The organism is Streptomyces sp. NPDC090032 (assembly GCF_044748025.1).
In the GTDB taxonomy this organism is placed as follows: domain Bacteria; phylum Actinomycetota; class Actinomycetes; order Streptomycetales; family Streptomycetaceae; genus Streptomyces.
The window spans coordinates 225,171-338,634 of sequence record NZ_JBIVFF010000004.1 but is presented as its reverse complement, the minus strand read 5'-3'; the positions used below and the strand labels follow the sequence as shown (position 1 = coordinate 338,634).

Below are 113,464 nucleotides of genomic sequence, written 5' to 3'. Positions count from 1 at the left end.
TGTTCGTCATCGCGCTCGGCACGTTCGCCGGCTGGCTGCTCGCCACCGGCGAGGTGACCGCCGCGTTCACGTCGGCCGTCGCCGTCCTGATCATCGCCTGCCCCTGCTCGCTCGGCCTCGCGACGCCCACCGCCCTCATGGTCGGCACCGGCCGCGGCGCCCAGCTCGGCATCCTCATCAAGGGACCCGAGGTCCTGGAGAACACGCGGCGCGTCGACACCGTCGTACTCGACAAGACCGGCACGGTGACGACCGGCCGGATGACGCTCCAGGACGCGTACGCCGCCGAGGGCGTCGAGGAGAAGACGCTGCTGCGGCTGGCCGGGGCCGTGGAGCACGCCTCCGAGCACCCCGTCGCGCGGGCCGTCGCGCAGGGCGCCGCCGACCGGGCCGGAACGCTGCCCGCCGTCACCCGCTTCACCGCCCTCGCCGGGCTCGGCGTCCGCGGCGTGGTGGACCGGCACGACGTCTTGGTCGGCCGTGAGCGGCTGCTCGCCGAGCACGGAGTCGCCCTGTCGCCCGCGCTCGCCGCCGCCAAGACCGCCGCCGAGGCCGCTGGCCGTACCGCTGTCGCCGTCGCGTGGGACGGGGAGGCACGGGGTGTCATCACGGTCGCCGACGCGGTCCGTCCGACGAGCGCGCAGGCCGTCGCCGAGCTGCGCGCGCTGGGCCTCACGCCGGTGCTCCTGACCGGTGACAACCGGATCGTCGCCGAGTCCGTGGCGCGCGCCGTCGGGATCGCCGAGGACGCCGTGTACGCGGAGGTCCTGCCGCAGGAGAAGGTCGACGTGGTCCGGCGCCTGAAGGCCGAGGGGCGCACCGTCGCCATGGTCGGTGACGGCGTCAACGACGCGGCGGCGCTCGCCACCGCCGATCTGGGCCTCGCGATGGGCACCGGCACGGACGCCGCGATCGAGGCGGGCGACCTGACGCTGGTACGCGCGGACCTGCGCGTGGCCGCCGACGCGATCCGGCTCTCGCGCCGCACCCTCGCCACCATCAAGGGCAACCTCTTCTGGGCGTTCGGCTACAACGTGGCCGCACTGCCGCTGGCCGCCGCCGGGTTCCTGAACCCGATGATCGCGGGCGCCGCGATGGCGTTCTCGTCCGTCTTCGTGGTGACGAACAGCCTCCGGCTGCGCAGGTTTTCCTGAAGGTGGGCGGCCCTTTTCCTGGAAGGGCTTCACATCGCCCCCTGGTCTGGCCCATCATCAAGGGGTCTTCACATTCGCCTCACATCACAACCGCAGCATTCTCACGTCCGGGCCTCGATCTACATATGGGGTCTCTTGCGCACGATCAGGACATATGCAAGAGACGCAGATCACAGTGATCTGAACGTAACCATTTGAGGTTCTCGTGAGTCTAAGGAGGCGATGCAGGAACGTCTTGGGGGGCGTTTCTGTGTTGACCGGGGCCGTCTTGGGGGACGGACCCGACCGCGTTTGGCCGGGACACGTGCCACGGAGAGCTTGAGCGGCCCTCCCGTGTACGCGTCCCGGCAGACCGCACCACAGACGCCCGGACGGATCCCGTGGGGGGAATCCGCACCGGGACAAGGAAAGCGCCCCGACTGCCGACCCGTGGGGGGATTGGCAGCGGGGCGCTTTCCGCTTTCTCTTCACTTCTGCTCCCGCTCGACGCGGGGTGCGCTGCGTGGTGTGCGGTCACGCAGCGCGGGGTGTGCTGACCCGGGGGCAACCCCCGGACCCCCGGCCGACGCTCAGCGAGCCTCGACGGGGACGAAGTCACGCAGGACCTCGCCGGTGTAGATCTGGCGCGGGCGGCCGATGCGGGAGCCCGGCTCCTTGATCATCTCGTGCCACTGGGCGATCCAGCCCGGCAGCCGGCCGAGGGCGAACAGGACCGTGAACATCTCGGTCGGGAAGCCCATGGCCCGATAGATGAGGCCCGTGTAGAAGTCGACGTTCGGGTAGAGGTTGCGCGAGACGAAGTACTCGTCGGAGAGCGCGTGCTCCTCCAGCTTGAGCGCGATGTCGAGCAGCTCGTCGGACTTGCCGAGGGCCGAGAGGACATCGTGCGCCGCGGCCTTGATGATCTTGGCGCGCGGGTCGAAGGACTTGTACACCCGGTGGCCGAAGCCCATCAGGCGGACGCCGTCCTCCTTGTTCTTCACCTTGCGGATGAAGGAGTCGACATCGCCGCCGTTGGCCTGGATGCCCTCGAGCATCTCCAGGACCGACTGGTTGGCGCCACCGTGCAGCGGGCCCCACAGCGCGGAGATACCGGCGGAGATCGAGGCGAACATGTTCGCCTGCGAGGAGCCGACCAGACGCACGGTGGACGTCGAACAGTTCTGCTCGTGGTCCGCGTGCAGGATGAGCAGCTTCTCGAGCGCGGCGACGACGACCGGGTCGAGGTCGTACTCCTGCGCCGGCACGGAGAACGTCATGCGCAGGAAGTTCTCGACGTAGCCGAGGTCGTTGCGCGGGTAGACGAACGGGTGGCCGATCGACTTCTTGTACGCGTAGGCCGCGATGGTCGGCAGCTTGGCGAGCAGCCGGATCGTCGACAGGTGGCGCTGCTGCTCGTCGAACGGGTTGTGGCTGTCCTGGTAGAACGTCGACAGCGCGCTGACCACGGAGGAGAGCATCGCCATCGGGTGCGCGTCACGCGGGAAGCCGTCGAAGAACCGCTTGACGTCCTCGTGGAGCAGCGTGTGCCCGGTGATCTCGTTCTTGAAAGCGGAGAGCTCGTCGACGGTCGGAAGCTCGCCGTTGATCAGCAGGTAGGCCACCTCGGTGAAGGTGGAACGCTCGGCCAGCTGCTCGATCGGGTAGCCGCGGTACCGGAGGATGCCCTGCTCACCGTCGAGATAGGTGATCGCGGATTTATAGGCGGCGGTGTTGCCGTATCCGCTGTCGAGGGTCACCAGACCGGTCTGGGCCCGGAGCTTCCCGATGTCGAAGCCCTTGTCACCGACGGTGCTGTCGATCACCGGGTAGGTGTACTCGCCATCGCCGTACCGCAGTACTACAGAGTTGTCGCTCACGTCATCCCTCACCGACGTAGTGCCTCTTCTTCGAGGTGCCCTGACTGTTCTCTACCATCCCCCACTTGGCCCAGCAGAGTGCACTCGGGGTCGACCATTGGGCCTATTCGCGGCACTCAGTGCCGCGAACTTGCTCATCCTGCCCCCTTCGCCCCGCTTCCGGAAAGCCCGTGTGACGTTTCCGACGCATTTGATCGATCGAAAGTTACCAAACCGAAGGATGTCCCCCCGGAGAGCCGGAAACGGAGCGCTGTGCAACGCCTTCCCGCCGAGACCGTGCGCACCGCCTGGCCGAGCGCCTTGCGCGAACCCACGAGTACCACCAGCTTCTTGGCCCGCGTGACCGCTGTGTAGAGGAGGTTCCTCTGCAGCATCATCCAGGCACCGGTCGTGACGGGGATCACGACGCACGGATACTCGCTTCCCTGGGAGCGGTGGATCGTCACCGCATACGCGTGAGCCAGCTCGTCCAGCTCGTCGAATTCGTATACGACTTCTTCGTCCTCGTCGGTGAGTACGGTCAGCCGCTGCTCGTCCGCGTCGAGGGAGGTGACGACGCCGACAGTGCCGTTGAAGACGCCGTTCGCCCCCTTCTCGTAGTTGTTCCTGATCTGGGTTACTTTGTCGCCCACGCGGAAGACCCGGCCGCCGAAGCGCTTCTCGGGGAGGTCGGGGCGGGCGGGCGTCACGGCTTGCTGGAGCAGACCGTTGAGGGTGCCGGCGCCGGCCGGGCCGCGGTGCATGGGGGCGAGGACCTGGATGTCACGGCGGGGGTCGAGGCCGAACTTGGCGGGGATGCGGCGGGCGGCGACGTCGACGGTGAGCCGGCCCGCCTCCTCCGTGTCCTCCTCCGCGAACAGGAAGAAGTCCTTGAGGCCCTGGGTGAGCGGGTGCCGGCCCGCGTTGATCCGGTGCGCGTTCGTGACGACGCCGGACTCCTGGGCCTGGCGGAAGATGCGGGTGAGGCGGACCGCGGGGACCGGGCTGCCCTCACCCAGCAGGTCCCGCAGCACCTCGCCCGCGCCGACACTCGGCAGCTGGTCGACATCGCCCACGAAGAGCAGATGGGCGCCCGGCGGGACCGCCTTCGCCAGCTTGTTGGCGAGCAGGAGGTCCAGCATCGACGCCTCGTCGACCACGACCAGGTCGGCGTCGAGCGGCCGGTCCCTGTCGTAGGCGGCGTCACCGCCGGGCTTGAGTTCGAGCAGGCGGTGGACCGTGGAGGCCTCCGCACCCGTCAGCTCGGCCAGGCGCTTGGCGGCGCGGCCGGTGGGGGCGGCGAGGACGACCTTCGCCCGCTTGGCGCGGGCCAGTTCGACGATCGAGCGGACCGTGAAGGACTTGCCGCAGCCCGGTCCGCCGGTGAGGACGGCGACCTTCCTGGTCAGGGCGAGCTTCACCGCCTCCTCCTGCTCGGGCGCGAGCTCGGCCCCCGTACGCCCCGCGAGCCAGGTCAGGGCCTTGTCCCACGCGACGTCCCGGAACGCCGGCATCCGGTCCTCGTCCGTGCGCAGCAGGCGCAACAGCTGGGCGGACAGGGAGAGTTCGGCGCGGTGGAAGGGGACGAGATAGACCGCGGTCACCAGCTCCTCCCCGCCTTCCGGGCCCGGCACCCGCTCCCGTACGACGCCCTCCTCCTCGCCCGCCAGCTCGCCCAGGCAGTCGATGACCAGGCCCATGTCGACCTGGAGGAGCTTGACCGCGTCGGAGATCAGCTGCTCCTCCGGCAGGAAGCAGTGGCCCTGGTCGGTGGACTGCGAAAGTGCGTACTGCAGGCCCGCCTTGACGCGCTCGGGACTGTCGTGCGGGATGCCGACGGACTGCGCGATGCGGTCGGCGGTGAGGAAGCCGATGCCCCAGACGTCGGAGGCGAGCCGGTAGGGCTGGTTCTTGACGACGGAGATCGACGCGTCTCCGTACTTCTTGTAGATGCGCACCGCGATCGACGTGGACACCTCCACGCTCTGGAGGAAGACCATCACTTCCTTGATGGCCTTCTGCTCCTCCCAGGCGTCGGCGATCTTCTTCGTGCGCTTGGGGCCGAGGCCCGGGACCTCGATCAGGCGCTTGGGCTCCTGCTCGATGATGTCGAGGGTGTCCAGGCCGAAGTGACGGGTGATCCGGTCGGCGAAGACTGGTCCGATGCCCTTGACCAGGCCGGAGCCGAGGTAGCGGCGGATGCCCTGGATGGTGGCGGGCAGGACCGTCGTGTAGTTCTCCACGGTGAACTGCTTGCCGTACTGCGGGTGGGAGCCCCAGCGGCCCTCCATGCGCAGCGACTCACCGGCCTGCGCGCCGAGCAGCGCGCCGACGACGGTGAGCAGATCGCCGCCGCGGCCGGTGTCCACCCGGGCGACCGTGTACCCGCTCTCCTCGTTGGCGTACGTGATCCGCTCCAGGACCCCCTCGAGCACCGCCATCCCCGCGTTCGCCATGAGGCGACCGTACCGGTGGGGTCGGACACCCGGGGAGCGGTGTCCCGGTCACGGATTACAGGCCGCCCATGGGTTCGATGTCGACCTTGACGGGCGTGCCCCATACCCGGACCACCTCGTAGTCCGTGAACGCGTGGACCAGGCGGTACGCCGAGGCCGCGCGGGGCTCCCTGCGCTGGGCCGCGAGATAGTGCTCGGCCTCCCTGCGGTCGTGCCGCGGGGTGCCGCACAGCTGCCACACCTGGCCGTTCCACTTCTCGGGGAGCCAGCGCTGCTGGGGCTGCGGGCGGTCCTCCCGGATGCCGTACCGCGACATCGCCGGGGCGTCCGCGGCCTCGCCCTGCCGGGGTCTGGCGGGGTACGCGCCGTTGATCTCGGAGCGGCGGGCGACGCGGCGGCGGGTCTCGCAGAGCAGGCACAGGTCCTGCGCGTTCTCGTCGACCGGGCCCGTCGGGTGCTCCGGGCAGCGCGTGGTGGGCGGGTCGCCGGTGACGGAGTCCTCGATGAGCTCGAGCGCGCGCTTCACGTCCCCGCGCATCTCGTGCAGCTTGCTGTCAGGCGTGTCGGTGCTGAGGCCCTCGCCGTGCTCGCCGAGGACGCGCAGGGCCCGGCCGAGCGCGGTGAGCTGTGCGTGATTCACGGGCGTGTGCCCCTTCCGTGCGGGTTGCGTGGCCGGCTTCAGCCAGCGTCTCACGCGGCACTGACACGGCCGTCCGGCGCCGGTCCGCGACGGCGGCGCACATCACGATCCGGTCTCGACAAGCGGAACGGGGGTTGCCAACAAGCCGTGTAATCGATTCCAATTCTTCGTGTAATCGATTCCATGACGGTTTCGGACCGACTGGAACCAGGTTTTCGGACCATGCAGCCACAAGGAGGTGGTCCTGCGATGACGAGCATCAAGGACGTCGCCGCGGCGGCGGGTGTCTCCGTCGCCACGGTCTCGCGGGTGCTGAACAGCCACCCGTCCGTGAGCCCGGACGCCCGCGCCCGCGTGCTCGGCGCGGTCGAGTCGCTCGGCTACCGCCCCAACGCCGTGGCCCGCTCCCTGCGCACCGCCCAGACCCGCACGCTCGGCCTGGTCATCAGCGACGTGCTCAACCCGTACTTCACCGAGCTGGCCCGCTCCGTCGAGGAGGAGGCCCGCGCGCTGGGCTACAGCGTCATCATCGGGAACGCGGACGAGCAGCCCGACATCCAGGACCACCACGTGCGCACCCTCGTCGACCGGCGCATCGACGGCCTCCTCGTCTCCCCCACCGACGGCGGCTCGCCGCTGATGCTGGAGGCGGCGCGCGCCGGTACGCCGATGGTCTTCGTCGACCGCTGGATCCCCGGTGTGGACGTGCCCGTGGTCCGGTCCGACGGCCGCGCCGCCGTGTGTGACCTCGTGGCCCATCTGCACGCCCTCGGCCACCGCCGCCTCGCCATCATCGCGGGGCCCGCCGCCACCACGACCGGCAGCGAGCGCGTCGAGGCGTTCCGCGAGGCGCTCGCCGCGTTCGGGATCGCGCTGCCGGACGACTACATCGGGCAGGGCGACTTCCAGGCGGACAGCGGCCGGCGCGCGACGGAGCGCTTCCTCGCCCTGGCCGAGCCGCCCGAGGCCGTGTTCGCCGCCGACAACCTGATGGCGCTCGGCGCGCTCGACGCGATCAGGGCCGCCGGGCTGCGCGTCCCGTACGACATAGGGCTCGCGGCCTTCGACGACATCCCCTGGTTCGTGCACACCGACCCGCCGGTCACGGCGATCGCCCAGCCGACCAAGGAACTGGGGCGGGCCGCCGTACGGGCCCTGATCGACCGCATCGAAGGCAGGACCCCGCAGTCCGTGACGCTGCCAGCGCGCCTGGTCGTCCGCCGGTCCTGCGGCGAGGCGGGAACCTCCGAGGCCCGGCCCCCGGCCGCCACGGCTCCCGCAGACACCCCCACCGCCACGACCTCAACGAGGAGGAACCCGTGAGCAACCCGGAAGAGCGGGCCGGCCAGGAACCGGCCGGGCAGCCCGAGGAGCTGCTGCGCATCGAGGGGATACGCAAGACGTTCCCCGGCGTCGTCGCGCTCGACAGCGTCGACTTCGATCTGCGCCGCGGCGAGGTGCACGTACTCCTCGGCGAGAACGGCGCGGGCAAGAGCACGCTCATCAAGATGCTCTCCGGCGCCTACCGGCCCGACGCGGGCCGGATCTTCGTCGACGGCGAGGAGGCCCGTATCCACGGGGCGCAGGACGCCGAGCGCCTCGGGATCGCCACCATCTACCAGGAGTTCAACCTCGTCCCCGATCTGACGGTCGCCGAGAACATCTTCCTGGGCCGCCAGCCGCGCCGCCTCGGGCTGATCGACCGCAAGAAGATGGAGGCCGACGCCGAGGAGCTGCTCCGGCGCGTCGGCCTGACGGTGTCGCCCCGGACCCGGGTGCGCGAACTGGGCATCGCCCGGCTCCAGATGGTCGAGATCGCGAAGGCCCTGAGCCTGGACGCCCGCGTCCTGATCATGGACGAGCCGACGGCCGTGCTCACCTCGGAGGAGGTGGACAAGCTCTTCGGGATCGTGCGCGCGCTGCGTGAGGACGGCGTCGGCGTCGTCTTCATCACCCACCACCTGGAGGAGATCGCCGCGCTCGGCGACCGCGTCACGGTCATCCGCGACGGCAGAAGCGTCGGCCAGGTCCCCGCGTCCACCCCCGAGGCCGAGCTCGTACGGCTCATGGTGGGCCGCAGCATCGAGCAGCAGTACCCGCGCGAGCGGCCCGAACTCGACGCCGCGGAAGCTCCGTTGCTGCGGGTCGAGGGGCTGACCCGCGACGGGGTCTTCCACGACGTGCACTTCGAGGTGCGGGCCGGCGAGGTCGTCGGCATCGCGGGCCTCGTGGGCGCGGGCCGTACCGAGGTCGTCCGTGCCGTGTTCGGCGCCGACCCGTACGACAAGGGAACGGTCGAGGTCGCGGGCGCGCGGCTGCCGCGGCACGACGTGAACGCGGCGATGGCCGCCGGCGTCGGGCTCGTGCCCGAGGACCGCAAGGGGCAGGGCCTCCTCCTGGACGCCTCCGTCGAGGAGAACCTCGGCCTCGTCACCCTGCGTTCGGCGACCCGCGCGGGCCTCGTGGACCGCAGGTCGCAGCGAGTAGCGGCCGCCCGCATGGCCGAGCAGCTCGGCGTGCGCATGGCCGGGCTCGGCCAGCATGTGCGCACCCTGTCCGGCGGCAACCAGCAGAAGGTCGTCATCGGCAAGTGGCTGCTCGCCGACATCAAGGTCCTCATCCTCGACGAGCCGACGCGCGGCATCGACGTCGGCGCGAAGGTCGAGATCTACCAGCTCGTCAACGAACTCACCGCGGCCGGGCACGCCGTCCTGATGATCTCCAGCGATCTGCCGGAGGTCCTCGGGATGAGCGACCGGGTCCTCGTCATGGCGCAGGGCCGGATCGCGGGCGAACTCGCGGCCGGCGAGGCGACCCAGGACTCCGTGATGGCACTCGCCGTCAGCACCCAGACATCCGCGGCAACCACCCCCGGACACAATGAAGTGGAGGGCTCCCGTGGCCACTGACACGCTCAAGAGCAGCACGGCCGGCGCGGGTGGCCTGCGCCGCGTCCTGCTCGACAACGGCGCGCTGAGCGCCCTGGTCGTACTCGTCATAGCGATGTCGCTGCTGTCCGGCGACTTCCTGACCACACAGAACCTGCTCAACGTCGGCGTGCAGGCCGCCGTGACCGCGATCCTCGCGTTCGGCGTCACCTTCGTCATCGTCTCGGCGGGCATCGACCTGTCGGTCGGCTCCGTGGCGGCCCTGTCGGCGACGGTCCTCGCGTGGGCCGCGACCAGCTCGGGCGTCCCCGTGTGGATCGCCGTGATCCTCGCCGTCGTCACCGGTGTCGCCTGCGGATTCGTCAACGGCGCGCTGATCTCGTACGGCAAGCTCCCGCCGTTCATCGCGACGCTCGCGATGCTGTCGGTGGCGCGTGGTCTGTCGCTCGTCATCTCGCAGGGCAGCCCGATCCCGTTCCCTTCATCCGTCTCGCGGATCGGTGACACGCTCGGCGGCTGGCTGCCGGTGCCGGTACTCGTGATGATCGTGATGGGGCTGATCACGGCGCTGATCCTGAGCCGTACGTTCATCGGCCGGTCCATGTTCGCGATCGGCGGCAACGAGGAAGCGGCGCGCCTGTCGGGTCTGCGCGTCAAGCGGCAGAAGGTCGTCATCTACGCCCTGTCGGGCCTGTTCGCCGCGGTCGCGGGCATCGTCCTCGCCTCGCGTCTGACCTCCGCGCAGCCGCAGGCCGCGCAGGGCTACGAGCTGGACGCCATCGCCGCGGTCGTCATCGGCGGCGCCTCGCTGTCCGGCGGCGTCGGCAAGGCGTCGGGCACGTTCATCGGCGCGCTGATCCTCGCCGTGCTCAGGAACGGCCTCAACCTCCTTTCCGTGTCGGCGTTCTGGCAGCAGGTCGTCATCGGCGTCGTCATCGCTCTCGCCGTGCTGCTCGACACCGTGCGCCGCAAGGCGGGCGCGACCCCGACCGCCGCCGGCGCCTCGTCCGGGCCGGGCGGCTCCAAGGGCAAACAGGCCGCCCAGTACGTGATCGCGGCCGTCGTCGCCGCGGCGATCATCGGCGGCATCTCCCTGTGGAACAACGGCTCTTCGGGCAAGTCGGCCAAGCTCGGCCTGTCCGTGTCGACGCTGAACAACCCCTTCTTCGTACAGATGAAGGCGGGCGCGCAGGCCGAGGCGAAGAAGGAGGGCATCAAGCTCACGGTGACGGACGCCCAGAACGACGCGTCCCAGCAGGCCAACCAGCTCCAGAACTTCACCAGTGAGGGCATGAGCGCGGTCATCGTGAACCCCGTCGACTCCGACGCGGTCGGCCCCGCCGTGCGCGGCGCCAACAAGGCGGACATCCCCGTCGTCGCCGCCGACCGCGGCGTCAACAAGGCGAAGACGGCCACGCTCGTGGCGTCCGACAACGTCGCGGGTGGCCGCCAGGCGGCGAAGACCCTCGCCGACAAGCTCGGCGGCACCGGCAGGATCGTGATCCTCCAGGGCACGGCCGGCACCTCCGCCAGCCGGGAGCGCGGCCAGGGCTTCGCCGAGGGCATCAAGGCGTACCCCGGTATCAAGGTCGTCGCCAAGCAGCCCGCGGACTTCGACCGCACCAAGGGTCTCGACGTCATGACGAACATGCTCCAGGCCAACGCGGGCGTCGACGGCGTCTTCGCCGAGAACGACGAGATGGCGCTCGGCGCGGTCAAGGCGCTCGGCTCCAAGGCCGGCAAGTCCGTCGCCGTCGTCGGCTTCGACGGCACGCCGGACGGCCTCAAGGCCGTCGAGGCGGGCACGCTGTACGCGTCCGTCGCGCAGCAGCCGAAGGAACTCGGCCGGATCGCCGTGCAGAACGCGGTCAGGGCGGCGAAGGACAAGAAGGTCGAGGAGATGGTGAAGGTGCCGGTGAAGGTCGTCACTTCGAAGAACGTCGCGAGCTTCAAGTAGCCGTCGCGCATCCGACGCGACCGGGCGCCCGACCGGCCCGTCGAGAACAGCGGCCCATCGAGAACACGGAGAAAGTGACAGCGATGCACGAGTACGACCTGCTGGTGGTGGGTTCGGCCAACGCCGACCTGGTGACCGTCGTCGAGCGCCGCCCCGGCGCCGGGGAGACCGTCCTCGGCTCGGACCTGGCCGTCCACCCGGGCGGCAAGGGCGCGAACCAGGCCGTCGCCGCCGCCCGCCTCGGGGCCCGCACGGCGCTGCTCGCGCGGGTCGGCGACGACGGGCACGGGCGGCTGCTGCTCGACTCGATGAAGTCGGCGGGCGTCGACCCGGCCGGCGTCCTCGTCGGCGGGGCGCCCACCGGGGTCGCCCTGATCACGGTGGACCCGTCCGGGGACAACAGCATCGTGGTGTCACCGGGTGCCAACGCCCGGCTCACCCCGCAGGACGTCAGGGCCGCAAGCAGCCTCTTCCAGGCGTCGCAGGTGGTCTCGGCGCAGCTGGAGATCCCGCTCGACACGGTCGCGGAGGTCGTACGGGCCCTGGCACCGGGCAGCCGCTTCGTCCTCAACCCGTCGCCGCCCGCTCCCCTGCCCACCGAGGTCCTGGAAGCCTGCGACCCGCTCATCGTCAACGAGCACGAGGCGCGCGTCGTGCTCGGCACGGACATCACCGGGGAGCCCGAGGACTGGGCGCCGGCGCTGCTCGCCCTCGGGCCGCGCTCCGTCGTGATCACGCTGGGCGCCGAGGGCGCGCTCGTGGCCGACGCCACGGGGACGCGCCGCGTGCCGTCCGTCAAGGTGACGGCCGTGGACACGACCGGTGCGGGGGACGCCTTCACGGCGGCCCTGGCGTGGCGGCTCGGCGCGGGCGCGAGCCTCGCGGACGCGGCGGGCTTCGCGGCCCGCGTCGGCGCGGCGGCGGTCACGAAGGAGGGTGCGCAGGCGTCGTACCCGACGACCGCCGAGGTCGCGGCGCTGTCCGGTGCCGCCCCGGGGGACCACCCCCAAGCCCCCGGCCGGACAGACGGGTCGGACGGCGCGTCCCCGCAGGGCGAACCCAAGTGAAGCGGGCCGGAATACTCAACCGCCACCTGGCCGGCGCGCTCGCCGAGCTGGGCCACGGCGACGGCGTGCTGGTGTGCGACGCGGGCATGCCGATCCCGGTGGGACCGCGCGTCGTGGACCTGGCGTTCCGGGCCGGTGTCCCGTCGTTCGCCGAGGTCGTCGACGGGCTCCTGGACGAGCTGGTCGTGGAGGGCGGGACGGCCGCCGCGGAGATCCGGGACGCGAACCCCGAGGCCGCGGGGCTGCTCTCGCAGCGGCTGCCCGCGCTCTCCTTCGTCCCGCACGAGGAGCTGAAGCAGCTCTCGCGGGGCGTGCGGCTCGTCGTCCGTACGGGAGAGGCGCGGCCGTACGCGAATGTGCTGCTGCGCTGCGGGGTCTTCTTCTAGGACCTGCCGGTGCGCAGGTAGGACCTGCTGGTGCGCATGCAAAAGGGGGCCCGGTCGGCGGACCGGGCCCCCTGACGCTTCCCCTCCCCATCAGAACCCCCGCGATCCCCCCGGATCCCCCTCCAGAAGTCCTGATGCCACATACGACCCGCCTGACGCGGAAAGGGTTGCGCGGTCCGGCCGAAATCTTTTCGGGGTGCCGACACAGTGGGGCAGACGTAGCGTTTCGGCATGAGCGAAAACACCGGACCTGCCGAACCCTCCCTGCAGAAGGACGTACTCGACGAGCTGGGCGAGGACCGGCTCGGCGAGATCGCCGGGCTGCTCGGCACGGACGCGGCGGGGGCGCAGGACGTCGTGAGCACGACCGTCTCCGAGCTCTCCGGAGGGCTCAGGGAGAAGGCCTCGGCCGACCCCCAGCAGGCCGAGGAGCTCCGTCAGGCGCTCGCCGAGACACAGGAGCAGCAGCCCCTGCAGGGCGTGGCCACGTTCGGCGGGCTCGGCGGCCTGGCGGGCGGCGGCCTGATGGCCGGGATCCTGGCGAAGATGAGCCGGCCCGTCGCGACCGCCGTCGCGAAGAAGACGGGCCTGCCGCCCGCGACGGTGACACGGGTCATCGAACTCCTGGTCCCGGTGGTGCTCGCGGTCTTCACCAAGCGCGCCGCGGGCAGGAAGGGCGGCCGCGGCCCCCTGTAGGACGCCGACCCCGGTAGGAGCCCGCCCGCTGCAGGAGGCCGCCCGCCCGGAAGGCTCGGCTCAGCCGGCGTGCCGCACGAAGCGCTCCGCCGTCTCCGCGAGAACCTCGCGCCCGTCGCGCGCCCACAGCCCGTCGTTGAACAGCTCCACCTCGATGGGCCCCGCGTACCCGGCGGCCTCGACGAGACCGCGCCACGCGCGCATGTCGATCGCGCCGTCGCCGATCTGCCCCCGCCCGTTGAGGACGCCCTCGGGCAACGGCGTGGTCCAGTCTGCCAGTTGGAAGGCGTGCAGCCGCCCGCCCCGACCCGCGCGCGCGATCTGTGCGGGCGCCCGGTCGTCCCACCAGATGTGGTACGTGTCCACGCACACGCCGACCTGCTCGGCGGGGAAGCGCTCGGCCAGGTCGAGCGCCTGCGCCAGCGTCGACACGACGCAGCGGTCGGCGGCGTACATCGGGTGCAGCGGCTCGATGGCGAGCCGGACACCACGCTCGGCGGCGTACGGGCCGAGCTCCGCGAGCGCGTCGGCGATCCGCTCCCGCGCGCCGTGCAGGTCCTTGCTGCCTTCGGGCAGGCCGCCGGAGACCAGGACGAGGGTGTCCGTGCCGAGGGCCGCCGCCTCGTCCACGGCCGCGCGGTTGTCGTCGATGGCCCGCACACGCGCGTGCGGGTCGATCGCGGTGAGGAAGCCGCCCCGGCACAGCGTGGTGACGGCGAGCCCCGCGTCGCGCACGAGTTTCGCCGCGGCCTCGACCCCGTACGCCTGCACGGGCTCGCGCCACAGGCCGACACCCGGGACCCCCGACTCGGCGCAGGCCACGACGAGTTCTTCGAGGCCGAGCTGCTTGACGGTCATCTGGTTGAGGGAGAAGCGGTCGAGTGCGTGGCTCACTGGTCGACTCCGTACACGCTGAGCAGGGACTTCATCCGGGTCTCGGCGAGGGCCGGGTCCGGGAACAGGCCGAGACCGTCGGCGAGTTCGTAGGCACGGGCGAGGTGCGGCAGCGGGCGGGCCGACTGGAGGCCGCCGACCATCGAGAAGTGGGACTGGTGGCCCGCGAGCCAGGCGAGCAGGACGACGCCCGTCTTGTAGAAGCGGGTCGGCGTCTCGAACAGGTGCCGGGACAACTCGACGGTCGGGTCGAGCAGTTCACGGAACTTGACGGTGTCCCCCGTGTCGAGGACGCGCACCGCCTCGGCCGCGAGCGGGCCCAGCGGGTCGAAGATGCCGAGGAGCGCGTGGCTGAAGCCCTGCGCGTCGCCCGCGATCAGCTCGGGGTAGTTGAAGTCGTCCCCCGTGTAGCAGCGCACGCCCCGCGGGAGGCGGCGGCGCAGCTCGACCTCGCGCCGGGCGTCCAGGAGCGAGACCTTGATGCCGTCGACCTTGTCGGGGTGCGCGGCGATGACGTCGAGGAACGTCTCGGTGGCCGCGTCGAGGTCGGGGGAACCCCAGTAGCCCTCCAGCGCGGGGTCGAACATCGGGCCGAGCCAGTGCAGGATGACGGGCTCGGCGGCCTGGCGCAGCAGCTGCCCGTAGACGTCGAGGTAGTCCTCGGGTCCCGAGGCCGCGGCCGCCAGGGCCCGCGAGGCCATGAGGATCGCCTGCGCGCCCGTCCCCTCCACCAGCGCGAGCTGTTCCTCGTAGGCCGCGCGGACCTCGGCGAGCGTGGCGGGCCCGGTCAGCTGGTCGGTACCCACCCCGCACGCGACGGCGCCGCCCACCGACCTGGCCTCGGCGGTCGAGCGCCGGATCAGCTCGGCCGCCCCCGCCCAGTCGAGGCCCATGCCGCGCTGGGCGGTGTCCATGGCCTCGGCGACGCCCAGGCCGTGCGCCCACAGATGACGGCGGAAGGCGAGCGTCGCGTCCCAGTCGACGGCGGCCACGTCGGGGCCGGCGTCGGCGAACGGGTCGGCGACGACGTGCGCGGCGGAGAAGACGGTCCGCGAGACGAGCGGGGCGCCGGTGGTGAAGGAGGCGGGCTCGGCTCGCGGGGTGTACGCGCGCAGCGCGCCGCCGGGGCCGGGGAGTCGGATCGTCACAGCGCGATCTCCGGGACGTCCAGGCGGCGGCCCTCCGCCGACGACTTCAGGCCGAGCTCGGCGAGCTGCACCCCTCTGGCGCCGGCGAACAGGTCCCAGCGGTAGGGCGCCTCGGCGTACACGTGCTTGAGGAACAGCTCCCACTGCGCCTTGAAGCCGTTGTCGAACTCCTGGTTGTCGGGCACTTCCTGCCACTGGTCGCGGAAGGGGTAGGTGGCCGGCAGGTCCGGGTTCCATACGGGCTTGGGGGTCGAAGCGCGGTGCTGGATCCGGCAGTTGCGCAGCCCGGCGACCGCCGAGCCCTCCGTGCCGTCCACCTGGAACTCGACGAGCTCGTCCCGGTTGACCCGCACCGACCAGGAGGAGTTGATCTGTGCGACGGCGCCGCCGTCGAGCTCGAAGATGCCGTACGCCGAGTCGTCGGCGGTCGCGTCGTAGGGCTTGCCGCCCTCGTCCCAGCGCTGCGGGATGTGCGTCGAGGCCAGCGCCTGCACGCTGGTCACGCGGCCGAACAGCTCGTGGAGCACGTACTCCCAGTGCGGGAACATGTCGACGACGATGCCGCCGCCGTCCTCGGACCGGTAGTTCCAGCTCGGCCGCTGCGCCTCCTGCCAGTCACCCTCGAAGACCCAGTAGCCGAACTCGCCGCGCACGGACAGGATCCGGCCGAAGAAGCCGCCGTCGATGAGGCGCTTGAGCTTGAGCAGGCCCGGCAGGAACAGCTTGTCCTGGACGACGCCGTGCTTGATGCCCTTCGCCTTGGCCAGGCGGGCCAGTTCGAGCGCGCCGTCGAGGCTCGTCGCGGAGGGCTTCTCCGTGTAGAGGTGCTTTCCGGCGGCGATGGCCTTCTTGAGCGCCTCCTCGCGGGCGGAGGTGACCTGCGCGTCGAAGTAGATGTCGACGGTGTCGTCGGCGAGGACGGCGTCGAGGTCCGTCGAGACGTTCGCCGGGTCGAGGCCGTGCTGCTCGGCGAGCGCGCGCAGCGCGTGCTCGCGGCGCCCGACGAGGACCGGCTCGGGCCACAGCACCGTGCCGTCACCGAGATCGAGGCCGCCCTGTTCGCGCAGGGCGAGGAGGGAACGGACGAGGTGCTGGCGGTAGCCCATGCGCCCCGTCACCCCGTTCATGGCGATGCGCACCGTCTTGCGAGTCACGAGAGTCCCTTCGTGCAGATGCCGATCAGAAGCCGATGAAGAACACGCTCGTCGTAGCAAGCGCTTTCTATACGGGAAGAAGCTAGCCTCTGCACAGCCGGTCGGACAAGACCGGGGGCTGATGAAACGGGATTGCAAGGCCGGACGTCCGGACGGCCGCCCGGACTGCCGACCGGAGGATGATGCGATGACCGTGACCCTGGCGGACGTGGCGGCCCGCGCCCAGGTCTCCCCTGCCACCGTCTCCCGCGTGCTCAACGGCAACTACCCCGTGGCCGCGGCCACGCGCGAGCGGGTGCTGCGCGCCGTGGACGACCTCGACTACGTGCTGAACGGGCCGGCCAGCGCCCTGGCCGCCGCCACCTCCGACCTGGTCGGCATCCTCGTGAACGACATCGCCGACCCCTTCTTCGGGATCATGGCCGGGGCCGTGCAGTCCGAGATCGTGGGGCCCGGCGGGCGCGCGGGCGGCGAGCGGCTCGCGGTCGTGTGCAACACCGGCGGGTCGCCCGAGCGCGAACTCACCTATCTGACGCTCCTCCAGCGCCAGCGGGCCGCGGCCGTCGTCCTCACGGGCGGCGCCGTCGAGGACGCCGAACACGCCCAGGCGATCTCCGGGAAGCTGCGGCGCCTCGCGGACGCCGGGACGCGGGTCGTCCTGTGCGGCCGGCCGCCGGTGCCCGACGCGGACGCGGTCGCGCTCGCCTTCGACAACCGCGGCGGCGGCCGGGCCCTCACCGACCACCTGCTGGACCTCGGCCATCGCAGGATCGGCTACATCGCGGGCCCCGAGGAACGGACGACGACCCGCCACCGCCTGGAGGGACACCGCGCGGCACTGGCGGCGCGGGGCGTGCCGGACGACGCCGGGTGGACCGTGCACGGCCCGTACGACCGGCGGTCCGGTTACGAGGCGACGGTCGAACTCCTGCGCCGCGACCGGTCGTTGACGGCGGTGGTCGCCGCGAACGACACGGTGGCGCTCGGCGCGTGCGCCGCGCTGCGGGAGGCGGGCCTGAGCATTCCGGGAGACGTGTCCGTGGCCGGCTTCGACGACCTGCCGTTCAGCGTGGACGCGGTACCGGCACTGACGACGGTACGGCTGCCGCTGGCCGAGGCGGGAGCCCGTGCCGGCCGCATCGCGATGGGCCGCGAGGCGGCTCCCGCCGGGGGGATGGCAGTGGTGCAGGGGGAGTTGATGGTGCGGGGGTCTACGGGGGTGCCGTCCGAGGCGTCGGGCTCGGGCGGGTGAGCGGGGGCCTGCGTCCGCTCACCCACCCGGATCTCCCCTGACCGTCACACCTGCGGGCGACGGCCCCTCTCCTGGTGCGGGAAGTGCTGTTCCGCCCCCGGGAGCGTCGGCTTCGGGAGTGTGGCGACCTCCTGCTTCGCCTTCTCCAGCTGCTCCGCCGTGTCGTCGGGCAGGCGCGGGGCGTGCGGCCTGCGGTCGGAGAACCGGAACGCCGACGTCAGGTCACCGAACGTGTCGCGGCGCCAGTCGGTGATGTTGGGTTCCTCGACGCCGGTGAACCGCTCGAGGAACTGCAGGGCCGAGGTGTGGTCGAAGGTCTCGCTCGCGACCCAGCCGCCCACCGTCCAGGGCGACACGATGATGGCGGGCACCCGGAACCCGGCGCCGATCGGCAGCCCCTGGACGTACTCGCCCTTCGTCCCGGCGGGCGCCGTCGGCGGCGGCACGTGGTCGAAGAGTCCGTCGTTCTCGTCGTAGTTGAGGATGAAGGCGGTCTTCGCCCACACCTTCGGGTTCGACGCGATGGCCTCGATCTTCGAGGCCACGAAGTCCGCGCCGGCCGCCGGCAGGTAGTCCGGGTGCTCGGACTGGTAGCTGGTCGGCATGATCCAGGAGACCGCGGGGAGCCGGTCGTTACGGGCGTCGTCCTCGAACGTGCCCTCGGGCTGGGGCCGCACCCCGCGCTCGTAGAGGTCGGAGCCGGGCTTCGCGTCCTTGAACGTCTGGAACTGCTCCAGCATGTTGCAGCCGTAGTCGTCGTCCTGCTGGTAGACCTTCCAGCTGACCCCGGCGGCCTGGAGGCGTTCGGCGTACGTATTCCAGCGGTACGGCGTCGGCGCCTTGTTGGACAGGACGGGGCCGCCCTGCGTGCCGCCGGCGTCGATCGAACCGGTCATCCAGTACAGCCGGTTGGGCCAGGTCGGACCGAAGACCGAGCAGAAGTAGTGGTCGCAGATGGTGAAGGCCTCGGCGAGGGCGAACTGGAAGGGTATGTCCTCGCGGGTGTAATAGCCCATGACGTAGGGGCCGTTGACCCCGTCCGCCGCGCGGTGGGCGGGCAGCCAGCGGTCCATCCGGCCGCCGTTCCATGCCTCGTGCTGGACGGACCAGGCGTGGCTGGTGGAGGGGATGGCCTGGGCGCTGGAGCTGTGCGTGTCGAGGTGGAAGGGGAGCAGATACCCCTTCGGGTTCACCGAGTCCGGCTGGTAGAAGACCGAACGTCCGGTGTCCAGCTCGAGGGCCCGCGGGTCGTTGAAGCCGCGGACGCCGGACAGGGTGCCGAAGTAGTGGTCGAAGGACCGGTTCTCCTGCATCAGCATGACGACGTGCTCGATGTCACGCAGGGAGCCGTTCCGCGGCGGCCCCGCGGCGACGGCCTTCTGCACACTCGGCGGCAGCAGCGAGAGCGCTGCGGCACCTCCGACCGCGCCTGCGGCCGAACCCAGCAGCCTGCGACGGGTGAACTCGGGCATGGGGATCCCTTCATGCGACGGACGACCATGAACTCCCGTGTACGGAGGGGTGATTGGGGCCCTCGTTCGTCCACGGGTGTGCGGGGGCACGTGCGTTCCGGTGAGCCACTGTCCAGGGCCGAGGTGAGGTGCGCCGGGAGCGGGCGGTGAATACGTGGCCAACGCACGGAATCGGCTTGGCCAAGCCGTGACCCGCGTGGCGGGGACGTTGCCGAAGCTTGGGGCGGGGAGGGGATTGGGCCCGGCTCCGTCAGGTGGCGTCCCTACACCGGGGGCCGTGCCGGGCGGCCCCCTCAGCCGGCCGCCGCACCGCGGCTCGCTCTTGACCCCGGCGCGAGGCCCGGTAGCGTCCCCGCCATGAAACTGGCCTTTTCCACGCTCGGGGTCCCCGGGCTTCCCCTCGCCGATGTCGTCCGGCTCGCCGGCGATCACGGATATCACGGTGTCGAGCTGCGCGCCCATCCTGAGGAACCCGTACACCCGGGCCTCGGGCTCACCGAACGGGCTGACGCAGCGGCCGAGTTCAAGGCCGGCGGGGTCGAGATCCTCGGTCTCGCCGGGTACGCGCGCGTCGCGGCCCCCGGCGAGGACGAACCGGTGATCGCGGAGATCAGGTCACTCCTCGAACTCGCCCGCGACGTCGGCGCCCCCTACGTACGTGTCTTCCCGGGCGGCGGCACGGAGCAGAGCCTCGCCGAGGCCGACGCCACGGCCGCCCGCCGCCTGGGCACCGCCGCCGAGTACGCCACCGACCTCGGCGTCCGCATCCTCCTGGAGACCCACGACTCGCACCGCACGGGAGCCGACGCGACACGCGTGCTCGGCCCCGTCGGGCACCGTCAGGTCGGCGCCCTGTGGGACGTCATGCACACGTGGCTCGGCGGCGAGCAGCCCGTTCAGTCGTACGCCGCGCTGTCCCCGCACCTGGGCTACGTACAGGTGAAGGACATCGCGGGCGCCGACGACACGACACCGCTCGCCCTGGGCGCGGGCGTGCTGCCGCTCACCGAGGTCGTGGACGTGCTGTGCCGCGAGGGCTGGGACGGGTGGCTGTGCTGGGAGTACGAGAAGCGCTGGTACCCGGACGCCGCCCCGCTGCCCGGACTCCTGACGGCCGGGCGCGAGCATCTGGCCCTGCTGCTCAACGAGTCGGCGTAGCCCGCCGGGCGGCTGTCCGGACAGCTATGCGAACACCTTCGCGAACGCCTCGTGGAACCCGGGGAACGTCTTCCGTACGCACCCCGGGTCGTCGAACGTGACCCCGCCCGGGATCCGCAGGCCCGTCACCGCGAAGGACATCGCGATGCGGTGATCCCCGTACGTGGTGATCTCGGCCGGGGCGGGGGTGCCCGGCTGGATCTCGATCCAGTCGGGTCCCGTCGCCACCGTCACCCCGAGCGCGCGCAGGTTCTGCGCACAGGCCTCCAGGCGGTCGCACTCCTTGACGCGCGTGTTGTGGACGTCCTCGATACGGACCGGGCCGCTCGCGTACGGCGCGACGGCCGCGAGGGTCGGCATCGTGTCGGAGATGTCCCGCATGTTGACCGTGACGCCGGACAGGCCCGCGGGGCCGGGGGCGATGACCGTGGTGCGGTCCCCCGTCGTCGTCACCCCGGCGCCCATGCGCCGCAGGACGTCGACGAACGCCAGGTCGCCCTGGAGCGCGTCCTTCCCGAGGCCCTCGACGGTGACCTCGCCGCCGGTGAGCGCGGCCGCGGCGAAGAAGTAGCTCGCCGTCGAGGCGTCGGGCTCGATCGCGTAGGTGGTGGCGCGGTAGCCGCCGGGTGCGACCGTGAACACGCTGCCGTCGCGGACGACTTCGGCCCCGAAGCTGCGCATCATCGCCAGGGTGATCTCGATGTACGGCGCCGAGACCAGGTCGGTGACGGTGATGCGCAGGCCGGTCCTGGTCAGCGGGCCGAGCAGGAGGAGCGCGGTGAGGTACTGGGAGGACTGGCCCGCGTCCAGGGTCACGTCGCCGCCCTGGACCCCGCCCGCCGTGACCGTGAGCGGGTGGTGCCCTTCGGCCTCTTCGTGGCGCAGGTCCACGCCCAGGTCGCGCAGGGCCCGGGTGAGCGGCGCGAGGGGGCGGCGGCGCATCTGGGGCGAGGCGTCGAAGCGGTACGTGCCGTGCGCGGCGGCGGCCGCGAGCGTGGGCAGGAAGCGGGCGGTGGTCGCGCCGTCGCGGCAGTACACGTCGGCGTCGGTGGTGGCGGGGCCCGCCGGGCGGCCCTCGATGTGCCAGGCGTCCGGGCCGCGTTCGACGCCGTAGCCGAGGCGGAGCAGCCCTTCGGCGAAGCCCTCGGTGTCGTCGGAACTGAGGGGGCGCAGGAGGGTGGTCGTGCCCTGCGCTGCGGCGGCGAGGAACAGCGCCCTCGCCGTCACGGACTTGGAACCGGGAATCTCAACGACTGGCATGCACTTCATGGTCGCCGACGGGCGACGCGGGCGCCGGAGTGTCCACACGCTGGACGGTCCTGTTCCGGGGAGCGGGCGCGAGCGACGCGAGGGCGACGCCGCCGACGAGGAGCGCGGCGGCGCACCAGCGCAGAGGGCTGACGCTCTCGCCGAGGAAGAGCGCGGCGGACGACATCCCGAACACCGGGACGAGCAGGGTGAAGGGGGCGACCGACGAGGCGGGGTGGCTGCGCAGCAGGAAGCTCCAGGCGCCGAACCCGAACAGCGTCGTGACCCAGGCGACGAACGCGATGATGCCGACACCGGTCCAGTCGAGCGACGCGAGGGCTCGGGTGTCGCGGTCCCAGCCCTCGAAGGTGAGGGAGAGCGCGAGCAGCGGCAGGACGGGGACGGCCGACGTCCACACCATGAAGGTGAAGGGTGCGGAGGGCGCCGCCTTGCGGGTGAGGACGTTCGAGACGCCCCAGCCGACGGCGGCCACGACGACGAGCGTGAAACCGAGCAGCGGGCCGCTCGCGCCCTCGTCGACGGCCGCGACGCCGATCCCGGCGAGCGCGACGGCCATGCCCGCCACGCGGATCCGGCCCGGCCGCTCGCCGAGCGCGACGAAGGCGAGCAGGGCGGTGAACACAGCCTGGATCTGGAGGACGAGGGAGGAGAGCCCGGCGGGCATCCCCTGATTCATGCCGACGAAGAGCAGGCCGAACTTCATGACGCCGAGGGCCAGTCCGACCCCGACCACAAACTTCCACGCCACCTTCGGCCGCCCCACGAAGAACACGGCGGGCACCGCCGCGACGAGGAAGCGCAGGGCGGAGAAGAGCAGCGGCGGGAAGTGGTCGAGGCCGACCTCGATGACGACGAAGTTGACGCCCCAGACGGCGGCGACGAGGACGGCGAGCGCGATGCGGGACGGGCGCATAGGGAGCGTGGGAGCCATACGTCGAGGATCACGGGCAACGACCGTGTAGCACCAGCGCGAATGTCTGCATGGTTGAATTCAGTAACGCTAATGAATGTTCAAGGCATCATGACTGCCCGAGGCGTCATGACCGCCCAGGCCCACCGGGAGGCCGGCATGCTCGATCTCCAGCGGCTGCGCGCGCTGCACGCCGTCTCCGTGCACGGCACGGTCGGAGCCGCCGCGGCGGCGCTCGGCTACACGCCGTCCGCCGTCTCGCAACAGATCTCCAAGCTTGAGCGGGAGACGAGAACCGTGCTCCTCGAACGGCACGGGCGGGGCGTCCGTCTCACCGACGAGGCCCTCGAACTCGCCCGCACCGCACAGGACCTGATGGTCATCGTCGAGCGCGCCGAGACCGGTCTCGAGGAGCGGCGCGGGCTGCCGTCGGGGCGTCTGACGATCGCCGCCTTCGCCTCCGCGGCGCGCGGCCTGCTGCCGTCCGTCCTCGCGGATCTCGCCGTCCGGCATCCCGCTCTCGACGCCCGGCTCACGGAGGTCGACCCGCACCTGTCGGTCGACCTGGTCGCCAAGGGAGCCGTCGACCTGGCCGTCGCGCACGACTGGGACATCGCCCCGCTGCCGGCCCCCGCCGGGGTGGAACAGGCCGCCATCGGGGACGACCTGTGCGATCTGCTCGTGCCCGCCGGGCATCCGCTCGCGGGACGTGCCGCGGTGCGCCGTGAGGAACTCGGCGGCGAGCGCTGGGTGTCGCAGCCGCCGGGGCGGGTCTGCCACGACTGGCTCGTACGGACGCTGCGGGCGGCCGGCTTCGAGCCCGACATCAGGCACCAGGCCGAGGAGAACCCGACGCTGACGGCACTCGTCGCGGCCGGGCTCGGGGTGGCGCTGATCCCCCGGCTCGGCCGCGGCCCGCTGCCGGACGGCGTCGTCGCGGTGTCGCTCGACCCCGTGCCCGTACGGCACTTGTACGCGCTGTGGCGGACGGGGGCGTCGCGCAGGCCGGCCATCGCGGAGGCGGTGCGGACGCTGCGGGAGCGGTGGGGGGAAGTCACGGCCGAGCGGGATCAGGCTCGCTGACGGAGGTCACTGCGGAGCGGGATCAGGCTCGCTGACGCGAAGTCACCGGGGAGCGGGATCGGGTTCGTGGGGAACCCGCTCGCGTACCGCTCCGTCAGAACGGCGTGCTGCCGGAGAGTCTCCGCCGTGCGGTGTCGGCCTCGCTGCTGGCGGCGCATGCCGACCACCCTCTCCGCCGCCTGCGGCCGGCAGCACGCCGTCACCGGCGCGCCCCCCTCCTCAGCGCCGGTGACGGCCCCTCCCTCGGCCCTTCCGCCGCCCCGGCTGCGCACACCCTTGACTGGCAGAAACTTTCCGGATATTCGTGACCCTCGGAAGTTTCTTTCAGGGCATGGATCACCAGTTCTCCTCCGGAAGGAGTGCGCACCGTGCACCACAACCTGTCCAGACGCACCCTGCTCGCCGCCGCCACCGCGGGCGCCGCCGCAGTCACCCTGTCCGGCGTCCCGGCCCAGGCCGACGACGCGTCGCACAAGGACAAGGACGCGCGACTCAAGCGGCTCATCTCCCGGATGAGCCTCGAGGAGAAGGTCGGCCAGCTCTTCGTGATGCGGGTCTACGGCCACTCCGCGACCGAACCCGACCAGGCCGACATCGACGCCAACCTCGCGGAGATCGGGGTGCGCACCGCGGCCGAGCTGATCGACAAGTACAAGCTCGGCGGCATCATCTACTTCACCTGGGCGCACAACACCCGCGACCCGCACCAGATCGCCGACCTCTCGAACGGCATCCAGCGCGCGGGCCTCGCCCAGCCGAGCCGTATCCCGCTGCTCATCTCCACCGACCAGGAACACGGCATCGTCTGCCGCGTCGGCGAACCCGCGACGCTCTTCCCCGGCGCCATGGCCGTCGGCGCGGGCGGCTCCCGCTCGGACGCCCGCACCCTGGGCCGGATCGCCGGCGCCGAACTGCGCGCCGTCGGCATCCGCCAGAACTACGCGCCCGACGCCGACGTGAACATCAACCCGGCGAACCCGGTCATCGGCGTGCGCTCCTTCGGCGCCGACCCCGAGGCCGTCGCGGGCCTGGTCGCCGCCGAGGTCAAGGGCTACCAGAGCAGCGACATCGCCTCCACGGCCAAGCACTTCCCCGGCCACGGCGACACCGCCACCGACAGCCACTTCGGGTTCCCGGTCATCACGCACACGCGCGAGCAGTGGCAGCAGATCGACGCCCCGCCGTTCAAGGCCGCGATCGCCGCGGGCATCGACTCGATCATGACCGCGCACATCATGGTCCCCGACCTCGACGGCTCGGGCGACCCGGCGACGCTCTCCCACCCGATCATGACGGGCATCCTGCGCGAGGAACTCGGTTTCAAGGGCCTCATCGTCACCGACTCCCTCGGTATGCAGGGCGTACGCGACAAGTACGGCGACGACCGCGTGCCGGTGCTCGCCCTGAAGGCGGGCGTGGACCAGCTCCTCAACCCGCCGTCCCTGGAGGTGTCCTGGAACGCCGTCCTCGACGCCGTGAAGAACGGCGAGCTGACGGAGGCGCGCCTCGACGAGTCGATCCTGCGCGTCCTGCGCCTCAAGGAGAAGCTGGGCCTGTTCGACGAGCCGTACGTCACCGGCCGCGTCGTCGACAAGACCGTCGGCACCCGCGACCACCTGGCCGCCGCCGACCACATCGCCGAGGCCACCACGACGCTGCTGCTCAACAAGAACCGGCTGCTCCCGCTGTCGCGCCGCACCCACAGGAACATCCTCGTCGTCGGCGCCGACCCGGCCTCGCCCTCCGGCACGACGGGCCCGCCCACCACGACGCTCGGCCAGGCCCTGACCGAACTCGGCTTCACCGCCACGGTGCTGTCGACCGGGACCGCGCCGAACCAGGCGAAGATCGACGAGGCGGTCGCCGCCGCCAAGGGCAAGGACGCGGTCCTGGTCGGCACGTACAACGTCACGGCGGGCAGCGGTCAGCAGCGGCTCGTGAACGCCCTGACCGCCACCGGAGTCCCCGTCGTCGCGGTCGCGATCCGCAACCCGTACGACATCGCGCAGGTGCCCGGCGTGGGCGCCTCGCTCGCCGCGTATTCGTGGACGGACGTCGAACTGCGGGCCGCGGTACGGGTGATCGCGGGCCGCGCCAGGCCCCGGGGCAAGCTGCCCGTGCCCGTGCAGCGCGCCGACGATCCGGCACAGGTGCTGTACCCGATCGGATACGGGTTGTCGTACTAGACGTACGCCGCACACCCGGCGCACCACCCCCAAGTGACCCAAACCACCCTGCACACCTGGCGTGTGCCCGCCCCGGCGGGTCACGCTGGGGTGTGTATCGGGGGGATTGCCATGCTTGCGTGGAACAGGGCGCGGTGGGTGGGGGCGGTGTGCGCGGCGTTCCTCGCCGTGGCACTCGTGGGGTGTCAGGGGTCGCCGGACGCGGGGTCCGGCGGGCCTTCGCCGGGGGTGAGCCGGTCACCGTCGGGATACGGGGCGGTGTTCCTCGCCGTGGACGAGTGCAGCTCGCGGGGGCGGGACACGTTCACCGAGGTGCCGTGCCGGAGCGAACGGGCGGTGGCCCGGGTCACCGCCCGCTACGACGGGAAGGTGGCGGCCGGGCCCATGTGCCCGGCCCACACCGACTTCGTCCTGCACATCAGCGAGAACCGGCCCGCGCCGGACGCCGACGGCGCCGGGGAGACCCCGCAGGGCTACGCCTGCATGCGCAACCTGGAGCCGCCGCACCCCGGCGATCCGGGGGGCGGCGGCGGGCCCCGCACGATCGTCGGGGACTGTCTGTACGCGGCGGGCCGCGGCCAGGTCCGCGAGACCGCCTGCGACGGCTCCGGCACCGGGAAACCCCGGTACCGGGTGGCCGCCGCGGCGGTCGACCGCGCCGAGTGCCCTGCGCTCACTGCGCTGTACGTGACGCTGGGCGGGTCCGAACCGGTGGGATGCGCGGTCCGGGTGTAGACCCGACGGCTGCCGTCAGGGCCGCAGGGTCAGCTCGCGCTGGACGTCACGCTTGTCGAGCCTGGCGTCGTACGGGGCGAGCGGCTTGGCGGCCTGCGCGGCGGGGGCGGAGACGCCGGCCCACTTCAGGATCCGCTCCGTGGCGAACGCCTTGTCGTCGGTGTTCAGACCGGCGACGTTCGCCCCGTGGTTGGCGCCGGGGGCGGTGAGCACGTACGAGTCCGTCGAGCCCTTGCCCGGACGGAACCGCTCGGCGCCCCACGGGTCGTTGGAGCCGTAGACGTACAGCATCCGCGTCGCGTGGTGGCGCACCCAGGAGTCCACGTCGCGCATCGCCGACGGCTGGAACTTCATCGGGATGGAGCGCGGCACGAAGTTGCGCGGCGGCTGGTAGCCGTAGCGCGACAGGTCGCCCAGCCAGGGCTGCTTGATGTCGGGCGAGCCGAGCTGCGTCCCCGCCTGGTAGTAGTACGGCGTGTACTGGGTGAGGCCCTGGTCCGCGTACGAGGCCCAGCCGCCGACTGCGTCGACGTAGTCGAAGAGCGCCTGGTCCGTGACCGTCTTGGCGTCGGGCACCTCGGCGCACGCCGTCTGCGAGGGCTGGTACTGCCAGAAGCCCCACACCAGGTCGAGGACGGTGGCCTCGTAGGCCTTGTCCAGCGAACCGACCGTGTCCACGGTGTAGTTGTTGGCCTTCAGGTAGTCCGCGTACTTCTTCTCCAGGGCGTCGCGGCGCACCAGCGTCTCGCGCTGCACGTTCTGCAGCGCCACGCGGCAGTCCTTCGGGCCGACCGTCTTGAAGAAGTCGTCGTACGCCGAGTCCTCCTTGTTCACCACGTCGTTCGGCGCGACGTACGCGACGACGCCGTCCATGTCACGCGGGTAGAAGCGCTCGTAGTACGTGGCGGTCATGCCGCCCTTGGAACCGCCGGTGGTCAGCCAGTTCTTGCCGTAGACCGGCTTGAGGGCCCGGTAGATGGCGTGCTGGTCGCTGGCCGCCTGCCAGATGTCGAGCTTGGACCAGTCCGCCGGCGCGGGCCGGGACGGGGTGAAGTAGCGGTACTCCACGGAGATCTGGTTGCCGTCGACGATGCGCGTCGGCTCGCTGCGGCTGGGTGTCGTGGACACGTTGTAGCCGCTGGTGAACATGACCGTGGGGCGGCTGACGTCCTTGTGCAGCACGGTGATGCGCTGCTGGAAGGTGCCCTTGGACGGGTGCCGGTGGTCGACCGGCTGGGTGAAGTTGAGGACGAAGTAGCGGTAGCCGGTGTAGGGCTTCTCCTCCACCAGGCTCATGCCGGGTATGGCCAGGAGCCGGTCCTTGATGTCGGTACTGGTGTCGGCGGCCGCCGGCCGGGCCTGAGCGGCGGTGGCCGCTGTGGCCGTACTCACGGTGCCTATCAGCACCACGAGCGCGAGCAGCCATCTCAGCGCGTTGCGCATGCATACTCCCCTGTAGAACACAGATGCGCACCGGAACCTAGCGGAGGAACATCTGTTCTGTCAGGGGTTCTTGGTGTTCTGTCAGCGCACGGGGTGCGCGTTCAGCAGAGGATCCAGCCCGAGCTCACCGACACTCCGCGGACCGCGCCCCTCACCCACACGCAGCGGTGGCCCGTGTGGACGGTCACCGGGCCCGCGTGGTGTGTGTAGCGCCCGCTGTCCCCCACCGGCCTGCTGCCGCGCGCCTGCACGCTGACCGACATCTTCTGCCGTACGCCGTCGCGCTTGGTGAGGGTGTACGCGCAGAGGTAGTTGCCGCTGCGGTAGATGACCGTCTTGCCGGTGGAGAACGGGAGGGTTCGCACCTTGTGGCCGGGGCAGATCGCCGCGGCCTGGGCCGTGCCGGCCGCGGGACCCGCGAGGGCCAGCAGCGCCGAGGAGGTCAGTACGGCTGCCGCTGCCGCCAGCCGTCTGCGTATGCCGCCCTCGCTCATGCCTCCACCCACCGTCGCCCCTCCAGTCACGTGTGCCCCAGCGTACTGATGAACGGACGCGACACACAGGGCCGGTGGTTGCGCAAAGCGCGGGTCCGGTGATTACGCGAATCGCAGGGCCGGTGGTCGCGCGAACCCGCCGTCACCGTGAGGAGCTAACCTCCGCCTCGGGCTCGGGCTCACCGGCGAAGGTCCGCCACAGCTCGGCGTAGCGCCCGCCGAGTGCGAGGAGCTCGGCGTGCGTCCCGTCCTCCGCGACGCGCCCGTCGGCCATCACGACGACCCGGTCGGCGCGGGCCGCGGTGGTGAGGCGGTGCGCGACGACGAGCGTGGTGCGCTTGCCCGCTATGCGGTCCGTGGCCTGGTTGACCTGGGCCTCCGTGGCGAGGTCGAGCGCGGCGGTCGCCTCGTCGAGCAGCAGGATGTCGGGGTCGACGAGTTCGGCGCGGGCCAGGGCCATCAACTGCCGCTGCCCGGCGGACAGGTTACGGCCGCGCTCGGCGACCTCGTGGAGGTAGCCGCCCTCAAGGGTGGCGATCATCTCGTGCGCGCCGACCGCGCGGGCCGCCGCCTCCACTTGTGCGTCGGTGGCCTCGGGACGGCCGTAGGCGATGGCGTCGCGCACGGTGCCCTGGAAGAGGTACGCCTCCTGCGGCACGACGCCGAGACGGTGGCGGTAGCTCGTCAGGTCGAGGTCGCGCAGGTCGGTGCCGTCGACGGTGACGCGGCCGGCCGTCGGGTCGTAGAAGCGGGCGACCAGCTTGACCAGGGTCGACTTGCCAGCGCCGGTCTCGCCGACGAAGGCGACGGTCTGCCCGGCGGGGATGCGCAGGGCCACGTCGCTGAGCGCCGCCTCCGGTGCGTCCGAGGCCCCGTAAGCGAAGTCCACGTCCTCGAAGACGATCTCGCCGCGCAGGGACAGGACGTCGAGGGGTGCGTCGGCGTCCTTCGTGGACGTCGGCTCCCTGAGCAGCTCCTGGATGCGGCCGAGCGAGACCGTGGCCTGCTGGTAGCCGTCGAACACCTGGGAGAGCTGCTGCACGGGCGCGAAGAACAGGTCGATGTAGAGGAGGTACGCGACGAGCGCGCCGGTCGTCAGGGTGCCCGCCTCGACCCGGCCGGCGCCCACCATCAGGACCGCGGCCGCGGCGACCGACGACAGGAACTGGACGAACGGGAAGTACACCGAGATCAGCCACTGGCCGCGGATACGGGCGCTGCGGTAGGCGCCGCTGCGCTCGGCGAACCGTTCGGCGCCCGAGCGCTCGCGCCGGAACGCCTGCACGATCCGCAGCCCGGCGACGGACTCCTGGAGGTCGGCGTTGACCACCGAGACGCGCTCACGGGCGAGTTCGTACGCCTTGACGCTGGAGCGGCGGAAGAAGAACGTGCCGACGATCAGCGGCGGCAGCGTCGCGAAGACGACGAGAGCGAGCTGGACGTCGATGACGAGGAGCGCGCCCATGATGCCGAAGAAGGTGACGACGGAGACGAAGGCGGTGACCAGGCCGGTCTGGAGGAACGTCGACAGGGCGTCCACGTCGGTCGTCATCCGGGTCATGATGCGCCCGGTCAGCTCCCGCTCGTAGTAGTCGAGCCCGAGCCGCTGGAGCTGGGAGAAGATCTTCAGGCGGAGCGAGTAGAGGACCCGCTCGCCGGTGCGTCCCGTCATGCGGGTCTCGCCGATCTGCGCGCACCACTGGACGAGGACGGTGACCAGGCCGAGCGCGGCGGCCGCCCACACGGCGCCGAGCGCGAGCTGCGAGACGCCCTGGTCGATGCCGTGCCGGATCAGTACGGGGAGCAGCAGGCCCATGCCGGCGTCGAGGGCGACGAGGGCGAGGCTCATCAGCAGGGGCGCGCCGAATCCGCCCAGCAGCCGGCGCAGCCCGTACGACTCCTCGGGTGTGACGGCACGTGCCTCGTCGATGTCGGGGGTGTCGGTGGCGGCGGGCAGCGCGTCGACCTGGGCAAGGAGCTCGGGCGTCGCGGGCATCCCGGACAGGGCCGTGTCCTTGGGCTCCCGGTCGCCCGTCCACAGGGTGGGCGTGATGCCGCGCTCGGCGTCGAACTCGGCGTCCAGCTCGTCGCGTACGGAGGTGTCCTCGTCGGGGAGCGCGGGCGCGATGTGGCCCGGCGAGACCCCGCCGAGCTCGTCGGGGTCGGTGAGCAGGCGCCGGTAGAGGGCCGATCCGGCCTCCAGCTCCTCGTGGGTGCCGATCGCGGCGAGGCGCCCGCCGTCGAGGACGGCGATGCGGTCGGCGAGGCCGAGGGTGGAGCGGCGGTGGGCGATGAGGAGGGTGGTGCGGCCGGCCATGACGCCGCGCAGCGCCTCGTGGATCTCGTGTTCCACGCGCGCGTCGACCGCGGACGTGGCGTCGTCGAGGACGAGGAGGCGGGGGTCGGTGAGGATGGCGCGGGCGAGCGCGACGCGCTGGCGCTGGCCGCCGGAGAGCGTGAGGCCGTGCTCGCCGACGGTCGTGTCGTAGCCGTCGGGGAGCTCGGCGATGAAGCGGTCGGCCTGGGCGGCGCGGGCAGCCGTCTCGATCTGCTCGTCGGTCGCGTCGGGGGTGCCGTACGCGATGTTCGCGCGGATGGTGTCGGAGAAGAGGAAGGAGTCCTCGGGCACGAGACCGATGGCGGCCCGCAGCGAGTCGAGGGTCAGTTCGCGCACGTCGTGGCCGCCCACGAGGACGGCGCCGTGCGTGACGTCGTAGAAACGCGGCAGGAGCAGCGAGACGGTGGACTTGCCGGAGCCGGAGGAGCCGACGACGGCGAGGGTCTGGCCGGCCGGGATCTCGAAGGTGAGCCCGTCCAGGACGGCCCGGTCGGCACCTTCGTAGGAGAAGGAGACATCGTCGAACTCGACGGTCGCGGGCGCGTCGGCGGGCAGTTCCTTCTTGCCGTCCTCGATGGACGGCTCCGTGTCGATCAGTTCGAGGACGCGCTCGACGCCGGCGCGGGCCTGCTGGCCGACGGTCAGGACCATGGCGAGCATGCGGACGGGGCCGACGAGCTGGGCGAGGTAGCTGGAGAACGCGACGAACGTGCCGAGCGTGATCTGGCCGCGGACGGCGAGCCAGCCGCCGAGCGCGAGCATCGCGACCTGACCGAGCGCGGGCACGGCCTGGAGGGCGGGCGTGAACTTCGAATTGAGCCGGATGGTGCGCAGACGCCCGGCGAACAGCCGCCGTCCGACCTCCCTGAGCTTCCCGGTCTCCTGGTCCTCCTGCCCGAACCCCTTCACGACGCGCACGCCGGACACGGCCCCGTCCACGACCCCGGCGACGGCGGCGGCCTGCGCCTGCGCGTACCAGGTGGCGGGGTGGAGCTTGGAGCGGCTGCGCTTGGCGATGAACCAGAGGGCGGGGGCGACGGCGAGCGCGACGAGGGTCAGCGGCAGGGACAGCCACGCCATGATCACGAGGGAGATCAGGAAGAGCAGGACGTTCCCGATCGTCATCGGGAGCATGAAGAGCAGGCCCTGGATGAGCTGGAGGTCGCTGGTCGCCCGGCCGACGACCTGGCCGGTGGACAGCTCGTCCTGGCGGCGGCCGTCGAGGCGGGTGATCGTCCCGTACATCTCGTTGCGCAGGTCGTGCTGGACGTCGAGCGCGAGGCGTCCGCCGTAGTAGCGGCGGATGTAGGTGAAGACGTAGACGACGAGGGCGGCGCCGATCAGAGCGCCTGCCCACGGGCCCATGGAGCGGGTGTGGTCCGTGACCACGTCATCGATGATCACCTTGGTGATCAGGGGCACCAGCGCCATGACGGCCATACCGCCCAGGGACGCGCCCAGCGCGAGCACGACGTCCTTCGGGTACCGCCACGCGTACCCGGCGAGACGCCGGCCCCAGCCCCGTTGCTCCGCCACGTCTGTCCTCCCGTTGTCCTGACCTGCCCAGAGGGCCAACGCGGAGACCGGCGGATTTCATCCCGCCGCAACAAATCGGGGAGCAGACCGGGACCAAGGTCCGAGCCGCCCTCGTCCTCAGGTCCCGGTTCCGGTCCCGCTTCCGGTCAGCTCTCGGGCACCGCCACGAACGCCTCCTTGGGCGTACTGGTCGGCGTGTAGCGGGACGCCGCCGGGGCCGTCGGCGTCAGATCCTTGTGGATCACCTTGGCCACGCCCTGAATCGTGTCCACCCCGTAACTCATCGTGCTGTTGCCGTGGGTGAGCACCGAGATCGTGTAGTCGTGGCCGCCCCCGCTGAACGCGCCGATGCTGTGCACGCGCCAGCCGTACGTGGAGCGCTGCAGCCAGCCGTTCTTGACGTGCACGGCGACGGACGACGGCGCGCCGGCCGGGGTCCCCCACCGCTGCGAGGACACGACCTTCCCCATGAGCTTGAGGATGTAGGCGCGGGAGTTGTCGCTGAGGACGGAGTTCTTGGCGGTGACCAGCGAGAGCAGCTTCTGCTCGTCCTGGACGTCGATCTGGGTCAGCCCCCAGTAGCCGCCGGACCCCGGCACCGTCCGCGTCATCCCGGCGGCCTTCAGGAAGCCCTTCACCTTGGTGGTGCCGAGCTGCTTCCACAGCGACGTGGTGGCCGCGTTGTCCGACTTGGTGATCATGGCGGTGGCGAGACTGGCCTCGCGCGACGTCAGATACCGGTTGGTCTTCTTGGCGTCCCACAGAAGCGTGGCGAGAACGGTCACCTTCACGACGCTGGCGGAGTCGTACGAGGACGTGGCGCGCAGCGAGCACGTGGTGTTCGTGGTCCGGTCGTGGAGCCCGACGGCGACGGTGCCCTTGCGGCCGGCGAGGGCGGCGGTGATGTCCTTCTGCAGCTTGGCGGCGAGGCCCGCCTTGCCGGAGGTGCAGCTGACCTGCGGGGTCGTCGCCGCGGCGGCGGGCGCGGCGCCCGCGACGAGCGGCACGAGGACTCCGGCGGCGAGCACCGCCGGGAGCACACGGGCGCGGGTGTGTATTCGGTTCATTCGGCGAGTCATGCGGGTCCCCCCTGGAACGGAACGAGCACGCCTCCGGCGCACTCGCCTCACATGACTCCTGGGTGGGGGCGGATGGTTGTACGAAATGCGCTAGCGCCCAGCCATCCAGAAGAAGACCGCCGTCATCCGCTTGTCCTCCAGAGTGGTTCCGCAGTAGCCGTTGGCACTGTGGATGGTGTTGGCCGCGTAGAGGAGCAGACGGTTGTAGCGGTACGGAACGGCGACGTCTTCGATGAACGAGTCCGGCGGGACGAAACGCGTCCCCAATGCGTCCACCAGGTTGTGGTGTGGAGCCGCCACCGTGTTGCCGCCCAGCCTGCCGCCGGGCAGGCGCCGGCGGTAGAAGCCGGTGCCGCAGTTCTTGGGTGCGGTGGGGGTGAGGTAGAGCACCGCCGCGTACCGGCACACGGCCCGCGAGTCCGTGTGCGGCCGCGGCTCGGACTCTCCCTCGCCGACCACCTGGATGCAGTTGTGGTCGGTGGCTCCGCCCATGGCAGAGGCCGGCGCCCATATCCTGCGCGCACCGGTCGCCTTCCTGACCAGCCTCTCCACATGAGCCGGCTCCCCGGGCTCCAGTCCCGGCTTCGTACGCAGCCCCGGGCAGGTCTCGGGCCGGTGCGGGTAACCCTGCGTCCAGGTGTCCGTGGCCAGGCAGCGCTTGCGGACCGCGTCGGGGTCCTCAAGGACGTCGTCCAGCACCCAATAGTCCCTGCCCAGCGTGGGCTTGCGGTACGGAAGCGTCGGAAGCCCCCTGTTGGGGGGTGGGCTCAACGGCATGCCCAGAACCTAGGAGCCCACGTGGCTCGGGAAGATCATGCGAAGGTCAATCTTCCGCCAAGGTCTGCCGGGACTCAGGGTGGCAGGGCGTGCGCGCCGGGCACGGCCAGCGCCCGACGCTCAGGCCGGTCAGTCCAGCTGGTTGCCATCCCGAACGTCGTACGCCCGACCGGGAAGGCGGGCGCCCCGGCTCTCCGCGATGCGGTGAACGTCAGTCAGCGCCTCGGCCATGCGGGCCACCAGGAAGCGGAGTTGTACGGAGGTGGCCTTGTGGTCGGCGAGCATGTCGGCGGCGTGGTCGAGGAGTTCGACGGACATCCAGAGCTGCACGCTCTCGATGCTGTCGGCGACCCTGGAGAGGTATCCGGTCCCGTCACCGACGAGGTAGCAGGGCTTGCCTTCCGGGCCGGACCACGGGAGCAATCGGGCCACTTCTGTCCGGCTGCCCATCACACGGTCACCTCCACACCGTGGATCAGGCGCGGCCCGATGTCGACACCGTGCACCGCGAGCCACAGGGCGCGTCGCCGGGCTCGCTGCTGTTTTGCCTGCTCGCGTTGTTCGTGGGCGAGGAGGTAGGGGCGGACCAGGCGGGAGTCCTCGCCTCGGAGCGTGGCCGTGTGCGGGGAGCGACGGCGGGGCGGGGTGGGGACTGCGGGTTCGGGGCCGAGATGCTCTCCGGCGTCCTGCCGGTGACGCCCCGAGGCAGGGACGAGTAACCGCAGCATCGGCTCCATGAGGCGGGCGATATGGTGCAACACGTCATCAACTCCTGGCTAGTTGAGGGCCATGCCCCCGGGCCGTCTCCAGCGGTCGCGGGGGGCTTCCGTTTCGGCCGAGATCGCTCAGCGCCTGTGCAAGAGGTAACCGCTCCGACACCCTCCGCAGGTACCGTTGGAAGACGGTGCGACCGTGAACACCGTGAACGCCGTCGTTGAATGCCGCGGAATCTGCCAGGAGTTGAGGACATGGCACGGAAGCGCACCCCCAATCCCGCCCTGGACAACCTGCTTGACCAGGCGCGATGGACCAGGACGCAGCTCGCACAGCAGGTGAACCGCCTCGGCCCCGAGGCAGGACTCGACCTGACGTACGACCGCACCGCAGTCGCGCACTGGATCGCAGGAGCCCAACCAAAACCCCAGGTCAGGGCGCTGATCGTCGAAGCTCTCTCCGCGCGGCTCGGACGGCCGGTCACACACGCGGAGGCGGGCCTGAAGCCTGCTCCGTCCCTCGCGGAGGTGCGTCACACCGACACTGTCGAGGAGTTGATCGACCTCGGAAGGGCAACCATGGATCCGTCCCGCCGCAGCTTGCTGGCTGCCACAGTCTTCTCCGCCGCCCTTTCCGTGCCCGCGTTCGCCCTCCCCGCACGAGCAGCCGACGAACAAGTCACCCCTGGCAAGAGGACCGTTCGCATCGGCTCTTCACAGGTGCAGTCGATTCGCACCCTGACCGAACGGATCGCGGACATCCTCGACGAACTCGGAGCCGGGCACGCGTTGCCCATAGCATCCGCGTTTCTCGTCAACACCGTCGGCCCCTGGCTTCAGGCGCAGTCCACGGAATCGGTCCGCAAAGAAATGCTGGCAGCCGCATCCGATCTCACGTACCTGACCGGATGGATGGCGATGTACGAGAAGGCCCACGGCCTCGGACAGCGCTACTACGTCCAAGCCCTCGGCCTGGCCCGTGAGGCGGAGGACCACATCACCTACTGCAGGACCCTGCGTGGCATGTCCCTCCAGGCATCCAACCTGGGACACGGGCCAAAGGCTCTGGAGCTCGCGGACTCCGCAGCGGAAGCAGCACCCACGGCGGGCCCGCGTCTCGTGGCATTCCTGCGCGGGCAGCAAGCCCACTCCGCGTCCATGGTCGGATTCAGGCACCAAGCACATGCCCGCCTCAAGGAGGCGGAGGATGCCCTGTCGAAAGCAGACAACCGCAGGGACGCGATCGGCGGCTACGACCAGACCGCCTATCTCTTCCACGTCTCCCATGTCCTGTACGAGGAAAGGGACTTCAAGGGCTCGATCAGGGCTCTCAAGCAGTCGATCCGGCTTCAGCCCCAGCAGGAACGCCAAGGGCGCGTGCACGCCTACGCGGTCCTCGCGCAACGCCAGCTGCGCCTCGGCCACCTCGACGCCGCCTGCGAGAGCTGGTCACGTTTCCTGGACGAGTACGAACATGTCTCGTCCAACCGCGGGGACGATCACTTCCACACGATGAACGCAGACCTGCGTCGGCACCCAACTGCCCGCCCTGTACGCGAACTTGCGCTCCGAGCACGCGATGTGGCGGCGGCCAAAGCGGCCTAGGGACCGCAAACGCCAACGGCCCCCGGAAAGACATCTCCCGGGGGCCGCCGCGTGAATGACCGATCGGCTGATCGCCTCAGCCCAGATGCGTAGGCGCGAACATCTTCAGCAGCGCCGGCAGCACCACCACCGACGGACCCGGCGTCGCGAACGCCTTCGTCAGGTCGTCGCGGAGGGTTTCGGGGGACGTCCGTACGCCGGTCACCCCGAACGACTCCGCCAGCGCCACGAAGTCCGGGCGCGCAAGCTCCGTCGCTGTCGCCTCACCGAACGCGTCCGTCATGTACTCGCGCAGGATGCCGTAGCCGCCGTCGTCCACGATCAGCCAGGTCACCGGCAGGTTGTACTGCTTCGCCGTGGCGAGTTCCGCGATCGAGTACATCGCGCCGCCGTCGCCCGAGACCGCGAGGACCGGCTTCGACGGGTCGGCCGCGGCGGCGCCGAGCGCGGCCGGGAAGCCGTAGCCGAGGCCGCCCGCGCCCTGCGCCGAGTGCAGCGCTCCCGGCCATGCCGACCAGGCCCAGTAGGCGAGGATCGTCATGTCCCAGAAGGAGGGGGAGGAGGCCGGGAGTGCCGCCCTCACAGCGCCCAGGATCTCGCGTTCGAAGGCCAGGTCCTGGCCGTCGAGGCGTTCACGGACCGCGGCGAGAAGGGCGGCGACCCGCTCGGGGGCCGAAGGGTCGTGCCGCTCCGCGACCGTGTCCAGGAGCGCCGAGAGCGCCAGGCGCGCGTCCGCGTGGATGCCGAGCGCCGGGTGGTTGGACTCCAGCTTTCCGGCGTCCGCCTCGATCTGGATCACCCGGCCGCGCGGTGCGAACGTGTGGTAGTTCGAGGAGAGTTCGCCGAGGCCGGAGCCGACGACGAGCAGGACGTCCGCGTCTTCCAGGAGGTCCGTCGTGTGGCGGTCCTCCATCCACGACTGGAGCGAGAGCGGGTGTTCCCAGGGGAACGCGCCCTTGCCGCCGAAGGTCGTGACGACGGGGGCGTCGAGGCGTTCCGCGAGGGCGACCAGCTTGCCGCCGGCGTCCGACCGTACGACGCCGCCGCCCGCGATGATCACGGGGCGGGAGGCGCGGGACAGCAAGTCGGCGGCCACAGCGGTGAGTTCGGGGCGGGGCGCCAGGTCGCGGGGGGTCGCGTCCATCGCCGTGACGACCGGGAGGGTGGTCTGGGCGAGGAGTACGTCCTGCGGGATCTCCACCCAGACCGGGCCGTGCGGCGCGGTGAGGGCGGACTCCCAGGCGGCGGCGATCGCGGACGGGATCTGCGACTGCGTCCGCACGGTGTGGACGGACTTGACCACGTCCCGGAACGAGGCCTGCTGGTCCCGGAGTTCGTGCAGATAGCCGTGGCGTCCGCCGCCGAGCCCGGCGACCGGGATCTGGCTGCCGATGGCCAGGACCGGCGCCGACGCGGCCGCCGCCTCCTGGAGCGCGGCGAGCGACATCAGCGCGCCGGGGCCGGTGGAGAGCAGGAGCGGCGCCACTTCGCCGGTCACGCGGCCGTAGGCGTCGGCGGCGAAGCCCGCGTTGTTCTCGACGCGCAGGCCCACGTACCGCAGGTCCGAGCGGCGCAGCGCGTCGAACATACCGAGCGCGTGCTGGCCGGGGAGTCCGAAGACGGTGGACGCGCCGAGGCCGTGCAGGGTCTCGACGACGAGGTCGCCGCCGTTGCGGCCGGGGGGAGGGTTCAGCGCGGCTGCGGTCTGCGCCTCGGTGGGCAGCAGGTCCAGGTCGTGGTCGTGGGTCATGTTCGGGGTTCCCTGGCGTCGTGGTCGGGTGCGGGCCGGTGGTCGGGGTGTGCCCACACCCCGACCGTCGTCCGTCCTACTGTGCCGCGCGGCTCGACGCGATCTGACGGGACATGATCGTCGTCAGCTCGTACGCGGTGTGCGAGGCGGCGACGGCCGTGATCTCCGCGTGGTCGTAGGCCGGGGCGACCTCGACGACGTCGGCGGAGACGAGGTTGCAGGACGACAGGCCGCGCAGGATCTCCAGGAGCTCGCGCGAGGTCATGCCGCCGGCCTCGGGGGTGCCGGTGCCGGGCGCGTGGGCCGGGTCGAGGCAGTCGATGTCGATGGAGATGTAGAGGGGGCGGTTCCCGATGCGCTGGCGCAGCTGGTCGGCGACCTCGTCGGCGCCGCGGCGGTAGATGTCCGCCGAGGTGACGATGCCGAAGCCCATCTTCTCGTCGTCGGTCAGGTCCTGCTTGCCGTACAGCGGACCGCGCGTACCGACGTGGGAGAGGGCGGAGGTGTCGAGGATGCCCTCTTCGACGGCGCGACGGAACGGGGTGCCGTGCGTGTACTCGGCGCCGAAGTACGTGTCCCACGTGTCGAGGTGCGCGTCGAAGTGGAGCAGCGCGACCGGGCCGTGCTTCTTGGCTACCGAGCGCAGGAGCGGCAGCGCGATGGTGTGGTCGCCGCCGAGCGTCATCATGCGGGCGCCGGTGCCGAGGAGGTCGTCGGCCGCGGCCTCGATCGTCTCGACGGCCTCGTTGATGTTGAACGGGTTCGCCGCTATGTCACCGGCGTCCGCGACCTGCGCGAGGGCGAACGGGGAGGCGTCCTGCGCCGGGTTGTACGGGCGCAGCAGCCGGGACGCCTCGCGGATCGCGTTGCCGCCGAAGCGGGCGCCGGGACGGTACGAGACGCCCGTGTCGAAGGGCACGCCGACGACGGCCACGTCCGTGGTGCCCACCTCGTCGAGGCGGGGCAGCCGGGCGAAGGTGGCGGGACCGGCGTACCGCGGGACGCGGGAGGAGTCGACCGGACCGCGGGGCGTCTCGTTGCTGCTCATGCGAATTGCCTTCTTTCCTACGCTTGTCGGCGCCGCGCAGCCCTTGGCGGGGCCACGCGGCGCCTGGTGAATTTACTGAGTGGCGGTGGCCGGCTCCGCGTCCGTCTCCGCGTCGGCCCCGCGCCCCGCGAGCCGCTCGCGCCAGGTGGCGAGCACCGCGGCGTCGGTCGGCTTGGTGGCGAGGGAGACGATGACGTAGGCGGCGAGGGACAGCAGGAGGCCGTAGTAGACAGGCTCGTTGGCGAGGATTCCGTAGCCCCACATCAGGCCGATGACGGAGAGTCCGCCGACGGTGACGGCGGCGAGGGCGCCTGCCACGGTGCCGCGCTTCCACAGCAGTCCGCCGAGGATCGGGACGAGGAGTCCGCCGACGAGCAGGTTGTAAGCGACGGTCAGTGCCTCGACGACGTTGTTGAGCGCGATGGCGATACAGATCACCGCGACGCCCATGATGAGGATGAAGGCGCGGTTGCCCTTCACCTCGTCGTGCGGTTCGCCGGACGGCTCGCTCTTGTTGCCGACGACGCCCTTCAGGCGCGACCAGATGTCGTTGTTGGCGACGGTCGCGCAGGCGATCAGCGCGCCGGACGAGGTCGACATCACGGCGGCGAGCGCGGCGGCGAGCACCAGACCGCGTACGCCGATGGGGAGCTCGTCCTTGACGATGGTCGCGAACGCGGCGTCGGCGCTGGGCAGCTTCGGGTACATGACCTTCGCGGCGGTGCCGATGACGGCGCCGGCGACGGCGTAGACCAGGCAGTAGGTGCCCGCGACGGTGCCGCCGATGCGGGCGACCTTGTCGCTGCGGGCGGTGAACACGCGCTGCCAGATGTCCTGGCCGATCAGCATGCCGAACGTGTAGATGAGCACGTACGTGAAGATCGTCTCGCCGCCGATGCCCAGCGGGTCGAAGTATTCGGTGGGCAGCTTGGCCTTCATCTCGCTGAAGCCGCCGGCCTTGATGACGGCGATCGGCAGCAGCAGGAGCAGCACGCCGATGGTCTTCACCACGAACTGCACCATGTCGGTGAGGGTGATGGACCACATGCCGCCGAGCGTCGAGTACGCGACGACGATGGTGCCGCCCAGGATGATCGCGACCGTGCGGGGCATGTCGAACAGCACGTCGAAGATCGTGGCGTAGGCGATGGTCGAGGTGACGGCGAGCATCAGCGTGTACGCCCACATCACGACACCGGAGATGACTCCGGCCCGGCCGCCGTAGCGCAGGTCGAGCATCTCGGAGACGGTGTAGACCTTCAGGCGGGCGATGCGCGCCGAGAAGAACACGGACAGCGCGAGCAGGCCGAGGCCGATGGTGAAGACCATCCACGCGCCGGACAGGCCGTACTGGTAGCCGAGGCCCACGCCGCCGATGGTGGAGGCGCCGCCGAGGACGATCGCCGCCATCGTGCCGGAGTACATCATCGGGCCGAGCCTGCGGCCCGCCACGAGGAACTCACTCTTGGACTTGGCGCGGCGCATGCCCCACCAGCCCATGGCGAGCATGCCGGCGAGATAGACGACGATCACTGTGTAGTCGACGGCCATAGGGCCCTCCTTCGCGCACCTCGGTGGCGTGTCGTGCAGATGGGGTGGGTGACCGGCCGTGGGGACATCCGCCCGTACCCGTGGCCTGCGGTCGGCACGACCCTAGGTGGCCTGAAAGCAACGCTGAAGTGTACTTTTTATCCACCCTCTCGCGAATGGATGGAGAAAACATCCACCATGCCGGACGCAACCCGGCCGGCGGCGGGCCCGTCAGGACCCCCCGCCCCGGCCGTTCCGCCCACCCCGCCGGTGCCGCTCAGCGCGCTGCTCGCCCGCGAGGACCTGGGCCTGCGCCAGATCGCGGGCCCGCCCGTCGGCCCGGACACGGTGATCCACTGGGCGCACACGTCCGAGATGGCCGACCCGTACCCGTATCTGCTCGGCGGCGAGCTGCTGCTGACCGCCGGGGTGCACGCGACGGAGTCGGCGGGCACGGGCCCCTATTACGACGACTATGTGGCGCGGATCGTGGCGGCGGGCGGCGTGGCGCTCGGCTTCGGCGTCGCGCCGGTGCACGACACGGTGCCGCGCGCGCTGGTCGAGGCCTGCGAGCGGCACGGGCTGCCGCTCCTGGAGGTGCCGCCGCACTCGACGTTCAGCGGCGTGACCCGCGCGGTGTGGCAGCTGATGGCGCAGGCACGGCACGCGGAACTGCGCAGGGTCAGCGAGGCGCAGCAGGGCCTCGCCACGGCGGCGGCGCGGCCCTACCCGGTGCCCGCGGTGCTGCGGCAGCTGGCGCAGCGCACCGGCGGCTGGGCGGTGCTCACCGCGCCGGACGGTTCGGAGGTCGGCCGGGCGGGCCCCGATCCGACGGCCGAGGTGAGCGCGGCGATGACCCAGCTGATGCGGATCGTCCGCCCCGGCGAGACCCGCCTCTTCCCCGCGCCCACCTCGGCGGCGGACTCGGTGGGCGACGCGCATCTGGCCGCTTACGCGCTGGGCGGCGGCCAGGGTTACGCGCTGGGGACGGCGGTCGGCCGGCGCGACCCCGGCGATCACACGATCGCGGGGGTGGCGGTGGTCCTGCTCTCCCTGCTCACGGGCGAGCACCAGACGACGGCCGAGGCGGCGCGCTCGGCGGCCCTGGTCCGGCTCCTGCTGGGCGAGGAGCCGTCCGGCGTCGGGGCTCTGCTCGGCGACGGCACGTGGCGGGTGGTCCACGCCGCGCCCGACCGCCCGTCCCCGCCCCCCGTCTCCCTCGGCACGCCCCTGGTCGACACCACCGACTCCCTCGTACGCGCCCTGCTGCCCGCGGACCAGGAGGTCATCGCCCAGGAGGGCTGGGTGATGGGGGTGAGCGGCACGGCTCCCACGGACGACCTGGCGGCGGCAAGCGCGCAGGCCGGGCGCGCCCTGATCCGGGCGAAGGCGACCCGCGCGACGCTCGTCCACCACCACGTGGACGCGCGGGGACTCGCCTCGCTCCTCGACCCCGGGGAGGCGACGGCCCACGCCCGGACGCTCCTCGCCCCGATCGCGCACACGCCCGCACTGACCGAGACGCTGCGTACCTGGCTTTCCCTGCACGGGAGTTGGGACCGTACGGCGACCGCGCTGGCCGTCCACCGCAACACCGTGCGCCAGCGCATCGCGAAGTGCGCCACGCTCCTGGACACCGACCTCGACGATCCCGACGTGCGCATGGAGCTGTGGTTCGCACTGCGCCACGCAGAGTGACGCCCGTCCCACCCCCCGGGACATCGGGGTCCCCCGCAGCGCCCGACGGCACAATGGGGTGCATGCCGATACCCGGGACCCCCAGCCGCGCCGCGCTCGTCGACCATCTGATCCGCACCCGCATCGCGGGCGACGTGGCCACACCCCGCGACAACAACCTCTCCCACTACCGCAGGCTCGCGAACGGCGACCGCCATTACTGGCTCGGCCTGGAGCTCGGCGACCGCTGGACCGACGAGCAGGACGTCCTCGCGGTGATGGCGGAGCGTTGCGGCGTGAACGACGATCCCGAGTACCGCTTCGGCCAGGACACCATCGACCCGCAGCTCACGGTCGACGCCCTGGAGCGCATGGGCGCCCGGCTGCGCAAGGCGGCGGCCGGGAAGGAGCGCGTCCTGTTCGCCACGGGCCACCCGGGCGGCCTCCTCGACGTCCACCGCGCGACGGCCGCGGCGCTGCGCGCGGCGGGCTGCGAGATCGTCGTGATCCCCGAGGGCCTCTCGACGGAGGAGGGCATGGTCTTCCAGTTCGCGGACGTGGCGATGCTGGAGCGCGGCGCGACGCTGTGGCACACGCATTCCCCCGACCCCATGGCGCGGATCCTCGATGGCCTGGAGCGCGAGGGCCGGCCGCTGCCGGACCTGGTCGTCGCCGACCACGGCTGGGCGGGCTGCGCGGGACAGCGCGGCATCGACTCCATCGGATACGCGGACTGCAACGACCCGGCGCTGTTCATCGGCGAGGCGGAGGGCACCCTTCAGGTGACGGTGCCGCTCGACGACCATGTGACGAGCCCGCGCCACTACGACCCGATGACGGCGTACCTCCTCGACGCGGCGGGCCTCAGCCCCACGGGTTGAGCCCCTCCTGGCGCCGCTGCGCGAAGCCGGGCGTCGGGTCGAGGTAGACCCGGGTCACGTTCGGGAACCGCTCGCGCAGCCGGCGGGCCGCCTCTTCGCAGGCCCACTCGATCTGTGCGGCGGTGGAGGTGTCGCGCAGGTCGACCTTCGCCGCGACGAGCGCCTCGCGCGGCCCCTGGACGAGGGTGGTCAGTTCGAGTACGGCCTCGATGTGCTCGACGCCCGCGAGGATTTCGCGGATCTCCAGGCGGACCGGCTTGGGAAGCGGGCGCCCGATGAGGAGTTCGGCGTTGGAACGTCCGAGGACCCAGGCGACGTACAGGAGCAGCGCGCCGATGCACAGGGAGGCGATGGCGTCCCAGATGCCGGAGCCGGTGAGCTGGCCGCCGAGCAGTCCGCCCGCGGCGAGGACCAGGCCGGCGAGTGCGGCCGAGTCCTCCATGACGACGGCCTTGACGGCGGTGTCGGGGGTGCGCCGCAGATACCGGCCCATGGGCGCCCCCATGCGCTCGGCCTCGCCCCGGGCCTGCTTGATGCCCGTACGCAGCGAGAAGCCCTCCAGGAGGAAGGCGAGGACGAGGACGATGTACGAGACGAGCGGGTTGCCGAGCTCCTCACCGGCCACCAGGGTGTGCACGCCGTCGTAGATCGAGAAGACGGCGCCGCCCACGAAGGTGGCGACGGCGGCGAGCATGGCCCAGATGTAGCGCTCGGGTCCGTAGCCGAGGGGGTGTTCCTCGTCCGCGGGTTTCTCGCTGCGCTTGAGCGCGGTGAGCAGCAGCACCTCGGTGACCGTGTCGGCGACGGAGTGGGCGGCCTCGGAGAGCATGGCGCTCGACCCGCTGATGACTCCGGCGACGGCCTTGGCGAGGGCGATCCCGAGGTTGGCGGCAGCCGCCACGAGGACGGTGGTGACGCTCTCGCCCCCGCCGTCCTCACCCGTGTCCCCGGCCGTCCCACTCTGTTCAGCGCTCGTGCCCATGCACGCGACCGTATGTCCGATCCCCGCGTACCGCGAGACCACGCGGCGGCCCTACCGGGGAACGCGGACGACGCCCTCCTGGATCACGGAGATGGCGAGCTGTCCGTCGCGCGTGTAGATGCGGGCCTGGCCGAGGCCTCGGCCGCCCGACGCCGACGGCGACTCCTGGTCGTACAGGAGCCATTCGTCCGCGCGGAACGGCCGGTGGAACCACATCGCGTGGTCGAGCGAGGCGCCGACCACGTCGCCCACGGCCCAGCCCCCGCGCCCGTGCGCGAGCAGCACGGAGTCGAGGAGCGTCATGTCGGAGACGTACGTGGCGAGGCAGACGTGCAGCAGCGGCTCGTCGATGACGCCGTCGAGCTTGCCGTTCGTACGGAACCAGACCTGCGAGCGCGGCTCCTGCGGGGTGCCGACGCTGCCGAACGGCGGCGCGTCCACGTACCGCAGGTCGACGGCCTCGCGCGCTTCGAGGAGGCGCTCGGCGACGCCCGGCTCGACGAACGCGTCGGCGTAGCGCGGCAGCATCTCGGCGGCGGTGGGCAGCGTCTCCGGGTCGGGCGCGGGCGGCATGGCCGCCTGGTGCTCGAGCCCGTCCTCGTACGTCTGGAAGGACGCCGAGAGATGGAAGATCGGCTGCCCGTGCTGGACGGCGACGACGCGGCGCGTGGTGAAGGAGCGCCCGTCGCGGATCCGGTCGACCGTGTAGACGATGGGCGCGCCGGGGTCGCCGGGCCGCAGGAAGTACGCGTGCAGCGAGTGGGCGTGGCGGTCGCCGGGGACGGTGCGCCCGGCGGCGACGAGCGCCTGGGCCGCCACCTGTCCGCCGAAGACCCGGGGGACGACGGCGGAGCGGGACTGCCCGCGGAAGATGTCCTGCTCGATCCGCTCCAGGTCGAGCAGATCGAGCAGGGACTCCAGTGCCTGATTCATACAGCCAGTTCTACAGAAGGCGGAGGGACGGGCGGGTTACAGGCCCATGTCCTTCGCGATGATCGTCTTCATGATCTCGCTGGTGCCGCCGTAGATGCGGTTGACGCGGTTGTCCGCGTACAGGCGCGCGATCGGGTACTCGTTCATGAAGCCGTAGCCACCGTGCAGCTGGAGGCAGCGGTCGATGACGCGGTGCGCGACCTCGGTGCAGAACAGCTTGGCGGAGGCGGCCTCGGCGGGGGTCAGCTCGCCCGCGTCGAGGGCCTCGAGGGTGCGGTCGGCGACGGCCTCGGCGGCGTCCACCTCGGCCTGGCAGGCGGCCAGTTCGAACTTGGTGTTCTGGAAGGACGCGACGGGCTTGCCGAAGACGGCGCGCTCCTGGACGTACTCCTTGGCGAACCGGACGGCGGCCTTGGCCTGGGCGTAGGCGCCGAACGCGATGCCCCAGCGCTCGGAGGCGAGGTTGTGGCCGAGGTAGTAGAAGCCCTTGTTCTCCTCGCCGAGGAGGTCCTCGACGGGGACCTTCACGTCGACGAACGCCAGCTCGGCGGTGTCGGAGGTCTTCAGGCCGAGCTTGTCGAGCTTGCGGCCGATCGAGTAGCCCTCGGACTTGGTGTCCACCGCGAAGAGGGAGATGCCGTGGCGGCGGTCCTCGGCGGTGGGCGCGTCGGTACGGGCACAGACGATCACCTTGTCGGCGTGGACGCCGCCGGTGATGAAGGTCTTGGCGCCGTTGAGGACGTAGTGCGTGCCGTCCTCGGAGAGCTTGGCGGTGGTCTTCATACCCGCGAGGTCGGAGCCGGTGCCCGGCTCGGTCATCGCGAGGGCCCACATCTCCTCGCCGGAGACGAACTTCGGCAGGAAGCGCTTCTTCTGCTCGTCGGTGGCGAGCATCTTGATGTACGGCAGGCCGAGCAGCACGTGCACACCGGAGCCGCCGAACTGGACACCCGCGCGCGAGGTCTCCTCGTACATCACGGCCTCGAACTTGTACGAGTCGATGCCGGCGCCGCCGAACTCCTCGGGCACGCGGATGCCGAAGACGCCCAGCTCGGCGAGCTTGTAGTAGAAGTCGCGCGGGGCCTGCCCGGCCGCGAACCACTCGTCGTAGACGGGCACGACCTCGGCCTCTATGAAGGCGCGGATGGTGTCCCGGAACGCCTCGTGGTCCTCGTTGAAAACGGTACGGCGCACGACCTGCTCCTTCGGAAACGGCATCACTGCACGACTAAGCGCTTGCTCAGCTTAGGTTACCCGCCAGTTTCGGGAGCGTCCAGAGACGCGCGTCACGCCGGGGCGCCCGGGGCCTGATCCGAGAGAGGCCCTACGCCGCCGCGAACGCCCCGCGAGCCATGCGGTGCAGCAGCCCGGCCGTCGCCTCGCGGCCGGGCAGTCCGCCGGACCTGCCCAGGTGCGGAGTGGAGTTCAGCAGGCCGAAGACGGCGTGCACGGCGGCGCGCGCGGGCTGCTCGGCCAGGCCCGGATACACCTCGCGCACCGCCTCGACCCACAGCTCGACGTACTGGCGCTGGAGCTGGCGCACCAGCTTGCGGTCGCTGTCGCGCAGGCGGTCCAGCTCTCGGTCGTGCAGCGTGATCAGGGGGCGGTCGTCGAGGGCGAAGTCGATGTGGCCCTCGATGAGCGAGTCGAGCAGCGCCTCGGGGTCGCCGCCGTCGGACTCGGCGAGCCGGCGCTTGCCGCCGGTCAGGAGCCGGCCGCTGATGCCGACGAGCAGCTCGGCGAGCATCGCGTCCTTGCCCGCGAAGTGGCGGTAGAGCCCGGGGCCGCTGATGCCGACCGCGGCGCCTATCTCGTCGACGCCGACCCCGTGGAACCCGCGCTCGGCGAAGAGCCGCGCGGCCTCCTTGAGGATCTGCTCGCGGCGGGTGAGGGCGTCGGTTCTGGTGGCCATGAGGTAATTCTAGACAGCGACGTTAGCGGTCGTTAACCTGAGGGAAACGCGTTAACGCTCATTAACCGAGCGAGAGCCGATCGAGGGGACTGCGCAATGCAGGAGGCACCGGAGCTGACGAGCGCGGCCGATCCCGCGTCGGAGGCCTGGAAGGCCAACGAGGCGGCGCACGAGGCGCTGGCCGACGAGCTGCGCGGCAAGCTGGCCGCGGCCCGGCTCGGCGGCGGCGAGCGGGCCCGCGCCCGGCACACCGCGCGCGGCAAGCTGCTGCCGCGCGACCGTGTGGACACACTGCTGGACCCGGGCTCCCCGTTCCTGGAGCTGGCGCCGCTCGCGGCCGACGGGATGTACGGGGACCAGGCCCCCGCCGCCGGGGTGATCGCCGGAATCGGGCGGGTCAGCGGCCGCGCGTGCGTGATCGTCGCCAATGACGCGACGGTCAAGGGCGGCACGTACTACCCGATGACGGTGAAGAAGCACCTGCGCGCCCAGGAGGTGGCCCTGGAGAACCGGCTGCCGTGCGTCTACCTGGTGGACTCGGGCGGCGCCTTCCTGCCGATGCAGGACGAGGTCTTCCCCGACCGCGAGCACTTCGGGCGGATCTTCTACAACCAGGCGCGGATGTCGGGGGCCGGCATCCCCCAGATCGCGGCGGTCCTCGGCTCGTGCACGGCGGGCGGGGCGTACGTCCCGGCGATGAGCGACGAGGCCGTGATCGTGCGCAATCAGGGCACGATCTTCCTGGGCGGCCCGCCGCTGGTGAAGGCGGCCACGGGTGAGGTCGTCACCGCCGAGGAGCTGGGCGGCGGCGAGGTGCACTCGCGGATCTCGGGCGTCACGGACCATCTCGCGGAGGACGACGCGCACGCGCTGCGGATCGTGCGGACGATCGTCTCGACGCTCCCGGAGCGCGGCGAGCTGCCCTGGTCGGTCACCCCGGCGATCGAGCCGAAGGTCGACCCGGCGGGGCTGTACGGCGCGGTGCCGGTCGACTCCCGCACCCCGTACGACGTGCGGGAGGTCATCGCGCGCGTGGTGGACGGTTCGCGGTTCGCCGAGTTCAAGGCGGAGTTCGGGCAGACCCTCGTCACCGGCTTCGCCCGCATCCACGGCCACCCGGTCGGGATCGTCGCGAACAACGGCATCCTGTTCTCCGAGTCCGCCCAGAAGGGCGCGCACTTCATCGAGCTGTGCGACCAGCGCGGCATCCCGCTGGTGTTCCTGCAGAACATCTCCGGCTTCATGGTGGGGCGCGACTACGAGGCGGGCGGCATCGCCAAGCACGGCGCCAAGATGGTCACGGCCGTCGCGAGCACCCGCGTGCCGAAGCTGACCGTCGTCGTCGGCGGGTCGTACGGCGCGGGCAACTACTCGATGTGCGGACGGGCCTACTCGCCGCGCTTCCTGTGGATGTGGCCCAACGCCAAGATCTCCGTCATGGGCGGCGAGCAGGCCGCCTCGGTCCTCGCGACCGTGAAGCGCGACCAGCTGGAGGCGCGCGGCGAACAGTGGCCCGCCGAGGACGAGGACGCCTTCAAGGCGCCGATCCGCGCCCAGTACGAGGAGCAGGGGAGCGCGTACTACGCGACGGCCCGGCTCTGGGACGACGGCGTGATCGACCCGCTGGAGACCCGGCAGGTCCTCGGCCTCGCCCTGACCGCCTGTGCCCACGCGCCACTGCCGGAGAAGTCCGGCGGCTTCGGCGTCTTCCGGATGTGAGGGGAGGGACCCCATGAGCATGTTCGACACCGTCCTTGTGGCCAACCGCGGCGAGATCGCCGTCCGCGTCATCCGTACGCTGCGGGCGCTCGGCATCCGCTCGGTGGCCGTGTACAGCGACGCGGACGCCGACGCCCGCCATGTGCGGGAGGCCGACACGGCGGTCCGCATCGGGCCGCCGCCCGCCGGGGAGAGCTACCTCCGCGTGGACCGGCTCCTGGAGGCGGCGGCGCGCACGGGCGCGCAGGCCGTCCACCCGGGCTACGGGTTCCTGGCGGAGAACGCCGCCTTCGCGCGGGCCTGCGCCGACGCCGGCCTCGTCTTCATCGGCCCCTCCGCCGACGCGATCTCCCTCATGGGCGACAAGATCCGCGCCAAGGAGACGGTGGAGGCGGCCGGGGTCCCGGTCGTGCCCGGCTCGTCCGGCAGCGGCCTGACCGATGTCCAACTGGCGGACGCGGCACGGGAGATCGGCATGCCCGTCCTGCTCAAGCCGTCCGCGGGCGGCGGCGGCAAGGGCATGCGCCTGGTGCGTGACGAGACGCTGCTCGGCGACGAGATCGCAGCCGCGCGGCGCGAGGCCCGCGCCTCCTTCGGCGACGACACACTGCTTGTGGAGCGCTGGGTCGACCGCCCCCGGCACATCGAGATCCAGGTCCTGGCCGACGGCCACGGGCACGTGATCCACCTGGGCGAGCGCGAGTGCTCCCTCCAGCGCCGCCACCAGAAGCTCATCGAGGAGGCACCGAGCGTCCTCCTCGACGAGGCGACGCGCGCGGCGATGGGCGAGGCCGCGGTGCAGGCGGCCCGCTCGTGCGGGTACCGCGGCGCGGGCACGGTGGAGTTCATCGTGCCGGGCGACGACCCGGCCTCCTATTACTTCATGGAGATGAACACCCGCCTCCAGGTGGAGCACCCGGTCACGGAGCTGATCACGGGCGTCGACCTGGTGGAGTGGCAGCTGCGGGTCGCCGCCGGTGAGCAACTCCCGTACACGCAAGGCGACATCGAGCTGACCGGGCACGCGGTCGAGGCCCGGATCTGCGCCGAGACGGTGTCCGTCAAAGAGGGTTCGCGCGGCTTCCTGCCGTCGGGCGGCACGGTCCTCTCGCTGCGCGAGCCGCAGGGCGACGGCGTGCGCACCGACTCCGGGCTGAGCGAGGGCACGGAGGTCGGGAGCCTGTACGACCCGATGCTGTCGAAGGTCATCGCGTACGGCCCGGACCGGGCGACCGCCCTGCGCAAGCTGCGTGCCGCCCTCGCGGAGACGGTCACGCTGGGCGTGCCGACGAACGCCGGGTTCCTGCGGCGGCTGCTCGCGCACCCGGCGGTCGTGGCGGGCGAGCTGGACACGGGGCTCGTGGAGCGCGAGGTGGACGGCCTGGTCGAGAGCGAGGTGCCGGGCGAGGTGTACGAGGCGGCCGCCGCGGTCCGCGAGGCCGCCCTGGCGCCGTCCGGCGAGGGCTGGACCGACCCGTTCGCGCAGCCGACCGGCTGGCGCCTCGGCGGCACGCCCGCGCCGCTCGACTTCCACCTCAAGGCATCGGGACTCGAACCCGTCACGCACCGCACGCGCGGCACCCACACCGTCACCGCGGACCGGGTCACCGTCCACCTGGACGGTCTCACGCACACCTTCCACCGGGCCGGCGACTGGCTGGGCAGGGACGGGGACGCCTGGCACGTGCAGGACTTCGACCCGGTGGCCGCGTCCCTGACCGGCGCCGCGCACTCCGGCGCCGACTCCCTCACCGCCCCGATGCCCGGCACGGTCACCGTCGTGAAGGTGGCCGTAGGGGACGAAGTGGCCGCCGGGCAGAGCCTGTTGGTGGTCGAGGCGATGAAGATGGAGCACGTCATCTCCGCCCCGCACGCCGGCACCGTGGCCGAACTGGACGTCACGCCGGGCACGACCGTCGCGATGGACCAGATCCTCGCGGTCGTCACACCGCACGAGGAGATGACGGCATGAGCACCCCCGCAACCACCGCATCCGCCACGTCCACCGCGACCTCGGAGACCACCGCACCCACCGCCCTGCCCATGGTCGTGGCCTCCCAGGATCTGCCCGCGCGCGTGCGGATCCACGAGGTCGGCGCGCGCGACGGACTGCAGAACGAGAAGGCGACGGTGCCCACGGAGGTCAAGGCGGAGTTCATCCACCGCCTCGCGGCCGCGGGCCTGACCACCATCGAGGCGACCAGCTTCGTGCACCCCAAGTGGGTGCCCCAACTGGCAGACGCGGAAGCCCTGTTCCCGCTCCTCCAGGACTTCGGCGGTGCGCCCCACCCGCACCTGCCCGTCCTCGTGCCGAACGAGCGGGGCCTAGACCGGGCCCTCGCGCTCGGGGCGCGCCGCGTCGCCGTGTTCGCCAGCGCCACGGAGTCGTTCGCCAAGGCCAATCTCAACCGGACGGTGGACGAGGCGCTCGCCATGTTCGAGCCGGTCGTGACCCGCGCCAAGGAGGGCCGGGCGCATGTGCGCGGCTATCTCTCCATGTGCTTCGGGGACCCCTGGGAGGGCGCCGTCCCGGTCCACCAGGTCGTCCGGGTCGCCAAGGCGCTGATGGACATGGGCTGCGACGAGCTGAGCCTCGGCGACACGATCGGCGTCGCGACGCCGGGCCACGTCCAGACGCTCCTGGCCGAGCTGAACGAGGAGGGCGTGCCGACGAACACGATCGGCGTGCACTTCCACGACACGTACGGCCAGGCCCTGTCCAACACCCTCGCGGCGCTCCAGCACGGAGTGACCACCGTGGACGCCTCCGCGGGCGGCCTCGGCGGCTGCCCCTACGCGAAGAGCGCCACCGGAAATCTCGCCACCGAAGACCTCGTGTGGATGCTTTCGGGCCTCGGTATCGAGACCGGGGTCGACCTCGGCCGTCTCACCGCCACCAGCGTGTGGATGGCCGAACAGCTGGGCCGGCCCAGCCCGTCCCGCACCGTCCGCGCCCTCTCCCACCAGGAGTGATCCCCATGTCCCTGGACCACCGCCTCTCCCCCGAACTCGAGGAACTCCGCCGCACGGTGGAGGAGTTCGCGCACGACGTCGTCGCCCCGAAGATCGGCGACTTCTACGAGCGGCACGAGTTCCCGTACGAGATCGTGCGGGAGATGGGCCGCATGGGCCTGTTCGGGCTGCCGTTCCCGGAGGAGTACGGCGGCATGGGCGGCGACTATCTCGCCCTCGGCATCGCCCTGGAGGAGCTGGCCCGCGTCGACTCGTCCGTGGCCATCACCCTGGAGGCGGGCGTCTCGCTGGGAGCCATGCCGATCCACCTGTTCGGCACGGACGCCCAGAAGGCCGAGTGGCTGCCCCGGCTCTGCTCCGGCGAGATCCTCGGCGCGTTCGGCCTGACCGAGCCGGACGGCGGCTCGGACGCGGGCGCGACCCGCACGACGGCGCGGCTCGACCCCGACACCGACGAGTGGGTCATCAACGGCAGCAAGTGCTTCATCACCAACTCCGGCACGGACATCACCGGCCTGGTGACGGTCACCGCGGTCACCGGCCGCTCCCCCGAGGGCAAGCCGCAGATCTCCGCGATCATCGTGCCGTCCGGCACCCCGGGCTTCACGGTCGCGGCCCCGTACTCGAAGGTCGGCTGGAACGCCTCCGACACCCGCGAGCTGTCCTTCGCCGACGTGCGCGTCCCGGCGGCGAACCTGCTCGGTGAACAGGGCCGCGGCTACGCCCAGTTCCTGCGCATCCTGGACGAGGGCCGCATCGCCATCGCCGCGCTCGCCACGGGCCTCGCGCAGGGCTGCGTCGACGAGTCGGTCAAGTACGCCGGGGAACGGCACGCGTTCGGCCGCCCGATCGGCGCCAACCAGGCGATCCAGTTCAAGATCGCCGACATGGAGATGCGGGCCCACATGGCCCGCGTCGGCTGGCGCGACGCCGCGTCCCGCCTCGTCGCGGGCGAGCCCTTCAAGAAGGAGGCGGCGATCGCGAAGCTCTACTCCTCCACGATCGCCGTCGACAACGCGCGCGAGGCCACGCAGGTCCACGGCGGCTACGGCTTCATGAACGAGTACCCGGTGGCCCGCATGTGGCGCGACTCCAAGATCCTCGAGATCGGCGAGGGCACGAGCGAGGTGCAGCGGATGCTGATCGCGCGGGAGCTGGGCCTGACGGGCTGAGAGGGCGCTGCGCGCGGCTCGGGCGGCGGCTTCGGCGGCTGCCCGGGCGGGCTGCGACGGGGCCCCTCTGGACAACAGCTTAGGTTAGGTTAACCTAAGCCAGAATCCGGCCAGCGGCCCTCCGTACGTCACGAAAGCAGCCACTGTCATGCCCTATGCCCGTCTCACCACCCCTTCCCGTCGCGGCATCCTCGCCGCGGGCGGCGCCCTCGGCCTCACCGCCGCGCTCGCCGCCTGCGGGAGCGATTCCAAAGACAGCGGCTCGGGCGCCAAGTCGGGCAGCGCCAAGTCCGGCCCCTGGTCCTTCAAGGACGACCGCGGCACGACCGCGAAGGCCGGCAAGGTCCCCGCGAACGTCGTCGCGTTCACCAGCGTCGCCGCCGCCCTGTGGGACTACGGCATCGAGTGCAAGGGCGTCTTCGGCCCGACGAAGACGCCGAGCGGCAAGGCCGACGTCCAGGCCGGCGACATGGACGTCGACAAGGTGACGATCATCGGCAACGAGTGGGGCCGATTCAACATAGAGAAGTACGCGGGCCTCGCCCCGGACCTCCTCGTCACCACCGTGTACGACACCGCCGGCACCCTCTGGTCCGTCCCGCTGGAATCGAAGGACAAGATCCTCAAGCTGGCCCCGGCCGTCGGCGTCTCCGTCTACGACCGCCAGATGACGCAGCCGCTCCAGCGACTGCTCGCCCTGGCCGAGTCGCTCGGCGCCGACGTGAAGGCCGACAAGGTCGTCAAGGCCAAGCAGCGCTTCGAGGCCGCGGCCGCGCGCCTGCGCAAGGCCGCCAAGGCGCACCCCGAGATCAGGGTCCTCGTCGGCTCCGCGAGCCAGGACATCTTCTACGTCTCCGGGACGAACCTCTCCGCCGACCTGGAGTACTTCAAGTCGCTCGGCGTGAACTTCGTCGAGCCGTCGGAGAAGGCGAAGAAGGCGTCCGGCGGCTGGTTCGAGAACCTGAGCTGGGAGAACATCGACAAGTACCCGGCCGACATCATCATGATGGACAACCGCACGGCCACCATCCAGCCCGCCGACCTCGACAAGGCGACCTGGAAGAAACTGCCCGCAGTCAAGGCCGGCCAGGTCATCCCGCGCGTCACCGAGCCCATCTACTCGTACGCCAAGTGCGCCCCGGTCCTCGAAGACCTCGCCGAGGCGATCGAGAAGGCGAAGAAGGTCGGCTGACACACATGACGACGACCGAGTCCCCCGCAATCGCACCCTTCCGATTCTTCGACCTCCAGGTAGCGCGGACGCGGCGGCTCGGTCCATCGCTGCAGCGCGTCACGTTCACGGGGCCCGACCTCGTGGACTTCCACGCCGGGGGCCGCGACCAGAGCCTGTCGCTGTTCCTGCCGCGGCCGGGCCAGGACGCCCCCGTCCTGCCGCCCGCCGAGCCGGGCGACGACGGCCGCGCCTGGCACGCCGCGTACCGGGCGCTCCCGGACGACGTACGGGCCGTGATGCGCTCCTACACGGTCAGCGGGCAGCGCCGCACGCCCGGTGAACCAGGCGAGGTCGACATCGACTTCGTCCTGCACCACGACGGCCCCGGCGGCGCGGGCCCCGCCTGCGTCTGGGCCGAGGCGGCGAAGGCCGGCGACCGCGTGACGGTCCTCGGCCCGGCGGTCGCCGACAACACGGCCGTACGCTGCCGCCCCCACGAGGGCGCCGACCACATCCTCATGTGGGGCGACGAGACCGCCCTGCCCGCCGCCCTCGGCATCCTCGCCTGGCTGCCGCCGGAACTGCCCGCGCACGTATGGCTGGAGGTCCCGCACCGCGAGGACATCCCGGACGTCGCGACCGCGGGCGACGTCACCCTCACCTGGCTCGTGCGTGACGAGAACGCGCCGTCCGCGCTGGAGGCGATCCGCGCGGCCGAACTGCCGGAAGCGTCGAGCCCGTACGCCTGGCTCGCGGGCGAGTCCGGGGCGATGAAGGAGCTGCGCCGCCATCTCGTGCGCGAACGCGCCTACGACAAGCGGTCGGTGACGTTCGTCGGCTACTGGCGCAAGGGGCTCAGCGAGGACGGGCTGCGCGTCGCCGAGGCCCAGGAGGCGGCCACCGAGGGCTGACCGGCAGCAGGTTCCGGCCACTGAAGAGGGGCGGGGTCGCCAGCACAATTTAGGTTAGGCTAACCTAAGTCAGGTGCTGGGACCTCGCCCCTTTCCCATGCCGCCCGTCTTCCCCCCTCACCCGCATTCCTGCCCCCACCCGGAGGACCGTCCATGCGCTCGCACCTGCTCAACGACACGACCGCGGAGCACTACCGCCGTTCCGTGACCGAGGGAATCGAGCGGGTGGCGGCCAAACTCGCCACCACCGACCGGCCGTTCACCGGGGTCACCGTCGACGAGCTCGCGCCCCGGATCGACGCCGTCGACCTGGACGCGCCCCTCCTCGACACGACCGCCGCGCTGGACGAGCTCGAAGAGGTCTACCTCCGCGACGCCGTCTACTTCCACCACCCGCGCTACCTCGCCCACCTCAACTGCCCGGTCGTCATCCCGGCCGTGGTCGGTGAGGCCGTCCTCTCCGCGGTCAACTCCTCCCTCGACACCTGGGACCAGTCCGCCGGCGGCACCCTCATCGAGCGCAAGCTCATCGACTGGACCACCAGCCGCATCGGCCTCGGCCCCGCCGCCGACGGCGTCTTCACCTCCGGCGGCTCCCAGTCCAACCTCCAGGCACTGCTCCTCGCCCGCGACGAGACCAAGTCCGAGAACGCCGAACACCCGACGAAAATGCGGGTGTTCGCCTCCGAGGTCAGCCACTTCAGCGTCAAGAAGTCCGCCACGCTCCTCGGTCTCGGCCCCGACGCCGTGGTCACCATCCCTGTGGACCGCGACAAGCGGATGCAGACCGTCGCCCTCGCGCGTGAGCTGGAGCGCTGCCGCGAGGAGGGCCTCGTACCCATGGCGGTCGTCGCCACCGCCGGGACCACCGACTTCGGCTCCATCGACCCGCTCCCCGAGATCGCCGAGCTCTGCGACCGGTACGGCACCTGGATGCACGTCGACGCCGCGTACGGCTGCGGGCTCCTCGCCTCCGTCAGGAACCGGCACCTCCTGGACGGCATCGAGCGCGCCGACTCCGTCACCGTCGACTACCACAAGTCGTTCTTCCAGCCCGTGAGTTCGAGCGCGGTCCTGGTCCGTGACGCCGCCACCCTGCGGCACGCCACGTACCACGCCGACTACCTCAACCCGCGCCGCATGGTCACCGAGCGCATCCCCAACCAGGTCGACAAGTCCCTCCAGACGACCCGCCGCTTCGACGCGCTCAAGCTGTGGATGACGCTGCGCGTGATGGGCGCCGACGGTGTCGGGCAGCTCTTCGACGAGGTGTGCGACCTGGCGGGCAAGGCCTGGGAGCTGCTCGCCGCGGACCCCCGGTTCGACGTCGTCGTCGAACCGCGGCTGTCCACCCTCGTCTTCCGCCACATCCCGGCCGGAGTCACCGACCCCGCCGAGATCGACCGCGCCAACCTGTATGCCCGCAAGGCCCTGTTCGCCTCCGGCGACGCCATCGTGGCGGGCACCAAGGTGGGCGGTCGCCACTACCTGAAGTTCACCCTGCTCAACCCCGAGACCACCGTCGACGACATCGTCGCGGTCCTCGATCTGATCGCCGGCCATGCCGAGCAGTACCTGGGAGAGAACCTTGTCGAAGCTTCCTGAGTCCCCTGATCCCCTCGACTTCATCGGGATCGGCCTCGGCCCCTTCAACCTCGGCCTGGCCGCCCTCACCGAGCCGATAGCCGAACTGAACGGTGTCTTCCTGGAGTCCAAGCCGGACTTCGAGTGGCACTCGGGGATGTTCCTCGAAGGAGCCCACCTCCAGACCCCGTTCATGTCGGACCTGGTCACGCTCGCCGACCCGACCTCCCCGTACTCCTTCCTGAACTACCTCAAGGAATCGGGACGGCTGTACTCCTTCTACATCCGCGAGAACTTCTATCCCCTGCGGACCGAGTACAACGACTACTGCCGCTGGGCCGCCGCGAAACTCACCAGCATCCGCTTCGGCACGACCGTCACGCGGGTCTCGTACGACGAGGCCGCAGAGGTGTACGTCGTGAGAACCGAGGGCGGCGAGACGTACCGCGCTCCGCGCCTCGTCCTCGGCACCGGCACCCCGCCGCACATCCCCGAGCCCTGCCGGGGCCTCGACGGCGACGCGATCCACAACTCCCGTTATCTGCACCACAAGCAGGAGCTCCAGCGCAAGGACTCGATCACCCTCGTCGGCAGCGGCCAGTCCGCGGCGGAGATCTACTACGACCTCCTCAGCGAGATCGACGTCCACGGCTACCGCCTCAACTGGGTCACCCGCTCCCCGCGCTTCTTCCCCCTCGAATACACGAAGCTGACGCTGGAGATGACGTCCCCCGAGTACGTGGACTACTTCCACGCGCTGCCCGAGGAGACCCGCTACCGCCTGGAGAGCCGGCAGAAGAACCTCTTCAAGGGCATCGACGGCGACCTGATCAACGAGATCTTCGACCTGCTCTACCAGAAGAACCTGGCCGGCCCCGTCTCCACCCGGCTGATCACCAACTCGGCGCTCCAGAGCGCGAGTTACACGAACGGTACGTACACGCTCGGCCTGCGCCAGGAGGAGCAGGGCAAGGACTTCGAGCTGCGCACCGACGGCCTGATCCTGGCCACGGGCTACAAGTACGAGACGCCCGCCTTCCTTGAGCCGGTCCGCGACCGGCTCAACTGGGACAGCCGGGGTCGCTTCGACCTCGCCCGCAACTACTCCGTCGACACCACGGGCCGCGGTGTCTTCGTCCAGAACGCCGGCGTGCACACGCACTCGATCACCTCGCCCGACCTGGGCATGGGCGCGTACCGCAACGCGTACATCATCCGTGAGCTGCTCGGCACCGAGTACTACCCCGTAGAAAAGACCATCGCGTTCCAGGAGTTCGCCGCATGAGCACCCCCACCGGCTCCCCCACCGGCACCTTCAGCATCCGCCCTCTCGACCCCGTCGCGGACGGCGCGCTGCTGCACCGCTGGGTCACCGACCCCAAGGCCGCGTTCTGGCTGATGCAGGACGCGAAACTGCAGGACGTGGAGCGCGAGTACATGGCGATAGCCGCCGCCGAGCACCACGACGCGTTCATAGGCCTCCACGACGGCGAGCCCGCCTTCCTCATGGAGCGCTACGACCCGGCGCACGTCGAACTCGTCGGCCTGTACGAGCCCGAGCCCGGCGACATCGGCATGCACTTCCTTACGGCACCCAGCGACGTCCGCATCCCCGGCTTCACCCGCGCCGTGATCACCACGGTCATGGAGTTCCTGTTCGCCGACCCGGCGGCCCGGCGCGTCGTCGTCGAGCCCGACGTGCGCAACAAGGCCGTGCACGCCCTGAACGAGGCCGTCGGCTTCGTCCCCGAGCGCGTCATCCAGAAGCCGGAGAAGCAGGCGCTGCTCAGCTTCTGCACGCGCGAGCAGTTCCTCGCCGCCACGGAGGTGGCCGCCGTATGACACTCTCCGACGCCGTCACCCACCTCTCCCCCGAGCGCTGGGCCGAGGCCAACCGTCTCCTCATCCGCAAGGCACTGGCCGAGTTCACCCACGAGCGCCTCCTTGCGCCCGAGTCCCTCGGCAGCGACAGGTACGCCGTGCGCTCCGACGACGGCGCGACCGAGTACCGCTTCACCGCCCGCCGCCTGCGTCTCGACCACTGGCAGGTGTCCGCGGACTCGATCACACGCCACCGCGACGGCTCCGAACTCCCGCTCAGCGCGCTGGAGTTCTTCATCGACCTGAAGACCTCGCTCGGCCTGAGCGACGCGATCCTGCCGGTCTACCTGGAGGAGATCTCCTCCACGCTCTCCGGCACCTGCTTCAAGCTGACGAAGCCGGACGTGACGTCCGCGGAGCTGGCCACGTCCGGCTCCTTCCAGGACATCGAGACGGGCATGACCGAGGGCCACCCGTGCTTCGTCGCGAACAACGGCCGGCTCGGCTTCGGCATCCACGAGTACCTCTCGTACGCCCCCGAGACCGCCGGCCCCGTACGCCTGATCTGGCTGGCGGCGACGCGCGAGCGGGCCGCGTTCACGGCGGGCGTCGGCCTGGACTACGAGTCGCTGCTACGCGCCGAACTGGGCGAGGAGACCCTCGCCCGCTTCGACGGGATCCTGCGCGACCAGGGCCTGGACCCGGCCGGCTACCTGCTGATCCCGGTCCACCCCTGGCAGTGGTGGAACAAGCTGTCCGTCACCTTCGCGGCCGAGGTCGCGCAGCGGCACCTGGTGCTCCTCGGCGAGGGCGACGACGAGTATCTTGCGCAGCAGTCGATCCGTACGTTCTTCAACGCGACGTCCCCGTCGAAGCACTACGTCAAGACGGCACTGTCGGTCATCAACATGGGCTTCATGCGTGGCCTCTCGGCGGCGTACATGGAGGCGACCCCGGCGATCAACGACTGGCTCGCCGGGCTCATCGAGAACGACGAGGTACTGAAGGACACGGGGCTCACCATCATCCGTGAGCGCGCTGCCGTCGGCTACCGGCACCTGGAGTACGAGGCGGCCACCGACCGCTACTCGCCGTACCGCAAGATGCTGGCGGCGCTGTGGCGCGAGTCGCCGGTGCCGACGCTGCAGGACGGCGAGCGGCTCGCCACGATGGCGTCGCTGCTGCACGTGGACCGCGAGGGCCGCTCCTTCGCCGGGGCCCTGATCGAGCGCTCGGGCCTGACGCCGAGCCAGTGGCTGAAGCCGTACCTGAAGTCCTACCTCACCCCTCTGCTCCACAGTTTCTACGCCTATGACCTGGTGTTCATGCCGCACGGCGAGAACGTCATCCTGGTCCTGGACGAGCGCGGCGTGGTGCAGCGGGCGATCTTCAAGGACATCGCCGAGGAGATCGCGGTGATGGACACGGACGCGGTGCTCCCGCCGAAGGTGGACCGGATCCGCGCCGAGGTCCCCGACGACATGAAGCTGCTGTCCATCTTCACGGACGTCTTCGACTGCTTCTTCCGCTTCCTGGCGGCGAACCTGGTCGAGGACGGTGTCGTGGACGAGGAGACGTTCTGGGCCGCGGTCGCCGACTGCGTACGCGACTACCAGCGGTCGGCACCCCAACTGGCCGAGAAATTCACCCAGTTCGACATGTTCGCCCCGAGCTTCGCGCTGTCCGCGCTGAACCGGCTCCAGCTGCGCAACAACGAGCAGATGGTGGACCTGGCGGACCCGTCGGGCGCGCTGCAGCTCGTCGGCGATCTGGAGAACCCGATCGCGTAAGCCTGCTCAGATCCCCCCACAGACCGAAAGGGGCTCGGGAGACGGTCCTCCCGAGCCCCTTTCACCTGCTCATGGCACAACTACCCGGCGGGCCAGGGCACTTGTGCCGACTTGTAGTAGCCGATGCCGAGCGCGTCCCAGCGGGGCGCCTGCGCGGCGAGCCGCACCTTGTACGCGTCCCAGTCGTGCGTGGCCGCGGGCGACCAGCCGAGCTCGGCGACACCCGGAAGCCGCGGGAAGGCCATGTACTCGATGTGCGCGGAGGTCGACAGCGTCTCCGACCACATCGGTCCCTCGACGCCCTTCACGGCCGAACTCGGCGCTCCCGGAAGGTAGGTGCCGGGATCCCAGTCGTAGGAGCGCTGCACCTCCACGTACCCGGCCCACGCCAGGCCCAGCGGCGTGTCCTTGTTGTACTTCATGTCGAGGTACGTACGGTCGGCGGGCGAGATGACGAGCCCGGTCCCGTTCTTGGCGGCGTTCGCGACCTGCGCCTTCTCTGCGGCGCTGGTGCCGTCGGTGCCCCAGTACTGCGCGAGGGCGCCCTTGGCGGGCGTGGCGCCGGTCAGCTGGTGCCAGCCCATCACGGTCTTCCCGTACTTGGCGACGATCGGCTGCACCTTGTTCATGAAGGTGACGTAGTCCTCATGACTGGTGGAGTGCGCCTCGTCGCCGCCGATGTGGAGGTACTTGCCGGGCGTGATCGCGGCGATCTCCCGGATCACGTCGTCGACGAAGTCGTACGTGCGGCCCTTGTTGACGCACAGCGAGCTGAAGCCGACATCGGTGCCGGTGTAGAGCGGCGGCGCGACACCGTCGCAGTTCAGCTCCGCGTACGAGGCGAGCGCCGCGTTCGTGTGGCCCGGCATGTCGATCTCGGGGATGACCTCCAGATACCGCGAGGCGGCGTACTGGACGATCTCCTTGTACTGGGCCTTGGTGTAGTAACCGCCCTGACCGCCGCCGACCTGCGTGGACCCGCCGTAGGTGGCGAGCTTCGGCCAGGAGTCGATGGCGATGCGCCACCCCTGGTCGTCACTCAGGTGCAGATGCAGTTTGTTGATCTTGTACAGGGCGAGTTCGTCGATGTAGCGCTTGACCTTGTCGACGCCGAAGAAGTGGCGGGAGACGTCGAGCATCGCGCCGCGGTAGCCGTAGCGGGGGCTGTCCTCGATCGTGCCGCCCGCGACCAGCCACGGCCCGGCCTGCCTGCTGCTCTTCTCCACCTTGGCGGGCAGCTGCTGACGCAGGGTCTGCACGCCGTGGAAGAGACCCGCGGCCTTGTGGGCGGTGATGGTGACGGAGCCGCGGCCGGACACGAGCCGATACCCCTCGTCCCCCAAGTCCTTTGCCCGGCCGCTGAGTTCGAGCCGGACTCCGTCGCGGCCACCCTGGCCCGTGACAGGCAGCCGGTAGCCGGTGGAGGGCCTGAGCACGTCCGCGAGATAGCCGGCGACGCGCTGCGCCTCCCTGGAGTCCTTCTCGACACGGATCCGCGTCTTGGAGGTGATCTCGTACGCCGGTCCGCCGGCGGCCACCGAGGCCGGAGCGGGCACCACCTGGCCCAGCGGGGTCGCGGCGGCGGACCCCGCGCCCGGTGACGGGGCGGCACCGACGGCGGACACCCCCGCGGCCGCGACGAGCAGCAGTGACCCGAACAGCCGGGCGGTCCTGCGGCGCTGCTTGTGTTGCTGTCTCACAAACGGTCCCTTCGACGAGCGACGAGGTCGTGGATCGCGGGGGGTTTCACATCTGCGCAAGCGAACAGTCACCATGGGTACCGTCCGCCCCATGAGCGGGTCAAGGGTGTAGACCAATTCTCGCGGGGTGGATGACAGAATCCCGGCATGGCGGAAATCATCCAGCGCGACGGGACGTGGACCTTCGACGGTGACGCCCTGCGGCTCGTGCCCGGCCGGGACAAGAGCGTCGGGCTGCTGCGCAGAACACTGGGTGAACTGACCGTCCCGCTGGCCGCGTTGGCGGCGGTCTCCTTCGAACAGGGCAAGAAGTCGGGCCGGCTGAGGCTGCGCCTGCGCGACGGCGCCGACCCCCTGCTCCAGGCGACGGGCGGCAAGCTGACGGACGCGTCCGACCCGTACCAGCTGACCGTGGACGCCGACCGATACGGGGTCGCGGAGTACCTCGTGGACGAAGTCCGCAGCGCGCTCCTGCTGGACCAGGTCCCGTCCACCGCCTGCGCGTCCTATCTCCTCCCGGGCCCCTCGGTGCCGCTCTCCGTCTCTGCGGGCGACGGCACGGCGGGCTTCGACGGCGAGCAGGTGCGCCTGGAGTGGAACTGGAAGACGGAGGAGGGGAAGGCCGCCGCCGGCACCCGGCTCCTCCCCCTCACCGACATAGCGGCGGTCGCGTGGCAGCCGGCGGCCGGCCTGGAGAACGGGTCCCTGCGCTTCACCGTGCGCAGCTCACCGACCAAGGCCCCGGCCAAGTACGACCCGAACTCGGTGGAGTTGTGGGGCTTCAAGAAGGATCCGCTGATGGCGCTGGTCGCCGCGGCGGTCCAGGCCCGGCTGCCGCACCCGAGCGCGCCGCCGGACCCGGAGCCCGCGCTCGCCCCGGCCCCCGCCGCCCCGAAGTCCCTGACGCCCCATCCGGAGCCGGACCACGACGCGCTGCTGAGGCGCCTGCGCGAGCTGGGCGAGCTGCACCGGGCCGGGGTGCTGACGGACGACGAGTTCAGCGCGGCGAAGAGCGCGGTGCTGAGCAGGATGTAGCGAAGGGCCCGCCCCTTCGCGAAGAAGAGGCGGGCCTTTCGCTGAGGTGCGGGCCGTTCGCTGGGGGCGGGCCCGACCCCCGGTGGCTCAGCCGCGCCGCACCTTGCGCGCGACGACGAACCGGTCGATCTCCTCGCCGGTCTCCGCGAGGCCCCGCACCGTCAGCTTCGCCGTGTGGCCCGCCGGCGCCGGCTCCACGTCGACCCGCAGGAACGAGTAGTTCGTGTAGCGCACGCGCGACCAGTCGACGGTGATGTCCTTCTTGCTGCCGTCGGGCTGGACGACGAACGACGCGAACGGGTCGATCTCCTTCTCGTGCCCCTCGTACGTGTCGTCGACCGGGAACGCGTACAGGCTCCGGCCCGCAGCGCCCGCGGTGACGTAGACGACGCCGTCGGTCTCCGGGTACGCCGTGCCGCCGATCGGCAGCTCCTTGGTGACCCGGTCGCCCTTGAGGACGTCGGTGCGCTCGTAGACGTGGTTGTGCCCGTTGATGACGAGGTCGACGGTGTACTTCTCGAACAGCGGCACCCACTCCTTGCGCACGCCGCCCTCGGAGGCGTGGCTCGTGGCGGTGCAGTACGCGCAGTGGTGGAAGAAGACCACGATGAAGTCGATGTCGCGGTCGGCGCGGAACTTCTTCAGCTGCCGCTCGAACCACGCGGTCTGCGTGCCGCCGGACAGGCCGAGGTTGGCCGGGATCTCCCAGGACACGTCGTTCGCGTCGAGCGAGACGACCGCCGTGTTGCCGTGCACGAAGGAGTAGACGCCCGGCAGGTTCTTCGCGTCCGGGCCGTTGTCCGGCAGGGTGAAACGGGCCTGCTGGCTGCCGTAACCGTGCGGCGCGTACCAGGCCTCCATGTCGTGGTTGCCGTACGCGACCATCCACGGCACCTGCTTGGCGACGGACTCCGTCTGGGCGAGGAACTGGTCCCAGGTCCGGGCGTCGAAGGTGTCGTTCGTCTGGCCCGAACCCGACGGGTCGGCGTAGGCGATGTCTCCGGCGTGCAGGTGGAACGACGGGTTCTGCGCCAGGATCAGGCTGTCGTTGGCCAGTGCGTGGTAGCTGACGCCCTGGTCGCCGAAGGCCGTGAAGGTGAACGGCTCGCGGTGCGAGGGCGCCGTCCTGAAGGTGCCGAGCGTGCCGGCCAGGTGTGCGGCCGCCGGGTCGAAGCCGTCGTGGCCGACGCCGTAGTAGTAGGTGGTGCCGGGGCGCAGCCGGGTCAGCTGGGCGTGGAGGTAGTACTGGGTGTGGTCGGCGCCGGTGCCGACCCCGGCCGGGGTGTAGAGCGGCCTGACCTCGGCCGCTATCTTCCGCGACAGGTCCCAGGGGTGGACGCCGACGCGGATGTACGGGTTCTTGACGGCGACCGGGACCTGCCAGGAGACGGTCATCTCGGTACGGGCGTCGGTGCCGTAGGCGAGGTGGCGGGCGAAGGGCGCGACGAGCGCGCCGTCGACCTTCTCGGCGGCGGGTACGTGGCCGGGGGTCCGCCCGGCCTGCGTCGGTACGGCGGCGCTCGCCGCGCCCGGCACGAAGGCGCCGCCCGCGATCGCGCCCAGGGTGACGGCGCCGCCGCGCATCATCGTGCGGCGGGAGAACTTGCTGCGCAGGTACTCGTGCTGCTCGGCCAGGCTCCGGTCGGCGAGCTGCTCGGGTACGCCCATGCGGGGAATGTCCATGACCCGAAAAGTTGCTCGGGTCACTCATCCCGGCCGGATACGCCAAGTGAACGCAACGGGAACAAGCGGCATGGTGCCCTTCAAACCTTGACCACAGCTGCCCCAAGAGCCCCGGCGCCCGCTCTCGATGACGCATGCCTGCCCGATATCGGGCAGAATTCTTGCGAACAGCCCCCTCTTCCTCCAGGATCATCCAGGTGCACGACGAACTTGTTGATCACCTGACGCGCAGTTCGCCCCTGAACCGGGGCGAGGCACTGCGGGTGATCCAGGACGTGCTCGCCTACTTCGACGAGACGACCGAAGGGTTCGTCCGTCGCCGCCACCGCGAGCTCCAGGGTCAGGGCCTGGTGAACGCGGAGATCTTCGAACGGATCTCGGCGGACCTGAAGTACCGCGCGGTCGCGCCGCCCGAGCTGTCCCTGCGGCAGCTTCGGCGCATCGTCTACGGCTAGAGGGGATCAGTACACATATGTGCGGAATTGTCGGTTACATCGGTAAGCGTGACGTGGCACCGCTGCTGCTCGAGGGGCTGCAGCGCCTGGAGTACCGCGGCTACGACTCCGCGGGCGTCGTCATCACCAGCCCCAAGGCCAGTGGCCTGAAAATGGTGAAGGCCAAGGGCCGCGTGCGTGACCTGGAAGCCAAGGTGCCCGCCCGCTTCAAGGGCACCACGGGCATCGCCCACACCCGCTGGGCCACCCACGGCGCACCGTCCGACGAGAACGCGCACCCCCACATGTCCGCGGACAACAAGGTCGCCGTCGTCCACAACGGCATCGTCGACAACGCCTCCGACCTGCGCGCGAAGCTCACCGCCGAGGGCGTCACCTTCCTCTCCGAGACGGACACCGAGGTCCTCACCCACCTCATCGCCCGTTCCCCCGCCGAGAAGCTCGAGGACAAGGTCCGCGAGGCGCTCCGGCTGATCGAGGGCACGTACGGCATCGCCGTCCTGCATGCCGACTTCCCCGACCGCATCGTGGTGGCCCGCAACGGCTCCCCCGTCGTCCTCGGTATCGGCGAGAAGGAGATGTTCGTCGCCTCGGACATCGCCGCCCTGGTCGCCCACACCCGCCAGATCGTCACCCTCGACGACGGCGAGATGGCCACCCTCAAGGCCGACGACTTCCGCACCTACACGACGGAGGGCACGCGCACGACCGCGTCCCCGACCACCGTCGAGTGGGAGGCCGCCTCGTACGACATGGGCGGCCACGACACGTACATGCACAAGGAGATCTTCGAGCAGCCGGAGGCCGTCGACCGCGTCCTGCGCGGCCGCATCGACGAGCGCTTCTCCGCCGTGCACCTGGGCGGCCTCAACCTCGACGCCCGCGAGGCGCGCAGCGTGCGCCGCGTGAAGATCCTCGGCTGCGGCACCTCGTACCACGCGGGGCTGATCGGCGCGCAGATGATCGAGGAGCTGGCGCGCATCCCCGCGGACGCCGAGCCGGCCTCCGAGTTCCGCTACCGCAACCCGGTCGTCGACCCCGACACCCTCTACATCGCGGTCTCCCAGTCCGGCGAGACGTACGACGTCCTCGCCGCCGTGCAGGAGCTGAAGCGCAAGGGCGCCCGCGTCTTCGGCGTCGTGAACGTCGTCGGCTCGGCCATCGCCCGCGAGTCGGACGCCGGCGTGTACGTCCACGCGGGCCCCGAGGTCTGCGTCGTGTCGACCAAGTGCTTCACGAACACCACGGTCGCCTTCGCGCTCCTCGCCCTCCACCTCGGCCGCATCCGCGACCTGTCCGTCGCCGACGGCAAGCGGATCATCGAGGGCCTGCGCAAGCTGCCCGGGCAGATCACGCAGATCCTGGAGCACGAAGAGCAGATCAAGAAGATCGCCGAGGAGTACGCGGACGCCCGATCGATGATGTTCATCGGCCGGGTCCGCGGCTACCCCGTCGCCCGCGAGGCCTCGCTCAAGCTCAAGGAGGTCTCGTACATCCACGCCGAGGCCTATCCCGCCTCCGAGCTGAAGCACGGCCCGCTCGCCCTGATCGAGCCGGCGCTCCCCACGGTCGCGATCGTCCCGGACGACGACCTCCTGGAGAAGAACCGCGCCGCCCTGGAGGAGATCAAGGCCCGATCCGGCCGCATCCTCGCGGTCGCGCACCAGGAGCAGGAGAAGGCCGACCGCACGATCGTCGTCCCGAAGAACGAGGACGAACTCGACCCGATCCTCATGGGCATCCCGCTCCAACTCCTCGCCTACCACACGGCATTGGCCCTGGGCCGCGACATCGACAAGCCGAGGAACCTGGCGAAGTCGGTCACGGTGGAGTAGCAGACGACCATCAGGGGCGCGCCCCTAGGGGACAGCACCTCTCGCCCCGGCGGAAGCGCCCCGGAAGGGGCGCGGGGCTGTGACATCGTGCGGCTCCGCAGCGTGGGCGCGACCAGCCCCACCGGCCCGCGCCACGAAAGACCACGCAAGAGAACGGGCCCCCGTACGCGCCACCAAGCGCACGGGGGCCCGTTCTTTCGAGGGGGGCCGGGGCGCCCATTCCCCGGCCCCCAGCTGTCAGCCGGTGGCCGTCACCCCCCGGCCGGCAGCACGCCCCGGCAGGGCCGTCGGCAGTCCGCCCAGCGCGGCCGTCGCCGCGTACCAGGCGAGCAGCCCGCCCACCGCGGCGAACCAGCCGCCGACCTTGGCGAGCCCGGCCGTGTCACCGAACGCGGCCACGGCGAGCAACAGCAGGGCCACGCACAGTGCCCCGTACGCCGCGCGCACGAGGGTTCCGGAGCCGGCGGCCCCGAGGGTCAGACTCAGCGCGAGCAGCGCGAAGAGCAGCAGGAACAGCCCTTGCGCGTTGGCCGACACCGGATCCCCGGCCGTGACACCCCAGGTGAACCAGAACGCGCCGAGCGCGGCGAAGGCCGTACCCGTCGAGGCGTCACTGGCGCGATAGGCGAGCAGGCCGGCGACGAACAGGGCGATGCCACCGACGTACGTCGCGAGGGATACGGCGTTCGCGGCCGTCACGCCGTCGATCACTTCGGTGTGACCGAGGCCGAAGGCCAACAGGGTGAGTCCTAGGGCGAGATGGCCGAGAGTGGAGGTCGTGCTTCCCGCGGAGACGTCTTTGTCCACGGCGGGCTCCCTTCGTGCGGGTGCAGTTGTGCTGCGCGCGGTACTGGGCCCTGCGATGGTCCAGCGACCGGTATGTACCCTTCACAAAGGCACAAAGCACCTCTACGCGTGAGTAGGATTCGCCCATCTCACCTGGGGCTCAAGGGAGTTACGGGAAGAGTTACGGGATGACTATGACCGGGCGCCTGGCGCGTCGCGCGAGCCGTCCCGCGACCGAGCCGAAGATCCGGCCGACGATCCCCTGCGTGGAGCCGACGACGATCGCGTCGGCCTCGTACTCCCGGCCGACCTCTTCGAGTTCGTGGCAGATGTCGCCACCGCGCTCGACCAGGATCCAGGGCACTTCGGACAGATAGTCCGCACACGCGAGTTCGAGCCCGAGCACCTCGGTGCGGTGGTCCGGTACGTCGACGAAGACCGGCGGCTCGCAGCCCGCCCATACGGTGGTGGGCAGCCGGTTGGCGACGTGGACGATGATCAGGCCGGAGCCCGAACGGTGTGCCATGCCGATGGCGTAGGCGAGGGCCCGCTCGCTGGAGGTCGAGCCGTCGAAGCCGACGACCACTCCGTGCTTGAAGGCGGGATCGCAGGGCTGACGTGTTTCTTCCGCCGCCTGGGGGGTCGCCGTGGGATCGGCGACCTGCCGCTTGCGGTCCGCGGGTTCAGGGAATTCGTGACCGGCCATGGGTGTCTCGGCGATAGATCCTCTGGATCCTCGGCGGATCCTCGGTGGAGGGACGACAGGGAGCGGCGGAGCTGTGTCCGGGAATCATCTTCCCAACCCCATACCCCCAAGGGTACGGCGACACTCCTCCTCTGCCCAGAGTCCTCTGCCCGGTGAAGCGCACGCTCCGCGGCGTTCAGGGGAGCATGCACGAGGCCGCGCCCGTATGGCAATGGTTGCTGCCTCGTACAGACGGTTTGGGTACGGTTCGGGCACCCCCGGTTCGGCCGAGTGACCGGCCGGACCACCACGCGTTGAACGTGCGTACCCACAGCAACAGGGAGCGCGCCTTGCCCGGACCGTCCATCGTGCACCCGTCCGCCGACGCCCGGAGCGAGCAGCGGCCGCCCGAGGGGCGGCGGGAGACCACGGAGCCGTCCGGCCCGGACACGGTGAGCGACGTCGTCCGCTGGGCCGCGTTCAGCTGCGTCCTGGTCCCGGTCGTCCTGGTGGGGTACGGGATCTCGCTGGCCGGGGCGACGGGTGCGGCGCTCGGCCTGGCCGCGGTGACGGGGGTCTGCCGAGTGCTTCTGCGCCAGTCCGAGCGGGGCGCGGCGCGGCCGGCTCCGGTACGGTCCTGCCGCCACCGGGGCGGGCGCGGGAAGACGGTGCCGGGGGCGCGCAGGGGCGGTCGCCGCACGGGATGATGTGCGCCGGGGGGCTGACTGGTTCCCGCGCACTACTGCGTATATTTTCAGCCAACTTCGCCCGGCCGTGCATTTCTTGCCGTCACCCGCCTCCAACCCCCGTGCCACCAGGCATGAAAGGACCGAAGAAGGCGCTTGCACCCTACGGGGACCGGCCACTGAGTTGAGGCGCACTTCCCTGCAACGCCCCTGAGTGCCACGCTTCGTGATCGAATGCTTCACGCCAAGTTGCCATGTCGACAATGTGCCGGATCCTCAACTGGTCACGACGGGACTGCCGGACGCAGTAGATTCGATCATGACTGTCCATCGGCGGGGGACTCTGCAGGACCGAGGGGAAACGTGCTGGAGCGACAAGCCCGTCACACTACAAAGGGCGACGCGACCACCGAGGGGGGCTTAGCGGGATGAGCCACGACTCCACTGCTGCGCCGGAGGCCGCAGCTCGGAAGCTTTCCGGGCGACGGCGCCGGGAAATAGTCGCGGTGCTGCTGTTCAGCGGCGGACCCATCTTCGAAAGTTCCATTCCGCTCTCCGTGTTCGGCATCGACCGCCAGGACGCCGGGGTTCCGCGTTACCGGCTGCTGGTGTCCGCCGGTGAGGAAGGCCCGCTGCGCACGACGGGCGGCCTCGAACTCACCGCACCCCACGGGCTCGACGCGATCTCGCGGGCGGGCACCGTCGTCGTGCCCGCGTGGCGGTCGATCACCTCGCCGCCCCCGGAGGAAGCGCTCGACGCGCTGCGCCGCGCGCACGAGGAAGGCGCGCGCATCGTCGGCCTGTGCACCGGCGCCTTCGTACTCGCCGCGGCCGGCCTGCTCGACGGCCGCCCGGCGACCACCCACTGGATGTACGCGCCGACGCTGGCCAAGCGCTACCCGTCGGTGCACGTGGACCCGCGCGAGCTCTTCGTGGACGACGGCGATGTCCTGACGAGCGCCGGGACCGCGGCCGGTATCGACCTGTGCCTGCACATCGTGCGCACGGACCACGGCAACGAGGCGGCCGGAGCGCTCGCCCGACGCCTGGTGGTCCCGCCGCGCCGCAGCGGCGGCCAGGAGCGCTACCTCGACAGGTCTTTACCTGAGGAGATCGGCGCCGACCCGCTGGCCGAGGTCGTCTCCTGGGCGCTGGAACACCTCCACGAGCAGTTCGACGTGGAGACCCTTGCCGCGCGCGCCTACATGAGCCGTCGCACCTTCGACCGCCGGTTCCGCTCCCTGACCGGGAGCGCTCCCCTGCAGTGGCTGATCACCCAGCGTGTGCTGCAGGCCCAGCGGCTCCTGGAGACCTCCGACTACTCGGTCGACGAGGTCGCCGGACGCTGCGGCTTCCGTTCGCCGGTCGCCCTGCGCGGGCACTTCCGGCGCCAGCTCGGCTCGTCCCCGGCCGCGTACCGCGCGGCCTACCGGGCACGCAGGCCGCAGCCGGAGAAGCCGGTGGAGATCGCGGCGGCGCCAGGACCGGAAACCCCGGTCCCGGCCCAGGCACGGCGTACCGCGGCGGCCGGAACCTATCCGGGACCCACCGCCTCACTGCCGACAGATCCGGGCAAACCGAGCTCGGACGCATACGCGGCGGGGCGCGCGAGTCTGCCCGGGCAGAGGAGTGCGCCGTAGGGTAAGGCGCATGAACGATCGCATGGTGTGGATCGACTGCGAGATGACCGGGCTCTCGCTGGCGAATGACGCGCTCATCGAGGTGGCCGCACTGGTCACCGACTCTGAGCTGAACGTACTCGGCGACGGCGTGGACATCGTGATCCGCCCGCCGGCCGAGGCCCTGGAGACCATGCCCGAGGTGGTGCGGCAGATGCACACCGCCTCGGGCCTCCTCGACGAGCTCGCGGGCGGCACGACACTGGCCGACGCCGAGGAGCAGGTCCTCGCGTACGTACGCGAGCACGTCAAGGAACCGGGCAAGGCGCCCCTGTGCGGGAACTCGGTCGGCACCGACCGTGGATTCCTGCTGCGGGACATGCCGACGCTGGAGGACTACCTCCACTACCGGATCGTCGATGTGTCCTCGGTCAAGGAACTGGCCCGCCGCTGGTACCCGAGGGCGTACTTCAACAGCCCGGACAAGAACGGCAACCACCGCGCGCTCGCCGACATCCGCGACTCCATCGTCGAGCTGCGCTACTACCGCGAGGCGGTCTTCGTCCCACAGCCGGGACCGGACTCCGACACGGCGAAGAAGATCGCGGCCAAGCACGCCCTGCCTGCGGAATAGCGCCTCGCACCACATTTCCGCCCCCTGTGTACGGGGTCCGGAAAAGGTGTGCGCGAGCACCCCTTCGGACCCTGTACACTTTTTCTCGGCCGGTCGGAAGAAAGAAAAACGACCGGACATGGTGGGTGTAGCTCAGTTGGTAGAGCACCTGGTTGTGGTCCAGGTGGCCGCGGGTTCAAGTCCCGTCACTCACCCTGAATGATCAAGGCCCGGTCTGCGGAAGCAGGCCGGGCCTTCGTCATGCCCCGGCTCGCCCGGACCCCAGGGCCGGGAAACAGCTCAGCCTGGAACTACGGCCCGAGATCCGGCGGTTGCTCGTGCGGCACGCAGAGATCCCCGGCATCCGCTTCATGCGGCAGCCGAAGCGCGTACCGCGGTGCACCCTGCCCGCCGGACCCAACGGACGAGCACCGGCACGCCTACAGCGGCGAGCTCCGCAACGGCGTCCGCGTTGACACGAGTTGGCCGCGCCGGGCTGCCGGGCCGCGCGCCGTCGTACACGCCACGCGACCATGGGCGACACCGCCACTGCATGGCCGCACGCTTCGCGCATATTAGGATAAAAAGCTAAAATACCCACATCTGGCGCACCGAGGGAGAGGTTCGGTCTGATGTCCACTGAGACACTTCTGGCGATCATCATCCCCGTCGTGGTCGTGCTTGCACTGATCGCAGTGGCGGGCTTTCTCATTGTGCGCCGTCGCCGTCTGCGCGAGCGCTTCGGCCCGGAGTACGAGCGAACGGTCGAGGACGCCGACAGTCGCAGGGTCGGCGAACAGGAGCTCAGGGCACGCGAGAAGCACCACGACTCGCTGGACATCAAGCCCTTGGACGGTGACGCCCGAGACCGGTACAGCCGGGACTGGACCCATGTCCAGCAAGAGTTCGTGGACCGGCCCGAGGGCGCGGTGCACGACGCGGACCACCTGGTGACCTCCCTGATGCGCGAGCGCGGCTATCCCACCGAGGGCTTCGAGCAACAGGTGAAGGACCTCTCGGTCGAACACGGGCGCACGCTGGAGCACTACCGTGCTGCCCACGAAATCGACGCACGCAGCACCGAGCACAGCGCGACCACCGAGCAGCTACGGGGCGCCATGGTGCACTACCGGGCCCTGTTCGACGAGTTGCTCTCCGACGGCGGCGGCCAAGCCCGGCACGCCCGCGCCTGAACGACCTCACCCTCGTTGGATGCGGGCCGCCCATGCGGCCAGGGACGGAGGAGACGTGGAGAGTGACCTCACACCTGACCGATCGAGCGGACTGTCGACGGAGGATCTCGTCCAGACCTCGGACCGGTCCGACCGGTCACAGGACGAAACCGTAGAAGACCGGACCGAGACCCCTGCATTTCCCGGCGAGAGCACCGCCATTCCGTCGACCGAACACGACGAGGCCGAGGAGGAGGAGACGGGAGCCGAGGGGGAGGAGACGGGAAGGGACGTACCGGCCGAGGAGGAAGTCACCCGGCTCCTCAGCACGGAGGACGAGGAAGGCTTCCGCTCACGCTGGGAAGAGACCCAGAGCAAGTTCGTGGACGATCCGCGCGACGCCGTGCATTCCGCTGACGCCTTGGTCGCGGACGTCATGCAGACCCTGGCCGCGACGTTCGCCGAGCGCAAGAAGGAGCTCGAAGAACAGTGGAGCCGGGGTGAGCGGGCGGACACCGAAGACCTGCGCGTGGCTCTGCGCCACTATCGGTCGTTCTTCAACCGTCTGCTCACTGCCTGAACAGCTGCGGAGCCCGACTGGGTGGAGCAGCTGAAAGAAGAGGAATCGGAAGCGGCAAGGGGCGTGACCATGATCATTCTAGGCGTAATCTTGCTCGTCATCGGCTTCGTCGCGAACATCTCGATCTTGTGGACGATCGGCATCATCCTCGTCGCGATCGGAGCCATCTTCTTCCTTCTCGGCGCCCTGGGGCACGGGATCGGAGGCCGGCGACATTACTGGTAGGCCGGGCAAGATCCGCCCTGCCCCGACGCTCCGCCGGTAGGCACGGGCCCCGCACGAAGCGCCCCTCTCTCGCCCCTCGGGCGGGAGGAGGCGCTTCGCTCTTCGCTCGGGTGACGCCCCACGCCCCTCACGACGAAGCCCGCTCCACCAGTTCGTTCGGCAGGACCAGCTGGTGGGGTTCGAGGGCGTGGGACGCGGGCGGGCGGGGAGCGGCGATCTCCTTGAGGAGCAGGTCGATCATGGCGCGGCCCATCTCCTCGATGGGCTGGCGGACGCTGGTCAGGGGCGGGTCCATGTGCCGGGCGATGGCCGAGTCGTCGTAGCCGACCAGGGCGACGTCGTCGGGGATGCGGCGTCCCGTCTCGCGCAGCACCTGCCGGGCGCCCGCCGCCATCACGTCCGACCCGGCGAACACCGCGTCCACCTCGGGACAGCGCTCCAGGAGCTGCGCCATCGCGCGTCGGCCGCCCTCCTCCGTGAAGTCCCCCGGCGCGATGAGCCGCTCGTCGACCTCGCGGCCGGCCGCCTCCAGGGCGGCGCGGTAGCCGTCGACGCGGCGCTGGGCGCCGTACACGTCGAGCCGGCCCGTGATCGTGGCGATCGTCGTGCGGCCGCGGCCCAGGAGGTGTCCGACGGCCGAGTGCGCGCCCGCGAAGTTGTCGGAGTCGACCGAGGGCAGCGTCTCCGCGGCGGAGCGGCGGCCGCTGATGACGGCGGGGATTCCCAGCTGGCTGAGCAGATCGGGCAGGGGGTCGTCGGCGTGGACGGACACCAGCAGGACGCCGTCGACGCGGTGCGCCGCGAGGTACTGGGCGAGGCGCTGCCGCTCCCGGTCGTTGCCCGCGAAGATCAGCAGGAGCTGCATCTCGGTCTCGGCGAGCTGGGCGCCGACGCCACGCAGCATGTCGGAGAAGTAGGGCTCGGCGAAGAAACGTGTCTCCGGCTCGGGCACGACGAGGGCGACGGCGTCGGTGCGGTTGGCCGCGAGGGCGCGGGCCGCGGTGTTCGGTACGTAGCCGAGTTCGGCGACGGCCGCCTCGACCGCGGCGCGGGTCGCGTCGCTCACCCGGGGCGAGCCGTTGATCACCCGGGAGACCGTGCCCCGGCCCACTCCCGCGCGGGCGGCAACCTCCTCCAGGGTCGGACGTCTGCCGTGAGTGCCGCGAGCCGCCATGACTCCTACCTCCCCAGGTCTCACGCGGAATCTAACAGCCCTATAACCGCGCCCACTTGTCGCTGTCAGGTGTCTTGACACCCCCGGGCCGAGCGACGACTCTTCAACACATCACTGGTGGGAGCGCTCCCACTCTATTGCACGCATACAGAAGCCGCACGCCCCCCGCCCGAGCCGCACGTGAACGAACAGGTCCAGCAAGGCAGTTGGCCGGGGTTGGCACTTCAGAGCAACTGAGTTCTTTGGAGGACGCAATGCGCACGACTGCCCGTACGTCCCGACGCGCGATGACCTTCGCGGTCGTCGCCGCCCTGGCCACAGGGCTGCTCGCCGGGTGCGCGAGCGATGACGACGCAGGATCCGACGGCGGTTCGAGTGGGGGTGCCGCGGGCAAGGGCGGAACCACGGTCACGATCGGCACCTTCGGCGTCTTCGGCTACAAGCAGGCCGGGCTCTACGACGAGTACATGAAGCTGCACCCGGGCGTCACCGTCAAGGAGAACGTCACCACCCGCACCGACGTCTACTGGCCCAAGACGCTGACCCGGCTGCAGGCCGGATCCGGCACCGACGACATCCAGGCCATCGAGGTCGGCAACATCACCGAGGCCGTCCAGACACAGGCGGACAAGTTCGTGGACCTCGGCAAGGAGGTCGACAAGTCGCAGTGGCTGGACTGGAAGAACGCCCAGGCCACCACGAAGGACGGCAAGCTCATCGGGGTCGGCACGGACATCGGCCCGATGGCCATCTGCTACCGCAAGGACCTGTTCGAGAAGGCCGGTCTGGAGACCGACCGCACCAAGCTCGCCGCGCAGTGGAAGGGCGACTGGAGCAAGTACGTCGACGTCGGCAAGCAGTACATGAAGAAGGCGCCCGGCGGCACCAAGTACGTGGACTCCGCGTCCTCCGTCTACAACGCGGCGCTCGGCGGCGAGGCGCAGAGGTACTACGACAAGGACGGCAGCGTCATCTGGGACAAGTCCACGGGGGTGAAGAAGTCCTGGAACGCCGCCATGGAGGTGGCGACCAGCAACATGTCGGCGAAGCTGAAGCAGTTCGACAAGCCGTGGGACCAGGGCTTCGCCAACGGGACCTTCGCCACGGTGGCCTGCCCCGCGTGGATGCTCGGCTACATCCAGGAGAAGTCGGGTGACGCCGGCAAGGGCAAGTGGGACGTGGCGGCCGCGCCGACCGCGGCCAACTGGGGCGGCTCGTTCCTCGGCGTACCGACAGCGAGCAAGCACCAGAAGGAGGCCATCGCCCTGGCGAAGTGGCTGACCGCGCCCGAGCAGCAGGCCAAGGTCTTCGCCAAGCAGGCCAGCTTCCCGTCCACGCCGAAGGCGTACGACGGCCTGAAGCCGCAGGCGGCGACCACGACGTTCTTCTCGGACGCGCCCCTGACGCAGATCTTCTCCGACTCGGCGAAGACCATCCCGGTCCAGGTCTTCGGCGTCAAGGACCAGCCGATCGGCACCGCGATCACCGACGTCGGCATCCTCCAGGTCGAGCAGAAGGGCAAGTCCCCGGAGCAGGGCTGGGACGCCGCGACCAAGGAGGTCAAGGACGTGCTCGGCCAGTGACCAGTTCCGACGAGGTTCTCGCGCAGTCCGCGCCGAGTGCCGACGCCGCGCCCGGCTCTCAGGAGCCGGGCGCGGCGCGGGACGCCCGCGAGCCCGGCTCCTGGCGCAGCCGGCTGTACCGCTGGGACATGAAGGCGTCGCCGTACGCGTTCATCTCCCCCTTCTTCATCATCTTCGGCGCCTTCTCCCTCGTGCCGCTGCTCTACACCGCGTGGTACTCGCTGCACCACGTCCAGCTCTCCTCGCTGGACACGCAGACCTGGGCGGGCCTCGACAACTACAAGAACCTGTTCACCTCGGACTTCTTCTGGAACGCCCTGAAGAACACGTTCACCATCGGCCTGATCTCGACCGTGCCCCAGCTGATCGCGGCGATCTGGCTGGCGCACATGCTCCACTACCGGCTGCGCGGCTCGACCGTGTGGCGCGTCGTCATGCTCACCCCGTACGCCACGTCGGTGGCGGCGGCGACGCTGGTGTTCACGCTGCTGTTCGCGCCGGACAGCGGCATGGTCAACTGGCTGCTCGACACCATCGGCCTCGACCCGGTCAACTGGCGTGAGTCCGACTGGGGTTCGCAGTTCGCCGTCTCCTCCATCGTGATCTGGCGGTGGACGGGTTACAACTCACTGATCTACCTGGCGGCGATGCAGGCCATCCCGGCGGACCTGTACGAGTCGGCGGCCCTGGACGGCGCGAGCCGCTGGCAGCAGTTCCGGCATGTGACGGTTCCGATGCTGCGCCCGACGATCCTGTTCACCGTGGTCGTCTCCACGATCGGCGCGACCCAGCTCTTCGGCGAGCCCCTGCTGTTCGGCGGGGTCAGCGGCACGAAGGGCGGCTCGGAGCACCAGTACCAGACCCTCGGCCTGTACATGTACGACCAGGGCTGGATCATCGGCAACCTCGGCAAGGCGTCCGCCATCGCCTGGTCGATGTTCCTGATCCTCCTGATCGTCGCCGCGGTCAACCTGCTGATCACCCGACGGCTGAGGAAGTCCCGATGACCACCACTGATGTGACGCTCCCTCAGGTTACGGAGCAGGGGGCCGACCCGGGCCGGCGCCGGACACGCATGACGGGCGCGGGCAGACAACTGCACGCGGGCCCGCTCACCTATGTGATCCTCACCCTGTTCGCGGCCCTGTCCCTGGCCCCTCTGCTCTGGACGACGATCGCGGCCTCGCGCACCAACACCCGCCTCGCGCAGACGCCACCTCCGTTCTGGTTCGGCGGCAACCTGTTCAAGAACCTGGAAACGGCCTGGGACCAGGCCGGCATGGGCACGGCGATGTTCAACACGATCCTGGTGGCAGGCACCATCACCATCGGGACGGTCCTGTTCTCCACGCTCGCCGGTTTCGCCTTCGCGAAACTTCGCTTCCGCTTCTCCACGACCCTCCTGTTGATGACCATCGGCACGATGATGGTCCCGCCCCAACTGGCCGTGGTCCCGCTCTACTTGTGGATGACGGATCTGGGCTGGGCCAACCATCTGCAGACGGTCATCCTGCCGACGCTGGTCAGCGCCTTCGGTACGTTCTTCATGCGCCAGTACCTCGTCCAGGCACTGCCCACCGAACTCATCGAGGCCGCCCGGGTCGACGGGGCGAGCAGCCTGCGGGTCGTCTGGCACGTGGTCTTCCCGGCCGCGCGCCCGGCGATGGCGGTGCTGGGTCTGCTGACGTTCGTGATGGCGTGGAACGACTTCCTGTGGCCGATCATCGCGCTCAACGGAGAGAACCCGACGGTCCAGGTAGCCCTCAACCAACTGGGCACCGGGTACATCCCGGACGACTCGGTGATCATGGCCGGAGCCCTGCTGGGCACGCTGCCGCTGCTGATCGCGTTCCTGCTGTTCGGCAAGCAGATCGTGGGCGGCATCATGCAGGGCGCGGTAAAGGGCTGAACTCTGGGGGCCGCCGCGAGCGGCGGCCCCACAACGCCCCACAACTTCCAACTCATGGGAGCGCTTCCATGCCCAAACCCATTACAACCACCACCACCCCACCCCCCACCCTCACCTTCCCGCCGGGCTTCCTCTGGGGAGCGGCGACATCGGCGTACCAGATCGAGGGGGCGGTGCGCGAGGACGGCCGGACGCCGTCCATCTGGGACACGTTCAGCCACACTCCGGGCAGGACGGCGGGCGGCGACACGGGCGACATCGCGGTGGACCACTACCACCGCTACCAGGACGACGTGGCGCTCATGAAGGACCTGGACCTGGGCACGTACCGCTTCTCGGTCTCGTGGCCGAGGGTGCAGCCCACCGGCCGGGGCCCGGCGGTCCAGCGGGGCCTGGACTTCTACCGGCGCCTGACGGACGAACTCCTCGCGAAGGGCATCAAGCCGGCCCTGACGCTCTACCACTGGGACCTGCCGCAGGAACTCGAGGACGCGGGCGGCTGGCCGGCCCGCGACACGGCGTACCGCTTCGCGGAGTACGCGGGCATGGTCGGCGAGGCGCTGGGCGACCGCGTGGACCTGTGGATCACGCTCAACGAGCCCTGGTGCAGTGCTTTCCTGGGCTACGGCTCGGGCGTGCACGCCCCGGGCAGGACGGAACCGGCGGCAACACTGCGCGCGGCACACCACCTCAACCTGGCCCACGGCCTGGCGACACAGGCCCTGCGCCGGACGCTGCCACCCCGGGCAGAGGTAGCGGTAAGCCTCAACTCCTCCACAGTCAGGCCCCTTTCACCCACCAGTGCCGCCGACAACGACGCCCGCCGCCGCATCGACAACCTGGCCAACGGCGTGTTCCACGGCCCGATGCTGCACGGGGAGTACCCGGCGGACCTGATCACAGACACCGCACGCATCACGGACTGGTCCTTCGTCCAGACCCCGGACCTGGCAACGATCCACCAGCCGCTGGACGCCCTGGGCCTGAACTACTACACCCCGTCCCTGGTCTCCTCAGCCCCGTCAGCGCCGGCAACCCGTTCCGACGGCCACGGCGCGAGCGACCACTCCCCCTGGCCAGGAGCGGACGACGTCGCGTTCCACCAGTCCCCGGGCGAGCGCACGGAGATGGGCTGGAGCGTCGACCCGACGGGTCTGCACGACCTGATCATGCGCTACACCAGGGAGGCACCGGGTCTGCCGCTGTACATCACGGAGAACGGCGCGGCGTACGACGACAAGCCGGACCCCGAGGGCCGGGTCCACGACCCGGAGCGCATCGCGTACCTCCACGGCCACCTGTCCGCCGTACACCGCGCGATCAGGGACGGAGCCGACGTCCGCGGCTACTACCTCTGGTCACTGATGGACAACTTCGAGTGGGCGTACGGCTACGAGAAGCGCTTCGGAGCGGTCCACGTGGACTACGCGACCCAGAAACGTACGCCGAAGTCGAGCGCACACTGGTACGCCCAAGCGTCACGGACGAACGAACTCCCGCCCCCGCCGGAGGACTAGCACCGGCGATCAGCCGCGTACGAAACCGAAGGGGCCGTGGGGGCATGTGCACGCGGAAACAACCCGCGCCCCGAACGAAAGCGCGCCCCGGCCGAGTGGGGGGAGAAGGATCCGGCCGGGGCGCGCAGCTTCCCGCGGGGGGCTACTTGAAGGAGGCGAAGGCCTTCTGGAAGGCGTCGGCCGACTGCTCGATCGAGGAACAGGTCGGCTGGGCCGAGTTGGACGCCCCGCCCTCACACGCCTTGTCGCGGGTGGCGGACCACATCGACAGCCCGCCCAGGCCCTTCTCCTTGGCGAAGGCGACCAGCTGCGTGGCGTCGTCGACCTTGAAGACCTCGGACGAGACGTCGTTGACGCCGATCATCGGGGTGATGGCGACGGCCTTCCAGGCAGCGGCGTCGGACAGCCCGAGCGCGCTCTTGATCTGAGCCTGCGTGGCAGTTGCGGCCTGCTCGGCATAGGTCCCCATGTCGCCGCTGTACGAGGCCCCGTAGTCCATCGCCATGATGTTGACGAGGTCGGCCGAGACCCCGTTCTCCTTGGCGTTCTTGAGGAAGTTCACGCCGTCCGAGGTAAGGCCCTCGGGCATCACGGGGAGCGTGAAGGAGACGTTCAGATTCGGGTTGTTCTTCTGCAGAGTGGCGATGGCCTGGGCGCGCTTGGTGTTGGCGGCGGTGTCCGGCAGGGCGCCGCCCTCGACGTCGAAGTCGACCTTGGTGAGCTTGAACTGGTCGATGACCTTCTGGTACGCCGCCGCCAGGTCGGAGGCCGAGGAGCAGGCCTGCGCCAGCTCGGTGCCGGAGGCGCCGCCGAAGGAGACCCGGACGTCGCCGCCCGCGGCCCTCAAGTCACCGACCTGAGCGGCGACTTCGTCGCTGCCGAGGTCGGTGACGCCGCCCCACTTCGGGGTGCAGGAGCCGCCGGAGGTGACGAAGGCGAGGTTGTACTCCTTGACGCCGGTGGCCTTGGAGGAGGCGACCAGATCGAACTTCGGGTAGAGCGAAGTATCGACATACGGAGCGAACCCACCGGCGGCCGCGGAACCCGACCCCGTACCGGAGGACGAGGACGGAGCTGGAGCGGAGGACGACGACGGAGCCGGAGCGGAGGACGTGGACGGGGCCGGAGCGGAGGACGTGGACGGGGCCGGAGCGGACGCGCTGGCGCTGGGGGTGGCCGTAGCGGACTCGGTGGGCCGGCCGCTCGGTTCCGGCGTGGCCCCGTCATCCACGGAGCACTTGGCACCGTCGATGAGACACCCGGCCGGATCGGCCTCGCCGGTGACGACGAACCCGACGGTCACGGACTTACCGGCGGCGATGCCTTCCTTGTCCCAGGAGGCGGGCTTCACGGTGACGTGCGAGCCGGACACCGACGACTCGGCGTTCCACAGGGAGCCGAGCTTGGTGCCCGAGGGCAGATCGAACTCCAGCGTCCAGTCCGACCGGGCCTTGTCCGTGTCGTTCTTGACGACGTACTGGGCGGTGTACCCGCCGGACCACTCACTGGTCTTGGTGTACGCGGCGCCGACACCGGCGGCCTGCGCCGTACCGGAGAACAGAAAGGCGCCGCCGCCCACGACGGCCGCGGCCACGAGCCCGCCTATCGCCTTGTTCCTGCCGCTGAACCTGCGCCGGTGCGTGCTGCTCATCGCGTGCCTGCCTTAGCTGTACGGGGGTGGGGGTGCGGCAGCACGCTAGCGATCCGGAACCCGGCAAATGGTGCACCATCACCGGCGGTTGAGGTTCTTATGGAGGGCTTAAGGAACCCATCGGAACGGATTAAAGGTAGAGACCGACCCCGAAACGATGAGGACTCACCCGACTACACAGCGGCACCGGACGACGGGGTACGGCGTCGGCGCCGTGCCGCGCTGCGATGCCCGCGCCGCCCCTCGGCGGGGCCCCGCCCGTCCAGCTGCACCCAGATCCGCACCTCGGTCCCCCCGAGCACGGAGGACCCGATCCGCACATCACCGCCGGTCGACTCGGCGAGCCGCCGGACGATGTCGAGCCCGAGCCCGGTGGACCCGTCGCTGCCGGACCCCCGCCCACGTGCCATCGCGGCGTCCGGGTCGAGGATCCCCGGCCCCGCGTCGGAGACGAGCACGATCACGGCGTCCTCACCGCTGTGTACGTCGACGGCGAAGGCGGTGCCTTCAGGGGTGTGCCGGAAGACATTCCCGAGGAGCGCATCGAGCGCGGCGGCCAACTCGCCCCGGGCCACGGGGATGCGCACGGGCCGATCGATCCCGGCGACGCGCACCTTGCGCCCCTCGTCCTCGGCGAGCGCGGACCAGAAGTCCATGCGCTCACGGATGACCTCGGCGGCGTCACACCCGGCACCGGGCCCGGCGGCGGCGGTCTGCGGCTTGGCGTCGCGGGCGGTGCGGATGATGGTGTCGACCTCACGCTCCAGCTGCTCGACGGCGGCGCGGGTCTGCTCGGCGGCGGCGCCCTCCCCCAGCGAGACGGCGTTGAGGCGCAGAACGGTGAGGGGCGTACGCAGCCGATGGGAGAGATCGGCGGCCAGCTCCCGCTCGTTGGCGAGGAGCTGAACGACCTGGTCGGCCATGGAGTTGAAGGCGACGGCGGCGAGCCGGAGTTCGGTGGGCCCTTCCTCCGGCACGCGGGCCCCGAGCTTCCCCTCGCCCAGATCGTGCGCGGCGTGGACGAGGCGCCGGGCGGGCTGCACCATGCGTACGCCGAGCCGGTCGGCGACGGCCACGGACCCTATGACGAGGGCGATGCCGACACCTGCCAGCACGAGCCACGCCGTGGCGACCCCGTTGGTGACCTCGGACTCCGGTACGAACACCTCGACGACCGCGATGCCGGAGCTGACGGCGATGGGCTGGAGCCACACGGACCCGCCCGGCACATCGGCGACGGTGGCCTGCCGGAGGCCGACGTGCTCGCCACCGGCGCGCGACGTGCCGACCTGGATTGCCGGGGCGCCCCCCGCGGCCGGGATGTAGACGGCCATGCGGCCGTCGGCGCCGGCCTCGGTGGAGGCGACGGCGCGGGTCAGTTCGTCACGGTCGGTGGTGATGGAGAGGGTGGGCCCGATCGCGGCGGCGGTCCGCTCGGCGTTGGAGAAGGCACGGTCCCGGGCCATTTCCTTGATGACGAGGCCGAGAGGAACCGCGAAAGCCACCACGACCATGGCGGTGACGGCGAGGCACACCTTGACCAGGGCCCACCTCATGCCGGACCGCCCTCCGCCCGCGGCGGCTCCAGCTTCACGCCGACGCCCCGCAGGGTGTGCAGATAGCGCGGCCGGGCGGCCGTTTCACCCAACTTCCTGCGCAACCATGACAGATGGACGTCGATGGTCTGATCGTCCCCGTACGACTGCTGCCACACCTCGGCGAGGAGCTCCTTACGGGGGACCACGACGCCGGGCCGGCCCGCGAGGAAGGTGAGCAGGTCGAACTCGCGCCGGGTGAGATCGAGTCGCGCCCCGTCCAGCTCGGCCTGGCGCCGCAGCGGGTCTATCGCGAGGCCGCCGACCTGGAGGAGGCGCGAGGGGGGCTCGGCGGCGGCGCTGGAGCGCGCGCGGCGCAGCACGGCGGCCATGCGGGCGGACAGGTGCTCGGGCGAGAACGGCTTGGTGAGGTAGTCGTCGGCGCCGTCGTTGAGGAGCCGGACGATCTCGGTCTCGTCGTCGCGGGCCGTGGCGATGATCACGGGGACGTCGGTGATGCCGCGCAGCATCTTCAACGCCTCGGACCCGTCCAGATCGGGCAGACCGAGGTCGAGAATCACGACGTCGAAACGGAAATGGGCGACCTCGCGCAGCGCCTCCAGGGCCGTGCCGACGCTCCGTACGGTGTGGGAGGCCTCGGTCAGGTGCCGGATGAGGGCTGAGCGCACGAACTGGTCGTCCTCGACCACGAGCACACTTGCCATGGGCGGCACCGTACGCCATACGGGGGACCCCGGTCCTCCTTCCGTGCAGGTCCGGGGCAACCCGGGTCCCCCTGGGACACGGGTGGGGCGGGTGCGGCAGTATGGCGACGATGCACCCCATGCGCAGAGGACTTGTTCACACGGCGGCCTGGCTCCTGGCCACGGGCGCGGCCGTCACGCTGTCGTGGTGGGGCGTGCACACGGTGATGGCGGGCACGGCCTACGACCCGCCGCGCGCGGTACCGATCGCCGCCGGAGCGGTGGAGGCGCGGTCCTCGTCCACGCACCGCCCGGAGCCGTCGCCGCCGGCGTCGCCGTCCCGCTCGGACACGGAGAAGCCGTCGCACTCCCCCGGCTCGGCCACCCCGTCGTCGAGCCGCCCGGCGAAACCGAGCACCTCCGCCAAGCCGCCCGCGTCACCGTCGGCGTCCGGCACGGTGAAGGGCTACACGACAGACGGTGGCCGTGCGGTGTTCGACCTCGGCAAGGACGCCGCGACGCTGGTCTCGGCGACACCCTCGGCCGGCTGGTCGGTGCAGGTGTGGAAGGACTCGACGTGGATCAGGGTGGAGTTCACCTCGGGCACGGACAAGGTCTCGGTGTTCTGCACGTGGCACGACCACGCGCCGCGCGTTGAAGTAGGGAATTACTGACCGCCCGCGCGAGGGCCCGCCCCGCCCTCCCCGAAACGAATCGCCCCCTCAGCCCCCGTCACGGAAACCCGTCACCGAATCCCGTCACCGGAAGACGGACGGCGGAGGAGCAGGCGAGGCGACGGCGCCGGAGTCGCTGACGGCTGCGGCTCCCCCGGTGAAGTCCGAGAGGGCCTTGCCGTGTTCGACGCGGGCGGGATGCGGATCGCTCGCCGCGCGCCGGGTCAGCTCGGCGACGGGCAGCACCCGGTCGGAGGCGACCAGTACGGCGTTGCCGAAGCGCTTGCCGCGCAGGACGGCGGGGTCGGCGACGAGGGCGAGCTCGGGGAAGACGGCCGCGGCGGTGGCGATCTGGCCGCGCAGATGCGCGAGGGGCGGCCCGTCGGCGAGGTTGGCGACGTAGCATCCGCCGGGCTTGACCACGCGGCGGACCTCGGTGAGGAACTCGGTGCTGGTGAGGTGCGCGGGCGTACGCGCTCCGCTGAACACGTCGGCTATCAGGAGGTCGGCCCAGCCGTCGGGGAGTTTCGCGAGACCCGCGCGGGCATCGGCGGCGCGTACGCGGATCCGGGCACCTGGGTCCAACGGCAGTTCGCGGCGCACCAGTTGGACGAGCGCCTCGTCGCGTTCGACCACTTGCTGGGTGGAACGCGGGCGGGTCGCGGCGATGTAGCGGGCGAGGGTGAAGGCGCCGCCTCCCAGGTGCACGGCGTGCACGGGGCGGCCCTTGTCCACGGCGAGGTCGATGACATGGCCGATCCTGCGCTGGTACTCGAATTCGAGGTACGCGGGATCGTCGAGGTCGACATGAGACTGCGGGGCACCGTCCACGAGCAGCGTCCAGGCGCGCGGCCGGTCCCGGTCGGGTATCAGCTCGGCGAGCCCGCCGTCGACGGCCTCGACGACGGCCTCCCGGCCGCCACGGGCCGCTCCGGCCTGCTTGTTCTTTGCCCTTGACCTTGCCATCCGTCCATTATCGACGGGCAGCGACGAGTCGGCCCAGCGGCCACGGAGCCACCCAGCGCTGAGGCGCGGACCGCAGAGCCGCGGACGGCTCAGGCCCGGTCCGCTGAAGCCTGGACCGCTGAAACCCGGTGCCGGGCCTCAGCGGCAGTTGTCCGCGGCCTCGATCATGCGGGCCGCCTCGCCGAGCGCCGCCCGCAGGACCGCCGGGTCGGTGACGAGCTCGGCATCGCCGGGCGGGAGCAGCCAGCCGCCGCCCTCGACGGGGGTGGGTGGCACGGGCCCCGCGCTGAGGCCGCGCTCCCGCGAGGGCGACGCGGGGGTGTGGGTGCACGCGCTGCCGGGGAGGTCCCAGCCGTCGGCGGTGCCGGACGGGACGAGGAAGCCGAGGGTGTCGCAGTCCCCGTCGTGCAGGACCGGACCGACGGCCTCGGTGGCGCCACGACGCAGGATGTCGACCGCTTCGAGGCCCTGCCGGGCCGGGACGGTCACCACGTCGCAGGACGCGCTGTCAGGGGGTGGCGCGCTGCGGTCCTGGGTCGGCCGGTGCCGCGCCGTCGAAAGTGATGCCTCCAACACGTCAGCCCCTCCTCGCTCTCGCGTACGGGTTGCACGACCGGAACGACCGCTCCGGCCCCGCAAGGTTCAACGCCCTTGAGCGTCAACAGCTACGGCAGCACGCCGCCGCAAAGGATGGCACTTCATGGCGGATGCGGGGGGAGATATCCGATTTGTAGCCAAACACTGTGTGTCGGAGTCGTTACAGCAGGTACCTTCGTGCCCCGTCGGAACAGGGGTTGCACCAGGGTTCCCAGAGGCCCAACTCCCCGGTGATCCGGCACGGTTCGCACGAGAGGGCCCGATCATGACGCCGTCACCGGTGGCATCGTCAGCGCAGTCCCCGCGGCCGAATCTCGCCTTCAGGCGGCTGCGAGGGCAGCGCTCCCCGGGCGAGTTCGCGGCCGCGGTGCGCCGGGCCGCCCGGGAGATCGGCGAGCGGGTCAGCTGCGACGCGCGCTACATCGGGCGGGTGGAGGCCGGCGAGATCCGCTGCCCCAACTACGCGTACGAGCGGGTGTTCCTGCACATGTTCCCCGGCCGCTCGCTCACGGACCTGGGGTTCGCGCCCCGCTCGGCCGTCCGCGGCCGGGCGGCGCGCCCCACGGAGCCCGTACCCCTCGTGCACACCGAGTTCGAGTTCCCGCACCACGACGAGGAGAGCGACGTGCGGCGTCGCGCATTCATGACCGGAGGGACGGCCACCGTGGCCATCGCCTCCCTGGCGCCCTTCGGCATCGCGGCCGACGGCACGGCAGCTGACGCGGCGAAGTCAACTGCCGCGGGCCACGGCGGGCGCGCGGCGCCCAAGGCCGGTGTCGGCGCGGTCGAGGAAGCCATCCGCCGGATCCGGCTGCTCGACGACCGGCACGGCGCCGACGGGCTCTACAAGAGGGCCGCGGCCCCGCTGCGTACGGCGTTCGCGCTGCTCGACGCGGGGACGGCGGCGCCCGGCACGGCCGAGCGGCTCCTGGCCGGAGCGGGTGAACTCGCCATCTCGGTCGGCTGGTTGGCGCACGACTCGGGACGCTTCGACGACGCGCGGTCACATTACGCGGAGGCGCTGGCCACCGCGCGCGTGGCGGGCGACCCGGCGCTTGAGGCGCACGCGTTCTGCAACACCGCGTTCCTGGCGCGGGACGCGGGGCGGCCGAGGGAGGCGGTGCGGGCGGCGCAGGCGGCCACGCGCGTCGCGGGCCGGCTGGCGTCGCCGCGGCTGCTCTCGCTGATCGCGCTGCGCGAGGCCGGCGGGTGGGCGGGGCTCGGGGACCGCAGGGGATGCGAGCGGGCGCTGGCCCGGGCCCAGGCCCTCTTCGCGCGCGGGGAGTCGGACGACGACCCGGAGTGGATGACGTTCTACGGCGAGGCCGAGCTGGAGGGCCTGGAGGCGCAGTGCTACTCGGCGCTCGGCGACTGGACCCGCGCCGCCCGGCACGCGCACCGCGCAGCCGCCCTCCAGGACCCGCACTTCACCCGGAACATCGCCCTGTACACGGCGGAGCTCGCCGACGATCTGGCGCGCGCCGGTCAGCCCGACGAGGCCGCGTCCGCGGGGATGCGCGTTCTGCATCTGCTGACCGAGGTCCAGTCGTCGCGCATCCAGTCGATGCTGGCGACCACCGCGCGCGTGCTCCTTCCGCACCGCAGGGCGTCGGGCGTCTCGGCCTTCCTGGAGCAGCACGCGTCGGCGCCGCGCACGGTGTGAGCCCTGCCGGCGGGTCCAGCGCGGCTAGCCCTCGTGGCCCGCGAGGTGGCCGATGTCGTTCCACGACTCGATCGCCGGTTCCCCGTAGGCCCAGCCGAGGACCGACAGGGACGTCGGGTTGAGGCGGATGCGGGCCGCGAAGTCGAGCGGGAGTCCGAGCCAGCGTGCGCCGATCGAGCGCAGCATGTGGCCGTGTGCGAACACCAGGGCGTCGCGGTTCTCCGATCTGGCCCAGGCGACGACCTCGTCGGCGCGCGCGGTCATCTGTTCCAGGGTCTCGCCTTCGGGGACACCGTCGCGCCAGATGAACCAGCCGGGGCGCCGCTCCTGGATCTGGGCGGGGGTCAGGCCCTCGTAGGCGCCGTAGTCCCACTCCATGAGCGTGTCCCACTCGGTGGCCCGGTCGCCGAAGCCGGCCAGGTCGCAGGTCTCGCGCGCGCGGGAGAGCGGGCTGGTGCGCACCTCGGCCCCGGGGAGTCCGTCGAGGGGCGACCGGTGCAGACGTTCGCCGAGGAGCTTGGCGCCGCGCCGTCCCTCTTCCAGGAGGGGGATGTCGGTCCTGCCGGTGTGCCGCCCGGACAGTGACCATTCCGTCTGTCCGTGCCGGGCCAACAGGATGCGCGGTGCCATGGGTGACCTTTCCGAGGGCGGGTGAAAAGGGCTGCCATGTACCGACAAGTCAGGCCAGGCGCGCCCGCTCGTTCCATCATCGCTCACCCGGGATTCAGGCAACCTCCCGGGTGATCGTTGCGTCTTCGTGGGTCGGAGGCGCCCCTTCCTGGCGGACACGTACACCGTAAAGTGAGCCACATGGCCACGGGCCGCCGTACACGGAGTTAAGGGGGAGCGGCCGGATGTCGCAGACCGAGGCATCGCCCACTGCGGCGACAGGGGGCGACCGGCTGCGCTGGTGGACCGAACTGCCGCTGATATTGCTCGTGTACGCCGCCTACTCGGCGGGCCGGCTCATGGTGGGCGGGAAGGTGTCGAGCGCCGTGGACCACGGCCTCGCGATACTCCGGGCCGAGAAGGCACTCCATCTCAACCTCGAACATCCGCTGAACCGTCTCTTCACCGCCGAGGCCTGGATCGGTGTCCCCGCCGACTTCTGGTACGCCTCACTGCACTACCTCGTCACCCCAGGCATCCTGATCTGGCTCTTCCGCAGCCGCGCCGCCCACTTCCGCGCCGCCCGGACCTGGCTGATGACGTCCACCCTGATCGGCCTGATCGGCTTCACCCTCGTACCGACCTGCCCGCCGCGCCTGCTCTCCCCCGGCCACGGCTTCGTCGACACCATGGCCCAGTACAGCTCGTGGGGCTGGTGGGGCGGCCAGGCGAGCGCGCCGCGCGGGCTCGGCGGCATGACCAACCAGTACGCGGCGATGCCCAGCCTGCACGTCGGCTGGGCGGTGTGGTGCGGGGTCATGCTGTGGCGCCACGGACGCACGCCGCTGGTCAGGGCGGCCGGTATCGCCTACCCGCTGATCACCACCTTCGTGGTGATGGGCACCGCGAACCACTACTTCTTCGACGCGCTCGCCGGGGCGGCCGTCATGGGCCTCGGCTTCCTGGTGAGCCAGCGCGTGACGCGGGCCGCGGACCTCGTACGGGCGCGGATGCGCAGCGCGCCGACGGCCGGATCCGCACGGCCCCGCCGCACCTCTCCCACCCCGGCTTCCACGGCGGCGTCCTCAATTGTCAGTGGGGAGTGCCAGACTTCGGCGGGTGAGCGAATTCCCCGACAGCGCAAGGTCAGTGCAGGACCGGGCGGCGGCCCGGGTGCCCGCTCCTCCGACGCGGGGGACGGCGCTGCGACAGCAGCTCGCTGAGCTGCGTGGCGCCGGCATAGCGCCACGGGCGCTGGATGCGCGGGCGCTGGCGGCGCTCGCCGCGAATCCCGGATGCCGGCGGCGCGCGCTGCTCGACGGGGCGGGCGTCGACAAGGCGCGGCTCGCGGACGCGCTCGGGGCGCCGTCCGGATTCGGCCAGTCGCAGTTCGCGCTCACGCGGGGGAACGCGTTCGAGGCGAAGGTCAAGGCCGACGGAGGCGCGGAGCTGCTCCGGCTCGTGCACGAGCGCATGGGCGGCGGGCCCGAGCCGGTGCCGGGCGAGGCCCGTACGCCGGATCTGACGGCGGTCGGGCCCGAGGGCCGCACGGCCCGTACGGCGCTCGCACTGCGCGAGGCGACGGCAGAGGCGGCCCGCTCCGGTGCCTGGACGTTCCTGGAGCACCCGATGCTCGCGCTCGACGTCGCGGGCACCCCGGCCTTCCTCGAACCGGACGCGGTGGTCGTGCACCCCGACGGGTCGTGGACGGTCGTCGAGATCAAGTCCTTCCCGATGATCGACGGCAGCGCGGACGCGGCGAAGGTCGGCGCCGCGGCCCGCCAGGCCGCGGTGTATGCACTGGCGCTCGAGCGGGTCGCCGGGCACCTGGATACGGCGCCCGAGGTCAGGCACCGGATCCTGCTCGTCTGCCCCAAGGACTTCAGCAACCTCCCGACGGCATCCGCCGTCGACGTACGCAAGCAGCTGTCGGTGACGCGGCGGCAGCTGGAGCGGCTGACCCGCATCGAGGACATCGCCGACGCGCTGCCCGAGGGCACGTGCTTCGACGTCACGCGCCCCACGGACGAGCTGACCGAAGCGGTCGAGTCGGTGCCGGCGGCGTACGCGCCGGAGTGCCTGGCCGCGTGCGAGCTGGCGTTCCACTGCCGCGACCGGGCCCGTGAGGAGGGCGCGGTCACCTCGCTCGGCCGCGGCCTGCGGGCCGAGCTGGGCGCTCTGACCACGGTCGACGAGGTCCTCTCGGCGGCCCACGGCCACTCCGGAGACCCGCGGGACCCGGCGGTCGCCGCCCTGCGCCGGGCGTCCCGGCTGCGGGCCGAGGCGCTCGGTGCGCGCGGAGAGGCGGCGCCGGCATGCCGCTGATCACCGATCTGGCCCGCCTGGAGGCCGTACAGAGCGGGCGCGCCCAGCCGGTCGCGACCGTGCGGCACCGCCATCTGTCGCAGCGCCCCCTCGTCCTGGTCCCGCTCATCACGGCGGGCGAGGCGGGCGCCCCGCTCGGCGCCCTCGTCGGCACGGAGCGCACCTCGCCCCGGCTCCTCGTGGTGCCCCAGCCCCGCGACCGCGACCTGCGCTTCGCGTTCCTCGCCGAGCTGGCGGGGATCGTCCTGCCGTACGTCGACGGGTTCGCGGCCGACGTCGAGACCGCCGAGCGCGCCGAGACCGACCCGACGACCGGCAAGCGGGTCAAGGTGGAGGTCGAGCTGTGCGCGGACGCTCCCCAGCTGATCCTGCCGAGCCGTTCCGGCATCGAGTTCGTACGGCTCCTCGGCCGCTCGATGCGCTTCCGCCGCACCGCCGAGCAGGAGCCCGAGGCTCCGTATCCCGCCCCGCCGCACGTCCCGCTCCTGGGCCGCTGGCTGACGCACTTCGGGGAGCGGGCCAGAGTTCCCGGTTCCGCGCTCCTGCTCGCCATGACGGACCTGCTGTCCCGGCACTGGGCGACGGGCCAGTCCACCCTGGAGGACCAGCACCTGGGCGCGCTGCTCGCCTGGATCGAGGCCCCGCAGGACACCTCCGGCGCCGAGGCCGCGCTCCGTGCCGAGCTGGCCCGGGACAAGGACGGCCAGCTCCTCTGCCCGCCCGCGGGCCCGGCCACCGACCCGGCGTTCGACAACAAGCTCCTCGCACCCGCGATCGAGCGCTACGACAAGGCCCGCACACTACTGGCCGCCGCCGAGGACGGCATCGAGGCGGACGTGAGGCTCGCCGCGCTGACGGCGGCCGAGCGCGACATCCACGCGCTCGTCGAGAGCCGGACCCGGCCCACGTGGGACGCGGTGTGGCGCGGCCTGGACGCGATGTGCACGCTCCCCGAGGGGCCGCGCGCCGCGGAGCGCTGGACGCGCGACCGCTGGTCGTTCACCGGTCACCGGGACCGCGTCGCCGCGGGCGAACCGCCGCAGCCGCGCCGCGACGACGCGGTGACGGCGGCCAACAAGCTGGCGACGCGCGAGCGCGAGCAGGCCAGGCTGGACGCACAGGAGGCGCTGGACGATCCGCTGGTCATGGCGGGCCGCCGGCTCACCGGGGAGGCGTTCGCGGGCGAGGTGACCGAGTCGGTCCCGGCGTACAACGAGAAGAACCGGCCGCGCCCCCTGATCACCGTCCGCACCGACGACATGCCGCATCTCGGCGAGCGCACGAAGGTGTACCGCTCGCTCGACGGCAAGCCGCAGGCGGCGGAGTTCGTGTCGTACGACGCCGGGGGCGACGTCGTCCTGCGCGTCCTGGACAAGATGGGCCGGGGCAAGGAGCCGGAGCCGGGATCCGTCCCGGAGAAGGGTGACCAGGTGTGCTTCACGCTCTTCGAGCACGAGCAGCGGGGCGGCCCGAAGCTGCCGGACCCGGAGGAGACGCCGTGGACGCACGGCGGCCCGCCGCACACGGACGGCTCGGGTGCGCCGGTGCCTGAGGCGCCCGACGCCGTGACCACGGAGGATCTGCTGTGACGACCGCACCGCATCAGCTCGGCCGCTCCGGCACAGGCGGCGACACCCCGTTCGACCCGGGGGCGGCGGCCGGCCGCGCCACCGAAGCCATCCTCCGCGACACCCTGCACGGCACGGCCCGCGGCACCGTCGTGGACTCCCCGCCCGGCGCCGGCAAGTCGACGCTCGTCGTGCGTGCCGCGCTCGAACTGGCCGAGGCGGGGCGCCCGTTGATGGTCATCGCGCAGACGAACGCACAGGTCGACGACCTCGTCCTGCGCCTCGCCGAGAAGAACCCCGAGCTGCCCGTCGGACGCCTGCACAGCAGCGACACCGACCCGTACGACAAGGCACTCGACGACCTGGCGAACGTGCGCAAGTCGACCAAGGCCGGTGACCTCGCCCCGCTCCCGGTCGTCATCTCGACGGCCGCGAAGTGGGCGCACGTCAAGGACATCGCCCCCTGGCAGCACGCCATCGTCGACGAGGCGTACCAGATGCGCTCGGACGCGCTGCTCGCCGTGGCCGGCCTGTTCGAGCGGGCCCTGTTCGTGGGCGACCCGGGGCAGCTGGACCCGTTCGCGATCGTCGGGGCCGAGCAGTGGGCGGGCCTGTCGTACGACCCGTCGGCGTCCGCCGTGACGACGCTCCTGGCGCACAACCCCGAGCTGCCGCAGCACCGGCTCCCGGTCTCCTGGCGCCTGCCGGCATCGGCCGCGCCCCTGGTCTCCGGCGCCTTCTACCCGTACACGCCGTTCCGCAGCGGCACGGACCACGGCGACCGCAGCCTCGGGTTCGAGGTGGCCTCCGACGGCTCCGGCCCGGACCGGGTGATCGACGAGGCCGCGGAGTCGGGCTGGGGCCTGCTCGAACTCCCGGCCGGGCACACGCCCCGCACCGACCCCGAGGCCGTACGGGCCCTGGCCCAGGTGGTGCGGCGCCTGCTGGAGCGCGGGGGCGTCACGGAATCGGAGCGCGGCCCCGGCCCGTCCCCCCTCACGGCGGACCGCGTCGCGGTCGGCACGGCGCATCGCGACCAGGCGGCGGCGGTGCGCTCGGCGCTCGCGGACCTCGACGTCACGGACGTCACCGTGGACACGGCGAACCGGCTGCAGGGCCGCGAGTTCGACGTCACGGTCGTCCTGCACCCGCTGTCGGGCCGCCCGGACGCGACGGCGTTCCACCTGGAGACGGGCCGTCTGTGCGTCCTGGCCTCCCGCCACCGCCACGCGTGCATCGTGGTCTGCCGCGCGGGCGTCCCGGACCTGCTGGACGACCACCCGTCGACGGAACCGGTCCAGCTGGGAGTCACGGTGAAATTCCCGGACGGGTGGGAGGCACATCACGCCGTACTCGCCCGCCTCGCGGAACACCGGGTGGCGTGGACGCCTTGAACACGTGGACGCCTTGAACAACGGGCGCTCTTGCGGGCCTGCGGACAATGGAAAGTGGCCCCGGCGTCGACGTGGGGCTGCACACCGTACGAGGAGGAACATCATGGCCGAGCCCGAGCGGGCCCGTACCGAGAGGCGGATGCGTCCGGCCCCGCTGCTCTTCGAGCCGGCCGAGGCCGCCGCGGATCCGGAGCACTTCTTCGATCTGGAGGCGATCGAGGATCCGCGTGAGCTGCTCGCCCGGGCGACGGAGCTGACGCACGCGTTCCGGGCAGCGACCGACCGGTCCGTGGAGTTCCAGGCCATGGCGGCGGCCCAGCTCGCCGACCCGCGCCGCTTCGACCGCCTGACGCCCGCGGTGATCGCCGAGCAGGCGCAGTGGACCGAGGACTACGCGAAGAAGATGGTCGAGTTCGGCCGCGATCTGATGCGCGGGCCGGCCGAGAACCGGCCGTAGCGGACAGGGCGCGGCAACCGCCCCGCAACCGCCCCTGTAAAGATCGTTTGGCATATGCCAGGGGGCAAGATACTCCACCCCGCCCACTCCTGTCCCGATTTCCGGCAACCCTGAGAGGTCGCACGCTCACGCCCGGTAGACGTAACTGCCATGAGTGCCACAGACACCCAGAACAGCACCGGCCGGCTGACCCGGTACGACCGATTCGACATCGCGGGCGCCACCCGGGAGGGCGCCGCGTGGCTCGCCTCGGCGGGAACGCATCCGCGCAGCACCCTCGCGTTCTGGGAGTCACGGCCCGGCGCCCCCGTGGTACTGCCCTGCGGCAGCGTCTTCGACGTGGTGAACGTGCCGTCGATGTTCGGGCGCCGGATGCTGGACGCGCTGTGGGAGGAGGGTCCTGGCTCCGGCCCCGTCGCCGCGCACCGCGGCCGCATGCTGCTGTTCACGGCCCCCGGCACCGCCCAGCGCCTGCCTTCGCTCCTCGAGTGGGAGGAGTGGGGCCCCGCCGTGCCGCCCCTGCTGTGCCACGGAAGCGGTGACGCCGTGACGGTCCCGCCACCGGCCGGGGGCACCGATCACGCCGGGGACCGGGGCTCCGACTCGCGCTGGATGGTCGCCCCCGACACCCGCCACCCGTGGCTGCCGGGCCCCGAGGTTCTGCTCTGGGCCTGCGTCCGCGCGGCCCGCGCGAGCGCCAAACCCTCGGTGCGGATATCGATTTTTCCTGGCCCGGATCAGGATGCTAAGGTCTACGACGTCAGCAGGCGCCGCTAGCTCAGTTGGTTAGAGCAGCTGACTCTTAATCAGCGGGTCCGGGGTTCGAGTCCCTGGCGGCGCACAGACAAGCAAAAGCCCTCCACACACGTGGGGGGCTTTCGCTATTGGCGGGCCCCGAGGCACTCACCCCGTACTCACCTTGACCGTCCATGACCCCGACCGCGTGCGGCCCTCGACCTCGACCTGTACGTTCTCGCCCGGCACCCTGAAGGTCTCCCCGACCCGCACCGGCGCGTCCGCGAGCGCCGGATAGACCGAGTCGCCCCAGCACGCATCCGTGTCGGGGTGCGCGTCGAGTACCTGGACCGGGCCGCTGCCGGAGGCGGTCTCGCTGCGCACCCGGTAGACGAGGATGCCTTCGGAGCACGACGCCGCGTCGTTGCCGTCGGCGCTGCGGGCCTCGATGGCGATCGCGCTGTCCTCCCCTGTGCGTACGACGGCGAGCTTCGTCCCGTTGCCCGTGCCGAAGGGCGTGCCCTTGATGCCGGGTGCCGCGGCCGGCCGCGCGGGCGCGGACGTCAGGGGTTCGAGGGTGAGGCGCCGACTGCCGGTCCCCGTCACGCACACCACCTGCTTCCGGTCCAGCCAGCCCAGCTTCCACTTGTGCCATCCGAAGAAGTCGGGCGCGAGCCCGAACTGACTGCCCATGACATCCCAGTCACCGACGTACGTGTCCCAGTCCCCCTTGCCGTCGGTCGGCCGGTGGTAGAGGTCAGGCAGGTCGAAGACATGACCCGTCTCGTGGGCCAGGACGTTGCGGTCGGGCGGGTGCTGCTCGAAGACGGTGACGATGCGTTTGATGTCCTTGCCGTCGGCCCGCATCGGCTGGTCGAAGTTGACCACCTTCGTGGCGTCCGAGTCGACGCCCGGGGCGTCGGGGTCGGCGACGAAGTAGATGACGTCGTACTTGCTGAAGTCGTTCTTCGGGTCCGCCGTCGCGAGGGCGTCGCGCAGATAGGCGCTGCGGTGCGAGGCGTCCCAGTCACGCTTTATGGCGTACGAGGTCGAGGCGTGCGGCATGCGGAGCCAGCGCCGCTGCGGGTGCGGGACCAGGTGGAACTTCCCGTAGGAGGCCCGGTCGTAGAAGTCGCTGGTGGCGGGGAAGTAGTCGGCCGTGAGTTCCTCGGGGGTGGTCACCGGCCGGGCGTCGGGGAAGGAGAGGAAGACCATCAGCGCGTTGAGGGTCCTGACCGGGCGCGGATAGGCGCTGTTCCAGGTGTCGAGGCCCTCCGAGTGGTGGGCGGCGGTGCGCTCCAGCGCGCAGGGACCCCCGTAGGGGGCGGAAATCGCGGGGCCCGCGACCAGGGACGTGGCGGCCATGGCCATGAGCGCGGTGAAGGCCGCGCCGACGGAACGCAGGCGTGGTCTCTCCACTCCCCCGGGTGGCAGCGGGCGCGGCAAGTCGACCTCCGGATCGGGAAAGCGGGACACCCAACCCAGAGTGTGGGGATTTGTAGTATTGCGCCCTGTTTATCTGACCCGGTCGGGTGAGAGGGCGACACCCCCGGCGGTCACAGAACGTCACGCGCGGTCGCGGGGGACCAGAAGGTGTGCTGGGCACGAGCAGAAACGATCTGTCGGCTACCCCGGGATGCGGCCGAACCGGCGGATCGGGCGGGCAAGGCTGGATCGCGCCTCGGGGCTGCCTCTATGATCGGCACACTTTCCTGCGCGGACCCGGCTGCGAAGGCCGTTCGCCACCCAGACTGTGATGCCCCGGGAGCAAACCCTCCCGGACCCCCGGAACGACTGCACTGCGGGAGCGAGCGGTGAGCGGAATGTCCGAAGGGCCGACGACCGCGGCCGACGCGGCACCCGACTCCGCCCGCCGCGCCGTCACGGAGAGTTCCGCAGCGGTGGCGGCGCCCTCGCACGCAGCCGCCCCCGACGCCGTACGCGGCGGCCAGGAAGCCCGGGCCCATGAGGCGCTCGGCGTCGTCGAACCCCCTCCCCCGCCGGCGTCCCCGCCCGCCCCCTACCTCTCCGCCTTCCTCGCCGCCCCGCTCGCCCTGGCCGTCGTGGACCGCCAGGGCCAGGTGGTCACCGCCAACGCCGCGCTCGCCGCGATGCTCGGCGTCGACGACCCCGGCAGGCTCAGCGGGCACACGGCGGCGGAGCTGGTGGACCTGGCGTCCGACTCCCGCACCTGGCACACGTACCGCGAGGTGCTGCGCGGCCGGCAGGCGCGGCTGACGTGCACCCGCAGGATCAAGCACGCCGACGGGCACTCCGTGTGGGTGCAGGTCACCGTCTCACCCGTGCCGGGCGGCCGTACGGTCCTGCTCTCCCTCACCGACATCAGCGCCCGCCGTGAACTCCAGGCGCGGCTGCGGCACTTGCAGATGCACGACCCGGTGACCCGGCTGCCGAACCGCACGCTGTTCTTCGAGCGGCTCTCCGCCGCGCTGGAGGCGGGCGCGTACGACGGGGCGGGCAGCGGCCGGATCGGGCTGTGCTACCTCGACCTCGACGGGTTCAAGGCGGTCAACGACACGCTCGGGCACGGCGTCGGGGACCGGCTGCTCGCCGCCGTCGCCGAGCGCCTGACGCGCTGCGCCGACCGGATCGGCTACGGGCCGGGGGCCGCGGCACCGCTGGTCGCCCGGCTCGGCGGCGACGAGTTCGCGCTGCTCGTGGAGGACTCGGCCGGTACGGAACAGCTCGCGGGGCTCGCCGAATCGGTGCTCCGCGCGGTCCAGGAACCGTTCGACCTGTCGGGGCAGCGGCTCGCCGTGTCGGCCTCGATCGGGGTCGTGGAGCGGCACATGGAGGGCACGACGGCGACAGGCCTGATGCAGGCCGCGGACACCACGCTGTACTGGGCGAAGGCCGACGGCAAGGCGCGCTGGACGCTCTTCGACCCGGAGCGCAACGCGCACCGGATGACCCGCCAGGCCCTGTCGTCGGGCCTGCGTCCCGCGGTGGAGCGCGGCGAGTTCGTCCTCGAGTACCAGCCGCTGGTGAATCTGGGCGACGGGGTGCTGCGCGGCGTCGAGGCGCTGGTGCGCTGGGACCATCCCCAGTTCGGAATGCTCACGCCGAATCGGTTCATCGGACTGGCCGAGGAGGACGGCTCGATCGTGCAGCTGGGCCGGTGGGTCCTGCGCACGGCGTGCCGGCAGGCGCGCAGCTGGCAGCTGGAGCACCCCGAGGCGCCGCCGGTCTACGTGAGCGTGAACGTGGCGGTGCGTCAGGTGTGGGACTCGGATCTGGTGGCGGATGTCGCCGAGGTCCTCGCGGAGACCGGACTCGCCCCGGAACTCCTCCAGCTGGAGCTGACGGAGTCGGCGGTGATGGGCTCGGCGGGCCGCCCCCTCCAGGCCCTGCAGTCGCTCAGCGACATGGGTGTGCACATCGCCATCGACGACTTCGGCACCGGTTACTCGAACCTCGCCTACCTGAGCAGGCTCCCGGTGTCGGTCCTGAAGCTGGACGGCTCGTTCGTCCGCGGTTTCCAGTACGACGACGGGGGCGAGCACGCGACCCCCGCGGACGCCGTGATCGTCGAGGCCATGGTGCAGCTCGCGCACCGGCTCGGCCTCACGGTCACGGCCGAGTGCGTGGAGACGGCGGCGCAGGCGGCGCGCCTGCGCCAGATCGGCTGCGACACGGGCCAGGGCTGGCTGTACTCACGCCCGGTGGCGCCGGATCGTATCTCCGCGCTGCTGACGGCTTCCTGACGCCTTTCGAACGACCACGGGGTGCCGCCTCCCCCGTGCGAGGCGGCACCCCGGTCCGCAGGTCAGGCCCGCGGCAGCCCGTACGCGTCGGCGACGAGTTCGTAACTGCGCAGGCGGACCTCGGCGGTGTGGGCGTTGGCGGTGAGCATCAGCTCGTCGGCGCCGGTGCGCTTCTGGAGGTCGTCGAGGCCCGCGCGGACCTCGTCGGCGGTGCCGTGGATGACGTTCGAGTTCCAGCTGTCGACGAACTCCCGCTCCATCGGGCTGAATTCGTAAGCCTCCGCCTCCTCGGGGGTCGGGACGAGACCGGGGCGGCCGGTGCGCAGGCGGACCATGTTGAGGGCGGCCGCGAGGACCTGGCGGCGGGCCTCCTTCTCCTCGTCCGCGGCGAGCGCGGAGACGCCGATGAGTGCGTACGGGGAGGACAGGACCGCGGACGGCTTGAAGGACTCGCGGTAGAGGTCGAGGGCCGGGACCGTGTTCTGCGCGGAGAAGTGGTGCGCGAACGCGAAGGGGAGGCCGAGGACGCCGGCGAGGCGGGCGCTGAAGCCGGAGGAGCCGAGGAGCCAGATGGGCGGGCGGTGCGGGGACTGCACGCCGCCGGGGGACGTCGCCTGGACGGGGCCCGGGACCGCGTGGATGCGGGCGTAGGGGTGGCCGTCGGGGAAGTCGTCGTCGAGGAAGCGGGTCAGCTCGGCGAGCTGCTGCGGGAAGTCGTCGGCACCCTCGTTGAGCCGGTCGGTGCGGCGCAGGGCGGCGGCCGTCGCGCCGTCGGTGCCGGGGGCGCGGCCGAGGCCGAGGTCGATACGGCCCGGGGCCATCGCCTCCAGGGTGCCGAACTGCTCGGCGATGACCAGGGGCGCGTGGTTGGGCAGCATGACGCCGCCCGAACCGAGGCGGATGCGCTCGGTGTGGGCGGCGAGATGGGCCAGGATCACGGCCGGGGACGAGGACGCCACGCCGGGCATGGAGTGGTGTTCGGCGACCCAGTAGCGGTTGAAGCCGCGGTTCTCCGCGAGCTTGGCGATCTTGACGCTGGTGCGGAGGGCGTCGGTGGCGGTGAAGCCGGCTCCGACGGTCACCAGATCGAGGACCGAAAGGGGCACGGGGGCGGTGCCCTGGGCGGTTGCCCGGATCTCGTCGTTACCGGCCACGGAGTCCTCCTGTAAGTACGGTGCTGTCTGCGACCGGACATAACGGAGGATGGCTCCGGTTTATTCCGGACGCCTGTGACGCTGTGGCTGTGACGCCAGAAAAGGATCACACCTGCACCAGCGGCTCCTTCGCGAAGAGCGCGCCGAGCGCCGGTGCGTTCACGCGGCGCCCCGCCAGCCGCAGCGCCTCCCAGACGGTGACCTGGTTGGCCGTCAGGACCGGCTTGCCCAGCTCCCGCTCCAGGTCACGGATGTAGGCCGCCGTGTGCAGGGCCGTGTCCGGCAGGAGCAGCGCCTGCGCGTCCTGGTGATCGCCCGCCACGGCCATCGCCCTGACCTCCGGCCACCCCCAGGTGCCGACCTCGGCCGCCGTGATGATGCCGCTGCCCCGCACCGAGACGACCTCGATGCCGCCCGCCTTCAGGAACGTACGGAAGTGCTCCGCCACGTCCTCCGGGTACGTCGCCGCGATCGCGACGCTGCGCGCGCCGACCTCGGGTACGGCGTGGGCGAACGCGAACGACGTACTCGAGGCGGGCAGGCCCGCGGCCCTGGCCAGCTCCCGCACCTGTTCGTGCGCGCCCTCCCAGCCGCGGACGAAGCTGCCGCTGGTGCACGCCCAGACGACCGCCTCGGCGCCGGACAGGCGCAGCTCCTCGACGCCCGCGGCGAGCCGCTGCGGGGAGCCCATCTCGATCAGCGCGTCGACGCGGTGCGCGTCCTCACCGATGTCGGTGTGGACGAGCGGCAGCCTCACATCGCTGTCGAGCAGCATCTCGATACGCGGATAGTCGTCCTCGGCCGAGTGTCCGGGGTAGAGAAATCCGACTGCGGTCATGCCCACCCTTCCTGTTCTTCCGGCAGCTCATGGGCCGGTTCCTGCGGCAACTGCGTCAGCTCGGGGGCCGGCCAGTGGCGCGCCGACTCGTCGAGCAGCGCCTGATACGGCCCCACGGCACGGGTACCCAGCCTGCGCAGCGCTGCCCATACCGTTACCTGATTGGCTGAGATCACCGGGATCCGCAGCTCCGCCTCCAGCTGCGGGATGACGTCGTAGGTCGGCAGGTTCGTGCAGCTGATGAACAGCGCGTCGGCGTGCTGACGCACGGCGCCCCTGGCCATGTCGGCCACGTCCCGGTATGGAACCTTCCAGATGTGCCGGGTCAGACCGAGGAAGGCTCGGCCCGTGACGGTGATGCCCGCCTCGGCCAGGTACTCCTCGAGCGAATCGGTCACCGACCGCGTGTACGGGGTGACCAGGGCGATACGCCGGGCGCCCAGCTCGGCGAGCGCCTCGAGGAGCGCGCCCGACGTGGTGACGGAGGGGCGCTCGCCCGAGCGGAACATGGCCTCGCACATGGCGCGTTCGCCCGCGATGCCGCCGACGAAGCTGCCCGACGTACAGGCGTACGCGAGTACCTCGGGTTCGGCGGCGCTCAGCGCGCGCACCGCCTCGCCGAGGGTCTCGTGCTCACTGACCAGACGGGCCAGGTCGAGGCTGACCTCGACGGGCACGTACGGGGTACGGGTGAGGTGCAGTGACACCTCGTCCGGAACCCAGCGCCACAGCTCGCGGTCGAGGGCGAAGTCGAAGGGAGCGACGACACCGACACCGCGTTGAGGGTGTGGTCCGCCGAGGAAGGAGACGTCCATGACAGGCCCCAAGTCTCTTGAGACGTTCGAGACGATGCTGCGGAGAGCCGGCCGGCGGGCCGGGACGTCGGGACAGGGCGAGGGCAACGGAAGAGTGCCTCTGTTGACGAAGGTAGGTTCGGGTGCCAGCGTGGTCAATCCGCACTTTTTCCTACCAATGAAGCGGACCATCGTTGCGAAACGGTTTCTGCCGATGACCGGCTCGATGACCAACTCGACGACCAGCCAGAATCCCGGCCCGATGACCCCCAGTGCGCGGCCCGACGACCGGAGCGAACGTGTCTGAACTGACCCTGCTGGTACTCGACGACGACCCCCCGCCGCGCCTGGGCCGGCTCATGGGACGGGCGCGCGTGGTGCACGCCGACGAGTCGACGCTCGCCGCCCAACTCCCCTCGGCCGACGTGCTGCTCGTCTGGGACTTCCTGTCCGACGCGGTGCGCCGCGCCTGGCCGGGCGAGGGCCCCCGCCCGCGCTGGGTGCACACCGCGAGCGCGGGCGTCGACCGGCTGATGTGCCCGGAACTCGCCGCGTCGGACACGGTCGTGACGAACGCGCGCGGCGTCTTCGACCAGCCGATCGCCGAGTACGTCGGCGCGCTCGTCCTCGCCATGGCGAAGGACCTGCCGCGCACGCTCGCCCTCCAGGGCGAGCGCGAATGGCGCCACCGCGAGACCCAGCGCGTGGCGGGCACCCGGGCCTGCGTGGTGGGTTCCGGGCCGATCGGCCGGGCGATCGTCGCGACGCTGAAGGCGCTCGGGATCACGACGGCGCTGGTCGGGCGCACCGCGCGGGCCGGCGTGCACGGGCCGGCGGACCTCGGGCGGCTGATGGCCCGCGCGGACTGGGTGGTGTGCGCGGCGCCGCTGACCGACGACACGCGGGGCATGTTCGACGCACGGCTCTTCGGGATGATGCAGCCGTCCGCCCGCTTCATCAACGTCGGCCGCGGGCAGCTCGTCGTCGAGGACGACCTCGCGGACGCGCTGGCCAAGCGGTGGATCGCGGGCGCCGCGCTCGATGTCTTCGAGCACGAGCCGCTGCCGCGGGACAGCGCCCTGTGGACCGCGCCCGGCCTGATCGTCTCCCCGCACATGAGCGGCGACACGGTCGGCTGGCGGGACGAACTGTCGCGCCAGTTCGTGGAGTTCTACGAGAAATGGGCTGCCGGGGAGCCACTTCCGAACGTGGTCGACAAGAAACGTGGGTATGTCCCCGGACACTGACCGATCCGACTGAACGGACTGATCCACGAGGGTCCCGGATCGGCACTCCCGGATCGACCTGAGGAGAGCGGATGACCGAGCTCACCGAGCTGACCGCGGAAGCGCTCGTCGACGGCTATCGCACGGGCGGGTTCAGCCCCGTCGATGCCACGCGGGCCGTCCTGCGCCGCATCGAGGAGGTGGATCCCGCGGTCAACGCGTTCGTTCGGCTCGACGCGGAGTCCGCCCTCGCGCAGGCGGAGGCGAGCGCGGAGCGCTGGCGCAGAGGTGAGCCCCAGGGCCTGGTGGACGGGGTCCCGGTGTCGGTGAAGGACATCCTGCTGATGCGCGGCGGGCCGACGCTGCGCGGTTCGCGCACGGTGCGGGCCGAGGGCGCCTGGGTCGAGGACGCGCCGTCCGTGGCGCGGCTGCGCGAGCACGGCGCGGTGTTCGTGGGCCGCACGACGACACCGGAGTTCGGCTGGAAGGGCGTCACGGACTCGCCACTGTCGGGCGTGACCCGCAATCCGTACGACATCTCGCGCACCTCGGGCGGATCGAGCGGCGGCAGCGCGGCGGCGGTGGCGCTCGGGGCGGGGCCGCTGTCCCTGGGCACCGACGGCGGCGGCTCGGTGCGTATCCCGGCGGCGTTCTGCGGGATCTTCGGTCTGAAGCCGACGTACGGGCGGGTGCCGCTCTATCCCGCGTCCGCGTTCGGGACGCTCGCGCACGTGGGGCCGATGACGCGGGACGCGGCCGACGCGGCGCTGATGATGGACGTGATCACCGGCGCGGACTGGCGTGACTGGTCGCAACTCGGGCCGGTGGAGGGCGGTTTCCGCGACGGACTGAGCGGCGGGGTGCGGGGCCTGCGCGTCGCGTTCTCACCGTCGTTCGGCGGGCAGGTCGCGGTGCGGCCCGCGGTCGCGTCGGCGGTCCGCAAGGCCGTGGAGGGGCTCGCGGGTCTCGGGGCGTACGTCGAGGAGGCCGATCCGGACGTCACGGACCCGGTCGAGGCGTTCCACACGCTGTGGTTCAGCGGGGCGGCGCGGGTGACGCAGAACCTGTCGCCCGCGCAGCGCGCGCTGCTCGATCCGGGCCTGCGCGAGATCTGCGCGCAGGGGTCCGGGTACAGCGCGCTCGCCTATCTCTCTGCGGTCGACGTACGGGCCGAACTCGGGCGGCGGATGGGCCGGTTCCACTCGACGTACGACCTGCTGGTGACGCCGACGCTGCCGCTCACGGCGTTCGAGGCCGGCGTCGAGGTGCCCAAGGGGTCGGGGCTGCGGCGCTGGACGGGGTGGACGCCGTTCACCTACCCGTTCAACCTGACGCAGCAGCCGGCCGCGACCGTCCCGGTGGGGGTGGACGCGGACGGGCTGCCGGTGGGGCTGCAGATCGTGGGCGCGCGGCACGCGGACGCGCTGGTCCTGCGTGCCGCGCACAGCCTGTACGAGGCGGGGATCGCCGGAATTCCGGCGCCTACGCTCGCCTGAACTCGAGCGTCTCGCCCAGCGCGCCACCGCGCCACAGGTCCTGGCAGGCCTCGGCCATCCGGTCGAGGCCTTCCACGACCTGGCCCCAGACGATGCCGGGGACCCAGCCGACGTCGCCGTTGATCAGCAGGTTGTTGCGCTCGTAGAAGAGGGCGAGGTCGACGACGGCGGCGCCGGGCTTCAGTTCGGCGCCGGATTCATAGCCGTATGCCTGGGTCCCCAGTTCCGTACCGGAAAAGGAGAAATAGCAGAGGTCCCCCGGAATGGGGGTGATGGTCGGATTCTCCAGGGGTGGTTCCCGGTCCGCGAATGCCGGGAAAAGGGCGTAGATCTCGTTGCGCGCGTATTTCGCGTGGTAGACGTCGGAGCCCAGTGGAAGCGCGTCCCACACCGCCGAGCAGGTCAGCGGAGCGCGGTCGTCGAGCAGCTTTGCCGTGCACTGAACTCCCCGCTTGGCGAGGGAGACTTCGATGTATCGGTCGGCCATGCCCTCCATGTTCAGCCCCATGGTCCCCCCTGGGTCAAGGGTGCCCCGCTCGCATCAGGGGCTTGAATTGATACGCATAGGTCGTGTCGAGTCGGGTAGCCGCGCGCCCATGGCTCCACCTATTTGGAATGTCACAGAAGGAACACAAAGACTAGAAGGCACCAGAAAGGGCATACGCCGACGATCTCTGCTCATCGGTGCCACCGCTGTCGGAGCGGTCGGCGCCCTCGGGGCCGCGGGTTGCAGCCGCGTCCCGGACGGCGACACCCTCGCGCGGCTCCAGGGGCAGGGCACGGTGCGTCTCGGGATCGCGGGCGAGGTGCCCTACGGCTACATCGACGACAGCGGCAAGTTCACGGGTGAGGCCGTCGAACTCGCCAAGGTCATCTTCAAACGGCTCGGTGTCGGCCATGTCCAGCCCGTCGCCACCGACTTCAGCTCCCTGATACCCGGCCTGCAGACCCAGCAGTTCGACGTGGTCTCGGCCGGGATGTACATCAACAAGGAGCGCTGCCAGCAGGTCATCTTCGCGGACCCCGAGTACCAGATGCTCGACTCCTTCATCGTCCGCAAGGGCAACCCGAAGAACCTGCACGACTACGCGGACTGCGTGAAGGCGAAGGCGAAGTTCGGCACCGGCACCGGCTACGCGGAGATCGCCTACGCGGTCGAGGCGGGCTACAAGGAGAGCGACATCGTCATCCTCCAGGACCAGGTCGCCGGCCTGAACGCCGTGGAGGCGGGACGCATCGACGTGTTCGCCGGCACCGCCCTCACCACGCGTGAGGTGACGAGGAAGAGCCGCAAGGCCGAACACACCGAGCCGTTCGCTCCCCTGGTCGGAGGCAAGAAGCACGTCGACGGCGGCGGATTCACGTTCCGCCCGAACGACACCGCGCTGCGCGACGCCTTCAACAAGGAGATCCACAAGATGAAGGCGAGCGGCGAACTCTTCCGCATCCTGCGGCCGTTCGGCTTCACCCAGGCCGAGATGACGAAGCTGACCGCAGAGGAGCTGTGCAAATGACAGCGGGACTGTGGGAACACTGGGTTCTTCCGGGCATCTGGATCACGATCCAGCTGACCGTGTACAGCGCGGCCCTCGCGACCGTCGTCGCCTTCGGCGTGGGCATGGCCCGCACCCACCGGCTGTGGATCGTGCGCTTCGTCGCCGGCTTCTACACCGAGGTCTTCCGCGGCACGTCGGCACTGATCCTGATGTTCTGGATCTTCTTCGTCCTGCCGCAGCTCGCCGGCTGGTCGCTGGTCCCGATGTGGGCCGCTGTCCTGGCACTCAGTCTGTCCTACGGCGCGTACGGCGCCGAGGTGGTACGCGGCGCGCTCGGCGCGGTGGCACCCGCTCAGCGCGAGGCGGGGGTCGCGCTGAGTTTCACCCCCTGGCAGCGGATGCGGCTGATCCTGCTGCCGCAGGCCGTGCCGGAGATGATCCCGCCGTTCTCGAACCTGCTGATCGAACTCCTCAAGGGCACCGCCCTGGTCTCGCTGCTCGGCATCGGTGACGTGTCGTTCGCCGCGAACCTGGTACGTCTGGCGACGACGGAGAGCGCGGAGATCTACTCCCTCACGCTCGTCATCTACTTCGTGATCGCGTTCCTGCTCACGCGCGTGATGCGCTCCCTGGAACGCAAGGCCAAGGCCGGGATCGGCCAGCGCCCCGACACGGGAATCGGCATCATGCGCAAGCTCAACATCCGGCAGACGACGGAGACCGCACCCGTTCCCACCAGCGCGGGAGGTGGCGGCGCGTGATCACCATCGCATCCGGCACCTGGGACTGGTCGGCCGTCGCCGACTTCATGCCGCACTTCTGGGACGGCGTCCTGGTCACCCTCCAGGCCCTCGTGCTCGGCTCGCTGATCTCCTTCAGCCTCGGCCTGGTGTGGGCCGTCGCGTTCCGCGCGCCCACACGTTTCGTCCGCTGGCCCGTCGGGATCATCACGGAGTTCATCCGCAACACCCCGCTCCTGGTCCAGCTGTTCTTCTTCTACTTCGTGCTGCCGGAGTGGGGCGTCCAGTTCTCCGCGCTGACCACCGGTGTCCTCGCGCTCGGCCTGCACTACTCGACGTACACCGCACAGGTGTACCGCGCGGGCATCGAAGCGGTCCCGGTGGGCCAGTGGGAGGCCGCCCGCGCGCTGAGCCTTCCCTACCGCAGGACGTGGACCGCGGTGATCCTGCCGCAGGCCATCCGCCGCGTCGTGCCCGCGCTCGGCAACTACGTCATCGCGATGCTGAAGGACACACCGCTGCTCGCCGCCATCGGCGTCCTGGAGATGCTGCAGCGCTCGCGCCTGGAGGCGGCCCAGACGTTCCAGTACACCGAGGCCCTCACGGTCATCGGTGTCGCCTTCATCGTCATCGCCTACCCCTCCTCCCTCCTCCTCCGAGCCCTGGAGCGACGCCTTGTCCGCTGACGCGAACCTCACCGACGAACAGTCCAACCCCAAGGTCGACGGCAGCGAGCTGATCCGCTTCGACAAGGTCGTCAAGCGCTTCGGCGCCAACACCGTCCTCGACGAGCTCGACTTCTCCGTCGACTCCGGCAAGCACGTCACGCTGGTCGGCCCGTCGGGCTCCGGCAAGACGACGATCCTGCGGCTCCTGATGACCCTGATCAAGCCGGACGAGGGCACGATCAAGGTCAACGGCGAGTACCTCACGCACGAGGAGCGGGGCGGCAAGCTCGTCCCGGCCGGCGAGAAGCACATCCGCGAGGTCCGCAAGAACATCGGGATGGTCTTCCAGCAGTTCAACCTCTTCCCGAACATGAAGGTCCTGCGCAACATCATGGAGGCGCCGGTCACCGTCCTCGGCCTCTCCAAGGACGAGGCGGAGCAGCGCGCCCGCGAGCTGCTCGACATGGTCGGGCTCGGCGACCGCTGCGACGCGTACCCGACCCAGCTCTCGGGCGGCCAGCAGCAGCGCGTCGCCATCGCCCGCGCCCTCGCGATGCGCCCGCAGGTACTGCTCCTCGACGAGGTCACCTCCGCGCTCGACCCGGAGCTGGTCGCCGGCGTCCTGGACGTGCTGCGCGACATCGCGCACACCACGGACATCACGATGCTCTGTGTGACCCACGAGATGAATTTCGCCCGCGACATCTCGGACCAGGTCCTGATGTTCGACGCGGGCCGGGTCATCGAGTCCGGGCCGCCGGAGAAGATCTTCAGCGATCCTGAGCACGAGCGGACGCGGGAATTTCTCAGCGCGGTTCTGTGACCACGAGCGGTGAGGGCCGGTAAGTCACGAGGTCCCGAACCTGGGGCTTGACTTTGGCATATGCCAGGGTGGCGCGTTCCTGCTGACAGGCCCGGAGCGCGCCACCAAAGTCCCCAACAGGCGTCCCACAAAGGCCTCTTGGCGGCTATCGTGGACCGAGGCCAGCTGTCCGGAACCGGTCCTTGCAGGGGGATGCCGTGGCGCTGAAACACGAGCCGATCGCGCAGCACCACTCGGTGCAGCACGCCCTTCGTGTGCTCGAAACCGTCGCACGACGCGGCGCCGGCGTCACCGACACCGAACTCGGCAACGAGACAGGACTGCCCGCGGACCGGCTCGCCCCGCTGCTGCGCATGCTGCGCCGCGAGGGGTACGTGGAGCAGACCGCCGACGGCGCGTACGTCACGGGCGAGACGCTGACCAGCCTCGGCTCGGCGCAGGGCCGCGAGGACGCGCTCACGACAAGCCTCCAGCGCACCCTCGACCGGCTGCGCGAGACAGTGGGCGCGGCGGTCTATCTCAGCCGGTACGTGGACGGGGAGATCCGCATCACCCAGTTCGCCCAGGGCCCCACGACCCCCGCGGTCAACGAGTGGGTGGACTTCCGCTCCGCGGCGCATGCGAGCGCGATCGGCAAGAGCCTCCTCGGCCAGCTCGACCTCAACGCGCGGCGCGACCACCTCTCCCGCCACAAGATGGCCCGCCTCACCTCGCGCACGATCACGAACGAACGCGTCCTTCTCTCGAAGCTCGACGCCCAGCCCGCGACGGTGCCGGTCCTGGACCTCCAGGAGTACGCGGTGGGCACGGTGTGCGCGGCGGTCCCGATCACGGCGGGCTCCTCGGTGGGCGCGCTGGCGCTCTCGCTCCCGATCGAGCACGCCCACCGCCTGCACCACGCGGCGGAAACACTGAACCGCGGGGCGGCACCGCTCCTGCTCTCCCTGGCCATCTAGGCCCCCGCCCGCCACGTGTCCGGAGCACCCCTGAGGACCAGGTATTATTTTCGAGTCAGCAGGCGCCGCTAGCTCAGTTGGTTAGAGCAGCTGACTCTTAATCAGCGGGTCCGGGGTTCGAGTCCCTGGCGGCGCACGTTGTCGTTGGCGAGGCGTGTTCGCGTAAAGCGCGAACCGTCTCGCCAACGTTGTTTCTGCGCGGCTGCGCCGCGCGTTGTGGGGGCTCTGCCACCCACACCCCCAGGTTCGGGTCGCCGCCTCTCAAGCCCGCAGGTAAGCCAGCACCGCCAGCACCCTGCGATGCGTGTCCGTGTCGTCCGCCGGGGGCAGGTCCAGTTTTCCCAGGATGTTGCCGATGTGCTTGCCGACGGCGGCCTCGCTCACCACCAGGTCCCGGGCGATCGCGCCGTTCGACCTGCCTTCGGCGACCAGGGCGAGGACCTCGCGCTCGCGCGGGGTGAGCCGCTCAAGGGGGTCGCGGCGGCGCCGCAGCAGCTGGCGTACGACTTCGGGGTCGACGACCGTGCCGCCGGCGGCGACCCGCTCCACCGCCTCGACGAACTGCTCGACCTGCCCGACGCGGTCCTTCAGCAGATAGCCGACGCCGGTGCCGTCACCCGTGTCGAGGAGCTCGGCCGCGTACGAACGCTGCACGTACTGGCTGAGGACCAGGACCGGCAGGCCGGGGCGGTCGGCGCGCAGGGCGAGCGCCGCGCGCAGGCCCTCGTCCTGGAAACCGGGCGGCATGCGTACGTCGGTGAGGACGAGGTCCGGCGTGTGCTCGGCGACGGCGGCGCGCAGCGCGTCCGCGTCGCCGACCGCGGCGACCACCTCGTGCCCGAACCGTCCGAGCAGGCCGACGAGGCCCTCGCGCAGCAGCACGGCGTCCTCGGCGAGGACCACTCTCAGAGCGCTGGGCACGGGATCTCCAGGGACAGTACGGTCGGCCCGCCGGCCGGGCTGGTGATCGTCAGTGTGCCATCGAGGACGGCGAGCCGGTCGGCGAGTCCGGTGAGCCCGCTGCCGCGCGCGGGGTCGGCGCCACCGTCTCCGTCGTCCTGCACGTCGACGACGAGCCGGCCGCGCTCGTGGCGGGCGGTGAGACTGGCGCGGCCGGCGCCGCTGTGCTTGGCGGCGTTGGCGAGGGCCTCGCACACCGCGAAGTAGGCGGCGTACTCGACGGGTCCGGGCAGGCGGGGCAGGTCGATGCGGGTGTCGACGGGGACGGCCGAGCGGTCGGCGGCATCGTCGAGGGCGGCGGCGAGCCCGTAGTCGGCGAGGACCTGGGGGTGGATTCCGTGGATCAACTCCCGTAGTTCCAGGAGCACTTGGCCCGCATCGTCGTGCGCGGCGGCGAGGCGTTCGGCGAGGGGGCCCGTGGCGGGGGCGTCGAGGCGGGCGAGCCCGAGACTCATGGTGAGGGCGACCAGGCGCTGTTGGGCGCCGTCGTGCAGGTCGCGCTCGATGCGGCGCCGCTCGGCCTCGAACGCGGCGACCAGGCGCGCCCGCGACCTGGTGACCTCCGCGAGCCGCGCCTCCTCCTCCGTCTCGCGGGGCGCGAGCAGCAGCCGGGCGAGCGCGGCCCGCGCGGCGGCGTACCCGCCGAGCGGGTAGAGGAGCACCGCGAGCAGGGCGAGCCCGGCGACGGTGCACAGGGCGGCCTGCCCGTAGGAGTCGATGAGCCACAGCTTCACGACCCGGGTGTCGTGGCCGGCGCTCGCCAGCTGGACCGGCGCCGCCGCCACCGCCCCGGCCAAACCGATCGTGCAGGTCAGGACCAGCAGGTCGAGCGGCCACAGGACGAGCGCGAGGAGCGCGGCGTAGGCGAGTTCGCGCCAGGTCGCCTGTTCGCCGAGGCGCAGCCGCAGCCAGGCCGTGGCGCCGGGTTCGGCCGGTGTGCGGTGCGGGCTGGGCGCCGCGTCGCCGGTCACGGGCCGCAGCCGGCGGCGCTCCAGCGCGGCGACCGGGATCCCGGCGAGCGCGAGCAGGGCGAGCAGCGGCAGCCCCACGAGGACGAGGGAGAGCACGGCGCCCGCGACGCCGAGCGTCACGAACGTGACCAGGAGCGGGGCCCCGACGAGTACCCCTCCCGCGAGATACACGGCGGCGCGCCAGGGGGCGCCGCCGCGCAGGTAGGAGGGAGCGTGCAGAGAGGCGGCGAGGGAAGTCATCGGGCGGGCCCGCCAGTTGGGGACGGCCCCGCGCCCGGGGAGGGCGGCGTGACCGGGGAGGGCGGCGTGAGCGGGGAGGGCGGCCTCACCGCGGACGCCCCGCGACCGCGGACGCCCCCGTCGACTCCGTCTCGTCGAACCTCTGCCGTGCCTCCTCGACCAGGGGCAGGTGTCCGGACGACCACTCGGCGAGTGTCGCGAACAGCGGGGCGAGGCTGCGGCCCAGGTCGCTGATCTCGTACTCGACCCTGGGCGGCACCTCCGGGTAGTACGTGCGCACCACGAGTCCGTCGCGCTCCATCTGCCGCAGGCGCTGCGTGAGCACCTTCGGTGTGATGGTGCCGATGGTGCGCTGGAGCTGTACGAAGCGCTGGGTTCCGTACTCGTTGAGCGCCCACAGGATCGGCGTGGTCCAGCGACTGAAGACGATGTCGAGAACCGGCGAGATCGGGCAGGCCTGCGCGGGCCCGCCGTCCTGCCACCGCGTACTGCCGCTCATGCAGCCCTCCAGGGAAGTCACTTTCCTCTAGGTACCTACTTTACTCAGGATGCTAGCTTCCGAGAACAGAGCGGGGCACCAAGCCCCCCTCCGTACAAGGGAGTTGAAGATGATCGTTGTCACGGGTGCCACCGGGAACGTCGGCCGTCCGCTCGTCGCCGCCCTGACCGCCGCGGGCGAGCAGGTCACCGCCGTGTCCCGGCGGCCCGCGCCCGACCTGCCCGTACGCCACGTGCAGGCGGACGTCGGCGACGCGGAGAGCCTGCGGCCGGCGCTGGAGGGGGCCGACGCGCTGTTCCTGCTGATCGGGGCGGAGGTGCATCAGGGAGGGGAGCCGCCGGCCGCCGTACTCGACGTGGCGAAGGCGGCCGGGGTGCGCCGCGTGGTCCTGCTCTCCTCGCAGGGGACGGTGACGCGGCCCGAGGCCGTCTCGCACGCCGGGCTGCGCGCGTTCGAGGAGGCCGTGCGGCAGTCGGGCCTGGACTGGACGCTGCTGCGCCCCGGCGCGTTCGCGTCGAACGCCTTCGCGTGGGCCGACTCCGTACGCGCCCACCGGACCGTCGCCGCCCCCTTCGCCGATGTGGCGCTGCCGGTCGTCGACCCGGCGGACATCGCCGCGGCGGCGGACGTCGCGCTGCGCGAGGAAGGTCACGCGGGCCGGGCCTACGAACTGACGGGACCGGTGGCCCTGTCACCGCGCGAGCAGGCCGTGGCGCTCGGCGAGGCGATCGGCGCCGAGGTGCGGTTCACCGAACTGAGCCGCGCCGAGGCCCGCGCCTTCATGACGCGGTTCATGCCCGAGCCGGTCGTGGACGGCACGCTCGACATCCTCGGCTCGCCGCTCGCGGCCGAGCAGCAGGTGAGCCCGGACCTGCGTACGCTGCTCGGCCGCGAGCCCGGCGCGTTCGCACAGTGGGCGGCGCGCAGCGCGGCGGTCTTCGCCTGACCGGTCCCGCGGGTGCGCGCGCCTCACCGGTCGAGCAGTTCCGACCTCCCGTGTGCCGCGTACTGGGCCGTGAGCGCCGTGACGTCGGCATCGGTCAGGCGCCGGTAGCCGCTCTCCCCCGGCGGCCGCCACCACACGGCGTCGGCGCAGCGGAACCCCTCGCGGCGCAGCCCCACCCGGTGCACCTTGTTCGTCGCGGTGACGGGCATGCGCCCCACGATCCGGACGAAGCGCGGCGCCATCTTCGTCCCCAGGTCGGTCTGGGACAGCAGGAACTCGGCGAAGCCGAGCGGGTCGAAGGGCTCGGCGGGGTCCGTCCCGCGCAGGGCGAGCGCCGCCATCACCTGGTCGCCGGCCACCGGGTCCGGCACCCCGTAGACGGCGACCGCGGCGGCGGCTTCGTACCGGGCGAGGATGTTCTCGATCATCGCGGGCGCCAGGTTCTCGCTGTCGACGCGCAGCCGGTCGTCGGTGCGGCCCGCGAAGTACAGGAAACCCTCGCGGTCGCGGTAGAAGAGGTCCCCGGTCCAGTACCAGCCGTCCCGTACGCGCTGTGCGTGCGCGCCCTCGTTGCGCCAGTACCCCTCGAAGGGCGTGCGGCCGCGGTTGACCAACTCCCCTATCGCGACAGCCCCGTTGAGGAGCCGTCCGGCCGCGTCGAACTCCGCGGGCGGGCACTCCCGCCGGGTGGCCGCGTCGACGACGGCCAGGTCGTCCCCCGGCGTCGCCCGCCCTATCGCCCCGGCCGGTGTCCCCGCCGAGCGCTGGATGGCCGCGCCGCCCTCGGACGACCCGTACCCCTCGACGAGCCGTACCCCGAACCTCTCGGCGAACCGCGCCGCGTCCACCGCCCCCGCCTCTGTGCCGAAGCCGACCCGCAGCGGATTGTCCCGGTCGTCCGGCCGCTCGTCGGTGGCCAGGATGTACTGCACCGCGCGCCCGACATACGTGAAGTACGTGGCCCCGTACGCCCGTACGTCGTCCAGGAAGCGTGACGCAGAGAACCGGCGCCGCAGCGCCACGCCCGCGCCCGCGGCGACGGCGGGAGCCCAGTCGGCGATCACCGCGTTGCCGTGGAAGAGCGGCATGCAGATGTAGTGGACGTCGTCGCGGCGCACGCCGAACTGGCCGACGAGGGACTGCCCGGCGGCCGCGAGCCGCCCCTGTGAGCAGATCGCGGCCTTGGGCGCGCCCGTCGAGCCGGAGGTGAAGTACAGCAGCATGCGGGTTTCGGGGGTGGCGCGAGCCGGGTCGGGCTCGGCGCCCGCGTACGGCGCGAGCAGTTCGCCGTACGCGTCGGAGTCGGTCACCAGGATGCGTACGCCCGGGAGTTGGAGCCCGTCGAGCAGTGGCAGATGGGCGCGCTCGGTGACGAGGACGCGGCAGTCGGTGTGCAGGATGTCGCGGGCGAGTTCGGGGCCGCGCCGGGTCGGGTTGACGCCGGCGACGGCCGCGCCCGCGAGGGCCGCGGCGCTCAGCCAGAGCGGGAACTCGGGGGTGTTGTCGAGGAGTACGCCGATGTGCGGCTCCGCCCCCCGGGGCAGCAGGTCGGCGAGGAGCGCGGCGCGGGCGGCGGCGCCCGCGGCCACCTCGTGATGGCTGAGGACCTGGT

General features: G+C 71.1%; 99 protein-coding genes and 3 tRNA genes (2 of these 102 only partly in view). 59 read left to right on the top strand and 43 right to left on the bottom strand.

Annotation, left to right across the window (positions count from 1 at the left end; genetic code table 11):
* On the top strand, positions 1-1,154 hold the 3' portion of the coding sequence (locus ACIPWY_RS11445; RefSeq protein WP_401532893.1) for a heavy metal translocating P-type ATPase. The gene continues 1,189 nt to the left of window position 1, outside the view; the window shows 1,154 of its 2,343 coding nt (coding positions 1,190-2,343); its start codon lies beyond the left edge, outside the window; it ends in the stop codon at positions 1,152-1,154.
* Between the two features lie 569 nt (positions 1,155-1,723).
* Here the strand turns inward: ACIPWY_RS11445 and ACIPWY_RS11440 are convergent.
* From ACIPWY_RS11440 to ACIPWY_RS11430, 3 genes are all read right to left on the bottom strand, one after another.
* On the bottom strand, positions 1,724-3,013 hold the full coding sequence (locus ACIPWY_RS11440) for a citrate synthase (protein ID WP_362902271.1): 1,290 nt from the start codon (positions 3,011-3,013) through the stop codon (positions 1,724-1,726).
* A 134-nt stretch (positions 3,014-3,147) separates the two neighbouring features.
* Complete coding sequence (locus tag ACIPWY_RS11435; RefSeq protein WP_401532891.1) at positions 3,148-5,448, bottom strand: ATP-dependent RecD-like DNA helicase; 2,301 nt, start codon at positions 5,446-5,448, stop codon at positions 3,148-3,150.
* A gap of 55 nt (positions 5,449-5,503) precedes the next feature.
* The gene (locus ACIPWY_RS11430; protein WP_362902267.1) at positions 5,504-6,088 is read right to left on the bottom strand and encodes a hypothetical protein; all 585 of its coding nucleotides are present in this window, start codon (positions 6,086-6,088) and stop codon (positions 5,504-5,506) included.
* A 249-nt stretch (positions 6,089-6,337) separates the two neighbouring features.
* Between ACIPWY_RS11430 and ACIPWY_RS11425 the strand changes: the two genes are divergently transcribed.
* The 6 genes from ACIPWY_RS11425 to ACIPWY_RS11400 all read left to right on the top strand — a co-directional run bounded on the left by ACIPWY_RS11425 (position 6,338) and on the right by ACIPWY_RS11400 (position 13,082).
* Complete coding sequence (locus ACIPWY_RS11425; RefSeq protein WP_362902265.1) at positions 6,338-7,411, top strand: LacI family DNA-binding transcriptional regulator; 1,074 nt, start codon at positions 6,338-6,340, stop codon at positions 7,409-7,411.
* Positions 7,408-8,997 (top strand): sugar ABC transporter ATP-binding protein, encoded by a 1,590-nt coding sequence (locus ACIPWY_RS11420; protein WP_393701760.1) that lies wholly within the window; start codon positions 7,408-7,410, stop codon positions 8,995-8,997. Before ACIPWY_RS11425 ends, ACIPWY_RS11420 begins: the two co-directional genes overlap by 4 nt.
* Positions 8,987-10,933, top strand: coding sequence for a substrate-binding domain-containing protein (locus ACIPWY_RS11415; RefSeq protein ID WP_401532888.1), 1,947 nt, complete (start codon positions 8,987-8,989; stop codon positions 10,931-10,933). Before ACIPWY_RS11420 ends, ACIPWY_RS11415 begins: the two co-directional genes overlap by 11 nt.
* A gap of 83 nt (positions 10,934-11,016) precedes the next feature.
* Positions 11,017-12,000: a ribokinase gene (locus ACIPWY_RS11410; RefSeq protein ID WP_362902259.1), complete on the top strand. Its 984-nt coding sequence runs from the start codon at positions 11,017-11,019 to the stop codon at positions 11,998-12,000.
* Positions 11,997-12,386, top strand: coding sequence for a D-ribose pyranase (rbsD, locus tag ACIPWY_RS11405; RefSeq protein ID WP_401532886.1), 390 nt, complete (start codon positions 11,997-11,999; stop codon positions 12,384-12,386). The genes ACIPWY_RS11410 and rbsD overlap by 4 nt, the downstream gene beginning before the upstream one ends.
* Before the next feature lie 231 nt (positions 12,387-12,617).
* Complete coding sequence (locus ACIPWY_RS11400; protein WP_362902255.1) at positions 12,618-13,082, top strand: DUF937 domain-containing protein; 465 nt, start codon at positions 12,618-12,620, stop codon at positions 13,080-13,082.
* 60 nt (positions 13,083-13,142) lie between these two features.
* On the opposite strand, the gene ACIPWY_RS11395 is transcribed toward ACIPWY_RS11400, so the two are convergent.
* The 3 genes from ACIPWY_RS11395 to ACIPWY_RS11385 are packed head-to-tail and all read right to left on the bottom strand — an operon-like array spanning position 13,143 to position 16,278.
* Entirely contained in the window at positions 13,143-13,940 is a 798-nt protein-coding gene (locus ACIPWY_RS11395) for a sugar phosphate isomerase/epimerase family protein (protein ID WP_401533081.1), read from the bottom strand.
* 32 nt (positions 13,941-13,972) lie between these two features.
* Positions 13,973-15,124 carry a dihydrodipicolinate synthase family protein gene (locus tag ACIPWY_RS11390; protein WP_362902253.1) on the bottom strand — a complete coding sequence of 384 codons (1,152 nt, stop codon included), beginning with the start codon at positions 15,122-15,124 and terminating at the stop codon, positions 13,973-13,975.
* The gene (locus tag ACIPWY_RS11385) at positions 15,121-16,278 is read right to left on the bottom strand and encodes a Gfo/Idh/MocA family protein (protein WP_393701753.1); all 1,158 of its coding nucleotides are present in this window, start codon (positions 16,276-16,278) and stop codon (positions 15,121-15,123) included. Before ACIPWY_RS11385 ends, ACIPWY_RS11390 begins: the two co-directional genes overlap by 4 nt.
* A gap of 187 nt (positions 16,279-16,465) precedes the next feature.
* Here ACIPWY_RS11385 and ACIPWY_RS11380 point away from each other — a divergent pair, with 187 nt between their 5' ends.
* Entirely contained in the window at positions 16,466-17,530 is a 1,065-nt protein-coding gene (locus ACIPWY_RS11380) for a LacI family DNA-binding transcriptional regulator (protein WP_401532883.1), read from the top strand.
* A gap of 44 nt (positions 17,531-17,574) precedes the next feature.
* Here the strand turns inward: ACIPWY_RS11380 and ACIPWY_RS11375 are convergent, their stop codons facing one another.
* Positions 17,575-19,002 carry an alkaline phosphatase family protein gene (locus tag ACIPWY_RS11375; protein WP_362902247.1) on the bottom strand — a complete coding sequence of 476 codons (1,428 nt, stop codon included), beginning with the start codon at positions 19,000-19,002 and terminating at the stop codon, positions 17,575-17,577.
* A 357-nt stretch (positions 19,003-19,359) separates the two neighbouring features.
* On the opposite strand from ACIPWY_RS11375, the gene ACIPWY_RS11370 reads away from it, so the two are divergent.
* Positions 19,360-20,160 (top strand): sugar phosphate isomerase/epimerase family protein, encoded by an 801-nt coding sequence (locus ACIPWY_RS11370; protein WP_362902245.1) that lies wholly within the window; start codon positions 19,360-19,362, stop codon positions 20,158-20,160.
* A 24-nt stretch (positions 20,161-20,184) separates the two neighbouring features.
* Here the strand turns inward: ACIPWY_RS11370 and aroA are convergent, their stop codons facing one another.
* Both aroA and ACIPWY_RS11360 read right to left on the bottom strand, forming a co-directional pair.
* Positions 20,185-21,420: a 3-phosphoshikimate 1-carboxyvinyltransferase gene (aroA, locus tag ACIPWY_RS11365; RefSeq protein WP_401532881.1), complete on the bottom strand. Its 1,236-nt coding sequence runs from the start codon at positions 21,418-21,420 to the stop codon at positions 20,185-20,187.
* Positions 21,407-22,342: an EamA family transporter gene (locus ACIPWY_RS11360; protein ID WP_401533079.1), complete on the bottom strand. Its 936-nt coding sequence runs from the start codon at positions 22,340-22,342 to the stop codon at positions 21,407-21,409. Before ACIPWY_RS11360 ends, aroA begins: the two co-directional genes overlap by 14 nt.
* Before the next feature lie 156 nt (positions 22,343-22,498).
* Here ACIPWY_RS11360 and ACIPWY_RS11355 point away from each other — a divergent pair, with 156 nt between their 5' ends.
* From ACIPWY_RS11355 to ACIPWY_RS11345, 3 genes are all read left to right on the top strand, one after another.
* A complete protein-coding gene (locus tag ACIPWY_RS11355) occupies positions 22,499-23,422 on the top strand; it encodes a LysR family transcriptional regulator (RefSeq protein WP_362902686.1) in 924 nt (307 codons plus the stop codon).
* Positions 23,423-23,790: 368 nt separating this feature from the next.
* Positions 23,791-25,608: a glycoside hydrolase family 3 protein gene (locus ACIPWY_RS11350; protein WP_401532879.1), complete on the top strand. Its 1,818-nt coding sequence runs from the start codon at positions 23,791-23,793 to the stop codon at positions 25,606-25,608.
* Between the two features lie 111 nt (positions 25,609-25,719).
* Entirely contained in the window at positions 25,720-26,343 is a 624-nt protein-coding gene (locus ACIPWY_RS11345) for a hypothetical protein (protein WP_393701744.1), read from the top strand.
* A gap of 15 nt (positions 26,344-26,358) precedes the next feature.
* Here ACIPWY_RS11345 and ACIPWY_RS11340 read toward each other — a convergent pair whose 3' ends face one another.
* The 7 genes from ACIPWY_RS11340 to ACIPWY_RS11310 form a co-directional block, all read right to left on the bottom strand.
* Entirely contained in the window at positions 26,359-27,786 is a 1,428-nt protein-coding gene (locus ACIPWY_RS11340; RefSeq protein WP_401532876.1) for an aminopeptidase, read from the bottom strand.
* A gap of 101 nt (positions 27,787-27,887) precedes the next feature.
* Entirely contained in the window at positions 27,888-28,280 is a 393-nt protein-coding gene (locus ACIPWY_RS11335; RefSeq protein ID WP_362902236.1) for a hypothetical protein, read from the bottom strand.
* A 142-nt stretch (positions 28,281-28,422) separates the two neighbouring features.
* On the bottom strand, positions 28,423-32,154 hold the full coding sequence (locus tag ACIPWY_RS11330) for an ABC transporter ATP-binding protein (RefSeq protein ID WP_393701739.1): 3,732 nt from the start codon (positions 32,152-32,154) through the stop codon (positions 28,423-28,425).
* Between the two features lie 146 nt (positions 32,155-32,300).
* A complete protein-coding gene (locus tag ACIPWY_RS11325) occupies positions 32,301-33,221 on the bottom strand; it encodes a serine hydrolase (protein ID WP_401532873.1) in 921 nt (306 codons plus the stop codon).
* Between the two features lie 102 nt (positions 33,222-33,323).
* Positions 33,324-34,010 (bottom strand): DUF6445 family protein, encoded by a 687-nt coding sequence (locus ACIPWY_RS11320; RefSeq protein ID WP_401532871.1) that lies wholly within the window; start codon positions 34,008-34,010, stop codon positions 33,324-33,326.
* A 129-nt stretch (positions 34,011-34,139) separates the two neighbouring features.
* Positions 34,140-34,460, bottom strand: a complete 321-nt coding sequence (locus ACIPWY_RS11315; RefSeq protein WP_362902229.1) for a hypothetical protein — start codon at positions 34,458-34,460, stop codon at positions 34,140-34,142.
* Positions 34,460-34,771, bottom strand: coding sequence for a hypothetical protein (locus ACIPWY_RS11310; protein WP_362902227.1), 312 nt, complete (start codon positions 34,769-34,771; stop codon positions 34,460-34,462). The genes ACIPWY_RS11315 and ACIPWY_RS11310 overlap by 1 nt, the downstream gene beginning before the upstream one ends.
* A 207-nt stretch (positions 34,772-34,978) precedes the next feature.
* On the opposite strand from ACIPWY_RS11310, the gene ACIPWY_RS11305 reads away from it, so the two are divergent.
* Positions 34,979-36,328 carry a tol-pal system YbgF family protein gene (locus ACIPWY_RS11305; protein WP_401532869.1) on the top strand — a complete coding sequence of 450 codons (1,350 nt, stop codon included), beginning with the start codon at positions 34,979-34,981 and terminating at the stop codon, positions 36,326-36,328.
* 76 nt (positions 36,329-36,404) lie between these two features.
* On the opposite strand, the gene ACIPWY_RS11300 is transcribed toward ACIPWY_RS11305, so the two are convergent.
* The 3 genes from ACIPWY_RS11300 to ACIPWY_RS11290 all read right to left on the bottom strand — a co-directional run bounded on the left by ACIPWY_RS11300 (position 36,405) and on the right by ACIPWY_RS11290 (position 40,677).
* On the bottom strand, positions 36,405-38,078 hold the full coding sequence (locus tag ACIPWY_RS11300; RefSeq protein ID WP_362902223.1) for a thiamine pyrophosphate-binding protein: 1,674 nt from the start codon (positions 38,076-38,078) through the stop codon (positions 36,405-36,407).
* 76 nt (positions 38,079-38,154) lie between these two features.
* Positions 38,155-39,126, bottom strand: a complete 972-nt coding sequence (speB, locus tag ACIPWY_RS11295) for an agmatinase (RefSeq protein WP_362902221.1) — start codon at positions 39,124-39,126, stop codon at positions 38,155-38,157.
* 72 nt (positions 39,127-39,198) lie between these two features.
* Positions 39,199-40,677 carry a sodium:solute symporter gene (locus ACIPWY_RS11290; RefSeq protein WP_401532866.1) on the bottom strand — a complete coding sequence of 493 codons (1,479 nt, stop codon included), beginning with the start codon at positions 40,675-40,677 and terminating at the stop codon, positions 39,199-39,201.
* Between the two features lie 177 nt (positions 40,678-40,854).
* On the opposite strand from ACIPWY_RS11290, the gene ACIPWY_RS11285 reads away from it, so the two are divergent.
* Entirely contained in the window at positions 40,855-42,354 is a 1,500-nt protein-coding gene (locus tag ACIPWY_RS11285; RefSeq protein ID WP_362902218.1) for a PucR family transcriptional regulator, read from the top strand.
* 62 nt (positions 42,355-42,416) lie between these two features.
* Complete coding sequence (locus ACIPWY_RS11280; RefSeq protein WP_362902216.1) at positions 42,417-43,214, top strand: phosphatase; 798 nt, start codon at positions 42,417-42,419, stop codon at positions 43,212-43,214.
* On the opposite strand, the gene ACIPWY_RS11275 is transcribed toward ACIPWY_RS11280, so the two are convergent.
* From ACIPWY_RS11275 to ACIPWY_RS11260, 4 genes are all read right to left on the bottom strand, one after another.
* A complete protein-coding gene (locus ACIPWY_RS11275; protein WP_362902214.1) occupies positions 43,198-44,196 on the bottom strand; it encodes a cation diffusion facilitator family transporter in 999 nt (332 codons plus the stop codon). The genes ACIPWY_RS11280 and ACIPWY_RS11275 overlap by 17 nt on opposite strands.
* Before the next feature lie 51 nt (positions 44,197-44,247).
* Positions 44,248-45,129 (bottom strand): acyl-CoA thioesterase II, encoded by an 882-nt coding sequence (locus tag ACIPWY_RS11270; protein ID WP_362902212.1) that lies wholly within the window; start codon positions 45,127-45,129, stop codon positions 44,248-44,250.
* Between the two features lie 36 nt (positions 45,130-45,165).
* A complete protein-coding gene (locus ACIPWY_RS11265) occupies positions 45,166-46,323 on the bottom strand; it encodes an acyl-CoA dehydrogenase family protein (RefSeq protein ID WP_362902210.1) in 1,158 nt (385 codons plus the stop codon).
* Between the two features lie 130 nt (positions 46,324-46,453).
* Positions 46,454-47,041, bottom strand: a complete 588-nt coding sequence (locus tag ACIPWY_RS11260) for a TetR/AcrR family transcriptional regulator (protein ID WP_362902208.1) — start codon at positions 47,039-47,041, stop codon at positions 46,454-46,456.
* A gap of 96 nt (positions 47,042-47,137) precedes the next feature.
* On the opposite strand from ACIPWY_RS11260, the gene ACIPWY_RS11255 reads away from it, so the two are divergent.
* The 10 genes from ACIPWY_RS11255 (at position 47,138) to ACIPWY_RS11210 (ending at position 60,185) form a co-directional block, all read left to right on the top strand.
* Complete coding sequence (locus tag ACIPWY_RS11255) at positions 47,138-48,760, top strand: carboxyl transferase domain-containing protein (protein WP_383885256.1); 1,623 nt, start codon at positions 47,138-47,140, stop codon at positions 48,758-48,760.
* A 19-nt stretch (positions 48,761-48,779) separates the two neighbouring features.
* On the top strand, positions 48,780-50,732 hold the full coding sequence (locus tag ACIPWY_RS11250; RefSeq protein WP_362902684.1) for a biotin carboxylase N-terminal domain-containing protein: 1,953 nt from the start codon (positions 48,780-48,782) through the stop codon (positions 50,730-50,732).
* A 71-nt stretch (positions 50,733-50,803) separates the two neighbouring features.
* Entirely contained in the window at positions 50,804-51,733 is a 930-nt protein-coding gene (locus tag ACIPWY_RS11245) for a hydroxymethylglutaryl-CoA lyase (protein ID WP_362902682.1), read from the top strand.
* Between the two features lie 11 nt (positions 51,734-51,744).
* On the top strand, positions 51,745-52,905 hold the full coding sequence (locus ACIPWY_RS11240; protein WP_362902680.1) for an acyl-CoA dehydrogenase family protein: 1,161 nt from the start codon (positions 51,745-51,747) through the stop codon (positions 52,903-52,905).
* A gap of 148 nt (positions 52,906-53,053) precedes the next feature.
* Complete coding sequence (locus tag ACIPWY_RS11235; protein ID WP_393701723.1) at positions 53,054-54,097, top strand: ABC transporter substrate-binding protein; 1,044 nt, start codon at positions 53,054-53,056, stop codon at positions 54,095-54,097.
* A 5-nt stretch (positions 54,098-54,102) separates the two neighbouring features.
* Complete coding sequence (locus tag ACIPWY_RS11230; RefSeq protein WP_401532862.1) at positions 54,103-54,990, top strand: siderophore-interacting protein; 888 nt, start codon at positions 54,103-54,105, stop codon at positions 54,988-54,990.
* A gap of 153 nt (positions 54,991-55,143) precedes the next feature.
* Positions 55,144-56,595: a lysine decarboxylase DesA gene (desA, locus tag ACIPWY_RS11225; protein ID WP_362902200.1), complete on the top strand. Its 1,452-nt coding sequence runs from the start codon at positions 55,144-55,146 to the stop codon at positions 56,593-56,595.
* A complete protein-coding gene (locus ACIPWY_RS11220) occupies positions 56,579-57,859 on the top strand; it encodes a lysine N(6)-hydroxylase/L-ornithine N(5)-oxygenase family protein (RefSeq protein ID WP_401532859.1) in 1,281 nt (426 codons plus the stop codon). Before desA ends, ACIPWY_RS11220 begins: the two co-directional genes overlap by 17 nt.
* Positions 57,856-58,416 (top strand): GNAT family N-acetyltransferase, encoded by a 561-nt coding sequence (locus ACIPWY_RS11215; protein WP_401532857.1) that lies wholly within the window; start codon positions 57,856-57,858, stop codon positions 58,414-58,416. The genes ACIPWY_RS11220 and ACIPWY_RS11215 overlap by 4 nt, the downstream gene beginning before the upstream one ends.
* The gene (locus ACIPWY_RS11210; RefSeq protein ID WP_401532854.1) at positions 58,413-60,185 is read left to right on the top strand and encodes an IucA/IucC family protein; all 1,773 of its coding nucleotides are present in this window, start codon (positions 58,413-58,415) and stop codon (positions 60,183-60,185) included. Before ACIPWY_RS11215 ends, ACIPWY_RS11210 begins: the two co-directional genes overlap by 4 nt.
* Positions 60,186-60,265: 80 nt before the next feature.
* Here the strand turns inward: ACIPWY_RS11210 and ACIPWY_RS11205 are convergent, their stop codons facing one another.
* Entirely contained in the window at positions 60,266-61,960 is a 1,695-nt protein-coding gene (locus ACIPWY_RS11205; RefSeq protein WP_401532852.1) for a beta-N-acetylhexosaminidase, read from the bottom strand.
* Positions 61,961-62,032: 72 nt separating this feature from the next.
* On the opposite strand from ACIPWY_RS11205, the gene ACIPWY_RS11200 reads away from it, so the two are divergent.
* Positions 62,033-62,920, top strand: coding sequence for a DUF4429 domain-containing protein (locus tag ACIPWY_RS11200; protein ID WP_401532850.1), 888 nt, complete (start codon positions 62,033-62,035; stop codon positions 62,918-62,920).
* An 87-nt stretch (positions 62,921-63,007) separates the two neighbouring features.
* Here ACIPWY_RS11200 and ACIPWY_RS11195 read toward each other — a convergent pair whose 3' ends face one another.
* A complete protein-coding gene (locus ACIPWY_RS11195; RefSeq protein ID WP_362902678.1) occupies positions 63,008-64,588 on the bottom strand; it encodes a metallophosphoesterase family protein in 1,581 nt (526 codons plus the stop codon).
* Positions 64,589-64,800: 212 nt separating this feature from the next.
* Here ACIPWY_RS11195 and ACIPWY_RS11190 point away from each other — a divergent pair, with 212 nt between their 5' ends.
* Together ACIPWY_RS11190 and glmS are read left to right on the top strand one after the other, a co-directional pair.
* Entirely contained in the window at positions 64,801-65,058 is a 258-nt protein-coding gene (locus ACIPWY_RS11190; protein WP_362902188.1) for a hypothetical protein, read from the top strand.
* A gap of 17 nt (positions 65,059-65,075) precedes the next feature.
* Positions 65,076-66,893, top strand: coding sequence for a glutamine--fructose-6-phosphate transaminase (isomerizing) (gene glmS, locus ACIPWY_RS11185; protein ID WP_401532848.1), 1,818 nt, complete (start codon positions 65,076-65,078; stop codon positions 66,891-66,893).
* A gap of 237 nt (positions 66,894-67,130) precedes the next feature.
* Here the strand turns inward: glmS and ACIPWY_RS11180 are convergent, their stop codons facing one another.
* Together ACIPWY_RS11180 and ACIPWY_RS11175 are read right to left on the bottom strand one after the other, a co-directional pair.
* A complete protein-coding gene (locus ACIPWY_RS11180) occupies positions 67,131-67,700 on the bottom strand; it encodes a GPR1/FUN34/YaaH family transporter (RefSeq protein WP_362902184.1) in 570 nt (189 codons plus the stop codon).
* Positions 67,701-67,860: 160 nt separating this feature from the next.
* Positions 67,861-68,385, bottom strand: coding sequence for a universal stress protein (locus ACIPWY_RS11175; RefSeq protein ID WP_362902183.1), 525 nt, complete (start codon positions 68,383-68,385; stop codon positions 67,861-67,863).
* A gap of 329 nt (positions 68,386-68,714) precedes the next feature.
* On the opposite strand from ACIPWY_RS11175, the gene ACIPWY_RS11170 reads away from it, so the two are divergent.
* From ACIPWY_RS11170 to ACIPWY_RS11140, 7 genes are all read left to right on the top strand, one after another.
* On the top strand, positions 68,715-69,071 hold the full coding sequence (locus tag ACIPWY_RS11170; RefSeq protein WP_393701711.1) for a hypothetical protein: 357 nt from the start codon (positions 68,715-68,717) through the stop codon (positions 69,069-69,071).
* A 407-nt stretch (positions 69,072-69,478) separates the two neighbouring features.
* On the top strand, positions 69,479-70,690 hold the full coding sequence (locus ACIPWY_RS11165) for a helix-turn-helix domain-containing protein (RefSeq protein ID WP_362902181.1): 1,212 nt from the start codon (positions 69,479-69,481) through the stop codon (positions 70,688-70,690).
* A 10-nt stretch (positions 70,691-70,700) separates the two neighbouring features.
* Entirely contained in the window at positions 70,701-71,303 is a 603-nt protein-coding gene (gene orn, locus ACIPWY_RS11160; RefSeq protein ID WP_100594077.1) for an oligoribonuclease, read from the top strand.
* A 121-nt stretch (positions 71,304-71,424) separates the two neighbouring features.
* Positions 71,425-71,497 (top strand) — tRNA-His (locus ACIPWY_RS11155).
* A gap of 417 nt (positions 71,498-71,914) precedes the next feature.
* Positions 71,915-72,475: a hypothetical protein gene (locus tag ACIPWY_RS11150; RefSeq protein ID WP_401532844.1), complete on the top strand. Its 561-nt coding sequence runs from the start codon at positions 71,915-71,917 to the stop codon at positions 72,473-72,475.
* Positions 72,476-72,530: 55 nt separating this feature from the next.
* On the top strand, positions 72,531-73,034 hold the full coding sequence (locus tag ACIPWY_RS11145) for a hypothetical protein (RefSeq protein ID WP_393701708.1): 504 nt from the start codon (positions 72,531-72,533) through the stop codon (positions 73,032-73,034).
* Positions 73,035-73,103: 69 nt separating this feature from the next.
* A complete protein-coding gene (locus ACIPWY_RS11140) occupies positions 73,104-73,259 on the top strand; it encodes a DUF6131 family protein (protein ID WP_362902674.1) in 156 nt (51 codons plus the stop codon).
* A gap of 127 nt (positions 73,260-73,386) precedes the next feature.
* Here ACIPWY_RS11140 and ACIPWY_RS11135 read toward each other — a convergent pair whose 3' ends face one another.
* Positions 73,387-74,433: a LacI family DNA-binding transcriptional regulator gene (locus ACIPWY_RS11135; RefSeq protein WP_389552816.1), complete on the bottom strand. Its 1,047-nt coding sequence runs from the start codon at positions 74,431-74,433 to the stop codon at positions 73,387-73,389.
* 254 nt (positions 74,434-74,687) lie between these two features.
* Here ACIPWY_RS11135 and ACIPWY_RS11130 point away from each other — a divergent pair, with 254 nt between their 5' ends.
* From ACIPWY_RS11130 to ACIPWY_RS11115, 4 genes are all read left to right on the top strand, one after another.
* On the top strand, positions 74,688-76,016 hold the full coding sequence (locus ACIPWY_RS11130; RefSeq protein WP_393701706.1) for an ABC transporter substrate-binding protein: 1,329 nt from the start codon (positions 74,688-74,690) through the stop codon (positions 76,014-76,016).
* A complete protein-coding gene (locus ACIPWY_RS11125) occupies positions 76,013-77,023 on the top strand; it encodes a sugar ABC transporter permease (RefSeq protein WP_362902171.1) in 1,011 nt (336 codons plus the stop codon). The genes ACIPWY_RS11130 and ACIPWY_RS11125 overlap by 4 nt, the downstream gene beginning before the upstream one ends.
* Positions 77,020-77,925 carry a carbohydrate ABC transporter permease gene (locus ACIPWY_RS11120; RefSeq protein ID WP_362902169.1) on the top strand — a complete coding sequence of 302 codons (906 nt, stop codon included), beginning with the start codon at positions 77,020-77,022 and terminating at the stop codon, positions 77,923-77,925. Before ACIPWY_RS11125 ends, ACIPWY_RS11120 begins: the two co-directional genes overlap by 4 nt.
* 68 nt (positions 77,926-77,993) lie before the next feature.
* Entirely contained in the window at positions 77,994-79,442 is a 1,449-nt protein-coding gene (locus tag ACIPWY_RS11115) for a GH1 family beta-glucosidase (protein ID WP_362902168.1), read from the top strand.
* A gap of 142 nt (positions 79,443-79,584) precedes the next feature.
* Here the strand turns inward: ACIPWY_RS11115 and ACIPWY_RS11110 are convergent, their stop codons facing one another.
* The 3 genes from ACIPWY_RS11110 to ACIPWY_RS11100 all read right to left on the bottom strand — a co-directional run bounded on the left by ACIPWY_RS11110 (position 79,585) and on the right by ACIPWY_RS11100 (position 83,353).
* Positions 79,585-81,093, bottom strand: coding sequence for a cellulose binding domain-containing protein (locus tag ACIPWY_RS11110; protein ID WP_401532839.1), 1,509 nt, complete (start codon positions 81,091-81,093; stop codon positions 79,585-79,587).
* Positions 81,094-81,266: 173 nt separating this feature from the next.
* Positions 81,267-82,649 carry a HAMP domain-containing sensor histidine kinase gene (locus ACIPWY_RS11105; protein ID WP_362902165.1) on the bottom strand — a complete coding sequence of 461 codons (1,383 nt, stop codon included), beginning with the start codon at positions 82,647-82,649 and terminating at the stop codon, positions 81,267-81,269.
* The gene (locus tag ACIPWY_RS11100; RefSeq protein WP_206302126.1) at positions 82,646-83,353 is read right to left on the bottom strand and encodes a response regulator transcription factor; all 708 of its coding nucleotides are present in this window, start codon (positions 83,351-83,353) and stop codon (positions 82,646-82,648) included. The genes ACIPWY_RS11105 and ACIPWY_RS11100 overlap by 4 nt, the downstream gene beginning before the upstream one ends.
* A gap of 119 nt (positions 83,354-83,472) precedes the next feature.
* Here ACIPWY_RS11100 and ACIPWY_RS11095 point away from each other — a divergent pair, with 119 nt between their 5' ends.
* On the top strand, positions 83,473-84,006 hold the full coding sequence (locus ACIPWY_RS11095) for a hypothetical protein (protein WP_362902163.1): 534 nt from the start codon (positions 83,473-83,475) through the stop codon (positions 84,004-84,006).
* 84 nt (positions 84,007-84,090) lie between these two features.
* Here ACIPWY_RS11095 and ACIPWY_RS11090 read toward each other — a convergent pair whose 3' ends face one another.
* Positions 84,091-84,972 (bottom strand): fused MFS/spermidine synthase, encoded by an 882-nt coding sequence (locus tag ACIPWY_RS11090; protein WP_362902162.1) that lies wholly within the window; start codon positions 84,970-84,972, stop codon positions 84,091-84,093.
* Positions 84,973-85,110: 138 nt separating this feature from the next.
* A complete protein-coding gene (locus ACIPWY_RS11085; RefSeq protein WP_401532836.1) occupies positions 85,111-85,548 on the bottom strand; it encodes a hypothetical protein in 438 nt (145 codons plus the stop codon).
* A gap of 286 nt (positions 85,549-85,834) precedes the next feature.
* Here ACIPWY_RS11085 and ACIPWY_RS11080 point away from each other — a divergent pair, with 286 nt between their 5' ends.
* Positions 85,835-87,232 carry a tetratricopeptide repeat protein gene (locus tag ACIPWY_RS11080; protein WP_362902158.1) on the top strand — a complete coding sequence of 466 codons (1,398 nt, stop codon included), beginning with the start codon at positions 85,835-85,837 and terminating at the stop codon, positions 87,230-87,232.
* 24 nt (positions 87,233-87,256) lie between these two features.
* On the opposite strand, the gene ACIPWY_RS11075 is transcribed toward ACIPWY_RS11080, so the two are convergent.
* Positions 87,257-87,862 carry a histidine phosphatase family protein gene (locus tag ACIPWY_RS11075; protein ID WP_362902156.1) on the bottom strand — a complete coding sequence of 202 codons (606 nt, stop codon included), beginning with the start codon at positions 87,860-87,862 and terminating at the stop codon, positions 87,257-87,259.
* A 224-nt stretch (positions 87,863-88,086) separates the two neighbouring features.
* Here ACIPWY_RS11075 and ACIPWY_RS11070 point away from each other — a divergent pair, with 224 nt between their 5' ends.
* The 7 genes from ACIPWY_RS11070 (at position 88,087) to ACIPWY_RS11040 (ending at position 94,426) form a co-directional block, all read left to right on the top strand.
* On the top strand, positions 88,087-89,064 hold the full coding sequence (locus ACIPWY_RS11070; RefSeq protein WP_401532834.1) for a phosphatase PAP2 family protein: 978 nt from the start codon (positions 88,087-88,089) through the stop codon (positions 89,062-89,064).
* Positions 89,015-90,166, top strand: a complete 1,152-nt coding sequence (locus ACIPWY_RS11065; protein WP_362902152.1) for a hypothetical protein — start codon at positions 89,015-89,017, stop codon at positions 90,164-90,166. The genes ACIPWY_RS11070 and ACIPWY_RS11065 overlap by 50 nt, the downstream gene beginning before the upstream one ends.
* Positions 90,157-91,755: a hypothetical protein gene (locus ACIPWY_RS11060; RefSeq protein ID WP_393701685.1), complete on the top strand. Its 1,599-nt coding sequence runs from the start codon at positions 90,157-90,159 to the stop codon at positions 91,753-91,755. The genes ACIPWY_RS11065 and ACIPWY_RS11060 overlap by 10 nt, the downstream gene beginning before the upstream one ends.
* Complete coding sequence (locus ACIPWY_RS11055) at positions 91,752-93,128, top strand: AAA domain-containing protein (protein WP_401532831.1); 1,377 nt, start codon at positions 91,752-91,754, stop codon at positions 93,126-93,128. Before ACIPWY_RS11060 ends, ACIPWY_RS11055 begins: the two co-directional genes overlap by 4 nt.
* A gap of 103 nt (positions 93,129-93,231) precedes the next feature.
* A complete protein-coding gene (locus tag ACIPWY_RS11050) occupies positions 93,232-93,585 on the top strand; it encodes a hypothetical protein (RefSeq protein WP_362902147.1) in 354 nt (117 codons plus the stop codon).
* Positions 93,586-93,735: 150 nt separating this feature from the next.
* Positions 93,736-94,362, top strand: coding sequence for a bifunctional DNA primase/polymerase (locus ACIPWY_RS11045; protein ID WP_401532829.1), 627 nt, complete (start codon positions 93,736-93,738; stop codon positions 94,360-94,362).
* Positions 94,353-94,426, top strand: a tRNA-Lys gene (locus ACIPWY_RS11040). Before ACIPWY_RS11045 ends, ACIPWY_RS11040 begins: the two co-directional genes overlap by 10 nt.
* A 62-nt stretch (positions 94,427-94,488) precedes the next feature.
* Here ACIPWY_RS11040 and ACIPWY_RS11035 read toward each other — a convergent pair.
* Positions 94,489-95,796: a M6 family metalloprotease domain-containing protein gene (locus ACIPWY_RS11035; protein ID WP_401532827.1), complete on the bottom strand. Its 1,308-nt coding sequence runs from the start codon at positions 95,794-95,796 to the stop codon at positions 94,489-94,491.
* Positions 95,797-96,143: 347 nt separating this feature from the next.
* Here ACIPWY_RS11035 and ACIPWY_RS11030 point away from each other — a divergent pair, with 347 nt between their 5' ends.
* Entirely contained in the window at positions 96,144-98,045 is a 1,902-nt protein-coding gene (locus ACIPWY_RS11030; RefSeq protein WP_362902672.1) for an EAL domain-containing protein, read from the top strand.
* A gap of 62 nt (positions 98,046-98,107) precedes the next feature.
* On the opposite strand, the gene ACIPWY_RS11025 is transcribed toward ACIPWY_RS11030, so the two are convergent.
* From ACIPWY_RS11025 to ACIPWY_RS11015, 3 genes are all read right to left on the bottom strand, one after another.
* Complete coding sequence (locus tag ACIPWY_RS11025; protein WP_362902141.1) at positions 98,108-99,199, bottom strand: LLM class flavin-dependent oxidoreductase; 1,092 nt, start codon at positions 99,197-99,199, stop codon at positions 98,108-98,110.
* 106 nt (positions 99,200-99,305) lie between these two features.
* On the bottom strand, positions 99,306-100,037 hold the full coding sequence (locus ACIPWY_RS11020; RefSeq protein WP_362902139.1) for a decarboxylase: 732 nt from the start codon (positions 100,035-100,037) through the stop codon (positions 99,306-99,308).
* Complete coding sequence (locus ACIPWY_RS11015) at positions 100,034-100,852, bottom strand: aspartate/glutamate racemase family protein (protein ID WP_362902137.1); 819 nt, start codon at positions 100,850-100,852, stop codon at positions 100,034-100,036. The genes ACIPWY_RS11020 and ACIPWY_RS11015 overlap by 4 nt, the downstream gene beginning before the upstream one ends.
* Here ACIPWY_RS11015 and ACIPWY_RS11010 point away from each other — a divergent pair.
* The 3 genes from ACIPWY_RS11010 (at position 100,851) to ACIPWY_RS11000 (ending at position 103,553) form a co-directional block, all read left to right on the top strand.
* Positions 100,851-101,138, top strand: a complete 288-nt coding sequence (locus tag ACIPWY_RS11010) for a hypothetical protein (RefSeq protein WP_362902136.1) — start codon at positions 100,851-100,853, stop codon at positions 101,136-101,138. The genes ACIPWY_RS11015 and ACIPWY_RS11010 overlap by 2 nt on opposite strands.
* A gap of 52 nt (positions 101,139-101,190) precedes the next feature.
* Positions 101,191-102,078 carry a D-2-hydroxyacid dehydrogenase gene (locus ACIPWY_RS11005; RefSeq protein WP_383885615.1) on the top strand — a complete coding sequence of 296 codons (888 nt, stop codon included), beginning with the start codon at positions 101,191-101,193 and terminating at the stop codon, positions 102,076-102,078.
* 71 nt (positions 102,079-102,149) lie between these two features.
* The gene (locus tag ACIPWY_RS11000) at positions 102,150-103,553 is read left to right on the top strand and encodes an amidase (protein WP_401532824.1); all 1,404 of its coding nucleotides are present in this window, start codon (positions 102,150-102,152) and stop codon (positions 103,551-103,553) included.
* Here ACIPWY_RS11000 and ACIPWY_RS10995 read toward each other — a convergent pair.
* Positions 103,540-104,040, bottom strand: a complete 501-nt coding sequence (locus tag ACIPWY_RS10995; RefSeq protein ID WP_362902133.1) for a DUF3830 family protein — start codon at positions 104,038-104,040, stop codon at positions 103,540-103,542. The two genes, ACIPWY_RS11000 and ACIPWY_RS10995, sit on opposite strands and share 14 nt — an antisense overlap.
* Positions 104,041-104,149: 109 nt before the next feature.
* On the opposite strand from ACIPWY_RS10995, the gene ehuB reads away from it, so the two are divergent.
* From ehuB to ACIPWY_RS10965, 6 genes are all read left to right on the top strand, one after another.
* Positions 104,150-105,067, top strand: a complete 918-nt coding sequence (gene ehuB / locus ACIPWY_RS10990; RefSeq protein ID WP_362902131.1) for an ectoine/hydroxyectoine ABC transporter substrate-binding protein EhuB — start codon at positions 104,150-104,152, stop codon at positions 105,065-105,067.
* Positions 105,064-105,810, top strand: coding sequence for an ectoine/hydroxyectoine ABC transporter permease subunit EhuC (ehuC, locus tag ACIPWY_RS10985; protein ID WP_383885369.1), 747 nt, complete (start codon positions 105,064-105,066; stop codon positions 105,808-105,810). Before ehuB ends, ehuC begins: the two co-directional genes overlap by 4 nt.
* Before the next feature lie 47 nt (positions 105,811-105,857).
* The gene (ehuD, locus tag ACIPWY_RS10980) at positions 105,858-106,475 is read left to right on the top strand and encodes an ectoine/hydroxyectoine ABC transporter permease subunit EhuD (protein WP_362902668.1); all 618 of its coding nucleotides are present in this window, start codon (positions 105,858-105,860) and stop codon (positions 106,473-106,475) included.
* On the top strand, positions 106,465-107,280 hold the full coding sequence (ehuA, locus tag ACIPWY_RS10975; RefSeq protein ID WP_362902127.1) for an ectoine/hydroxyectoine ABC transporter ATP-binding protein EhuA: 816 nt from the start codon (positions 106,465-106,467) through the stop codon (positions 107,278-107,280). Before ehuD ends, ehuA begins: the two co-directional genes overlap by 11 nt.
* Before the next feature lie 197 nt (positions 107,281-107,477).
* Positions 107,478-108,236, top strand: a complete 759-nt coding sequence (locus ACIPWY_RS10970; protein WP_362902125.1) for an IclR family transcriptional regulator C-terminal domain-containing protein — start codon at positions 107,478-107,480, stop codon at positions 108,234-108,236.
* A gap of 62 nt (positions 108,237-108,298) precedes the next feature.
* Positions 108,299-108,372: transfer RNA gene (locus ACIPWY_RS10965), tRNA-Lys, on the top strand.
* Positions 108,373-108,497: 125 nt separating this feature from the next.
* Here ACIPWY_RS10965 and ACIPWY_RS10960 read toward each other — a convergent pair.
* The 3 genes from ACIPWY_RS10960 to ACIPWY_RS10950 form a co-directional block, all read right to left on the bottom strand.
* Positions 108,498-109,157 (bottom strand): response regulator transcription factor, encoded by a 660-nt coding sequence (locus ACIPWY_RS10960; protein WP_362902123.1) that lies wholly within the window; start codon positions 109,155-109,157, stop codon positions 108,498-108,500.
* Entirely contained in the window at positions 109,142-110,407 is a 1,266-nt protein-coding gene (locus ACIPWY_RS10955) for a sensor domain-containing protein (RefSeq protein ID WP_393701671.1), read from the bottom strand. The genes ACIPWY_RS10960 and ACIPWY_RS10955 overlap by 16 nt, the downstream gene beginning before the upstream one ends.
* Before the next feature lie 85 nt (positions 110,408-110,492).
* Positions 110,493-110,906 (bottom strand): helix-turn-helix domain-containing protein, encoded by a 414-nt coding sequence (locus tag ACIPWY_RS10950; RefSeq protein WP_362902119.1) that lies wholly within the window; start codon positions 110,904-110,906, stop codon positions 110,493-110,495.
* Between the two features lie 109 nt (positions 110,907-111,015).
* Here ACIPWY_RS10950 and ACIPWY_RS10945 point away from each other — a divergent pair, with 109 nt between their 5' ends.
* A complete protein-coding gene (locus ACIPWY_RS10945; RefSeq protein ID WP_393701668.1) occupies positions 111,016-111,852 on the top strand; it encodes an NAD(P)H-binding protein in 837 nt (278 codons plus the stop codon).
* Positions 111,853-111,875: 23 nt separating this feature from the next.
* Here ACIPWY_RS10945 and ACIPWY_RS10940 read toward each other — a convergent pair whose 3' ends face one another.
* On the bottom strand, positions 111,876-113,464 hold the 3' portion of the coding sequence (locus ACIPWY_RS10940) for an AMP-binding protein (protein ID WP_401532819.1). 79 nt of this gene lie beyond the right edge of the window; only the last 1,589 of its 1,668 coding nucleotides appear in the window; its start codon lies beyond the right edge, outside the window; its stop codon occupies positions 111,876-111,878.

What these genes read in the sequence shown, in the direction of transcription:
- ACIPWY_RS11435 (WP_401532891.1), bottom strand. Translation starts at nt 5,448, where the DNA reads ATGGCGAACGCGGGGATGGCGGTGCTCGAGGGGGTCCTGGAGCGGATC.
- ACIPWY_RS11425 (WP_362902265.1), top strand. Translation starts at nt 6,338, where the DNA reads ATGACGAGCATCAAGGACGTCGCCGCGGCGGCGGGTGTCTCCGTCGCC.
- ACIPWY_RS11410 (WP_362902259.1), top strand. Translation starts at nt 11,017, where the DNA reads ATGCACGAGTACGACCTGCTGGTGGTGGGTTCGGCCAACGCCGACCTG.
- ACIPWY_RS11400 (WP_362902255.1), top strand. Translation starts at nt 12,618, where the DNA reads ATGAGCGAAAACACCGGACCTGCCGAACCCTCCCTGCAGAAGGACGTA.
- ACIPWY_RS11395 (WP_401533081.1), bottom strand. Translation starts at nt 13,940, where the DNA reads ATGACCGTCAAGCAGCTCGGCCTCGAAGAACTCGTCGTGGCCTGCGCC.
- ACIPWY_RS11380 (WP_401532883.1), top strand. Translation starts at nt 16,466, where the DNA reads ATGACCGTGACCCTGGCGGACGTGGCGGCCCGCGCCCAGGTCTCCCCT.
- ACIPWY_RS11375 (WP_362902247.1), bottom strand. Translation starts at nt 19,002, where the DNA reads ATGCCCGAGTTCACCCGTCGCAGGCTGCTGGGTTCGGCCGCAGGCGCG.
- ACIPWY_RS11370 (WP_362902245.1), top strand. Translation starts at nt 19,360, where the DNA reads ATGAAACTGGCCTTTTCCACGCTCGGGGTCCCCGGGCTTCCCCTCGCC.
- aroA (WP_401532881.1), bottom strand. Translation starts at nt 21,420, where the DNA reads ATGCCAGTCGTTGAGATTCCCGGTTCCAAGTCCGTGACGGCGAGGGCG.
- ACIPWY_RS11360 (WP_401533079.1), bottom strand. Translation starts at nt 22,342, where the DNA reads ATGCGCCCGTCCCGCATCGCGCTCGCCGTCCTCGTCGCCGCCGTCTGG.
- ACIPWY_RS11355 (WP_362902686.1), top strand. Translation starts at nt 22,499, where the DNA reads ATGCTCGATCTCCAGCGGCTGCGCGCGCTGCACGCCGTCTCCGTGCAC.
- ACIPWY_RS11345 (WP_393701744.1), top strand. Translation starts at nt 25,720, where the DNA reads ATGCTTGCGTGGAACAGGGCGCGGTGGGTGGGGGCGGTGTGCGCGGCG.
- ACIPWY_RS11340 (WP_401532876.1), bottom strand. Translation starts at nt 27,786, where the DNA reads ATGCGCAACGCGCTGAGATGGCTGCTCGCGCTCGTGGTGCTGATAGGC.
- ACIPWY_RS11335 (WP_362902236.1), bottom strand. Translation starts at nt 28,280, where the DNA reads ATGAGCGAGGGCGGCATACGCAGACGGCTGGCGGCAGCGGCAGCCGTA.
- ACIPWY_RS11325 (WP_401532873.1), bottom strand. Translation starts at nt 33,221, where the DNA reads ATGAACCGAATACACACCCGCGCCCGTGTGCTCCCGGCGGTGCTCGCC.
- ACIPWY_RS11320 (WP_401532871.1), bottom strand. Translation starts at nt 34,010, where the DNA reads ATGCCGTTGAGCCCACCCCCCAACAGGGGGCTTCCGACGCTTCCGTAC.
- ACIPWY_RS11315 (WP_362902229.1), bottom strand. Translation starts at nt 34,460, where the DNA reads ATGGGCAGCCGGACAGAAGTGGCCCGATTGCTCCCGTGGTCCGGCCCG.
- ACIPWY_RS11305 (WP_401532869.1), top strand. Translation starts at nt 34,979, where the DNA reads ATGGCACGGAAGCGCACCCCCAATCCCGCCCTGGACAACCTGCTTGAC.
- ACIPWY_RS11300 (WP_362902223.1), bottom strand. Translation starts at nt 38,078, where the DNA reads ATGACCCACGACCACGACCTGGACCTGCTGCCCACCGAGGCGCAGACC.
- speB (WP_362902221.1), bottom strand. Translation starts at nt 39,126, where the DNA reads ATGAGCAGCAACGAGACGCCCCGCGGTCCGGTCGACTCCTCCCGCGTC.
- ACIPWY_RS11290 (WP_401532866.1), bottom strand. Translation starts at nt 40,677, where the DNA reads ATGGCCGTCGACTACACAGTGATCGTCGTCTATCTCGCCGGCATGCTC.
- ACIPWY_RS11285 (WP_362902218.1), top strand. Translation starts at nt 40,855, where the DNA reads ATGCCGGACGCAACCCGGCCGGCGGCGGGCCCGTCAGGACCCCCCGCC.
- ACIPWY_RS11280 (WP_362902216.1), top strand. Translation starts at nt 42,417, where the DNA reads ATGCCGATACCCGGGACCCCCAGCCGCGCCGCGCTCGTCGACCATCTG.
- ACIPWY_RS11275 (WP_362902214.1), bottom strand. Translation starts at nt 44,196, where the DNA reads ATGGGCACGAGCGCTGAACAGAGTGGGACGGCCGGGGACACGGGTGAG.
- ACIPWY_RS11270 (WP_362902212.1), bottom strand. Translation starts at nt 45,129, where the DNA reads ATGAATCAGGCACTGGAGTCCCTGCTCGATCTGCTCGACCTGGAGCGG.
- ACIPWY_RS11260 (WP_362902208.1), bottom strand. Translation starts at nt 47,041, where the DNA reads ATGGCCACCAGAACCGACGCCCTCACCCGCCGCGAGCAGATCCTCAAG.
- ACIPWY_RS11255 (WP_383885256.1), top strand. Translation starts at nt 47,138, where the DNA reads ATGCAGGAGGCACCGGAGCTGACGAGCGCGGCCGATCCCGCGTCGGAG.
- ACIPWY_RS11250 (WP_362902684.1), top strand. Translation starts at nt 48,780, where the DNA reads ATGTTCGACACCGTCCTTGTGGCCAACCGCGGCGAGATCGCCGTCCGC.
- ACIPWY_RS11245 (WP_362902682.1), top strand. Translation starts at nt 50,804, where the DNA reads ATGGTCGTGGCCTCCCAGGATCTGCCCGCGCGCGTGCGGATCCACGAG.
- ACIPWY_RS11235 (WP_393701723.1), top strand. Translation starts at nt 53,054, where the DNA reads ATGCCCTATGCCCGTCTCACCACCCCTTCCCGTCGCGGCATCCTCGCC.
- ACIPWY_RS11230 (WP_401532862.1), top strand. Translation starts at nt 54,103, where the DNA reads ATGACGACGACCGAGTCCCCCGCAATCGCACCCTTCCGATTCTTCGAC.
- desA (WP_362902200.1), top strand. Translation starts at nt 55,144, where the DNA reads ATGCGCTCGCACCTGCTCAACGACACGACCGCGGAGCACTACCGCCGT.
- ACIPWY_RS11215 (WP_401532857.1), top strand. Translation starts at nt 57,856, where the DNA reads ATGAGCACCCCCACCGGCTCCCCCACCGGCACCTTCAGCATCCGCCCT.
- ACIPWY_RS11210 (WP_401532854.1), top strand. Translation starts at nt 58,413, where the DNA reads ATGACACTCTCCGACGCCGTCACCCACCTCTCCCCCGAGCGCTGGGCC.
- ACIPWY_RS11205 (WP_401532852.1), bottom strand. Translation starts at nt 61,960, where the DNA reads ATGGTGACTGTTCGCTTGCGCAGATGTGAAACCCCCCGCGATCCACGA.
- ACIPWY_RS11200 (WP_401532850.1), top strand. Translation starts at nt 62,033, where the DNA reads ATGGCGGAAATCATCCAGCGCGACGGGACGTGGACCTTCGACGGTGAC.
- ACIPWY_RS11195 (WP_362902678.1), bottom strand. Translation starts at nt 64,588, where the DNA reads ATGGGCGTACCCGAGCAGCTCGCCGACCGGAGCCTGGCCGAGCAGCAC.
- glmS (WP_401532848.1), top strand. Translation starts at nt 65,076, where the DNA reads ATGTGCGGAATTGTCGGTTACATCGGTAAGCGTGACGTGGCACCGCTG.
- ACIPWY_RS11175 (WP_362902183.1), bottom strand. Translation starts at nt 68,385, where the DNA reads ATGGCCGGTCACGAATTCCCTGAACCCGCGGACCGCAAGCGGCAGGTC.
- ACIPWY_RS11165 (WP_362902181.1), top strand. Translation starts at nt 69,479, where the DNA reads ATGAGCCACGACTCCACTGCTGCGCCGGAGGCCGCAGCTCGGAAGCTT.
- orn (WP_100594077.1), top strand. Translation starts at nt 70,701, where the DNA reads ATGAACGATCGCATGGTGTGGATCGACTGCGAGATGACCGGGCTCTCG.
- ACIPWY_RS11150 (WP_401532844.1), top strand. Translation starts at nt 71,915, where the DNA reads ATGTCCACTGAGACACTTCTGGCGATCATCATCCCCGTCGTGGTCGTG.
- ACIPWY_RS11140 (WP_362902674.1), top strand. Translation starts at nt 73,104, where the DNA reads ATGATCATTCTAGGCGTAATCTTGCTCGTCATCGGCTTCGTCGCGAAC.
- ACIPWY_RS11135 (WP_389552816.1), bottom strand. Translation starts at nt 74,433, where the DNA reads ATGGCGGCTCGCGGCACTCACGGCAGACGTCCGACCCTGGAGGAGGTT.
- ACIPWY_RS11130 (WP_393701706.1), top strand. Translation starts at nt 74,688, where the DNA reads ATGCGCACGACTGCCCGTACGTCCCGACGCGCGATGACCTTCGCGGTC.
- ACIPWY_RS11120 (WP_362902169.1), top strand. Translation starts at nt 77,020, where the DNA reads ATGACCACCACTGATGTGACGCTCCCTCAGGTTACGGAGCAGGGGGCC.
- ACIPWY_RS11115 (WP_362902168.1), top strand. Translation starts at nt 77,994, where the DNA reads ATGCCCAAACCCATTACAACCACCACCACCCCACCCCCCACCCTCACC.
- ACIPWY_RS11110 (WP_401532839.1), bottom strand. Translation starts at nt 81,093, where the DNA reads ATGAGCAGCACGCACCGGCGCAGGTTCAGCGGCAGGAACAAGGCGATA.
- ACIPWY_RS11105 (WP_362902165.1), bottom strand. Translation starts at nt 82,649, where the DNA reads ATGAGGTGGGCCCTGGTCAAGGTGTGCCTCGCCGTCACCGCCATGGTC.
- ACIPWY_RS11100 (WP_206302126.1), bottom strand. Translation starts at nt 83,353, where the DNA reads ATGGCAAGTGTGCTCGTGGTCGAGGACGACCAGTTCGTGCGCTCAGCC.
- ACIPWY_RS11095 (WP_362902163.1), top strand. Translation starts at nt 83,473, where the DNA reads ATGCGCAGAGGACTTGTTCACACGGCGGCCTGGCTCCTGGCCACGGGC.
- ACIPWY_RS11090 (WP_362902162.1), bottom strand. Translation starts at nt 84,972, where the DNA reads ATGGCAAGGTCAAGGGCAAAGAACAAGCAGGCCGGAGCGGCCCGTGGC.
- ACIPWY_RS11080 (WP_362902158.1), top strand. Translation starts at nt 85,835, where the DNA reads ATGACGCCGTCACCGGTGGCATCGTCAGCGCAGTCCCCGCGGCCGAAT.
- ACIPWY_RS11075 (WP_362902156.1), bottom strand. Translation starts at nt 87,862, where the DNA reads ATGGCACCGCGCATCCTGTTGGCCCGGCACGGACAGACGGAATGGTCA.
- ACIPWY_RS11070 (WP_401532834.1), top strand. Translation starts at nt 88,087, where the DNA reads ATGTCGCAGACCGAGGCATCGCCCACTGCGGCGACAGGGGGCGACCGG.
- ACIPWY_RS11060 (WP_393701685.1), top strand. Translation starts at nt 90,157, where the DNA reads ATGCCGCTGATCACCGATCTGGCCCGCCTGGAGGCCGTACAGAGCGGG.
- ACIPWY_RS11050 (WP_362902147.1), top strand. Translation starts at nt 93,232, where the DNA reads ATGGCCGAGCCCGAGCGGGCCCGTACCGAGAGGCGGATGCGTCCGGCC.
- ACIPWY_RS11045 (WP_401532829.1), top strand. Translation starts at nt 93,736, where the DNA reads ATGAGTGCCACAGACACCCAGAACAGCACCGGCCGGCTGACCCGGTAC.
- ACIPWY_RS11030 (WP_362902672.1), top strand. Translation starts at nt 96,144, where the DNA reads ATGTCCGAAGGGCCGACGACCGCGGCCGACGCGGCACCCGACTCCGCC.
- ACIPWY_RS11020 (WP_362902139.1), bottom strand. Translation starts at nt 100,037, where the DNA reads ATGACCGCAGTCGGATTTCTCTACCCCGGACACTCGGCCGAGGACGAC.
- ACIPWY_RS11010 (WP_362902136.1), top strand. Translation starts at nt 100,851, where the DNA reads ATGACAGGCCCCAAGTCTCTTGAGACGTTCGAGACGATGCTGCGGAGA.
- ACIPWY_RS11015 (WP_362902137.1), bottom strand. Translation starts at nt 100,852, where the DNA reads ATGGACGTCTCCTTCCTCGGCGGACCACACCCTCAACGCGGTGTCGGT.
- ACIPWY_RS11005 (WP_383885615.1), top strand. Translation starts at nt 101,191, where the DNA reads ATGGGACGGGCGCGCGTGGTGCACGCCGACGAGTCGACGCTCGCCGCC.
- ACIPWY_RS11000 (WP_401532824.1), top strand. Translation starts at nt 102,150, where the DNA reads ATGACCGAGCTCACCGAGCTGACCGCGGAAGCGCTCGTCGACGGCTAT.
- ACIPWY_RS10995 (WP_362902133.1), bottom strand. Translation starts at nt 104,040, where the DNA reads ATGGCCGACCGATACATCGAAGTCTCCCTCGCCAAGCGGGGAGTTCAG.
- ehuB (WP_362902131.1), top strand. Translation starts at nt 104,150, where the DNA reads ATGGCTCCACCTATTTGGAATGTCACAGAAGGAACACAAAGACTAGAA.
- ehuC (WP_383885369.1), top strand. Translation starts at nt 105,064, where the DNA reads ATGACAGCGGGACTGTGGGAACACTGGGTTCTTCCGGGCATCTGGATC.
- ehuD (WP_362902668.1), top strand. Translation starts at nt 105,858, where the DNA reads ATGCCGCACTTCTGGGACGGCGTCCTGGTCACCCTCCAGGCCCTCGTG.
- ACIPWY_RS10955 (WP_393701671.1), bottom strand. Translation starts at nt 110,407, where the DNA reads ATGACTTCCCTCGCCGCCTCTCTGCACGCTCCCTCCTACCTGCGCGGC.
- ACIPWY_RS10950 (WP_362902119.1), bottom strand. Translation starts at nt 110,906, where the DNA reads ATGAGCGGCAGTACGCGGTGGCAGGACGGCGGGCCCGCGCAGGCCTGC.
- ACIPWY_RS10945 (WP_393701668.1), top strand. Translation starts at nt 111,016, where the DNA reads ATGATCGTTGTCACGGGTGCCACCGGGAACGTCGGCCGTCCGCTCGTC.